A 113,479-nucleotide genomic window follows, 5' to 3' on the forward strand; every position below is an offset into this window, starting at 1 on the left:
GAACACCATGAAGTTCTACGAGACCTACAACATGCTGCCGGTCACCCAGGACGCCCGCGTCGACATGACCGCCGACGCCGCGCACGCCGACCTCAAGCCCTTCCTGGACGCCCTGCCGGACGCCCACTTCTACCCGTACGCCGAGCCGTCCTGGGGGAAGGTCAGCGAGCAGCTGAAGAAGGAGATCGGCGGCGCGGTGAAGGACGGCGGCGGCGAGACGCTCTCCAAGCTCCAGGGCTTCGCCGCAGAGGCCGCCGCAGAGGCCCGCAAGTAGGTCTAGCCGTCGGCGCCGAGGTCGATCGCGTACGCCTTGCGGAGGGTCTCGTGCACCGTCCAGGTGGTCCGGTCGCCCTCGGCCAGCACGGCCAGGTCGCCCGGACCGACCTCCAGCACGGTGCCGTTCTCGAACGCGATGGTGGCCCGCCCGCTGATCACCACGAAGATCTCGTCGGCCTCGGTGTCGGTCACCACGCCCGGGGTGATCTGCCAGATGCCACGGATCCGGCGGCCGTCCGGCGACTCCCAGACCACCTTGCCGGAGACCTCGGGGGAGCCGGAGACGATCTGCGCCGGGTCCAGCGGGTCGGGCTCGAGCTCGGCGTCGGGGATGTTCAGAGCGAAACTGTTGGTCATGGCACCCGACGCTAACGCCCCCGCCCCGACGGCGGGGGCGGCACACTGTGTCGGCCTGACCGGGCAGAATGACACCCCGTAAGTGGAGGTGACCCGCCCATGTCCGAGCTGACCGACCGCGAGCTCGCCGTGCTCGCCCTGGAGGGCCGCACCTGGCGCACCACCGGCGCCAAGGAGCGCGCCGTCCGGGAGGAACTCGACCTCTCGGCCACCCGCTACTACCAGATCCTCAACCGCCTGCTGGACCGCCAGGAGGCCCTCGCCCACGCCCCGGTCCTGGTCAACCGCCTCCGCCGGGTCCGCGACGCAAAACGCGCGGAGCGCTGACGCCGACCCTTTTGCAGGGCGCTCGGGGCTACGGTCCAGGGGCTCGGGGCTCTGCTGTTGTGCGGCTCCGCCGCGTGGGCGACGCCGGCCCTTGCAAGGTGATCGTCGCGTAGGTGGTCAGGTACTTTCGCAGTGACCCGATCGCCAGATCTCCTCGCCCACGCGGCGGAGCCGCAGATCAGCAGAGCCCCGAGCCCCTGAGTAGTGCAACCGAGCGTCCTGCCTACGGTGCAGCCCCGAGCCCGTATGGTCGAGGCATGGGTATTCCTGAGCCGAGTACGTCCGCCGGCCGGGCCGGGTTGGCCGCGCTGTTGGCCGAGCCGAGGTCCGCCGTGGTGGCGCTGGACTTCGACGGCACGTTGGCCCCGATCGTGGCGGATCCGGACCAGGCCCGGGCCCACCCCGCCGCAGTGGCCGCCCTGGAGGCGCTGGCCCCCCTGCTGGGCGCCGTGGTGGTGGTGACGGGCCGTCCGGCCGCGGTGGCCGTGGAGTACGGCGGCTTCGCCGGGCTGGAGCGGTTCACCGTGCTGGGCCAGTACGGCGCCGAGCGCTGGGAGGCGGGGGTGCTGACCTCGCCGCCGCCACCGCCCGGGGTGGCCGCCGTACGGGAGCAACTCCCGGCGTTGCTGGCCGAGTCGGGGGTTCCGGACGGCACCTGGATCGAGGACAAGGGCCGCGCCCTGGCCGTGCACACCCGCCGGACCGCTGAGCCGCAGCGCGTCCTGGAGCAACTGCGGGCCCCGCTGGAGCAGTTGGCGGCGGCCCACGGGCTGCTGGTGGAGCCGGGCCGGTACGTGCTGGAGCTCCGGCCGCCGGGGGTGGACAAGGGCGGTGCGCTGACCGCGTTCCTGGCCGAACGCCCGCCCGGCCCGGTGCTGTACGCCGGGGACGACCTCGGGGACCTGCCCGCGTACGCCGCGCTGGAGCAGCGCCGGGCCGAGGGCCACCCGGCCGTGCTGGTGTGCAGTTCGGCCACCACGGGCGAGGCCCCGGTCGCCGAACTGGCCGACCGGGCCGACCTGTTGGTGGCGGGCCCGGTCGGTGTGGCGGAGCTGTTGGCGGCGCTGGCGGTCGAGCTCTAGCTCGGCGCCGCCGCCGTGGTGGACCGGATCACCAGCTCGGGGTCGAAGAGCAACTCGCCCACCGGGACGGGCCGGTTGGCCACCAGGGCGAGCACGCTGCGGCCGACCTCCAGGGCCAGCCGGTCGGCCGGCTGCCGGACGGTGGTCAGCGGCGGGTCGGTGAACTCGGTGATCATCGTGCCGTCGTAGCCGACCACCGAGACGTCCTCGGGGACCGCGCGGCCCTGCCGTCGTACCCCGCGGATGGCGCCGAGGGCCATGAAGTCGCTGGCCGCCACGATCGCGGTGGCGCCCTTCTGGACCAGGGCGGCGGCCGCCGCCTGCCCGCCCTCGACGGTGTAGGACTGCCGGATCACCCACTGCTCGGCGTCGGCCAGGCCGCGCCGGGTCATCGCGGTCATGAAGCCCGCCACCCGCCGGTCCGCCGGGTGGTTCCCGGCCGGGCCCGAGGCCATCCCGATCCGGCGGTGGCCGAGCCGGTAGAGGTGGTCCACGGCCAGCTCGGCGGCGAGCGAGTCGTCGGTGGAGAAGACCGGGGCCGGGTGGCCGTCCTCGAACTGGCCGTTCACGCCGACGTACGGGATGCGGCGGTCCCGCAGCAGCTCGTACGTCTCGGTGTCGGCGCCCTCCAGGGTGTTGCTGGCGGAGAGGAAGACCACCGCCGCGACGCCCCGGTCGACCAGCGCGGTGACGAAGTCACGCTCCTGCACCCCACCGGGGAAGGCGGGGCAGAGCACCATCTTGAGCCCGTGCGGGGCGAGCGCGGACTCGATCCGTTCGGCCACGTCGGCGAAGAACGGGTTGGAGATGTGCTCCGTCACCACGGCCACCAACTGGCCGGGGGTGGCGCGTTCGTAGCCGAGTTCGGCCATCGCCTGCTCGACCGCGTCCCGGGTCTTCTTGGCGACCCCCTGCCGTCGGTTGATCACCCGGCTGACGGTCGCCTCGCTGACACCCGCGCGAGCCGCTAGTTCGGTGATACCGACCTTCATGCCGTCCCTTCCAAGCTGCTGAGAGTGGCCAGGCCCGAGCGTGGCACCGGCAGGCTGTGCAGGCCGGGCGGCAGCGTGAGCCGACTCCGTTCGATGATACGGCCGGTGGGGCCGTGAACTGCGAGTTCGGCCGAACCGCCCGGCTCGGCCACCTCCAGGATCAGCCGGTCCGCCGCCGAACCGTTCACCAGGACCAGTTCCTGAGCGGGGGTCAGCACGACCGGCACCACCTGCTCGGAGTGCACGCTGACCAGCTGGAACCCGTCGCCGGTGGCCCGCACCACGGGGTACAGCTCGTCCGGGCGGCCGGGTTCGACCTCGCCGTCCAGCAGGGTGTCGCGCAGCCGGCGCCACTGCCCGAGCCAGAAGGCCACGGTGGCCCGGTGCTCCTCCGACAGCCGGGTCAGCCGGACGGAGACCTGCGGTACCGAGTGCAGGGCGCCGATCAACTGCCGGGCCGCGCTGTGCGCCGGAGCCTCCGGCGGCCAGAGCAGCATGTCGGAGTGGACCGCGCCGCCGACCGCCAGGAAGGCGGTGTCGATGGTGCGGACCCGGTTGGCGGTGGAGTCGGCCGGGCAGTCGAAGGAGCGCAGCAGGTTCCCGTACGGGGCCATGCCGGGCCCGACGTAGGGCTGCCGCAGTTCCAGCAGCAGTCCGGGACGGATCGGTTCCAGCTCCGCCCGCAGCTCGGCGAGCAGCACGGTCATCGCCCGGCCGACGTCCGGGCCGCCGTCCCCGGCGTGCACCATGGCCTCGTCGAGGAAGTCCAGCTTCAGCCCGTCCACCCCGAACTCCCGCACCAGGGAGGCGCAGAGCTCGACCACGTGCCGGCGGACCTCGGGCAGGCGCGGGTCCAGCACGTACGCCCCCGGCACGGTGGCCGGGACGGTCGGGGCCCACCTGCGGTAGGCCGCGGAGTGCGGGCCGACCAGCAGCGGGGCGGTCCAGAGCAGGTAGTGCAGACCGGCGTCGCGGACCCGGCCGACGTGCGCGGCCAGATCGGGGAACTTGGCCGGATCGGGGCGCCAGTCGCCGCAGCCGGCGTAGCCCCGGCCCTGGCCGCCGAGCTGCCAGCCGTCGTCCAGGATCAGTGCGCCGAAGCCGAGCCGGGCGGCCAGGGCGGCCTCCTGCTCGACCGCTTCGGCGTCCACCTGCTGGTTGAAGGCGTACCAGGTCGAGTAGACCGGGGTACGGGCGCCCTCGGGCACCGGCATCGGGTCGATCCCGGCGGCGTACCAGCCGCGCAACGCCCGCATGGCCTCGGCCACGCTGGTCGAGCGGGGCACGAAGAGCAGCCGGTGCGGGTCGGTGGCGGGCGGCAGCCGGAGCTGCACCACGTAGCTGTCGGTCTCCTCCGAGACGCCGAACCGGAGTTCGGCCTCGGGCACCGGGTCGGCCGCCGCGAAGGTCAGCAGGGTGGCGCCCGCGTGGTCGAACAGGCAGCCGGTGGCCAGCGCGTCCACCAGCGAGACCTTGGCCCGGCCCTCCCAGTCGGCGGGCAGCGTGCGCCGCCAGCCGCCCTGCGGGTGCCAGTACCCGGCGGCGTCGCCGAGCGGGACGGTGAGCCGGACCTCGACCGGGCCTTCGGCCGCCTCGACGGCCACCAGCCGGATGCCGGACGGGAGTTCGGTGCTGGACCAGTGGCCGTTCGGGACCGCGATGGAGACCTGGTCGAGCAGCGGTTCGAAGGTGGCCGGAGCCAGCTCGGCGGTGGTGACCGCCTCCTGGTCGGTGCTCATTCCTTCACCGCCCCGGCGAGCAGCCCGGACACGAAGTGCCGCTGGAGGGCGAGGAACAGCGCGGCCATCGGCAGTGCGGCGATCGCCGTACCGGCCAGGATCGCGCCGTAGTCGGTGTCGTCGACGCCCTGGAGGGAGGCGAGCGCGACCGGGATGGTCAGCGAGGATTCGGAACGGAGCACGATCAACGGCCAGATGAATTCGTTCCACTGGAACAGGAAGAGGAAGATGGCGAGCGCGGCCAGCGCGGGCCGCATCGGCGGCAGTGCGACCCGGAGGAACAGCCGCAGTTCCCCGCAGCCGTCCACCCGGCCGGAGTCCAGCAGTTCGTCCGGCAGCGCGGCCATCGACTGCCGCATCAGGAAGATCCCGAACGGCAGGGCCAGGTTGGGCAGCAGGACGGCCTGGTAGGTGTCCAGCCACTGGAGTTCGGCCATCAGCTTGAACAGCGGGACCAGGGTGACCTGGGCCGGGATCACCAGCCCGAGCATCAGCAGTCCGAACAGCGGCTCCCGGCCCCGGAACCGGAACTTGGCGAAGCCGTAGCCGGCCAGGGTGCAGACCGTCCCGGCGAGCAGGGTGTAGACGGTCGCGATGCCGAGCGAGTTGAGCACCACCCGGCCGAAGTCGGCCTTCTCCTGAAGGTTGTTCAGGTTGTCCAGCAGGTGCCCGCCGGGGAGCAGCGGCGGCGGGGTCCGGAAGATCTCCTGGGTGCTGTGGGTGGCGGCGATCACCAGCCAGTAGAACGGGACCAGGACGGCGGCCAGGGTGATGGCCAGCGACCAGGTCAGGGTGAGGCTGCGGAGCTTCACGACTTCCCTCCGAGCACCTTGAACTGGAGCAGGCCGAGCGCCCCGATCAGCAGGGCCAGCGCGTAGGCGATGGCCGAGGCGTAGCCGAAGTCGAAGTACTTGAACGCGTTCTGGTAGAGGTACATGCCGATCGTCAGGGTCGCGTTGTCGGGCCCGCCGCCGGTCAGCACGTAGGGCTCGTCGAAGAGTTGCAGGGTGCCGATGGTGGAGAGCACGGTGGTCAGCAGCAGCGCGGGCCGCAGCCCGGGCAGCGTGACGTGCCGGAACGCGCCCCAGGCCCCGGCGCCGTCCACCGCCGCCGCGTCGTACAGCTCGGTCGGGACGGTCTGCAGCCGGGCCAGCAGGATCACCGCGTTGTAGCCGGTGTAGTGCCAGGTGAGCGCCAGACCGAGGGAGACCTTGGCCAGCAGCGGGTCGGTCAGCCACGGGATGTCGGTCCCGACCAGCCAGTTGACCAGCCCGTACTGCTGGTTGAGCAGCACCGAGAAGACGATCCCGTACGCCACCAGGCCGGTCACCATCGGCAGGAAGAAGCCCAGCCGGAACACCGAACGGGCCTTCAGCAGACTGGAGTTGAAGGCGACCGCGAGGCCGGTGGCCAGGGCCAGCATCAGCGGGACCTGGACCGCCAGGATCACCCCGCTGTTGCCGAGCGCGGTCCAGAACAGCGAGTCGTCCAGCAGCCGGGCGTAGTTGTCGAGACCGGCGAAGGTCTCCACCCCGCCCGACTGCTTGAAGAGACTGAGCCGGAACGAGGCGAGGATCGGGTAGAGCTTGAAAGCGGCGAACAGCACCACCGCCGGGAGCACGAACAGGTAGGGCATGGTGCGACGGGTCATCGCACGACCTTGCGCCCGGTCTGCTGGGCCAGCTGGTCGGCGGCCTGCTTCAGCACCTCGGCCGGGTCGGCGCCCTTGAGCAGCACCTTGGTCTGGGCGTCGGTGACCACCTTGAGCGCGCGGGCGTAGTCGGCGGAGTAGTTGAAGGCCGGGGAGGGGGCCTTCAGGGCGTCGAGGAAGATCTCGCCCTTCTTCTGTCCGCTGAAGAACGCCGAGGGCTCGTGGAAGACCGAGTCGTCGTACGCGGCCATCAGGGCCGGCGCGATGCCCTTGCCCCGGTAGATCGAGACCTGCGAGGACGGCTTGGTGAGCACGTACTCGATGAAGGTCCAGGCGGCGGCCTGCTGCTTGCTGGAGCCGGCGATCGCCAGGTGGGTGGAGTTGACGGTGGCGGCGGTGGAGCCGCCGCGGCGGACGGCCGGGGGGAGCCGGACCTTCCACTTGCCGGCCTCCTGCGGGACCAGGCCCTCGATGATGCCGCCGAACCAGGTCGGCCAGGGCAGCACCGCGGCGGTGCCCTGCTTGATCGAGTTCTCCAGTGCGCTCCAGCCGCCGGACAGGTCGCTGACCAGGCCCGCGTCGTTCATCTTCTTGATCAGGGTGAGCGCGGTGACGGCCTCGGGGGAGTCCAGCGTGATCGCGCCGTCCATGTTGAAGTAGAACTTGCCCTGGAGCTGGAGCAGCAGCTGGAAGAAGTTGGCCGCGTCGGGCTGCGAGGCGGGCTTGTCGATGCCGAGCAGGAACGCGCCGGTGGCGGCCTTGAGCTTCTTGCCCGCCTCGATCACCTCGTCCCAGGTGCCCAGCGACTCGACGTCCACGCCGGCCTTCTCGAAGAGGTCGGCCCGGTAGTAGAAGCCACCCGAGTTGGCCTCCCACGGCAGGGCGTTGACCCGGCTCTGCGGGGCGACGGTCTGCCACAGGCCCTGGGCGAAGGCGTCCTTGTACTTGCTGGCGCCGAGCGGGCCGAGGTCGGCCAGGCCGGCCGGGAACTTCTCCACGTAGCCGGGCAGGTAGTCCACCCCGATGTGCAGCACGTCGGCCAGGCCACTGCCGCCGGCCGCCAGCCCGGTGGTGATCTTGTCCCAGATCGCCGGGTTGCCGATGTCCTGGACGGTGACCTTGATGTCCGGGTACGCCTTGTTGAACTCCGGGAGCAGCGCCTTGAGCTGGGCCGCCGGACCCTGCCAGCTCCAGACGGTGATCTCGCCCTTGTGGGCGTCCCCGGCGCCGCCGCCGTCGTTGCCGCTGCCGGTGCCGGAGCACGCGGCGAGCCCGGCGCCAACAGTGAGGGCGCCGCCGAGTCTGAGCAGTCCGCGTCGGTCCAGGGTGGCCATGGTGGTGCCTTTCGAGGGTGGGGGTCTGACGGGCTGGACGTTAGCAACGAGTGGAACCGACTTGCAATGGATGGATGAAAACTTTCTTCGAGATCGTGCAGGGCGGCGAGAATTCTTGCCTCGGTGCATTGAAAGCCCGCCCGGCTCGCTGTTAGCGTCGGCGCTCCCTCAACGGAGAGACCTGGAGACCCTGATGCGACGCACCAGACTGCCGCTGCTCACCGCTCTCGCACTGCTGATACCGCTCGTCCCGCAGACCCTGGCGGTGGCCAGTGCCGCCCCCGCCGCCAAGGTGCCGACGGTCCTCAACCCCGGGTTCGAGCTGGGCACCAGGGGCTGGGAGTTCACCCCCTCGGGTGCGGGTGTCGCCACCAACTACCCCCACGGCGGCGCCAAGTTGGCGTACCTGGACGGCGGCCCCGGCTTCCGGGTCGGGCAGACCCTGACCGCTCCGACGGCCGGCCGGTACGACATCTCGGCCTGGATCGCGACCGGCGGCCCGAACGGCCGCTTCGTGGTGCGGGTGAACGGCGTCGAGGCGGGCGCGGTCACCGTGCCGGAGCGGTACGAGTACTCCCGGCACACCGTCAGCCGGGTCTCGGTGGCCAAGGGCGACAAGCTGGAGATCGCCTTCGAGTCCGGCGACGGCTGGCTCAACGTGGACGACGTGATGATCTCCCCGGCGGCCCCGGCCGACCCCCGGATCAGCTCCTCCGACCCGAAGGTCGTCGAGATGTTCGACTGGGCCAAGCGGAAGGCCAACAGCTGGGTGACGCTGCCCGGTTCGACCGGCCCGGTGAACGTCGACGAGAACAACCGCTTCGGCACCGGCACCGCCACCTACGGCGCGTCCTACTGGGCCGGGTACGCCAACCGCAGCGGCTACTACTCCCGGGACATGGCGCACCAGGTGGTCGGCGCCCAGGTGCTCGGCCTGACCGCCGAGAACCGGAACATGCTGCACTCCTTCGCGGCCTCCGCGACCGAGGTGCACAAGTACTACCCGGTCTGGGCCCAGAACTTCGACACCGGCACCTACCTGAGCATCGACTACCGCAACCCCAACTCCTTCGTCCGGGAGGTGCCCGCCCCGTTCGAGCTGGTGGAGAAGGCGGCCCAGGCGTACCGCTGGAGCGGCGACCCGGCGTACGTCGACGACCAGGTGTTCTGGGACTTCTACCAGCACACCACCAAGGAGTTCGTCGCCCTGCACAACGCGGCCAAGGGCAACGGCCCGGTGCAGGTCGCCGAGGGCACCGGCAAGGGCATCTTCTCCGGCACCGCCAGCTACAACGAGCAGGGCAACGAGAAGCTCGCGGAGGCCGGCGACGGCATCGCGGCCCAGTACCAGGCGTACCTGGCGGTGGCCGCCCTGGCCAAGGCCAAGGGCGACACCGCACTGGCCGCGCAGGCGGAGCAGCAGGCGACGGCGCTCAAGCAGTACTTCAACGCGGAGTGGAGCGGCACCGGTTCGGGCGCCGACATGGTCCGGGCCTACTCGCTCGACGGCACCGCGTTCAAGGGCTGGGGCCTGGAGAACAGCTGGTTCATGCCGATGAAGAAGATCATCGACGCCGGTCCGCGGAACGACGCCTACCTGGACTACATCGACGCCCAGGCCGCCGGGCCGGACGGCCCGTCCAACATCGAGGCGTTCACCTACCTGCCGGACACCTTCTTCAACAACAACCGCAACGACGCGGCCTGGAAGTGGATGCGGTACGTCTACGACCAGCGCGACGTCCAGCACGTGAACGCCTCGCAGGGCCCGAACGGCGACTACCCCGAGGTCTCCTTCACGCTGGTCGGCCAGACCGTCTCCGGTCTGCTCGGGCTCGACCCGGACGCCGCCAACCGCAAGCTGACCACCCAGTCCCGGCTGCCCGCCGGGATGGACTGGGTCCAGGTCGACGACATCCCGGTCGGCAAGGACACCGTCAGCCTGCGGCACGACGGCGCCACCAGCTCCACCCTGACCAACCACTCGGCGTCCCGGACCTACACCTGGGAGGCCAGGTTCGTCGGCAGCCACCCGACGCTGACCGTGAACGGCGCCGCCAAGGCCGCGCTGACCAAGGTCGAGCACGGCGTCACCTACAGCTACCTCAACGTCAAGGTGACCCCGGGTCAGGCGGTCGTGGTCGGAGTGGCCGGCTGACCGTCGTTCCGGGGTGCGGAGGTCGTGGTGACGCCGCACCCCGGAACGCGAGGTCCGAATGCCGCCGGAAGGTCCCCGCTCCGACGGCAATGCTGTTACCCATGAAGCGACTTGAGGGACGAGTGGCCCTGGTGACCGGCGGCAGCAGGGGGATCGGCGCGGCCGTGGTGCACCGGCTGGCCGAGGAGGGCGCCGACGTGGCGCTGACGTACGAACGGAACGCGGAGCGGGCCGGGCAGGTGGTCGAGCAGGTCGAGAAGCTCGGCCGGCGGGTTCTGGCGATCCAGGCCGACAGCGCGGACCCGGCGGCGGTCCGGGCGGCCGTGGACCGGACCGCCGCGGCCTTCGGCCGGTTGGACATCCTGGTGAACAACGCGGCGGTGTTCCCGATGGGCCCGCTGGAGGAGCTCGAACTGGAGCTGCTGGACCGCACCTTGGCGGTGAACGTGCGGGCGCCGCTGGTGGCCGCACAGGCGGCGCTGCCGTACCTGGCCGAGGGCGGCCGGATCATCGGCATCGGCAGCAACGTGGCCGAGCGGGTGGTCTTCCCCGGCCTCGCCCTGTACGCGGCGAGCAAGACCGCCCAGATCGGCATGGTCAAGGGGCTGGCCCGGGAGCTCGGCCCCCGGGGCATCACCGTCAACCTGGTGCACCCCGGCCCGACCGACACCGAGGCCAACCCGGCCGAGGGACCGTTCGCCGAGACGGTGAACGGCTTCACGGCACTGGGGCGTTACGCGCAGTCGGCGGAGATCGCGGCCGCCGTGGCGTACCTGGCCGGGCCGGACGGCCGGTACGTCACCGGGACCGCGATCAGCGTGGACGGGGGGTTCGCCGCCTGACCCGACGGCAGTGGTTCCCGGGCTACTCGCGGAGCGCCGCGAGCTGGTCCAGGAACCACTGCTGCGGCGGCAGGGCGGTGGCGGCGGCGGCCAGCCGCTTGGTGCGCTCGGTCCGTTCGGCCGTCGGCATGGTGAGCGCCCGGTGCAGCGCGTCGGCGGTCTCGATCACGTCGTACGGGTTCACCGTGAGGGCGTCGTCGGCCAGCTCGGCGTAGGCGCCGGCCTCCCGGGACAGCACCAGGGCGCAGCCCTGGTCGGAGACCACCGGCACCTCCTTGGCGACCAGGTTCATCCCGTCCCGGATCGGGTTGACCAGCGCCACGTCGGCCAGCCGGTAGGCGGCCAGCGAGCGCGGGAAGTCGTCGTTCACGTGCAGGATCAGCGGCTGCCAGGACGCGGTGCCGAACTCGTCGTTGATCTCCTGGGCGATCCGCTGCACCGCGGCGGTGTACTCCCGGTACTCCGGCAGGTCGTGCCGGGACGGGTAGGCGAACGCGATGTGCACCACCCGGTCCAGCCACTCCGGGCGGGAGCGCAGCAGGTGCCGGTAGGCCAGCAGGCCGCGGACGATGTTCTTGCTCAGCTCGGTCCGGTCCACCCGGACGATCGTGCTGCGCGGCCCGACGGCCTCCTTCAGGGTGGCCAACCGGGCGTCCACGTCCGGCTGGTGGGACCGCTCGCGGAGGAAGTCGGCGTCCGCGCCGAGCGCGTGCACGCCCAGCCGGGTGGTCCGGCCGGCGTATGTCACGGTCAGCGCGGCCCGGTCCACGGTGGCGCCGAGCACCGCCTCGCAGCAGTCCGCGAAGGCCAGCGCCCAGCGGCGGGTCAGGAACGCGGCCCGGTCCGCGCCGAGGATGCCGGTCAGCACGTCGGCGGCCACGTCGTCCGGCAGCATCCGGTAGTACTCGGGCGGGGCCCACGGGGTGTGCGAGAAGTGACCGATCCTCAAGTCCGGCCGCAGCTGTCGGAGTTGGTCCGGCGCGAGGGACAGGTGGTAGTCCTGGATCAGCACCGCGGCACCCGGTGCCGCCTCGGCGGCCAGCGCCTCGGCGAAGGCGGTGTTGTACGCCCGGTAGGAGTCCCACTCGCGGCGGAACCGGTCGTCGAAGACCGGCGCCACCGGGGTCTCGTACAGCAGGTGGTGGACGAACCAGAGGGTGGAGTTGGCCACGCCGTTGTAGGCCCGGGCGAAGGTGCCGGGATCGATGTCCAGCATCCGGACAGCCTGGCCGCCGACCTCGAACCCGCCGAGGTCCAGTCGGCCGTCGGGGGAGCGGCGGGCCGCCGTCCGGTCCGCCTCGGAGAGCGCGGCGCAGACCCAGACGGCGGACGGGTCGTCGATCGCGGACAGGCCCGAGACCAGGCCGCCACCGCCTCTGCGCAGGGTCAGCGAGCCGTCGTCCTCGGCGGTGAAGGACACCGGCCCTCGGTTGGAGGCCACCAGGATGGGGGCGGCCCCGGTCGGATTCGAACGTTCGGTCGCGTGATCGGCCATGCCTCAACTCTGCCTCGCCCCGGGTCACCCAAACCACCCGAGACTCCCCCTGGCTCGGCAAGCGCCCGGGCATCTACGGTCCAGGGGCTCGGGGAACTGCGAGGAGGTCTGGCGCTCGGGTCACTGCGAAAGTCCCTGACCCTTCACGGACGGATCACCCTGAAAGGGCTGGCGTCGCCGTTCCCCGAGCCCCTGGACCGTAGCGGGCTGAGGTACTCCGGGACGGTGAGCATCGGGGGGCGTTCGAGGGCGCCGACCGGGTGGGTGTGGGCGGTGAACTCGCGGGTGGCGGGGTCGCGGGTGAACTGGGTGAGCAGGGGGTGCACCAGGTCGGGGGTGGTCTTGAGGCGGTGGGTGCGGTCCAGGCGGTCCAGGGCGGTGCGGTAGATGGTGGCCGCCATCCGGCCGAGCGCCTGGCCGTCCTGGTGCCGGTGGTGCCGGACCCCGACGTCCACCTGGGCCAGCGCGTCCAGGCCGACCCGGTCGAGCGCGTCCACCAGCAGGCCGAGCTCGACCCCGTACCCGGTCGGGAACGGCAGCTGCTCCAGCAGCGACCGCCTGGCGGCGTACTCGCCGCCCAACGGCTGGACGAACCCGGCCAGTTGGGGCCAGTGAAGGTTCAGCAGCGGCCGGGCCACCAGCTCGGTGACCCGCCCGCCCCCGGCCGGGACCACCGCGCCCGCGGTCTCCAGCGGCCGGTCGTACATCGCCTTCACCAGCTGGATCGCCGGATCGGTCAGCAGCGGCCCGACGATGCCGGAGACGAAGGCCGGGTCGAACTCCCGCAGGTCCGCGTCGATGAAGCAGACGATCTCGCCGGAGGTGACCAGCAGCGAGCGCCAGAGCACCTCGCCCTTGCCCGGGGCGGCCGGCAGCCGGGGCAGTACGTCGTCCCGGTGCACCACCCGGGCGCCCGCCGCGGCGGCGGTCTGCGCCGTCCGGTCGGCCGAGCCCGAGTCGACCACCACGATCTCGTCCACCAGCGGCAGCCGCTCCATCAGCTCGCGCCGGATCACCCGGACGATCTCGCCGACCGTGGACTCCTCGTCGAGGGCGGGCAGCACCACGCTGACCGTCCCGGCCGGGCCGGCCGCCCGTTTGGCGGTGAGCAGGTCGGCCGGCGGCCGGTCGGCCGTCGTCCAGGAGCGCCGGTGCAGCCAGTCGGCCACTTCCGGCAGCAGCTCCTCGGGCGGGTCGGCCGGGGTCGGCTGGTCGGACACGTCTGTTCTCCTCGGGCTGAGTGGTCGGACTGGCGTTCTCGGGACGGGGCATCTCGCGACTCGGACGCGCGGTTCCCTGCCCGGCGCCTTCGGATACAGTCTTCGTACTGCGGTCAGACCTTCGCACGTCGGGGTCGGCCGGAGAGCAGGACCACAACTTCACAGAGCTCATCCAGAGGGACTGAGGGAACGGCCCGTCGAAGTCCCGGCAACCTTCTCGCACGGCCGGCCCAGCAGTGGCCATCCGGCGGGACAGGTGCCAATTCCGTCCTGTGGCGCGACCGCGTCACGGGGAAGATGAGGAGAGAGGCCTCCGCCATCATGGCTACCGCTGTTTCTGCCGCCCCGACCGTCGACCTCGGCCCCGCTGCCGCCCTGTCCTGTCGCGAGTGTGGCACCCGATTCCCGCTCGGCCCGAGCTTCGCCTGCGTCGAGTGCTTCGGCCCGCTGGAGATCGCGTACGACTTCGGCTCCGACTCCGCCGAGGAGCTGCGCAAGCGGATCGAGGCCGGTCCGGCCTCGATCTGGCGGTACGCCCCGCTGCTGCCCGTCCCGGCCGACGTGGCGGGCAAGCCGAACCTGAACCCGGGCTGGACCCCGCTGGTGAAGGCCGACAACCTGGGCCGCGAGCTCGGCTTCACCGCCCAGCTGCACGTCAAGGACGACTCGGGCAACCCGACCCACTCCTTCAAGGACCGGGTGGTCGCCTGCGCCATCGAGGCGGCGCGCGCGTTCAACTTCACCACCCTGTCGTGCTCCTCCACCGGCAACCTGGCCGGCGCCGTCGGCGCGGCCGCGGCCCGGGCCGGTTTCAAGTCCTGCGTCTTCATCCCGCACGACCTGGAGCAGGGCAAGGTCGTGATGGCCGGGGTCTACGGCGGCGAGCTGGTCGGGATCGAGGGCAACTACGACGACGTGAACCGGTTCTGCTCGGAGCTGATCGGTGACCCGGCCGGCGAGGGCTGGGGCTTCGTCAACGTCAACCTCCGGCCGTACTACGGCGAGGGCTCGAAGACCCTGGCGTACGAGATCTGCGAGCAGCTCGGCTGGCGGCTGCCGGAGCAGCTGGTGATCCCGATCGCCTCGGGCTCCCAGCTCACCAAGATCGACAAGGGCCTGCAGGAGCTGATCAAGCTCGGCCTGGTCGAGGACCGCCCGTACCGGATCTTCGGCGCCCAGGCCGAGGGCTGCTCCCCGGTCTCCGCCGCCTTCAAGGCGGGTCACGACGTGATCCGCCCGGTCAAGCCGAACACCATCGCCAAGTCGCTGGCGATCGGCAACCCGGCCGACGGCCCGTACGTGCTGGACATCGCCCGCCGCACCGGGGGCGCGGTGGAGGACGTGACGGACGCCGAGGTGGTCGAGGCGATCAAGCTGCTGGCCAGGACCGAGGGCATCTTCGCCGAGACGGCCGGCGGGGTGACCATCGGGGTGCTGAAGAAGCTGGTCGAGACGGGTCAGCTGGACCCGTCCAAGGAGACCGTCGCGATCAACACCGGGGACGGTCTGAAGACCCTGGACGCCGTCGCCGACGCGGGCCTGACCGCCACCATCCGCCCGACCCTGGACTCGTTCCGGGCCGCCGGTCTCGCCTCCGCCTGATCCCCCCTCACCTCCCCGCTAGGAGTCCGTGCATGAGCGCCACCGTCCGCATCCCGACCATCCTGCGCACCTACACCGGCGGCGTCGCCGAGGTCACCGCCGAGGGCGACACCCTGGGTGCCGTCATCGCCGACCTGGACGCCAACCACCCCGGCATCGCCGCCCGGGTGCTGGACGACGCGGGCAAGCTGCGCCGCTTCGTGAACGTGTACGTGAACGACGACGACGTGCGTTTCGCCGAGGGCCTGGCGACCGAGATCAAGGACGGCGCGGGCATCTCGATCATTCCCGCGGTGGCCGGCGGCTGCTGAGTTCCCGCACTTCACCGAATACGGCCGCGCCGCCGTCCGAACCGGAATCCCTATTTCCGCTTCCGACGGCGGCGCGGCCCTATGTCGGGTGGAAAAGCGGGCACCCGGGAGGGAGTAGAGTGCGACGGAAGTCGGCGTATCCCCGCTCTTACCGCCGCCCTCCCCACGCACCGTCAGCCGATCGCGTACGCAAGGCCCGTCCGGCCGTTGAGACATCCGCCGGACCGCGTGAGACAGAAGATGTCAGGCAAGCGTCAGAAATCTGGCCGCATTTTGCGGTGATGAGTCCGCTATGCCCGGAGTGAATTGCCACGCTCTGCCGCCTTCCTCCCGCGATATCCCATTCGACTGCCGATGAATTCGGCAAGGTTGGCCCTGTTGCAGAGGGCGTCTGTCCGGATACATTCAGCCGCGATCGACGCATTCACCCGTCGGCCGGGTCGCCTCGCGGTGCACCGGTGGGGCGCTTGCGGCGAGCGCGGCTGCGCCCAGGGGGGGTTCCCTCGGGCGTGCCTGTTCAGACCTGGGCCCGCATCCTGCGGGTCCGCGAAGGGCCAGCACAGCACAAGGGGAGTTCGGAATGGCTCAGGGCACCGTCAAGTGGTTCAACGCGGAGAAGGGGTACGGCTTCATCGCGGTCGACGGTGGTGCGGACGTGTTCGTCCACTACAGCGCGATCCAGATGGACGGCTACCGCACCCTCGAGGAGGGCCAGCGGGTCGAGTTCGAGATCTCCCAGGGACAGAAGGGCCCGCAGGCGGACATGGTCCGCGCGGCGGTCTGACCTTTCCGAACCCCTGGGGACCTCGGCTCGGCCGCGAGTTGGCGTCACCTGCTTGGTCGACGGGCCCGTACGACATCGTCGTACGGGCCCGTCGGCGTCCCCGCCGGGATGACCGATCTGCGTGTCACTACCACGATTGGGCTTGCACTCGATACCCGAGAGTGCTAATCATTGGCGTTAGCACTCGCAGCATGAGAGTGACAACGGACCGGGTCGGTGAGGCCCCCGGGAGCGGTAGGGGACAAGACCCCCGCACACCAGGGCCGTCCGTCGCGGGCGCCCCTCGGTCCGGTGCAGTCGACCGTGTCCTGGAGGACCACTTCCGATGGCCAAGATCATCGCGTTTGACGAGGAAGCTCGCCGCGGCCTTGAGCGTGGCATGAACCAGCTTGCCGACGCCGTCAAGGTGACGCTCGGCCCCAAGGGCCGCAACGTCGTCCTGGAGAAGAAGTGGGGCGCCCCCACGATCACGAACGACGGCGTCTCCATCGCCAAGGAGATCGAGCTCGAGGACCCGTACGAGAAGATCGGTGCCGAGCTCGTCAAGGAGGTCGCCAAGAAGACCGACGACGTCGCGGGCGACGGCACCACCACCGCCACCGTGCTGGCCCAGGCGCTCGTGCGCGAGGGTCTGCGCAACGTCGCGGCCGGCGCCAACCCGATGGCCCTGAAGCGCGGCATCGAGAAGGCCGTCAAGGCCGTCTCGGACCAGCTGCTGGCCCAGGCCAAGGATGTCGAGACCAAGGAGCAGATCGCTTCGACGGCCTCCATCTCGGCCGCCGACACCCAGATCGGCGAGCTCATCGCCGAGGCGATGGACAAGGTCGGCAAGGAAGGTGTCATCACCGTCGAGGAGAGCAACACCTTCGGTCTGGAGCTCGAGCTCACCGAGGGCATGCGCTTCGACAAGGGCTACATCTCCGCGTACTTCGCCACGGACCTGGAGCGGATGGAGGCGTCCTTCGAGGACCCGTACATCCTGATCGCCAACTCCAAGATCGGCTCGGTCAAGGACCTGCTCCCGCTGCTGGAGAAGGTCATGCAGAGCGGCAAGCCGCTCGTCATCATCGCCGAGGACGTCGAGGGCGAGGCCCTGTCGACCCTGGTCGTGAACAAGATCCGTGGCACCTTCAAGTCCGTCGCCGTCAAGGCCCCGGGCTTCGGTGACCGCCGCAAGGCCATGCTCGGCGACATCGCCATCCTCACCGGTGGCACCGTGATCTCCGAGGAGGTCGGCCTCAAGCTCGAGAACGCCGGCATCGACCTGCTGGGCACCGCCCGCAAGGTGGTCATCACCAAGGACGAGACCACCATCGTCGACGGTGGCGGCGACAGCGACCAGGTCGCCGGCCGGGTCAACCAGATCCGCGCCGAGATCGAGAACAGCGACTCGGACTACGACCGCGAGAAGCTCCAGGAGCGCCTGGCGAAGCTCGCGGGCGGCGTGGCCGTGATCAAGGCCGGCGCTGCGACCGAGGTCGAGCTCAAGGAGCGCAAGCACCGCATCGAGGACGCCGTTCGCAACGCGAAGGCCGCCGTCGAGGAGGGCATCGTCGCCGGTGGTGGCGTGGCGCTGCTGCAGGCTTCGGTCGCGTTCGACAAGCTGGAGCTCGAGGGCGACGAGGCCACCGGTGCCAACATCGTCCGCGTCGCGCTGGAGGCCCCGATCAAGCAGATCGCGGTCAACGCCGGCCTCGAGGGCGGCGTCGTCGTGGAGAAGGTCCGCAACCTGCAGCCCGGTTGGGGCCTGAACGCCGCGACCAACGAGTACGTCGACCTCATCGCCGCGGGCATCATCGACCCGGCCAAGGTCACGCGCTCCGCGCTGCAGAACGCCGCCTCCATCGCGGCGCTCTTCCTCACCACCGAGGCCGTCATCGCCGACAAGCCCGAGAAGGCCGGTGCCCCCGCGGGCGGCGGCATGCCGGGTGGCGACATGGACTTCTGATCCTCCCGAGGATCGGAACGTTCTGAACGTCCGTCAGGGCGGTCTCCCCTTCACCGGGGAGGCCGCCCTGCGGCGTTCCGCCGGCGTTTCCGGCTCCGTGGCGGGCTGCGGGACAATGGACGGATGAGTTCTGACATCGAAGCCGCGCTGCACAGTGCGCGGGCGCTGATCCTCGCCGACCTGACCGCCCGGGACGTGGCCGACCCGCAGGTGGTGTCGCTGGTGGAGGACGCGGTGACGCACCGGCGCTGGTGGCTGGAGCAGTGGCCGGACGGGACGGACTACGTGCTCGGCCTGGTCGCGCAGGACGTGCAGGACAAGCTGCTGGAGGCGTACGGGCGCTGGCCGCTGTGCGAGGTGTGCGCCGCCGAGGGGGACCCGCACGCGTTGAGCGTGGAGCCGGAGCTCGGGCCCGAGCCGCACTGGGTGTGCGGCAAGGAGGCGGCCGTGGTGGCGCCGGTGGGTGCGCTGTCGTGATCCTGATCGACCCGCCGTCCTGGCCGGGGCACGGGAAGCACTGGTCGCACCTGGTGAGCGACGTCTCCTACGAGGAACTGCACGCCTTCGCGGAGCGGCTGGGCGCGCCCGCACGCGGGTTCGAGCGCGACCACTACGACATCCCGGCCGCCTGGTACGACCAGGCGGTGGGGCTCGGCGCGCAGCCGGTCGGCAGCAAGGAGCTGGTGGCCCGGCTGACCGCCGCCGGGCTGCGGCGGCGGAAGGCCGGTCGCCCGGTCAGCGCTCCAGGAGCATGAGCTCGGCCGCCAGGTTGCGGCGGGCGGCGGCGTCGAACCGCTCCCGGGCGTGGTCCGTCCGGTAGAGCGCGGGCAGCGCGAGCAGCTGCCGCAGGATCTCGGCCCGCCCGGTCCGGAAGGCGTCCTCGGGGACGAAGCCGTACTCGGTGCGGACGGCGGCCGCGTAGTCGGCGTACTGCCCGGGGGTGCCGCCGAGCACGGCCAGGTCGGCGTCGCAGAGCACCTCGCCGTTCCGGTCGCCGGGGGCGGGGTGGTGGCCGACGGTGAGCCGGACCAGCCGGGCGACCTCCTCCACCAGCGCCTCGGCCAGCCCGGCCTCGCGCAGGGCGCGGATCGCGAGCTGGGCACTGCGCTCCTCGTTCTCGGAGCGGTCGGGCTTGTACACGGCGTCGTGGAACCAGGCGGCCAGCCGGACGGCGTCCGGGTCCTCGGCGTGTCCGGCCAGGGCGTCGATCTGGTCCAGGACGGCCGTCAGGTGCTCGGTGCGGTGGTAGTGCCGCTGCGGTTCGGCCCACCGGGCGAGCAGGTCGCGCCCGTACGGCGCGGGGTCGACGGTGGCTCCGGTACGGAGCAGCAGGGCGGTCCAGCGGTCCAGCAGCGCGGAGGTCATGGCGGTCATTCTTCCCGACGCCGGTCCGGCGGCCGGACCCGCGTGGGATGCGGCCCCGCCGGGCGGTGGCCATGCTGGGGAGCGCGGGCCCGCACCTCGGCGGGGCCGAACTGTTTCCCGTGCAGAGGGCTCGCCGACGGGCCTCCGGATATGGCAGGGTAAGCAATATGTCTAGACCAATGTTCGAAGTGATCGCGCTGACGGCGGAGGACGCCCGGGCTGCCCAGACGGGCGGTGCCGACCGCCTCGAACTGGTCGCCGACATCGCCGCCGACGGTCTCACCCCCGCCCTCGCGGACTTCGTGGCCATCCGGGACGCGGTCAGCATCCCGCTCCGGGTGATGCTCCGGCTCCGGGACGGCTTCACCCCCGGCAGCCTGGACGAGCTGCAGGCGCGGGCCGCCGCGCTGCGGGCCGAGGGCGCCGAGGAGTTCGTCTTCGGGTTCCTGGACGCCGAGGGGGCGGTGGACCTGGCCGCGACCCGGGCCGTCGCGGAGGCGGTGGCCGGCTGCCGCTGGACCTTCCACCGGGCGATCGACCACAGCGCGGACCGGGCCGCCGTCCGGGCCGCCGTCGGCGACCTGCCCGGGCTGGACACCTTCCTCACCTCCGGCTCCGCGGCCGGCGTGAGCGACGGCCGGGAGGTGCTGGCCGGCGAACTCGCCAAGGCGGGCGACCCCGGCTACCGCCAGCAGATCCTGATCGGCGGCGGCCTCCGCGCCGAACACATCCCCGACCTCCGCGCCGCCGGCTTCGACGGCTTCCACGTCGGCGGCCCGGTCCGCGCCAACGGCTGGGACACCCCGGTCGACGCCGCGAAGGTCGCCGAATGGCGGGCCGTGATCGACGCCTAGGCCGTGTTTTGGAAGGTGGTTTGGTGTGATGCCAGGCTGTGTGGATGGGGCGTGGGGATCTGTCGGATGATCAGTGGGCTGTGCTGGAGCCGTTGTTGCCGATGGCCGGGGTGGGTCGTCCGGCGAGGTCGCGTCGTAGGCTGGTCAACGGGATTCGGTGGCGGGTACGGACGGGAGCTCCGTGGCGGGACGTTCCGCCGGAGTACGGACCCTGGCAGACGATCTACGGCCTGTTCCGCCGCTGGCAGCGACAAGGTGTCTGGCAGCAGCTCCTTGCCGGCCTGCAGGCGCGGGGCGATGCGGCCGGGATGATCGTCTGGGAGGTGAACGTCGACTCCACGATCTGCCGGGCCCACCAACACGCCGCGGGCGCCCGACGTGACGGGGCCGCGCAGAAGGAGCCGCCGGGCGGCGTGGGCAAGGAGCCCGCGGACCACGGGCTGGGCCGGTCACGAGGCGGATTCACGACCAAGATTCACCTGGCGTGCGAGCAACGGCAGAAGCCGCTGTCCCTGCTCGTCACGGCCGGCCAGCGCGGGGACTCGCCGCAGTTCGAGGCGGTGCTCGACGCGATACGTGTGCCCAGAACCGGTCCGGGCCGACCCCGCACCCGCCCGCTTCGGGTGCGCGGCGACAAGGCGTACTCGTCCAAGGCGAACCGGGCCTACCTGCGTCGACGCGGCATCCGGTGCACCATCGCGGAGCCGGCCGACCAGATCCGCAACCGCAAGCGGAGGGGTGCGGGCGGTGGACGTCCACCCCGCTTCGACCGCGAGGACTACAAAGCCCGCCATGCTGTCGAGTGCGGCATCAACCGGCTGAAGCAGCACCGGGCGGTGGCCACCCGCTTCGACAAACTCGCCGTCCGCTTCGAGGCGGCCGTCCTCGTCGCCGCGATCAACCAGTGGCTGTGAGAGTCGACGTGCCGGGCTCGCGTGCCATGCTGGCCGCGAGCCCGGAGCGGGGTGTCGCACAAGGGGAGAAACCGGTGGCCGCTACCCACTACTGCGCCGACAGCGAGAACGGCGACCACATCGACGACCCGTCCGAAGACGCCATCTTCATGCTGCTCGACGACCTCAACGACACCGACAACACCTTCGTCGTCATCCAGCCCGACGAGGACGACCCGGCCTGGTACGTCTCGGTCGCCGTCCTCGACAAGGGCGAATACGAGATCGTCCGCCGCGACGCGAGCCGACACGAACACCACATCGTCACCGAGACCAGCATCCACACGACCGCGCGCGACCTCATCCTCTGGCTGGCCACCCGAAGCTCCCCCGGACAACCAACCAGACACACCTTCGACGCCTTCTAAAACACGGCCTAGACCTTTGCAGGTGCTCAACCGATTACGGTCAGGGGCTCGGGGAACTGCGGCGCCGGCCTCGTTCAAGGTGATCGCTGCGCAGGTGGTCGGGCACTTTCGCCGTGACCCGCACGCCAGATCTCCTCGCAGTTCCCCGAGCCCCTGACCGTAGATGCCGAAGCACCTGCCAAAAGTGCGGCCCCGGGCCTCTGCTCAGCGCAGCTGTTCGGGGAGGGGCTGGGCGTGCAGGACCGCCAGGCCCGAGACCGCTCGGGTCAGGGCGACGTAGAGGCGGCGCAGGCCGGTCCGTAGGTCGGGTTCGCCGGCGACCACTGCGGCGGGTTCGTCGAGGACCACGTAGTCGTACTCGAGGCCCTTGGCGAGGGAGGCGGGGACCAGGGTGAGGCGGGCGTCGGCGCTGGTCTCGGTGCCGGGTTCGAGGTGGGCCAGCCCGGCTGCCGTGAGGGCGGCGGAGAGGGCCGGGATCCGGGCGTCCGCCGCGATCAGCCCGGTCGAGCCCTCGCGTTGCAATGCGCTGCGGCAGGCCGCCACCAGCGCCGAGTCCAGTGCTTCCGGCTCTACCTGACGGAGGGTCAGCGAACCCGGTGCGTCGCGGACCGAAGTGGCCGGCGCCAGGCCGGGGGCGATCGCGGGCAGCAGCCGGGAGGCGTACGCGATCACCTCCTCGGGTACCCGGAAGCCCTTGGTGAGCTCCTCGACGTGGGCGGTCGGCTTGCCGAGGTGGTGCAGGGCCTCGGCCCAACTGCCGGTCGCCCAGGGGGTGGTGCCCTGGGCGAGGTCGCCGAGCACGGTGGCCGAGCCGGTGCTGCACCGGCGGCCGACGGCCCGGTACTGCATCGGCGAGAGGTCCTGCGCCTCGTCCAGTACGACGTGGCCGAGCGAGGCGGTGCGCTGCACCAGGTCGGCGGTCTCGTCGACCAGGACGGCGTCGGCGGCGGTCCACGGCGCGGTCTTCGCCGAACGTCCGGGCCTGGCCCAGCGGATGGTGGCCTGCTCGTCCTCGGTCAGGATGCCGTCCGCGCAACTCGCCAGGAACTCGGCGTCGGTGAGCAGCCGGTGCACCAGCTTGGCCGGGTCCACCGGCGGCCAGCACTGCTTGACCAGGGCCTTGACCTGCGGGTTGCGGGCCACCGCGTCCTGCACCCGGTCGTCGGGAGCCTCGCCGCCCTGCTCCATCTTCAGCAGGACCGCGTGCGCCAGCCGCTGCGGCAGCGCCTCGCCGGCCGCGCCGTAGCGGATCTCCCGGCTGCGCAACTCCTCGATGATCTCGGTGAGTTCGTACACCGGCAGGCGCCAGCGGCGGGAGCCGCGGACCACCACCAGCGGCTCGGTCGGCAGGCTGATGCCGGACCGGACGGCACGGCGCAGCACCTCGGCCATCCGGGCGTCGCCCTTCAGCCGGGCGGCCTCGGACGGGTCCTCGGCGCGGATCTCGACGTGCTTGACCAGCTCCTGCACGGTCGCCTGGGCGACGTCCAACTCGCCCAGGGCGGGCAGGACTTGCTCGATGTAGTGCAGGAAGGACCGGTTCGGCCCGACCACCAGGGTGCCGGACTTGGCGAGCCGGTCGCGGTGCGCGTACAGCAGGTACGCGACCCGGTGCAGGCCGACCGCGGTCTTGCCGGTGCCGGGGGCACCCTGGACGCAGACGGTGCCGCCGATCTCGGCCCGGACGATCTCGTCCTGCTCGGGCTGGATGGTGGCGACGATGTCCCGCATCGGGCCGACGCGGGGCTTCTCGATCTCGGCGGCGAGCAGGGCCGAGGCGCCCTCCGTCTCGGCCGGGTCGCTCAGGTGCTCGTCCTCGTACGCGGTCAACTCGCCGCCGGTGTAACCGAACCGGCGCCGGCGGTCGACGTCCAGCGGGTCGGTCCGGCTGGCCCGGTAGAACGGCTGGGAGACCGGCGCCCGCCAGTCGATCACCATCGGGTCGCCGGTGGCGTCGTGCACGTGCCGCCGCCCGATGTAGAACCGCTCGCCGCCCGCCCGTCGCCCACCACCACCCTCGCTCGACGCGCTTCGCGCGGCACCCGCTGTTCCTTCGGCCTGCTCCTCGCTGATCGCGTGCTGGTAGTCCAGCCGGCCGAAGAACAGCGGGGTGTGCGCCAGGTCGGCGAGCGCGGCGATCCGGTTGGTGATCTGGTTCTGCAGGACGGCGGCGGAGACCCAGGTGCCGGTCACGTCGCGCAGGTCGAGTGACTCGACGTCGGCGCGCATCGCGCGCAGCGCGTCCCGGGAGGCGGCGAGGTGGTCGCGCTCGCGCTGGAGCAGAGGGTCAACAGGGGCGGGGGAGTGCACAGCGAACCTTCCCGGCCGCCCGGCGTGGGGCGGCGGTCTCGTCGTTAGCTCACGGTGAAGAAACCGCCCGGTTGCCGACCGGACGGGCTCCCACGGCTGCCTGGACGGCACCACGCTTCGGGAGGGGGCAAGACCGGAAATCCTAGACCTGCCCCCACCCGTGGCGCGAATCATTTGTCCGCGCGCCCTCGGTGCACCCTGATACGCCGTCAGGGGCTACAGGACGTCGTCCGCGTCGATGATCCGGTACGCGTAGCCCTGCTCGGCCAGGAAGCGCTGCCGGTGGGCGGCGAAGTCCTGGTCCACGGTGTCCCGGGCCACCACCGAGTAGAAGTGCGCGGAGTGCCCGTCCGCCTTCGGGCGGAGCACCCGGCCCAGCCGCTGGGCCTCCTCCTGCCGGGAGCCGAAGGTGCCGGAGACCTGGATGGCCACCGTCGCCTCGGGCAGGTCGATGGAGAAGTTGGCCACCTTGGAGACCACCAGCACGCTGATCTCCTTGGTCCGGAACGCCTCGAACAGCTTCTCCCGCTGGGCGTTGCTGGTCTCGCCCTTGATCACCGGCGCGTTCAGCACCTCGCCCAGCTCGTCCAGCTGGTCGATGTACTGGCCGATGATCAGGGTCTGGTCCTTCTCGTGCTTCTTGACCAGGGCCTCCACCACCCGCCGCTTGGTCGCGGTGGTGGCGCAGTAGCGGTAGCGCTCCTCCGGCTCGGCGGTGGCGTAGGTCAGCCGCTCGGAGTCGGTCAGGGTGACCCGGACCTCGCAGCAGTCGGCGGGCGCGATGTAGCCCTGCGCCTCGATCTCCTTCCACGGCGCGTCGAACCGCTTGGGCCCGATCAGCGAGAAGACGTCGCCCTCCCGGCCGTCCTCGCGGACCAGCGTGGCGGTCAGCCCGAGCCGCCGCCTGGCCTGTAGGTCGGCGGTGAACTTGAACACCGGCGCGGGCAGCAGGTGCACCTCGTCGTAGACCACCAGGCCCCAGTTCCGCGCGTCGAACAGCTCCAGGTGCGCGTAGCTGCCCTTCCGCTTGGTCGTCATCACCTGGTAGGTGGCGATGGTGACCGGGCGGATCTCCTTCCGGGTGCCGCTGTACTCGCCGATCTCGTCCTCGGTCAGCGAGGTCCGCTTCACCAGCTCGTGCTTCCACTGCCGGGCCGAGACGGTGTTGGTGACCAGGATCAGCGTGGTCGACTTGGCCTCCGCCATCGCGGCGGCGCCGACCAGCGTCTTGCCGGCGCCACAGGGCAGCACCACGACACCGCTGCCGCCGTGCCAGAAGCCCTCGACGGCCTGCTGCTGGTACGGGCGCAGCGTCCAGCCGTTCTGCTCCAGCTCGATCGGGTGCGCCTCGCCGTCCACGTACCCGGCGTAGTCCTCGGCCGGCCAGCCCAGCTTGAGCAGCACCTGCTTGATCTGGCCGCGCTCCGAGGGGTGCACGATCACGGTGTCCGGGTCGAGCCGGGCGCCCACCAGCGGGGCGATCTTCTTCGACTTCAGCACCTCCTCCAGCACCGGCCGGTCGGTGGTGCTCAGCACCAGCCCGTGCACCGGGTGCTTGGACAGCTGCAGCCGCCCGTACCGGCCCATGGTGTCGGCCACGTCGACCAGCAGGGCGTGCGGCACCGGGTAGCGCGAGTACTTCACCAGGGCGTCCACCACCTGCTCGGCGTCGTGCCCGGCCGCCCGGGCGTTCCACAGCCCGAGCGGGGTGACCCGGTAGGTGTGGACGTGCTCGGGCGCCCGCTCCAGCTCCGCGAACGGCGCGATCGCACGGCGGCAGTCGGCTGCCTTGGGGTGGTCGATCTCCAGCAGCAGGGTCTTGTCGCTCTGGACGATCAGCGGTCCGTCGTTCACGCGGGGAGTCCTCCGGTTGTCAGGTCGCAGACTTTCCAGTGTCCCGCACTCGGGTGGTTATGGGTGACCTGGTCGGGAAGTGCTCGTTGAGCAGGGCATGAAGATGCCCAATCGCGTACTCGCCGCCGTCGTCCTCTCCGGTGCCGCGCTGGCCGCCGCCGCCGCGCCGGCCTACGCGGCCAAGCCGGCCGGCATGCCCGACATCAAGAACGCGGGTGGCCTGTTCGGCACGGTGGCCTTCACCGCCACCGAGCTGATCAGCGGGGTCGACCCGACGCCGCCGGACCCGGAGGTGCTGATGGAGCAGGCCAAGCAGCAGCAGGCCGAGCAGGCCGCCAAGCAGCAGCAGGCGAAGTAGCTCAGTCCAGCCAGACGTAGGCGGCGAACCGGCCGGTGACCTGCTCACGGCGGTGCGAGAAGAAGTCCTCGTCCTCCATGGTGCAGCGGTCGTCGTGCCGGATCCCGCCGACCCCGGCCCTGGTCAGCTGGGCGGTGATGCCAGCCCGGACGTCCAGGGCCGGGGTGCCCTGCCGGGTGGTGGCCCAGAGCTCGGGGAGCCGTTCGCAGGCTTCGGCCCGCATCTGCTCGGGCACCTCGTAGCAGCGGCCGCAGGCCAGCGGGCCGACCAGGGCGACCAGGTCGGCCGGATCGCTGCCGCGTGCGGTCAGCGCCGCCACCAGGGCGGTGGCCACCCCGGCGACCGTACCGGCCCGGCCGGAGTGCGCCGCGCCGACCAGCCGCCGGACCGGGTCGCCGATCAGCACGGGGGCGCAGTCGGCCGCCAGCGCGACCAGGCCGAGGCCCGGGCGGTCGGTGACGATGCCGTCCAGCGGCGGGGCGGTGCGCGGGTCGAACGGCTCGGTGACGTACGCGACCTCGGTGCCGTGTACCTGACGCATCATCACCACCCGGGCCGGGTCCAGGCCGAGCTCCAGCGCGGTGAGTTCGCGGTTGCGGCGGACGTCGGCCGGGTCGTCGTCGGTCCGCCCGCCGAGGTTGCGCGAGTCGAACGGGGCCTTGCTGACCCCGCCGTGGCGGTCCATGACGGCGTACCTGATACCGGGTGCGAGCTCCATGCGACCGACCCTACTGCGCGCTGTCGGCCAGTTCGGCGACTCCGGTGATCCGGTGCAGCGCGAAGGTCCTGACCTCGTCGCTGAGGTGGTCGTACGCCGTGACGTAGCCGCCCTCGACCTTCACCGGGTCGATCACCCGCTGCGAGGAGAGGCCCTCGGCGTTCACGTAGCCGATCCACATCCGCTCGCCGAGCTGCACCGCCGTCTGCAGCGCGGCCAGCGTGTCCGCGGCCGCGGTGCGCGGGAGCTGGCGCAGGTCGCTGCGGGCCGGGCCGCTCTGCGGGCGGTGGGCGGCCGGCCCCGCGACGGTCTCCCGGCGGACGGCGGTGGCGGCCCGGTCGCCGGCCCGGACGGCCTTCACGGCGGCGGTCAGCAGCACCTGGTCCGGCTCCGGCGGCCCGTCCGGGACGGGGGTGGGGGCGGTGCGCGGCGGGGTCCGGCGGCTGTCGGGGTGGGTCAGCAGCACGTCGCCGTCGGCGGATTCGGCGGCCGGGGCGTACCCCATCGACCTGAGCACCGAGAGCAGCGTCTCGGGCCCGGCCTGGGCGGCCAGCACGGTCGGGGCGAGCAGCCGCAGCCGCAGCTCGGCCGACCGCCGGTCGGCCAGCACCTCGGCCAGCAGCCCGGGGTCGTCGCAGCGCAGGTACGAGGAGGCCGCGCCGACCCGGAGCACGCCGTGCCGCCTGGCCACGTCGTCGATCAGGTAGCTGAGCGGCTGCGGGACGGGGGTGCGGGAGTGCTGGGCCAGGAAGGTGTGCAGGTCACTCGCGGACCGCCCGGCGTCCAGCGCCCGGCGGATCGAGCCGGTGGTGAACCGGTAGACCGTCGCGCCGCCCTTGGACTCGATGTCCGCGCAGAGCCCGAGCGCCTGGGCGAGCGGGGTGAGCAGCGGACCGGGCGCGATCGCGGTCAGGTCCGGTTGGAGGATCACGTGGTCCAGCGGCTGCGGGAGCAGCGGGTCCAGCGCGGCGGCCGGGTCGGTGCGGCCGAGCAGCGCCCGGGCCGGTGCGCCGAGCGCGCCCCGCCCGGTGATGCCGAGCAGCTCGGCCTCGTGCAGGGTCCAGTCGACCAGGTGGTCACGGAAGTCCCGGCCGTCCGGGCCCACCGGGCCGCCCCGGAGCGGACGCTGCCAGCGGAGCAGCGGCAGCAGCCCGGCGGCGTCCGCGACACCGCCGGCCGGCAGCCCGGCCAGCGCTTCGAGGGTCGCGCGGCGCACGGACGGTGCGAGGGTGCGGTCCAGCTCGGGGCCGAGCGGGGCGCGGGTCTTCCCCTTGCCGTCCGGGGTGCCGGTCAGCCCGGCCACCCGGGTGGCGGTCAGCCAGCTGCGGGCCAGCAGCGACCAGCGGTCGGCGGTCGGCTGCTGCAGCCAGAGGTCGTACGCGGGGGTCGGTGCCCAGCGCTCGTCGGTCTCCCCGTCCGGCGCCAACAGGCCGGAGGTGTACGCGAGTTCGAGCCAGAACGCGGCGGTCGTCTCGGTGCACTCCAGGATCAGCGCGGCCCGCTTGAGGTCCCGTACGCCCAGGCCGCCGGCCCGCAGGGTGGGCGGGGCCTGCAGGCCCCAGGCGTCCAGCAGTTCCTCGAGGGTGCGGACGGCGGTGTACGCCTGTCCGGCCGCCGCGTTGTCCACAGCCTGTGGATCGCGCTCGACGGTCGGCGTCACCACGGGCGGGGTGGGCTCGACCGTCCGGTGGCTCCGCTCACCGCGCAGGTGCAGCGCCAACTCCCTGGGGATCACCACCGATCCGGCGCTGGACGGGAGCAGCAGCCCACGCGCGAGCAGCCACTCGACCGGACTGCGGGCCTCGTCCGCGGTGACCGGCCGGCCCGCGTCCGGGACGGTGCCGGTCGGCGGTCCCCAGACCAGCTTCTCCAGCAGGGCGAGGGCCGGGGCCGGCGCCTCGGCCAGCAGCGCGGCGCAGCGCTTGCGGTCCTGCAGCAGGCCGCCGAGCGCGGCGACGGCGGTCACCGGGTCGGCGGTGGGCGGCAGTCCGGCCCCGGCGATCAGCTGCTGGAGCCGGGCCGGCGACATGCCGAGGGTCGCCTCCGCCAGGGTCGGGCCGAGGCCGGTCCGGCCGGGGTTGGCGGCGGTCGGGGCGAGCGCCTCGCGGACCGCGATCACCAGCCGGAGCGCCGAGTCGGGGCCCCAGAGCAGCACCTGGGAGCGGAGGGTGGCGATCGCGGCGGGCAGCGCGGCGGTGACGGCGGCGCGGTCGGCGGGGGTCGCGGCGGGATGCGGCTTCACCCGGGCGGGGCCGGCCAGCAGGTTCCGCACCACCGTGTCGGTGCAGCCCTCGGGGGCGGCGGCGAGCGCCTCGGCGGTCTGCAGGGTGAAGCGGTCCAGCCGCTCCAGCGCCCGGAGGGTGGACGCCCGGCTGGAGAGCCGGGCGGCCAACTGGGTGAGGTCGCTCGGCACCGGGTTGAGCAGATCGGGGCGGGCATGCAGCAGGGCGGCCAGCGAGTGGTCGTCGCGGGCGCGGAGCTCTTCGGCGAGCGTCCGGGGTGCAGCGGCCCTCGCCGGGCGGGGCTCGCTCTGCTGGCTGGTCATCCGACCCAGATTACGGCACCCGGGCAAACAAGCCAGAGCCTCTTTGGCAGGCGCTCGGGGCTGCACCTATGGCAGGGCGCTCGGTTGCACTGTCCAGGGGCTCGGGGCCCTGCTGATGTGCGGCTCCGCCGCGTGGGTGAGGAGATCTGGCGTGCGGGTCACTGCGAAAGTGCCTGACCACGCACGGACGGATCACCTTGCAAGGGCCGGCGTCGCCCACGCGGCGGAGCCGCACATCAGCGGAGCCCCGAGCCCCCGACCGTAGATGCCGAGCCACCTGCAGAGAAGTCGGCGTCGCCCACGCGGCGGAGCCGCACATCGGCAGAGCCCCGAGCCCCTGAGGGCGCCCCGGTAGGGCGTGCGGTGGGGGCGTGGGGGCGTGAAGGGGGTCGTGGTGGGGGGTGGAAGTGGGTAGCGTCGGTGGTGAGGTGAGGGGTGGTCATGGCGGACGGCGAGTGGTGGCGGGTGGACGGGCCGTGGCGGGTGCTGGGGCGGAGGTCCGGGGAGGCGTCGGCCGAGGTGGCGGAGTCGGTGTACGCGCCCGAGGTGCCGGCCGAGCGGGCTCCCGAGGTGCCGTCCGAGGGGGCGTGGCTGATCACCCGGGCGGTGCCGAGCCGGCCGTTGACCGCCGAGGACTTCCCGGGGTGGGACAGCATCACCTTCGACTTCCCGGTGCCCGAGCCGGAGCCCGCCGTCGGGCTGCTCCCGGAGCAGCGGGCGGAGGAGCAGGCGGCGGAGCCCCCGGCCGGGGAGGAGCCGGCCCGGTCGTTCCTGACGGGTCGTCGCCCCTCGCCGCTGGTGCTGCTCGCGGTGGTGGTGCTGCTGGCGGGTGCGGGCACCGGCCAGCTGCTCGCGCTGCTGGCGGGCTGGGCGCTGGCGTACGTGTCCCGGCTGGGTGACCTGACCAGGAAGTTCGCGGTGCTGGTGGTGCCGCTGGGCACGCTGACCGCGACGGCGGTCTGGCAGTGGGGCCGGGCCCAGGGCCGGTGGGGTGCCCCGGCCGGCCCTGCCGATCAGCTGGGGCGGCAGGTCTGGGACGGTGCACCGGGTGCGCTGCGGCTGGCGGCGGTGCTGTCGGCGCTGTTCCTGCTGGTGGTGACGCTGCGTCGGCGCAAGGCGGTGGCCGAGGAGTGAGGCGGCGTCAGGCGCCGAGGAACTGCTGCAGCTCGGCCAGGATCAGGTTGGCCCCGGTGTAGCCGATGCCCTGGAACCAGAGCTGGTCGTCCACCGGGAAGGCCCGGTGCGCCCTGACGGCGCCGAGCGCCTGCCAGCCGGCACCGGCCAGCACCGCGTCGGTCCCGGCCCTGGCCGGGTCGCCGTACGTCGAGTAGAAGAGCACGTCGCCGTCGGCCTGGGCGATCTGCGCGGGCGGCACCTCGACGGCGAACTGGTCGACGTTCTGCGGGTCGGGCCGCCCGAGCTGGAGGTCGGCGAGCAGGGTCCCGAGGAAGTTCTGCTTCCCGTACAGCCGGACGGTCGACGAGCCCTCGACGAACCGGACGATGCTGATCCGTCGGCCGCCCGAACCGGCGTCGCCGATCGCCTGGGCGGTCCGGCCCACGTGCCGGCCGTACTCGGCGGTGACGACGGCGGCCTGGGCCTGCCGGCTCAGGGCCCGGGCGTGCAGCTGGAAGTTGTCCTTCCAGGGGAAGCCGGTGGTCTGGCTCAGCACGGTGGGGGCGATCGCCCGGAGGGCGTCGTAGTGCGCGTCGTCCCGGGTCCGGTTGCCGAGGATCAGCTCGGGGGCGAGGGCGGTGACCAGGGCGGTGTCCGGGCTGCCGACGGTGCCGACCGGGGCGATCCGGGCCCGCCAGGCGGCCGGCCAGTAATCGGGCAGCTCCCGGTCGGCGGCGGCCCGGGCGGCCCCGACCGGGGGGATGCCGAGGGTGAAGGCGGAGTCCAGCTCGGCGGTGTCCAGCACCACCAGCCGGTTCGGTGCGCCGGGCACCTGGACCTCGCCGGTGGCGGCGGTCACCGTGACGCTCGGCACCGGCGCGGGGCTGGGCGTCCCGGTGCCGGACGGCAGGTCGGGGAAGTCCGACGGGGCCGGTCCGGTGCAGCCGGTCAGCAGGGCCGCCCCCAGTCCGGCCAGCGCGGTCCGTCGGGAGAGTTGACGTGGCATCGGCACCTCGGACGGTTCGACAGTACGAGTGATGTCGATTATGTCCGAGTTGTCGGATGACGTACGGTCAGCCCGTCCAGGGCGCGCCCGGGATCACCAGCGGCGTCCCGGTGACCGGATCCGGCACGATCACCGCGTCCAGCCCGAACACCTCCCGGACCAACTCGGCCGTCACCACCTCGGCCGGCGGCCCCTGCGCGACGATCCGGCCGTCCCGCATCGCCACCAGGTGGTCGGCGTACCTGGCGGCCTGGTTGAGGTCGTGCAGCACGGCCACCACCGTCCGGCCGCGCTCCTTGTTGAGGCGCCGGACCAGGTCCAGCACCTCGACCTGGTGGGCGATGTCCAGGAAGGTGGTCGGCTCGTCCAGCAGCAGGATGTCGGTGTCCTGGGCGAGCGCCATCGCGATCCAGGCCCGCTGCCGCTGACCTCCCGACAGCTCGTCCACGCTGCGCTCGGCCAGTTCGGTGGTGGAGGTGCGCGCCAGCGCCTCGGTGACCGCCTGTTCGTCCGCCGCCGACCACTGCCGCCACCAGCTCTGGTGCGGCTGGCGGCCCCGGGCCACCAGGTCGCCGACCGAGATCCCCTCCGGCGCGACCGGCGACTGCGGCAGCAGGCCGATCCGCCGGGCGATCGTCCGGGTCGGGATGCCGGCCAGTTCGGCGCCGTCCAGCAGCACCGCCCCGCGGGCCGGCTTCAGCAGCCGGCCGAGCGCCCGCAGCAGGGTGGACTTGCCGCAGGCGTTCGGGCCGACGATGACCGTCACGGCGCCGTCCGGCACGGTCAGGTCGAGCTCCTCGACCACCGTCCTGGACTCGTACGCGAGAGTCAGCCCGCGGGCTTCCAGGCGGTGCATCAGGAACCTCCACGACGGGAACGGATCAACAGCCACATCAGGTACGGCGCACCCACCAGCGCCGTCACCACCCCCACCGGCAGCTCGACCGGCGCCAGCAGCCGCCGGGCCAGCAGGTCGGCCAGCACCACCACCACGGCACCGGTCAGCGCCGAACAGAACAGCGGCAGCTGCGCGCCCCGGACCAGCCGGACCGCGATCTGCGGCGCCATCAGCGCCACGAAGTCCACCGGCCCGGCCGCACCGGTCGCGCAGGAGGCCAGCACGATGCCGAGCAGCGCCATGCCGAGCCTGATCCGGTTCAGCCGCAGGCCGAGGCCGACCGCGGTGGCGTCGTCGAAGGAGATGCCGCGCTGTGCCCTGGCCGCCCAGAGCACCGCCGGGACGGCCGCCAGCAGCACCCAGGCCAGCCGGCCGGCCTGGTCGAGGCCCGCGCCGTTCAGACTGCCCGTCATCCAGACCTTGGCCTGCTGCGCCTGCAGACCGTCGCCCTTGGTCAGGAACAGCGAGGTGAGCGAGGAGAGCGCGATCGAGATGCCGATCCCGATCAGCACGAACCGCTGCGCGTGCATGCCGCGCCGCCAGGCCAGCAGGTAGACCAGCAGCCCGGCCGCCAGGCCGCCGGCCACCGCCGCCCACGGCACCTGACGGGCCGTCTGCACGTACCCGAAGGCCATCAGGCCGACCACCACCGCGCTCGCGCCGTGGCTCACCCCGATCACGTCCGGGCTGGCCAGCGGGTTGCGCGCGACGGTCTGCACCAGCGCCCCGGCCAGGCCGAGCGCCAGGCCGACCAGCAGACCCACCGTCACCCGGGGCAGCCGCAGCTCGCCGACCACCAGCTGGTCCGGGCTCGGCCGTCCGAGCAGCACGTCCAGCACCGAGGCGGGCGAGACGGTGGACTGGCCCAGGCAGAGCGAGGCCACCACCGCCCCGGACAGCAGCACCAGCAGCGCCGCCGCGACCGCCACCGACCGCCGGTGCACCAGGAACGAGGCCGGGCCGAACCGGGCCACCGAGTAACCGCTCAGCGGGACGCTCATGCCGCCACCACCTTCTTCCGGCGCACCAGTGCGACCAGCACCGGGACGCCGACCAGCGCGGTCATCACCCCGGCCGGTACCTCGGACGGCGGGAACAGCACCCGGCCCAGGGTGTCGGCGAGCAGCAACAGGGCGGGCCCGAGCAGCGCCGACAGGGTGAGCACCCAGCGGTGGTCGGTGCCCACCAGCGCCCGGGCGGCGTGCGGCACCGCCAGGCCGACGAAGGCGATCGGCCCGGCCGCCGCCACCGCCGAACCGGTCAGCACGGTCGCTCCGAGCGCCCCGACGGCCCGGGTGGTGCCGGTCCGCGCACCGAGGCCCTTGGCGGTGTCGTCGCCCAGCGCCAGCGCGTCCAGCCCCCGGGCCACCGCGAACACCAGGGCGGTGCCGACCAGCAGGAAGGGCAGCAGCTGCCAGGCCACGTCGGCGGTCCGGCCGGCCAGCGAGCCGACGTGCCAGAACCGGAACTGGTCCATCGTCGCGGCGTCGGTGGTCAGCACCGCGGTGATCAGCGAGGCGATGAAGGCGGTCGTCGCGGAGCCCGCGAGGGCCAGTTTGACCGGCGTCGCCCCGCCCCGGCCGGTGCCCGCCAGCGCGTACACCAGCACGGCCGCGACCGCGGCCCCGGCGAAGCCGAACCAGACGTACCCGGCCAATGAGCCGACCCCGGCCACCGAGATCGCGAACACCACGCCGGCCGCGGCGCCCTGGCTGACGCCGAGGATGCCCGGTTCGGCGATCGGGTTGCGGGTGATCCCCTGCATCACGGCCCCGGCCGGCCCGAGCGCGGCGCCGACGGCCAGGCCGACCACGGTGCGCGGCAGGCGCAGCTCGCGGACCACCACGGCGTCGGCGGTGTCGCCACCGTGCAGCAGCGCCGAGACGGCCTCGCCGAACGGGACGGTACGGCTGCCGACCGTCAGGCTCAGCAGGACCGCGGCCAGCAGGACGGCCGCGGCGGCGGTGAGCCAGAGTATTCGCCGGCGCAGCAGCGCCCGGCGGCCCGGCTCGGTGATGTCAGCCATTTGTCCCATTTCGCAGTCAGCTCAGGCAAACCTAAGTTGGCCGCCACGAACGGGGCAAATTCCGCCTTCTAGGGTGGGGGCATGTCTCTCACCGTGGGCTTCGACCTCGACATGACCCTGCTCGACACCCGGCCCGGCATCCAGGCCACCTATGACGCACTGTCAGCCGCCACCGGCGTCCCGATCGACAGCGCGCTGGCCGTCACCCGGCTCGGGCCGCCGCTGGTGCAGGAGATCGGGCACTGGTTCCCGGCCGACGCGGTGGCGGAGATGGTGGACCTGTACCGGACGCTCTACCGCGAGCACGCGCTGGCCGGCACGCTGCTGCTCCCCGGCGTCGTCGAGTCACTGGCCGCCGTCCGGGCCCACGGCGGCCGGATCGCGGTGATCACCGGCAAGTACGAGCCCAACGCCCGCCTCCAGCTCGACCACGTCGGCCTGACCCCCGACATCCTGGTCGGCGACACCTGGGCCGAGTCCAAGGGCGACGCCCTACGGCTGCACGACGCCACCGTCTACGTCGGCGACCATCTCGGCGACATCATCGGCGCCCGCGCGGCCGACGCGGTGGCAGTGGGCGTGGCCACGGGGCCGTACAGCGCCGCCGAACTCCACGCGGCCGGCGCGGACGTGGTCCTCCCGGACCTCACCGAGTTCCCCGCCTGGCTCGCCGGACATCTGAGCTGAGGTCGCACTACCCAGGGGCTCGGGGCTCTGCTGATGTGCGGCTCCGCCGCGTGGGCGCACGTGGTGCACCGCCAGGGGCTCGGGGAACTGCGACGCCGACCCGTGCAAGGTGATCCGTTCAGGGGCGGTCAGGCACTTTCGCAGTGACCCCGGCGCCAGATCTCCTCGCCCACGCGACGGAGCCGCAGATCGGCAGAGCCCCGAGCCCCTGACCGTAGATGCCCGAGCGCCTGCCTATGGCGGAGCAGGTCAGACCTGGTTGGTGCGGCGGGCCGAGAGGAAGAGGCCGGTCAGGGCGATCAGGAAGCCGAGGGGCATGACCATCGAGACCCAGTAGGCGATCGACGGGAGCCGGGGCAGGTCGAAGAAGAGCGGGACGAAGGTCACCATCGTGGCCACCGCACCGATCAGGAAGACGATCGAACCGGCACGGACCAGGCCGTCGCCACGGTCGGTGGTGCTGCTGCTCACGGTGACTCCTCGACGACGTGGCCCGGGACGGGTCAAGTGTCGCAGCCCGCCGCCCCCGTCGATCGGCGGGGGCGGGATCGGCCCAGACGCTCAGGTCTCCCAGCCGGCACTCAGGCAGTCTGGAGGGAGTCGGGTGGAGCCAGCGGGCAGAGCAGGGGCGAACGAACACATGGGTCTGACGAGTCACAAGGTGCTCGCGTTGTCGACGCTGGTGTCGGTGCTGATGGTGGCCGCGACCGTCTGGCTCTGGCCCCGGCTGGCGAAGCGGAGCTGGGCGACGGTGTTCGGCCGGCTCGGGACCATCCTGGCCACCCAGCTCGCCGTGATGTGCACCGTCGGTCTGGTGGCCAACAACTACTTCGCCTTCTACAGCAGCTGGGCCGACCTGATCGGCACCAACGAGGACGGCCCGGTGGTGATCCAGAGCCAGCTCGCGGACGGCCGCAAGGGCGCCGTGGTCCAGACGATCTCGAACGAGAACGTCCGGGGCTCCAACACGGTCGGCCGGGAGCCCGCGGCGGTCGGCAAGCTGGAGAAGATCCGGATCCCCGGCGCCGCCACCGGACTGACCACCGAGGGGTACGTCTACCTGCCGCCGCAGTACTTCCAGCCGGAGTTCAAGGACAAGAGGTTCCCGGCCGCGATCGCCATCACCGGCTTCCCCGGGGACGCGAAGAACCTGATCACCAAGCTGAACTACCCCTCCACCGAGCTGTCGCTGATCAACGAGGGGAAGACCAAGCCGTACGTCCTGGTGCTGATGCGCCCGTCGCCGGCCATGCCCCGGGACACCGAGTGCGAGGACATCCCGGGTGGCCCGCAGTCCGAGACGTACTTCGCCCAGGACGTGCCGCAGACCATCCGGGACTCCTACCGGGTCGCCTCGGGCCCGGGCAACTGGGGCGTGATCGGGAACTCCACCGGCGGCTACTGCGCGCTCAAGCTCGCCATGAAGCACCCGGACGTGTTCGCCGCCGGGGTCTCGCTGTCCGGCTACTACAAGGCGGCCGAGGACCCGACCACCGGCGACCTGTTCGGCGGCAGCCAGGCCCGCCGCGACCAGGCCGACCTGGACTGGCGGCTGGCCAACCTGCCGAAGCCCGGGGTCTCGCTGCTGGTCGGCGGCAGCAAGGAGGGCGACGGTGACTACTACCCGGCCACCCAGAAGTTCGCGGCGGCCGCCAAGGGCAGCCCCACCAAGGTGTCCTCGATCACGCTGGACACCGGCGGGCACAACTTCAACACCTGGAGCCGGATGCTCCCGGCCTCGCTCGGCTGGCTCGGCGACAAGCTGAACGCCCCCGCCTGAGCCGCGCTCGCCCGACCTGCGCCGATCCCCGGGGCGGTCACAGCGCGCAGTTCCTCGGGGACGGAAAGTTTCGGGCCGCCGGTGGGCAGGGTATGCAGCCTTCGCACGGGGCCGTTCGGGTGCCCCGCAGTCTGATCGGGGGTGTCGCCGGTGCCGAGCGCTCAGCCGTTTGCCGGCCGTGCCAGGCCCCGGTCGGGCCGTGCCTGGCACGTCAGAGCGCCGTACGGGAAACCGGCTGCGTGCCGGTGAGGCACTGACGGATCATTAGGCTGCTGACCCCGAGCCCGACCTGACGCCCCAGCGCGGTCGGCTCGTCATCCACCCCCCGGTGATCCCCGGCCCACGGCCGGGGTCCCCCCGTACCTACACGAGGACTTTTCGAGATGCCCACCGGCCAGGTCAAGTGGTTCAACGAGACGAAGGGCTTCGGCTTCCTGTCGCGCGACGACGGCGGCGACGTCTTCGTGCACACCAAGGCGCTGCCCGCCGGGGTGACCGCGCTCCGGCCGGGTCAGCGGGTCGAGTTCGGCGTGGTGGCCGGGCACCGGGGCGACCAGGCGATGTCGGTCACGCTGCTGGAGGCGCTGCCCTCGGTGGCCGCCGCCCAGCGCAAGAGCGCGGACGACATGGCACCGATCGTGCAGGACCTGATCACCACCCTGGACGCGGTGCTGCCCGGCCTCCAGCACGGCCGCTACCCGGCCAAGGCGACCGGCGAGAAGCTGGCCGGCCTGCTCCGCGCGGTGGCCGACCAGTTCGACGTCTGAGCAGCGCTCAGAACTCCAGCGCACCCGGGCCGATGGCGGGCACCAGCCCCTCGGCGGCGGCCCGGGTGAGCAGGCCGCGCACGGCGGCGTAGCCGGCCTCGCCCAGGTCGGCGGTGAACTCGTTGACGTACAGCCCGATGTGCTGGTCCGCCACCGCCGGGTCCATCTCCTGCGCGTGCGCCAGCACGTACGGCCGGGACGCCTCCGGGTCCTCCCAGGCCAGCCGGACCGAGCTGCGGATGGTGGCGGCCAGCTCCGCCAGCCGCTCGCGGCCGAGCGACCTGCGGGCCACGATCGCGCCGAGCGGGATCGGCAGGCCGGTCTCCTGCTCCCACGCCTCGCCCATGTCGGCGAGCCGGTGCAGGCCGTACTGCCGGTACGTGAAGCGGGCCTCGTGGATCACCAGTCCGGCGTCCACCCGGCCGTCCCGGACGGCGGGCATGATCTCGTGGAACGGCAGCACCACGATCTCGCCGAAGCCGCCGGGCACCGCGGTCGCCGCCCAGAGCCGGAACAGCAGGTAGGCGGTGGAGCGCTCGCTCGGCACCGCGACCGTACGGCCCGTCAGGTCGGCCGCCGCGCCGGGCTGCCGGGTCAGCACCAGCGGGCCGCAGCCCCGGCCCAGCGCGCCGCCGCAGGGCAGCAGGGCGTACTCGTCCAGCACCCAGGGCAGCTGGCCGTAGCTGATCTTCAGCAGGTCCAGTTCGCCGCGCTCGGCGAGGCCGTTGGTGACGTCGATGTCCGCGAAGGTCACCTCGGGCGCCTCGGCGCCGGGCACCAGCCCGTGCGCCCAGGCGTGGAAGACGAAGGTGTCGTTCGGGCAGGGGGAGTAGGCGACCTGCAGGGTCATCGGGTGACCTCCTCGATCAGCTCCCGGCAGGGGAGCAGCACGAACGCCCGCTCCAGGGCGCCCAACGCCTCGCCGATCCGCCAGGCGGCCCGGTCCCGGGGGCCCACCGGGTTGGACACGGTGCGCAGCTCCAGCATCGGTACGCCGTACCGCTCGGCCGCCTGCGCCACCCCGTAGCCCTCCATCGCCTCCGCCACCGCGTGCGGGTGGCGGGCCGTCAGCTCGGCCGCCCGCTCGGCGCTGCCGGTCACGGTGGACACCGTCAGCACGGTGCCGGTCGCGGCGTCCAGCGCGTCGGCGGCCAGCCGGACGGCGCCGGGCGGCGGGGTGTACCTGATCCGGCCGAAGCCGAGCTCGGTCACGTCCTGGAAGCCGTCCGGGGTCTGCGCGCCCAGGTCGGCCACCACCAGCTCCTCGGCCAGCACGATCGCCCCGATCGGCGCCCGGGGGACGAACCCCCCGGCGATCCCGGCCGAGATCACCAGGTCGTACGGGTGCTGCGCCAGCACGGCGGCCACCGAGACGGCGGCGGCCGTCGGGCCGACCCCGGCCACCAGGACGTCCACCTCGGTGCCCGAGGCGTGCTCGCTGCGGCGCAGCTCGCCGACGTCCAGCGGCACCATCCGGGCGCCGTCCCGCAGCCCGCGCAGCACCGCCTCGGCCTCGGCGGAGACGGCAACGGCGACGAGCAGCCGGGGGGTACCCGGCTGCTCGTCGCCGTGCTGGGGGTGCGTCACCGTCACTGGGACTGCTGGGCGGCAGGCTGCTGCTCGCCGGCGGCGTCCTTGTTCTTCAGCTGGAAGTACCAGACACCCAGGATGTCGCCGGTCTTCTCGTTCGCCTCGACCACGGTCACGGTGGTCTTCTCGGTGGCGGCCAGCAGGCCGGAGGCCGGGAGCAGGCCGGAGAAGGTCGAACCGACCCGGGTGGAGGCCAGCGTGGCGCGCTGCTGCTGCCCGCCGTCGGTGAAGGCGAACCAGCCCTTGTCGGCCACCTTCGGGTCGACGCCGACGCCGATCCGGTCGCCGACCTTCACGTCCAGGCTGGGCAGGGTGCCGGCCTCGCGGGCCTTGGCGGCGCTCTCCTGGCACTTCGTCTGGGCCGCCTCGTCCAGCGGCTTGCCGTCGTTGTAGCAGGACGCGCCGAACGGGCCGGAGTCGATGGAGGAGCGGCCGACCACCAGGGTGGCCTTCGGCTCCGCCGGCTTGCCCTGGTCGCTGGCGTGCGCGATGGAGAGGCCGACCGTGCCGGCGCCGATCACGACAACGGCGCCGACGGCGGCGATGACACGGGTGCTGAGGCTCATGGGCTAGAGGCTACCGGCCCGGCCCGATCACCGAACTCCGGGGTGGCCCCGTCCGGTCGCGTGCCGGAGGGGCTTCACCCGAACGGTCACTCCTACGCGGTCCGGGGCGCCCGGCGCGGTCCCAGCCGGTGCAGTGCCCAGACCGTCCAGACCAGCGGGACCGAGAGCAGTCCGGTGGCCGTCCAGAGCCCGAGCGAGCCGTCCAGCGGCAGGGTGATCCCCAGCGCGCCGCCGGCCACCCAGCAGAGCTGGAGCAGCGTCTCGGACCGGGCGAAGGCGGAGGTCCTGACCGCCTCCGGCACGTCCCGCTGGATCAGCGCGTCCAGGGCCAGCTTCCCCAGCGAGGCGGCCGCCCCGGCCGCCGCCGCGACCAGACCCACCGTCAGGAGTCCGTACCAGAGCGCGGCCGCCGCAGCCGCCGTGGTGGCGACCAGCAACCCGGCGGTGACGATCAGCTCGGAGCTCCGGGTCCGCAGCCAGGAGCCGAGCACCGAACCGAGCGCGTTGCCGCCGCCCGCACAGGCCGCCACCACCCCGATGGTGACCGTCGGCTGCAGGCCGCCGACCGGGTCCTCCCGGAGCAGGAAGGCCAGGAACATCACCAGGAAGCCGACCAGCGCCCGCAGCGAGGCCACCGCCCGGAGCGCGAGGATCACCGAGGGGCCGACCGTCCGCAGCCGGGCCCGGTCCGGCCTGCGCCGGTGCTCCTCCCCGCTCAGGTGCTCCTCGGAGTGCAGGACGGCCCGCTGCTCGCCCTTGGCCGAGTCGACCTGGTGCGGCAGGTGAAACGCCATCAGGGTGCCCGCCACGAAGACCAGGAAGGCGCCGCGCAGCGGCCAGGCCGGTCCGATCAGATGGAGCAGGCCGCCCACCCCGGCCGCCACCATGCCGGCCAGCAGCCCGGCCAGCGTCACCCGCGAGTTGGCCTTCACCAGCGAGAGCCGGGGCGGCAGCAGCCGTGGCACCACCACGCTGCGCACCACTCCGTACGCCTTGGAGGCGACCAGCACGCCGAGCGCGGCGGGGTAGAGCGCGAGGCCGCCGTCCACCACCGGGCCGGCCATCGTCCAGGCCAGCATCGCCCGGGCCAGCATGGAGACCGCCACCGCGGACCGGCGGCCGTGCGGCATCCGGTCCAGCAGCGGGCCGATCACCGGGGCGAGCAGGGCGAACGGCGCCATCGTGACCAGCAGGTAGAGCGCCACCCGGCCCCGCGCCTCGCCGGTGGGCACCGAGAAGAAGACGGTGGAGGCCAGCGCGATCCCGATCAGCATGTCGCCGAAGGAGTTCAGCGCGTGCAGTTCGATCAACTTGGCCAGGCCGGATTCACCGGCACCCTCGGCGGCCGTGGCCCGGCGGATCCGGCGGCCGGTGCCGTGCACCACCCGCCCGGTCCGCAGGCCCGCCGAGGAGGCACCGCGTACCAACATGTTCCGGCGGGGCGGCGTCGGTCCACCCTCCGGCGGCGGCCCGCTGTCGCTCGCCGAGGGGACGGGGTCTGGCTGCCGCGGTACCGGCACCGGCGGGCCTGGTTGCTTTCGGCCGTCCGGGTCGGGCCGCGGCGGGATCTCGTCCGCCACGTAGCCAATCCTGCCCGAGATTTGCCCGGACAACGCGGCGGATCACCATGATCACCGGTACTCTGCCGGACCCGCCTCCAAGCCGGACTGTCCCGGGTGGCCGACCGACGGGTAGCCTGCACTACGCGCGTGCACTGCCCAGCGGGCGGCGCGGCCGGTCAGCGGACAGGCGCAGGTCGCGCAGAATGATACGAGAGACGGTGCCCACCGGACCGGAGCTCCGGACAGGACCGCGCGGGTCCAGCAGCTGACGGACCGTGGGCAAATGGGCCGCAGGCTACAGAACTTGGGAGAGAATCGACGCCGTGAGTGCTGCGATGCGAAGCCGTACCCCCGACCGGCTCTGTGCCGAGGCCGTCGAGATCGCCCGTCAGGCCGCCGTCGAGGCGGTCGGCCCGGAGGCCGTAGGGGCGCACCTCGGTGTCCGCGCCGACGGCGAACGGGTCGTCACCCACACGTTCGAGTGCCTGGACGCGGCGTACCGCGGCTGGCACTGGGCCGTGACGGTGGCCCGGGCGCCCCGGGCGAAGAACGTCACGCTGGACGAGACGGTGCTGCTGCCCGGCCCCGACGCGGTGCTCGCACCGCAGTGGGTGCCGTGGAGCGAGCGCCTGCGTCCCGGTGACATGGGTCCCGGCGACCTGCTCCCCACCGACGCGGACGACCTCCGGCTGGAGCCCGGCTGGTCCGGTGAGGACGAACCCGCCCCGAACTCGGTGGCGGCCCTCGACGAGACCGAGGACCTGGTCGTCACCGAGGGCGACGTCCAGCCCACCCCGGTCCGGGCCCAGATCAGCGCCATCGCGGGGGAGCTCGGCCTCGGCCGCCCCCGGGTGCTGTCCCGGCTCGGCCTGCACCTGGCCGCCGACCGCTGGGAGACCGCCCACGGTCCGCAGACGCCGATGGCCCAGGCGGCCCCGGCCAACTGCGACACCTGCGGCTTCCTGATCCCGATCGGCGGCTCGCTCGGGCAGGCGTTCGGCATCTGCGGCAACGAGTTCGGTCCGGCCGACGGCCAGGTCGTCTCCTTCGCCTACGGCTGCGGCGGCCACTCCGAGGCAGCCGTCATCCCCGCCCCGCCCGCCCCCTCCGAGCTGATCCTCGACGAGCTCGAACTCGAACCGATGCAGCTCCACCCCGACCGCACCAGCGGCTCGGTCGAACCCGACGCCCCCACCGAGGAGCTCGGCCACTCCTGACGCGCGGCTCCGCCGCGTGGGCGACGCCGACTTTTTGGCAGGTGTTCAGCTCGCTACGGAGTCAGGGGCTCGGGGCTCTGCTGGTGTGCGGCTCCGCCGCGTGGGCGACGCCGTCCTTTTGGCAGGTGTTCAGCCCGCTACGGAGTCAGGGGCTCGGGGCTCTGCTGGTGTGCGGCTCCGCCACGTGGGCGACGCCGTCCTTTTGGCAGGTGCTCAGCCCGCTACGGAGTCAGGGGCTCGGGGAACTGCGACGCCGACCTCGTAAAAGGTCACGCGTGCGTAGCTGGTCAGGCACTTTCGCAGTGACCCGAACGCCAGATCTCCTCGCAGTTCCCCGAGCCCCTGGACCGTAGACGCCGGAGCGCCTGCCTACAGCGCAGCCCTGGGCCCCTGGGTAGTAGACCGCTGAGCACTTGCCTGGAGCGCAGCGCCGGAGCGCCTGTCGGAAGGGCAGCCCCGAGCCCCTGCGCGGAGTCGTCGCTGCGGCAGGGGAGAATGCCCCCGTACGGCAGGGCCAGGGTGGCGGCGGAAGGCGGCAGTGCAGTGGAGCCTCGGATCATCGGTGGCAGCAGTGACGAGCAGGTGGCCGACCCCTTCGACACGGCGGGCCTGCGGCGCCGGGTGCTGGACGCCTGGACGGCCGCCCCGGCCCGGTTCCGGGAGGACGCCAACGCGGAGGAGGAGCTCGCCCTCGGCGGCTACCGCGACCGCCTGATCGTCGAGTTGGCGCAGAACGCCGCCGACGCGGCGGCCCGCACCGGCACCGGCCCCGGCCGCCTCCGGCTGACCCTGCGGGACGGCGTACTGGCCGCCGCCAACACCGGCGCCGCGCTGGACGAGGCGGCGGTCGAGTCGCTGGCCACCCTGCGGGCCTCCTCCAAGCGGGCCGACGAGGGCCGTACCGAGGAGACCCGCACGGTCGGCCGGTTCGGCGTCGGCTTCGCCGCCGTGCTCGCAGTCACCGACGAGCCGGCGGTGCTCTCGGCCCACGGCGGGGTGCGCTGGTCGCTGGCCGAGGCGCAGGCGCTCACCGAGGAGCGGCCCCAGCTGGTCGAGGAGCTGCGCCGCCGAGAGGGCCACGTGCCGCTGCTGCGGCTGCCGTTCCCGGCCGAGGGCGCGGCGCCGACCGGCTACGACACCGTGGTGGTGCTCCCGCTCCGGGACGCCGCCGCCGAGGATCTGACCCGCCGTCTGCTGGCCGGGATCGACGACGCGCTGCTGCTCACCCTGCCGGGCCTGGCCGAGGTCACCGTCGAGACGCCGGACGGCGTCCGGACGTTGACCCGTTCGGCTGATCCCGAGCCCGCCGAGGGGATCACCACCGTGGTCCTCACCGACGGGGACCGCAGCACCAGCTGGCAGACCGTCACACGGAGCGGCGGCACCGCGCCCGAGCTGCTGGCCGACCGGCCCACCGAGGAGCGCGCCCGCCCGTACTGGTCGGTGACCTGGGCGGTGCCGGTCTCCCCGGACGGGACCCCGCAGCCGCTGCGGACCGATCCGGTGGTGCACGCGCCGACCCCGAGCGACGAACCGCTGGGCGTACCGGCGCTGTTGATCGCCGGTTACCCGCTGGACCCGACCCGCAGGCACGTCGCGCCGGGCCCGCTCACCGACTTCCTGACCGAGCGCGCGGCGGACGCGTACGCCGACCTGCTGCGGGCCAGGGGCGGCGACCTCGGGTCGCTCGGCCTGGTGCCGGGGCCGCTCGGCGAGGGCGCGTTGGACAACGCGCTGCGGTCGGCGATCCTGCACCGGCTGCCCGGTACGCCGTTCCTGCCGCACCCGGCCCCGGTGGAGGAGGGCACCCCGGCGCTCCGGCCCCGGGACGCCACGCTGCTGGAGGGCGCCGACCGGGACGTGGTGGAGGCGCTGGCGCCGATCTTCCCCGGCCTGCTGCCGGCCGGGCTGGAGCGCCGCACCGAGCTGCGGGTGCTCGCGGTCCGCCGGGTGCCGCTGGCCGAGGTGGTCGACCAACTCGGCGGCCTGGAGCGGGAGCCGGCCTGGTGGCGGAACCTGTACGCGGCGCTGGCCGGGGCCGACCCGGAGTCGCTCGGCGCACTGCCGGTGCCGCTCGCGGACGGCCGGACGGTCCGCGGCCCGCGCCGGGTGCTGCTGCCCTCGGACGCGGCCGACTGGGCCGGCTTCGAGGGCTACCCCGAGTCGCTGGCCGAGGCGCTCGGCCTGCTCGACCTGCGACTGGCCCACCCGGAGGCGGCGCACCCGCTGCTGGCCAAGCTCGGCGCCGGTACCGCCACCCCCGCCGGGGTGCTGGACACCCCCGAGGTCCGGGCCGCGGTGGCCCGTTCGCTGGAGCTCGGCGAGGACGACTTCGACGCCGCCGTCGACCTGGCGGACGCGGTGCTGGCGCTGGTCAAGGCCGCCGGGGCGACCCCCGGCGAGCACCGCTGGCTGGCCCGGCTGGCACTGCCGGACGACGAGGGCGAGCTGTCCCGGGCCGGCGAGCTGATCCTGCCCGACTCCCCGCTCTCCGCCCTGGCCAGGGAGGACGACGCCGGATACGTGGACGACGACCTGCTGGACCGCTGGGGCCCCGAAGTGCTGGCGGCCGTCGGCGCGTTGAGCAACTTCGTGCTGGTCAGGGCCGAGGACGTGGTGCTCGACCCGGACGACCTGGAGCGGCTCGACCCGACCGCGCCCGCCGACCGGGCGGCCGGCGGCCGGCCGACCGGCCTGCTGGACGAGGCCCCGGACGGCCTGGCCGACTGGTGCGAGGACATCCTGGAGAGCCTGCACACGGACGACAGCGGCGAGTTGGGCGTCCCGCCGGTGGCCGCCGAGCTGCTCGCGGTGCGCGACCTGGACCTGGTGGACGAGGACGCCTGGCCCGAGGCACTGGCCCTGCTGTCCCGTCCGCCGTACCGGGAGGCGGTGGTCAACCCGGTGCGGACCCTGCTGCCGAACGGGAGTTACGTCGACCTCCCGCCGTACACCGCCTGGTGGCTGCGCGACCACCCCGTGCTGGCGGGCCGGGAGCCCGCGGGTCTGCGCGCCGCCGGGGCCGACCCGCTGCTGCGCGGGCTCTACGACGAGGCCAGGACCACCCTGGACGAGACCTTCCTGCACGCGCTGGGGGTGCGCACCACGCTGGCCGCGCTGCTCGCCGAGCCGCACGGCCCGGACGAGCTGCTGGACCGGCTCGCCGACCCGGCCTCCACCGTGTCGCACCGTCAACTGCACGGCATCCACAGCGCGTTGGCCGGCGTCCCGGTCGACCGGGTGGAGCCGCTGGACACCGTCAGGGCGGTCCCGCCGATGGACCCGGAGACCGGCCGCCGCCCGGACGGCACCGTCCTGGTGGACGCCACCGAGGCGGTGGTCGCGGACGCCCCCGACCTGGTCGAGCTGCTGCACCCGTACCCGCTGCTGCCGGTGGCCCCGGAGCTGGCACCCGAGCTGGCCGAGCGCCTGCACGTCTCGCTGGCCAGCGAGGTGGCCGGTGGCCGGGTGCTCTCCGAGGGGACCCTGCACCGGACCCCCGCCGTGGTGCGGGAGTTGCTGCCGGGCTGCCCCGCCGTCTACGAGGAGCACGACGAGCTGCTGGTGGTCGGCCCGGACGGCGGCGAGGCGGCGATCGGCTGGCGCTGGGACACCTCCGCCGCCGCCCCCGAGCAGCCGTACGACCCGGAGGACGCCGAAGCCGCCGACGAGGACGACGAGTTCGAGGTCCCTCCGGTCCCGGGACTGCTGCACGCGGCCACCCCCGAGGGCCTGGCCGCCGGGCTGGCCTGGTCGGTCGGCCAGTGGCACCGCCGGTTCGAGATCCTGGCCGCGCTGGCCGAGCCGGACCGGGCCTACGAGCTGTTGGCGGCCCGGGACTTCGAGTAGTCCGCCGCAGGACAGCGGCCCGCCCCCGTCGAGGCAGGGGGCGGGCCGCTGCGGCGGCTCAGGGTTCGCCGTTGCGGCGGACGATGACCCGCCAGACCACCTCCAGCAGCACCCCCGCGACCGCGGCGATGCCCACCCCGACCCACGGGTCCCGGGTGCCCGCCAGCGAGAGCTGGAAGAAGTCCGACAGCCAGGGCACCAGCAGCACCAGCGTGAAGGCCCCGCCCATGGTGGCGATCAGCGCGATCCGCAGCCAGTTGTACGGCCGGGCCACGATCGCCAGCACCCACATCGCCACCAGGAACAGCGTCAGCGTCGCGACACTGGTGTCCGCCTTCAGGTCGGTCGCGTGGTCGGTCCTGGCCAGCATGTACGCCGTGAAGGTGGCGGCGCCCGCGATCGCCCCGCCCGGCACCGCGAGCCGCAGCACCCGGCGGACGAAGCCCGTCCTGGCCCGCTCGTTGTTCGGCGCCAGGGCCAGGAAGAACGCCGGGATGCCGATGGTCAGCGAGCTCAGCAGAGTGGAGTGCCGGGGCAGGAACGGGTACGGCACCTGGGTGATCACCACCAGCAGGGCGAGCAGCACCGAGTAGACCGTCTTCACCAGGAAGAGGTTGGCCACCCGCTCGATGTTGCCGATCACCCGGCGGCCCTCGGCCACCACCGAGGGCAGGGTGGCGAAGCTGTCGTTCAGCAGCACGATCTGGGCCACCGCCCGGGTCGCCTCGCTGCCGGAGCCCATCGCCACCCCGATGTCGGCGTCCTTGAGCGCGAGCACGTCGTTGACGCCGTCGCCGGTCATCGCCACGGTGTGCCCGCGGGACTGCATCGCGCCGACCAGCTCGCGCTTCTGCTGCGGCGTCACCCGCCCGAAGACGGTGGTCCGTTCGGCGACCTCGGCCAGCTCCTCGGCGTCGGTGGGCAGCGTCCGGGCGTCCAACGGGCGCTCCGCGCCGGGCAGTCCGAGGTGCGCGGCGACCGCGCCGACCGAGACCGCGCTGTCGCCGGAGATCACCTTGGCCTCGACCTGCTGGCTCTCGAAGTACCGCAGGGTGTCGGCGGCGTCCTCGCGCAGCCGCTGCTGGAGCACCAGCAGGGCCAGCGGCTGGAGGTCGGCGGCCGGGTCGGGGGCGTCCAGCGCCTGGGTGGTCCGGCCGAGCAGCAGCACCCGCAGGCCGCGCGAGCCGAGCTCGTCCACCTCGGCCAGCGCCGGGTGGCCGGCCGGCAGCAGGACGTCCGGGGCGCCGAGCAGCCAGCTCGCCTCGGTGCCGGCCGGCTCCAGCAACCGGACCCCGCTCCACTTCCGGGCCGAGGAGAACGGCACCGCCTCCAGCACCCGCCAGCGCTCGCCGTCGCCGGCGCTGTCCCCGTAGGCGTCGATCACCGCCTGCATGCTGGGGTTGGGCCGGGAGTCCGCACCGCCCATCGCGCCGAGCGCCTGCTGCAGCACCTTCCGGTCGGCGAGCACGTGGTTGGCCAGTGGGGCGTCCGGCCGCAGGTGGCCGTCGACCCCGCCGTCCGGTGCGGCCAGCGGGCGCAGCTCGACCAGGTCCATGCCGCCCTCGGTGAGGGTGCCGGTCTTGTCCAGGCAGACGGTGTCCACCCGGGCCAGCCCCTCGATCGCCGGCAGCTCCTGCACCAGGCACTGCTTGCGGCCGAGCCGGACCACCCCGATCGCGAACGCCACCGAGGTGAGCAGCACCAGCCCCTCGGGCACCATCGGCACGATGCCCGCCACCATCCGGCGGACCGCCTCCCGCCAGTCGTTCCGCTCCACCGCGAGCTGACTGATGATCAGGCCGATCGCGGTCGGGATCAGCAGCCAGGTGATGAACTTCAGGATCGCGTCGATACCGCTCCGCAGCTCCGACCTGACCAGGGTGAACCGGCTGGCCTCCTCGGCCAGCTGCGCGGCGTACGCCTCCCGGCCGACCTTGGTGGCGGTGAACGCCCCGCTCCCGGCGACCACGAAGCTGCCGGACATCACCTGGTCGCCGGGCTGCTTGAGCACCGGGTCGGGCTCGCCGGTGAGCAGCGACTCGTCGATCTCCAGGCCGTCCGCCTCGGTGACCAGGCCGTCCACGATCACCTTGTCGCCGATGCCGAGCAGCACGGTGTCGTCGAGCACGATGCCGGCCACCGCGACCTGCTGGGTGGCGCCGTCCCGGCGGACCTGCGGCTTGGCCTCGCCGATCACGGCCAGTCCGTCCAGGGTCTTCTTGGCGCGCAGTTCCTGGATGATGCCGATCGCCGTGTTGGCGACGATGACCAGGCCGAACAGCCCGTCCTGGAGCGGTCCGACCACCAGGATGATGCCGAACATGACGCCGATGATGGCGTTGAACCGGGTGAACACGTTGGCCCGGACGATCTCCCGGGTCGACCGGCTGGAGCGGACGGGTACGTCGTTCACCTCGCCGCGGGCCACCCGTTCGGCGACCTCCGCGGCGGTCAGGCCGCCCGGGCGCCCGTGGTCCTCCTGCCGCGGACGGCGGGCGGGCGGGTCGTCGCCGGGCTCGGTCGCCGTGTGCTCCGCAGGATGAGTCATGGGACCGACTCTAGGTGGGCGATTTGCGCGGTGCGCCCTACCTTGGGCCGATTCAGTCCAACCGAGTGGCGGGGCCCTCGGTCGCGCTCTCGCCCACGCCCTCGACCGGGCTCGCCTTGCTGCGACGGATCGCGTCCCGGCGGGCCCGGCAGTACCAGAGGCCGATCAGGCCGAGACCGGCCCCGGTCAGGCAGATCCACGGCCAGCTGCCGTGCCCGTGCTGCTCCAGGCTGCCCTTGAAGGGGATCAGCACCAGGAAGCCGACGAACCAGAGCACCGTGCCGCCGCCGACGATCGCAACGTCGTTCGCTTCCAGCGGCGGGGGAGAGGGGCGCAGCGCGGTCTTGGCCATGGGGCCCAGCCTACGGGGCGGGTTGGGTGGGGCCGTAGTGGTGGGAGCGAGCTGTGATCGATTCTGACCGTAATGGGCTCTTTCTACGCGCGAAGATGGCGCGTGCACGATCGAGGAACTCATACTGAGAATCCGCTACGGTCCTGGTGCGATCCCCCGACTGCCCGGCCGTCGCCCGGCAGCCCCGGCCAGTGACGCTCCGGGTCTCCGCCCTCCTCACCTCCCCCACCTGACGAGGACGCGAATGTCTCCGCTGGCCCAGCCGACCGCAACGTCGCCCGAGCCCTCCCCGGCCGCCCCGCAGCCGTCCAGCCCGCTGGACCGGTTCTTCCGGATCTCCGAGCGCGGCTCCACGCTCGCCCGTGAGGTCCGTGGCGGGGTCGCCACCTTCTTCACCATGGCGTACATCCTGGTGCTCAACCCGATCATCCTGGCCAGCGCGGTCGACATGAACGGCACCCACCTGAGCAGTGCCCAGCTGGTCACCGCGACCGCCCTGACGGCGGGTCTGACCACGCTGCTGATGGGTGTGATCGGCAACGTGCCGATCGGTCTGGCGGCCGGGCTCGGCGTCAACACGATCGTGGCGCTCCAGCTCGCCCCCCGGATGACCTGGCCGGACGCGATGGGCATGGTGGTGCTGGCCGGCTTCGCGATCATGATCCTGGTGGCCACCGGGCTGCGCGAGCGGGTGATGAACGCGGTGCCGCTCGGCCTGCGGAAGGCCATCGCGATCGGCATCGGCCTCTTCATCTGCCTGGTCGGCCTGGTGGACGCGGGCTTCGTCAGCCGGATCCCGGACGCCGCGCACACCACCGTCCCGCTCCAGCTCGGCTCGGACGGCCACCTGAACGGCTGGCCGGTGCTGATCTTCATCCTGGGCCTGCTGCTCACCCTGGTCCTGATGATCCGTAAGGTCCCCGGCGCGATCCTGATCAGCATCGCCACCATGACCGCCGTCGCGGTCCTGATCGACCAGGCCGCCAGCATCCCGGCGTCCTCCTGGGGCCTGACCGTGCCGGAGTGGCCGGGCAACCCGGTGGCCGCCCCCGACTTCGGCCTGGTCGGTCAGGTCAGCCTGTTCGGCGGCTTCGGCAAGGTCGGCCTGCTGACCGGCTGCCTGTTCGTCTTCACCGTGCTGATGTCCTGCTTCTTCGACGCGATGGGCACCATCCTCGGCGTCGCGGACGAGGCGCACCTGCTGGACGAGAAGGGCGACCTGCCCGGCATCAACAAGATCCTGATGGTGGACGGCATCGCCACCGCGGCGGGCGGCGCGACCTCCTCCTCCGCCAACACCTGCTTCGTCGAGTCCACCGCCGGCGTCGGCGAGGGAGCCCGGACCGGCTTCGCCTCCATCGTCACCGGCGCGCTGTTCCTGGTCGCGCTCTTCCTCACCCCGCTCGCCACCATGGTCCCGGCCCAGGCCGCCACCCCGGCCCTGGTCACCGTCGGCTTCCTGATCCTGGCCAACTCGATCCGGGACATCGACTGGTCCGACTACACGATCGCCGTCCCGGCCTTCCTCACCATGGTCCTGATGCCGTTCAGCTACAGCATCACCAACGGCATCGGCTTCGGCTTCATCGCCTTCTGCGTCCTGCGCCTCGCGGACGGCCGCGGCCGCACCGTCCCGGTCGCGCTCTACGCGGTCGCCGCGGTCTTCGCCTTCTACTACCTGATGCCGGCCCTCGGCCTCGGCTGATCCGAGCGTCACCACCGAGCCCTCCCGAGCACTGCTTGGGAGGGCTCGGTGCGTTCCCGGCGGGCGTTTGGGAGGGGTGTTGTAGAGGTCCCCGGGGTGGCGGTTCGACTGGGCATGGACATGTTTGGATGAGCTCGCCCGGAGCTCGGGGGCGGGGCTGAGCAGGGCGTGAACGGGGGAGTTCGCGGTACTGCTGACCTGCCGTCGGAGGGCAAATGCGCATTCTGCTGATCGCCAGTGCTTTCAACAGCCTGACCCAGCGTGTCCATGTGGAGTTGCGGGAGCGTGGTCACACGCTGGGGGTCGAACTCGCGCTGGGGGACGAGGCGGTGCGGGCCGGGGTGGAGCGGTTCCGGCCGGATCTGATCCTGGCGCCGATGCTGACCCGGGCGGTGCCGGAGGATGTCTGGCAGCGGTATCCGGTGTTGATCGTGCATCCGGGGCCGAAGGGGGACCGGGGGCCGTCGTCGCTGGACTGGGCGATCCATCTGGGTGCGGCCGAGTGGGGTGTGACGGTGTTGCAGGCGGTGGCGGAGATGGATGCGGGGCCGGTCTGGGCGTCGGTGCCGTTCGCCGTCCGGGCCGGCGGGAAGAGCGAGGTGTACCGCAACGAGGTGGCGGATGCGGCGGTCGAGGCGGTGCTGCTGGCGGTCGAGCGGTTCGCGGGCGGCTGGTACGGGCCCGAGCCGCTGGACTACTCCCAGTGGGACGTCACCGGGCAGCTCCGCCCCTACCACGCGCAGGAGTTCCGGCGGATCGACTGGGCGGCGGACGACACCGCGACGGTGCTGCGCAAGCTGCGGGCGGCGGACAGTCAGCCCGGGGTGCTGGACACCCTGCTGGGCCGGGAGTACTTCCTGCACGGCGGCTGCGCGGAGGACGAACTGCGCGGTAGGCCCGGCGAGTTGATCGCCACCAGGGACGGCGCGGTCTGCCGGGCCACCGCCGACGGCGCGGTGTGGATACCGCAGCTGCGCCCGCGCCGGGAGGCCGGCGGACCACCCACCTTCAAACTGCCCGCCGCCCGGGTGCTCGGCCCCGCGCTGGTGCTGGCGGGCGTACCGGAGGTGCCGGTCACGCCCGAGCGGGCGGCCGGGCGGCAGACCTGGTCGGAGATCCGCTACCGGGAGGCGGGGGAGGTCGGGTATCTGGAGTTCGGGTTCCCTGGTGGGGCGATGAGTACGGCGCAGTGCCGTCGGCTGCTGGCGGCGTACCGGGCGGCGGTGGCGCGGCCGACGTCGGTGCTGGTGTTGGGGCCGTCGCGGGACTTCTTCTCCAACGGTATCCATCTGAACGTGATCGAGGCGGCCGGCGACCCGGCGGCGGAGTCCTGGGCGAACATCAACGCGATGGACGACCTGGTCGAGGCGATTCTCACCAGCACCGACAAGTACGTGGTCGCGGCGCTGGCGGGGAACGCGGCGGCGGGCGGACTGATGCTGTCGCTGGCCGCCGACGAGGTGTGGTGCCGGGCCTCCGCCGTCCTCAACCCGCACTACCGGCTGATGGGGCTGTACGGCTCCGAGTACTGGACCTACACGCTGCCGCGGCGGGTCGGCGCCGAGCAGGCGGAGCGGCTGACCGCTGCCGCGCTGCCGGTCGGGCCCCGGGAGGCGCTGGCGCTCGGTCTGGTGGACCGGGTGGGCGGTGGTGATTCGACGGCGTTCCGGGGCTGGGTGCAGGAGCAGGCCGACCTGCTGGCCGGGTCGGGTGAACTGGCCGCCAGGCTGGTGGCGAAGAAGCAGCGCCGGGCCGACGACGAGGCGGTCAAGCCGCTGGCGGCGTACCGCGCCGAGGAGTTGGCCCGGATGCGGCACAACTTCCTCGACCCGGGCGAGAGCTACCACCAGCTGCGCCGGGCGTTCGTGCACAAGAGCTGCCCGCCCGAGACCCCCGCCCACCTGCGCGGCTGAACCCGGGCCGGACACAGGACGGGCCCCCGCCGGGCAGCGGCGGGGGCCCGTCTCGTCCGGGGGGTTACCGAGCCCGGACGGTGAGGGGTGCGGCCGGGCCGAGGAAGACCGAGGAGCGCCCGGTCTGCTTGCTCGGGGCGACGGCGAACGCGAGGGCGCTGGAGAAGACGTAGGTGCCGAGCCCGACGGCGAGCGGGAAGACGAACTGCAGGCCGATCACCCCGGGCGGGGTGGTGCGGACCTCCGAGAGCCGGACGCTGATCGCGGCCATGCCGGTGTAGTGCATCGCGCAGACCGCGATCCCCATCACCGGCGCGGCGGACAGCACGGCCGCGGTGCCCTGGATGTTCAGCGCGGCCCAGAGGGCGGCGGTCGCCGCGAGGACCGCGATGCCGACCGAGGCCGCCACCGTGGTGGTGTCGTACGCGATGGTGCCGGAGACCCGCATCGCGGCCATCCCGAGGTAGTGCATCGCGGCGACGCCGAGCCCGGTGGCGATCCCGCCGGCCAGCAGCGAGCCGACCGGGCGGCTGCTGTAGCCGACCGTGAAGATGCCCGCGCCGACCACCAGGATGGCGACCAGCAGGCTGAGCACGGTGAGCGGGACGTTGTAGCGGATCTCGGCGCCGCGGACCGCGAAGCCGAGCATCGCGATGAAGTGCATGCTCCAGATGCCGACGCCGAGCGAGACCGAGGCGAAGGTGAGCCAGTTCCGCCTGGTCCGGCCCTCGGTGAGCAGCGCCCACCGGGTGCTGCGGAGGGCGAGCAGGGCCCCGAGGCAGGCGGCCAAGTACGAGATCGCCGGGGTGACCCAGCCGTGGACAGCGTGGTCGATGTGACCCAAGAAGACTCCCTGGACGGGGGTGGGGTGCACTGCGCCGGCGTGCTGTGTTCCTGACAACCTGGAGGCTATCGGCGGGCCGGAGGCTGGGCAACCCTGGGGGATTTGGTGAACTCCCAGGTCAGGATGGGTCCTTCACGAGTACGCCAAGAGCTGGGCACGAAGTCCTGACGGTACGTCCAGTCTTCCCGCGACCCGACCGATATGAATTTTTATTAGCGAGAGTAATGAGATAGGCTAAGGACTATGCCCGAGATGTCCGAGGAGGACCTCGCAGCGGTCAGTCAGCTGCGTTCCTCCGCCATGCGCCTTTCCCGCCGACTGCGACACCAGCGGGTCGAGGAGTCGTTGAGCCCCACCGAGATCGGGGTGCTCGGCACCCTCGGCCGGTGCGGCAAGGCCACCCCTGGTGAGCTCGCCAGGAAGGAACACGTCCAGCCGCCCTCGATGACCCGGATCATCGCGATGCTGGAGGAGAAGGGCCTGGTCCGGCGCGAGCCGCACCCGGACGACCGCCGTCAGGTGGTGGTCAGTGCGACCGAGCAGGCGGAGGCGATCCTCGCGGAGAGCCGCCGCCGGCGGAACGCCTGGCTGGCCGAGCTGGCCCAGGGGCTGACCGAGGAGGAGTGGGCGGTACTCAAGGAGGCCGCACCCGTCCTCTACAAGTTGGCCCACCTCTAGACCGGCTCTGGACCACCTCCAGGGCCTCCGCCAGGACGTCGTCGGGACCGGAAGAAGAAGGAGTACCGCATCACCGCACCACACCACCGATCAACCAGCAGTGCGACCACCGCCACCGCCGTGGTCGCGCTTCGAGGGGAGAGCACCGTGACACCGCCGGCCGCCGCCAGCGCCGCCATCCGCACCGACGACTCCACACCCGAATCGGCAGCCACCACCGCTGCCCCCGCCGACAGCCTGGCGCCGACCCCCGTGGGTCTGCCGGGCAACGGCGACGACGACCCCGACGAACGCACCGCGGCGGCACCGACCGCCGCGTCCACCCCGCTCCGGCAGGCACCGGGCGGGGACGGCCCGACGGGGGCCCGCTTCACCCGGCCCGGCGGGATGTTCTCCTCGCTGCGGATCCGCAACTACCGCTACTACTTCGCCGGTCAGGTGGTCTCCAACACCGGCACCTGGATGCAGCGGATCGCCCAGGACTGGCTGGTGCTCAGCCTGACCGGCAGCCCGCTCGCGGTCGGCATCACCACCGCGATGCAGTTCCTCCCGATGCTGCTGCTCGGCCTCTGGGGCGGCGTGCTCGCCGACCGGCTGCCCAAGCGGCGGCTGCTGATCGCCACCCAGGGCGCGATGGGCCTGCTGGCCGTCGGCCTCGCGGTGCTCACCATCTCCGGGGCGGTCACCGCCGGGTACGTCTACGTCTTCGCGCTGCTGCTCGGCCTGGTCACGGTGGTGGACAACCCCACCCGGCAGGCCTTCGTCAGCGAGATGGTGCCCGCCAAGGACCTGGCCAACGCGGTCAGCCTGAACGCGGCCAACTTCCAGACCGCCCGGCTGATCGGTCCGGCGGTGGCCGGTCTGCTGATCGCCGCGGTCGGCAGCGGCTGGGCCTTCGCGGTCAACGCGGTGTCCTTCGCCGCCGTGATCGGCGGCCTGCTGGCGATGCGGACCGGCGAGCTGCGCCCGACCGAACGGGTGGCCCGCCAGGGCGGTCAACTCCGGGAGGGGCTCCGGTACGTGAAGGAGCGTCCGGAACTGCTCTGGCCGATGGTGCTGGCCGGCTTCATCGGCACCTTCGGGTTCAACTTCCCGACCCTGCTGTCGGGTTTCGCCTACGACACCTTCCACGTGGGTGCCGGGCAGTACGGTCTGCTGAACACCGCGATGGCGGTCGGTTCGCTGGCCGGCGCGCTGCTCGCCGCCCGGCGCGGGGTGCCCAGGCTGCGCCGGCTGGTCGGTGCCGCGCTGGTGTTCGGCGCGCTGGAGGTGCTGGCCGCCTTCGCCCCCGGGTACTGGTCCTTCGCCCTGCTGCTGACCGTGATCGGGGTCTTCGGCCTGACCTTCAACACCTCGGTCAACTCGATGATCCAGCTGTCCACCGACCCGGAGATGCGCGGCCGGGTGAGCGGACTGCTGGTGCTGGTCTTCACCGGCGGCACGCCGATCGGCGCCCCGGTGGTCGGCTGGGTGACCGATGTGTACGGGCCCCGGCTCGGCCTGCTGGCCTGCGGCGCGGTCTCCGCGCTGGCCGCCCTGGTGGTCGGCCTGGTGCTGGCCCGGGCGGCCGACCTCAAGGTGCGGGTCGACCTGCACCGGGGCTCCCGGGTGGTGGCCTTCGTGCCGCGCGGCCCGGTCCGCACCCGCGAGCTGGCCACCGCCTGCTGACGGCGGTCCGGCGGTCCGGCCCCGGAGCCTGGTCTCCAGGACCGGCCGGGCCACCGGCACGGATCCGCACCGAAATCGTTCCCCCGGGACGGCCCCGGTGGACGATCATGGGGCCATGAGGCTCTTCGTGGCGGTGAACCCGCCGGTCGACGCGGTACAGGAACTGGCCGACGCGGTGGCGCCGTTGCGCGAGCTGCCGGGCGCGGAACGGCTGCGCTGGACCGAGGTGGCGGGGTGGCACCTGACGCTCGCCTTCCTGGGCGAGCTGCCGGTGGCCGAGCTGCCCGCGCTGACCGGGCTGCTGGCCCGGTCGGCGGGGGAGCACGGTGCGCACCGGCTCCGGCTGGCCGGCAGCGGCTGCTTCGGCGACCGGGCGCTCTGGGCCGGGGTGGACGGGGAGGTCCGGGCGCTCCGCCGACTGGCCGAGACGGTCCGGGCCGGGGTCACCGAACTGGGCGTCGAGAGCGACCGGCTCGGCTTCCAGCCGCATCTCACCCTGGCCCGGTCGGGCGCCGCGCGGGGCAGCCGCCGGGCCGACCGGCGGACCGACGCGGGCGGTCTGCCGTGGCTGGCCGGGGCGCTGGAGGGCTTCCGGGGCGTCGAGTGGCGGGCCGGTGAACTCTGCCTGATGCGCAGTGAGACGGGCCTCGGCGGGTCCCGCTACACGGTGCTGGAGCGGTTCCCGCTGGCCGACCGGAGCGCCTGACCCCGGTGGCCGGGCGGGCCCGGGTGGCCGGATGGTGCCAGTCGCCCTCCCGGGCGACGGCTCCCTTGTCCGGGCGAGCCGTCGCCCGTACGTTCGTCGGATGGAGCTGGAGCTGCGCCACCTGCGAACCATCCGGGCGATCGCCGAGGCGGGCAGCCTGACCAAGGCGTCGGTCTCGCTGGGCCTGGCCCAGCCCGCGCTGAGCACCCAACTCAAGCGGATCGAGCGCCTGTTGGGCGGGGACCTGTTCGAGCGCAGCCGGGAGGGCGTACAGCCGACCCCGCTCGGCGAGCTGGTGCTGGACCGGGCCAGGGTGCTGCTGCCGGCCGCCCGGGAGCTCCAGGAGGAGGCGGCCCGGTTCGCCAACGCACTCGACGGGCCGCCCCGGTTCCGGCTCGGCGCCACCCACGGACCGCTGCTCGGCGCCCTGGTGGACCGGCTGATGGCCGAGTACCCCGGCGCCGCCGTGACCACCGCCACCTCCTGGTCCACCCGCCAGCTGGTCGGCCAAGTGGCCTCCGGGCGGCTGGATTTCGCACTGGTCGGGGGCTGCGGGGAGAGCCGGCCGCAGGGTGACGAGCAGCTGGCCTGGCGGGAGATCGGCACCGACCCGATCTTCGTGATGCTGGCGGCCGACCACCCGCTGGCCGGTGAGCAGGAGCTGATCCTGCGTCAACTCGCGGCCGAGCAGTGGACCCTGGCGCCGGGGGAGGGCTGCTTCGCGGACTGCTTCGCGGCGGCCTGCAGCCGGGCCGGCTTCACCCCGCTGTCGATGTACGAGACCGACACCGCCTCCTGCGTGCACCTGGTGCAGGTCGGCCGGGCGGTCGGGCTGTGCCGGGCCACCTTCCCGCCGACCGCCGGGCTGGTCACCGTCCCGCTGGCCGGCTCCCCGCTGACCTGGCGGCACCTGCTCGGCTGGCACCCGGCCGCCGCGGCGGCCGGGACCGCCGGCGAGGTGACCGGCTACGCCCGCACCGCGCACGCCGAGGCGGCCGGGCGCAGCCCCTCGTACGCGGGCTGGCTGGCCGCCCGGTAGCCACCCGAGGGGGGCCGACCGGGCGGCGGGCCTGGATCAGACCGGCTGCGGCTCCAGGTCGCGGTTGATCCGGCGCCAGCCCCGGGTGGAGACGGTGTTCGGGTGCTCCTCGCCGAACAGCCGGAGCAGCTCGGACAGGGCGTGCTCGCGGAGTTCGGCGGCCTGGGCCGGGTTGGACTTGCGCAGGGTGACCGCGAGGTTGGACTCGCAGGCGATCGCGTCCGGGTGGGCGGGACCGTACCGGTTGCACAGCCCGGCGTAGGCGGCCCGCTCCAACTCCTCGGCCTTGGCGGGCTGTCCGCCGTCGCCGTAGGCGTTGGCCAGGTTGATCATCGCGTTCAGGGTGAACGGGTGGTCGGGGCCGAGCACCGAGCGGAGGGTCCCGACGGTGTGCGTGCCGCGCCGGATCGCCGCCTCGACGTCCCCGCTGCCGCGCAGGTAGATCCCGAGGTTGTTCTCGCAGGCCAGGGTGAACGGGTGCTCGTCGCCGAACAGCCGCTGGTGCCCCTCGTAGACGGTGGTGGCCAGGTCCCGGGCGGCCTCCTTGTCGCCGGAGGCGCTGTGGTCGGCGGCCAGGTTGAGCGCACAGGCCAGGGTGTCCGCCGCCTCCGCGCCGAACCGGTCCAGGTAGCGCTCGTAGGTCTGCATGGTGAGCTGCCTGGCCTCCCGCAGGTGACCGTCCCGACGGAGCGACACCGCAAGGGACTTGGCGTTGCGCAGGTTCTCCGGCAGGTCGGCCTGGAGCACGTCGGCGAGCTCCTCGGTGACCTCCCTGAGCAGCTCGATCGACCCCTTGTAGTCGCCGATCTCACGCAGGTCGCGGGCCAGGTTGGACTTGCTGGACAGGGTGTACGGGTGCCGCGGGCCGAGCACCGCGGCCCGTCGGTCGTAGGTGTCCTGGTCCAGGTCGCGGGCCGCCTCGCTGTCGCCGACCAGCCGGTAGTCGATGGCCAGGTTGTTGGCGATCGACAGGGTGCGGGCGTTCTCCTCGCCGAACAGCTCGCGGAACTGGCCGTACGTCTCCAGGTCGAGGTCCAGCGCCTCCTGGAACCGGCCGAGCGCGCGCAGGTCGGCGCCGAGCGATCCGGCGGTCATCAGGGTGTACGGGTTGTGCTCGCCGAGCAGGGTCTTCTGCCCGGCCAGGGTGCGCTCGTCGAGCGAGCGGGCGTCCGCGAAGTTGCCCTGGGAGCGGACCACGTTGGCCAGTTGGAAGTTGAGGCTGAGCACCTGGCGCCGCAGGTGCCGGGACTCCACCTCGTCCTGCTCGCCGCCGAGCCGGCTGGTCCAGGTGGCGTCGAGCTGCTCGGCCAGGGTGCGGGCCTTGTCCAGGTCGGTGCGCTTCCACAGGTAGCGGACCCGGTCGATCAGCAGCTCGCGGGTCTCCCGCTCGTCGCAGTCCTGCGCCCGGGAGGGGGCCAGGTGCGGCCAGATCTTCTCGAACCTCGGCCAGTTGGCCGGGTTGTCGGTGTCGCCGAGGGCCGGCCTGGCGCCGACCAGGATGCGGTGCACCTCGTGCATCGCGGCCTCGCGGGCGCTGTCGTCCATCTCGGACCGGACCACGGCCTGCACCAGCCGGTGCACCTGGAAGCTGTTGCTGCCCGCGTCCACCTTGGCCAGCGCGTACCGGCCGACCGCCTGGATCACCTTGCCCAGCATGAAGACGTCGCTGAGGTCCTCGTCGTACTTCACCAGCGACTTGATCATCTGGTCGCTGTAGAACAGGTCCATCGAGATCGGCTCCGGCGCGAAGAACGCGCAGAGCTGCAACAGCCGTACGGCGGCCGGGGACTGCTCGCGCAGCCGGGCGATCGAGACGTTCCAGGTGGCGCCGACCGGGGTCGGGTAGTCGGCCGGGCGGCCGACCGCGAGGGCCCGGGTGGCCTCCTGCTGGAGCTGGCGGACGTAGGTGTCGACGGGGGTGCGGGTGGTGTCCAGCCAGGCGGCCGCCACCTCGACCGCCAGGGGCAGGTCGCCGACCGCCTCGGCCACCCGGTCGGCGTCGGCCCGGGACAGGCCCCGGGTGCGCCGGGTCAGGTGCTCCACGCTCTCGCCACGGGTGAAGACGTCCACCCCGAGCACCCCGGCCTGGCCGGACCACGCCTGGTTCCGCGAGGTGACCAGGATGTGCCCGGAGCCGCCGGGGAAGAACCGGCGGATCTCGCTCGGCTCGTCGGCGTTGTCGAAGATCAGCAGCCAGCGCGAGGTCGGGTTGCCCCGGCGGAGCGCCTCCCGGGCCGCCTCGGCGGCCTCGTTGACGCTGTCGCCGACCCGCAGCCCGAGCCGCCCGGCCAGGTCGGACAGCGCGGTGGGGATCAGGTCGGTCTGCTCGGCGTCGATCCACCAGACCAGGTCGTAGTGCGACATGTAGCGGTGCGCGTACTCCAGTGCCAGCTGCGACTTGCCGACACCGCCGAGCCCGTACAGCGTCTGCGGGGTCGGCAGCACCACCATCGGCCCGCCGACCAGCTGCTCGCGCAGCTCCTCCAGCACCTTGGCCCGGCCGGTGAAGGACGGGTTGCGCTGCGGCACCGACCAGTACGAGGGCCGGGTGCCGGGGAACCGCGGGATCTGCACCTCGGCGTCGATGTCGGCGTCCGCCCGGCCGAGCGCGCGGAGCAGGATGGCGGCGGCCTGGCTCTCGTCCCGGCCGACCAGGTCGACCGGGTTGCGGCTGACGAACGGCGCGTTCAGCCGGACGTCGCTGACCCGGACCGGGACGATCTGGCGACGGCTGCCCGACGGGTCGAAACCGCCCATCGAGTCCCACAGTGCCCGGGCCTGAGGGGCCCTCAGATACGCGGCGGAGAGCACCGCGACCGTCCGGTTGGCGGCGTCGATGCCGCGCTCGGTCTCCTGCCGGGTGTCCGCCCCGGCGCCGATGTCCCGGGGCACCACCCGGAAGCCGGCGCTCTCCAGCACGGCGGCGATCCAGTCCGCCCAGATCCGGTCCTCGGGCACGAAGGACAGGTAGAGGTCGGCGGGCACGGTCGGCCGCCGCCGGGTGTACGCCTCGACCCAGTGCAGCCGGACGTCCTCGTCCAGCGGCGGCAGCGCGGTGACCCGGCCCTTGGTCAGCACCGAGGTGAGCCGCTCGCAGGCGGCCAGCATCGAGGTCGGGGTGCCGGTCTGGTCGCCGAAGGTGGCGAGGATCTCCTCGTAGGCGTAGAACGGCCGGTACGGGATCTCCACCGAGCCCCAGTAGTGGGCGAGTTCCTCCTCGACCAGGCCCTCGGGCAGCCCGGAGAACCGCAGCCGGGCCAGCGCCCGGCCGGCGTCCGCCTTCTCCTTCTCGCCCTCGTCGATCCGCATCGGCACCGGCAGGATGCGGATTGCCCGCTCCCGGTACCGGTCGTTGATGTGCTGGGCGATCTTCGAGGCGCCCTCGATGCTCTGGTCGCTCAGGGTGAAGCAGACCACCAGGTCGTCCGGCATCTGCACGGTGCAGATCTCGGCGATGTCGGACAGGCCCGTCCGGCTGTCGATCAGGATGTAGTCGTAGCGGCGGCTCATGTCCCGCTTCAGGGCGTCGAAGAACTGCCCGCCGTCGAAGCGGTCGTAGAAGAGGTCCCAGTCGAGCCGGCCGACCACCTCGGAGTAGTCCCGGTTGAGCTGACCGGCCGAGAGGAAGTCCAGGCTGCCACCGGGTGGGAAGCCGGGCCAGGAGAGCGACAGCGCGTGCGGGTGCACCCGGGCGAAGTCCTGGTGCCAGCCCGGCGGGTGCTCGACCTCGCGGAGCGCCTCCTCCCGGTAGTCGGTGATCAGGTCCATCATCCCGGTGGTGCCCGCGAGGGCGCCCTGGTCGAGGAACGGCCGGAAGAACTTGGCCAGGCCCGGCGCCTCCAGGTCCCAGTCCACGGTGAGCACCCGGAAGCCGTTGGCGGCCAGGATCCAGGCGGTGTTGGCCAGCGCCATGGTGCGGCCGGTGCCGCCCTTGTAGGAGTAGAAGGTCACCACCCGGCCTTGGCGGTCCTCGCTGGCCTGCGGCTCGGTGTCCTCCACCGGATCGGCCATCCGGAGCTTCCTGGTCGGCTTGTCGGTCATAACTCTCCTCCCCCGAAGGCGATCCCCGGGGGAGAATCGTCCTCCTCGTGATAGCGCGACTGGTCGCTGTCCCGGTCGTCCCGACTCCAGGGCCGTCGTGGTGGCGGCTCCTCCCTGGCACTCGACGGACTCTCGAAGGCCCGGCGCAGGCTCGGCCTGGCACTGCCCGGGCCGCCGGTCCCGTCGGGCTGGTTGCCCTGACCGCTCGGTGGCCTCGAACTCTCCTCGAAGGCGTACTTGGCCCGCATCACCGCGCGCGGCAGCGCCGCCTCGAACTCCTCCAGCGAGCCCAGCTCGGCCGGGCTGCCGTGGAAGCTCGGCCGGCTGTCACGGTGCTGGGAGCGCAGCGTACGGGCGCTCAGCTCGGAGAGCGCCTCGCCGTCGGCGACGCAGTCCGGGTCGGTGCTGTTCCACGGTTCCAGCACGCTCACCCAGGACGGGTTGCGGCGGTCGAAGTCCACCACCGCCGCCCGCCGGGTCTCGTCCCGCAGGGCCCAGCGGTCCAGCAGCAGCAGCCCGGGCGCGGTCGGCGGGCCCTCGGCGAGGATCGCCTCCGCCTCGTCCTCGTACGCGTGCACGCTCGGCTCGAAGCCCAACTGCCGGGCCACCCGGGCCGCGTGGTCGGCGAGCGGCCGGGACGAGGCGGGCTGGTACGGGCGCCAGTCGGTCGGCTGCGGCCCGTAGTAGTCCGGGTTCCGGCCCTCCGGCACCTCGGCCTGCGGGTAGGAGAGCACCGAGATCCGTAACTGCCGGGTGCGCGGGGTCGGGAAGGCACTCGGCTGGGCCTGGAAGTCCAGCGGCCGGCCGGGCGGGATCACGGTGCTGGCCGCCACGTCCACGATCCGCTCGGCCAGCCGGTGCACGGCCAGCTCGTAGGCCCGGCGGAAGTAGCCGAGCCGCATCAGTGCGTACAGCCCCTCGGCCTCGTAGTCGGGGCCGAACCCCCGGTGGTTGAACTGGAGTTGCCGGGCCACCTCGGGCAGCTGGTGATCGCTCATCGGGATCCACAGCACCGGCACGATGCCGGTCGGCCGCTCGGTGCTCTGCCGCTCCGGGAAGACCGGCCGCTGGACGAAGGAGTGCCACTCCTGGCCGCAGGCCACGCTGGTGAAGTAGCGCGGCGAGTAGAGCGGCACGAACACCCGGCAGCTGGCCAGCTCCTGGGAGAGCCGCTCGGCCCACAGCTGGCCCTGGTGCATGGACTGGTCCATGAAACCGACCGGCGCTCCGCCGCGCAGGTCGGTCAGGTGCAGCACCTCGTCGCAGAGGTCGTTGAAGAGGCGGTTCACCCACTGGTTGGGATCACCGGCCCCGCCGGTGCGGGACCTGGGGACGTGCGCGTAGCTGAGAAAGAAGTACGGACGCTCCGCGTTCTCGTCCCACCCGCCAGGGTCGTCGTCGCCGTACACACGCGCCTCCCCCGAGACCATCCGGTGTGTTGGTGGTGCACCGTCTCAGACGTAGCCGGGATGTCCACAGTTCCCAACCGCGTCGTTCCCTCACAGAGGGCCTTCAGTGTAGGAAGGTCAGGTTCGCGAATGGAATAGGGCGTTGTCCCGGAGGAACTTGTCGGCCACGTCCACCCCGTCCGCGATGTCCATCACGAAGCAGTCCGCCGCACCGAGCCGCCCCCGGCGCAGACTGGCCATCTCGCCGAGCACGCCGGTCATCGGTTCGAAGTGTTCGTCCCGCAGGTGCACGGCGTCGAACGACTGCCAGAGGCCGCTCGGCAGCACGCAGCTGTAGGTCTGGATCGGCGGATCGGGCTGCCGGTACTCGGCCAGGTGCAGCGCGGTGCAGCACCAGACCGGTACCCCGATCAGCAGCGCCCGGGCCCGTGCGGCGTACAGCCGGCCGACCGGGGAGTCCTCGCCGAGGTGGGAGTCGAGCGGGTGATCGTCCGTCAGTTCGGCCGCGCGGTGGCCGATCGCGGCGAACGAGGTCTGCGGGTGGTGGCTGCGACGGGCCCCCGGGGTCTGCCTGAGCACCTCGGAGAAGTGGCCGAGAATGCGCGAGGTCGGGGTGGTGTCAGGGTCGAAGGGGGGGCGCGAATCCCAGTACGCCTGCTTCTGTTGCTCCGTCATCCCGTCGGTGGGGGCGAGGGAGAGGCGGGAGGTGTTCGAGTTCTCGGGAGTCGCGGTGTAGGCCAGCACGGTGCCCCGCTCGCCGAGGACGCGGCGCAGCGCCGCCAGCAGGGCGGCCGGGCCGCCGGCGATCGGGCCGACGGCGCGGAGCGAGGACTGCACCAGCAGGGTCTCGCCCGGCTGGATGCCGAGGGACCGCAGGTCGCGCTCCAGTTCGTCGATGCCGATCACGGACGCTCTCTCCTTGAGTTGCACTACCTAGGGGCTCGGGGCCCTGCTGATGTGCGGCTCCGCCGCGTGGGCGGCGAGGTCTGGCGTTCGGGTCACTGCGAAAGTGCCTACCCAGCTATGCACGGATCACCTGTTCCGAGGCCGGCGTCGCAGTTCCCCGAGCCCCTGACCGTAGATGCGCGAGCGCCGTACTCGACTGCATGCCCTCCACGAAGCGGGCGCCCACGGGGGTGAGGGAGCCGGAGGTGAGGAGGGTTTCGACGGCGGTGGTGGTGTGGGCGTGCCAGGTGGTGTGCTGGGTGTGGGCGTGGGCGGCGGCGGGGCTGTCGAGGCCGGCGTAGGCGCGGACCCGGGTGGCCCAGAACTCGGTGACCGCGAGGTGGGCGTAGGTGCCCTGGAGCAGGCCCTCCAGCGGGCGGGGGTCGGGGCGCCAGGGGGCGTGGAAGAGGCGGTCGTCGGCCGGGTCGTGGAGGTCGTGGAAGTCCAGCACGGCGCCGAGCTTGACGTGGTTGAACTCGTGCGCGAGCAGCAGCGCCAGGATCGGTGCGGTGCCGGGCCGGGCGATGCCGACCGCGCCGAACGCCTGCCGGGCCGCCGCGCTGACGTCCCGTCCGGCGGGGCCGGGGCGGAGCGGGGTGAGGGTGCCGAGCCCGGCCCGGAGGCCGGCCGCGTGCTCGGGCAGGTCGCGGCCGAGCAGCTCCCAGGCCTCCCGGAGGCCGCCCGTCCAGGCGAGCAGCTCGTCCTCGGTCAGCCGGTCGGCGACCGGCCACTGGTGGCTGTCCCGCTGCGGGTCGGTGTCCTCCAGGGCGAGCGTCCAGCCGCCGGGCAGCGCGACCCGGCGGACGGGCTGCCAGGGGCCGCCGTCCGGGTCGTCCCAGCCCACCTCGACGTCCCGGACGGTGAAGCCGTCCTTGCCGCCGCGCAGCACCGCCTCGCCCGCTCCGCCGACCTCGACCCGGCCCAGCGTCGGCAGGTGCACCGCGCCGCCCCGGACCGGGACTGGCAGCTCGAACTCGCGGCCGGCCCGGAGCGCGGCGGCGGCGGCCAGCTCGGCGAAGCCGCCGAGGTCGGCCCCGGGGTCACGGTCCAGGCAGCGCACCGCCCAGGCCCGGACGTACGGGTGGCCGAGGGTGGCGTCCAGCGCGTCCGGCGCGGTGCCGTCCAGCTCGGTCAGCAGCGACCAGGGCTCCGGGGCGCCGGCCGAGAGGGCGGCCAGCAGCCGTCTGGTCAGCCCGAGCTGGGCGGTGGCCAGCGCCCGGACGGTGCCGGCGCTGCCGTGCCCGGCGGCCAGCTCGGCCAACTGGGCCTCGGTGAGCGTCCCTTCGGCCGGGCCCGGCTGGGGCGGGACGGTGCTGACCGGGGCGACCCGGTCCCGGACGGTGGTGATCAGTTTCATCAGATCCCCGCAGAAGACGGAGGGGTTGTCGAAGCCGCGGCCGCTCCGGTACCGGTGCGCGTACAGACCGCCGCCGCAGGAGCGGACCACCGGGCAGGACCGGCAGTCCGCGCTCAGCCCGGCCAGCCCGGACTGACGTTCCATCATGCCCGGGTGCCCGGCCACCTGGTCCAGGGTGTGCGCGAAGACGTCGAAGCCGGTCTCGGGTGCGCCGTCGTACGCCGTCTTGAGGCTGTCCGCCTGCTCCAGCGTGCCGTCGGTCTCGATCACCACCAGGTCGGCCGGGTCCAGCCCGAGCGACTCGGTCAGGCTGGAGCGGCCGCGCAGGGTGCGGTGCACCGAGTCGAAGATCCGGACCGGCACCGGGCGGCCCTGCGCCGTCCAGCGCCGGTGGATCGTCAGCAGCCAGTCGGCGTACGGCGCGGGCCCCGCGCCGGCGGGACGTTTCGGCGGATCGTCCCAGGTCGCGTGGGGGAGCAGGAAGTCGATCCGGGGCGGGGCGAGCTCGACCAGCGCGTCGTAGACGGCGACCGGGTCGTTCTCGACGTCGATGGTGCACAGCAGACCGGCGTACAGGTGGCGGTAGGCCGGACTGCGGAGCAGCTCGACGGCGGCCAGCACCTTGGCGTGGCTGCTGCGTCCGTCGGCGTACCTGCGGTGCCGGTCGTTGGCGGCCCGGTCGCCGTCCAGCGAGATGCCGACCTTGACGTCCAGCTCGGCGAACAGGTCGAGGAACCGCTCGGACAGCTGGACGCCGTTGGTGTGGATCCGCAGGTCGAGCGCGCAGCCCGGGGGGAGGGCGGCGCGCAGCAGCTCGGCGGCCCGGCGCAGCACGACGGGGCCCGCGAGCAGTGGCTCCCCGCCGTGCAGCACCACGTGGACGGCCGTCAGCCGGTGGGCCAGGGCATGCTCCGCGATGCGGTCGGCGGTCGCCGCGAGCACGCGCTCCGAGACGGTGCGCGGCTTGCCACGCCAACTGGTGTCGGCGTGCTCGTACACGTAGCAGTGATCACAGGAAAGGTCACAGCGGCTGTGCACCTTGAGGACGAACTGCGAGAACGGCGCGGGGGGACGGGACATGACGAGGCGTCGGCTGTGCGGCGACCGTCAGATGGAGGAGTTGAAGGCCGCCACGGCGACCTGGCCGCTCTCCTGGCCGGGCAGCGCCCGGTGCAGCTCGGCGGTGAGGTGGTCGGTGCCCAGAGCGGCGAGGGCGGCGAGCGAGGCCCGAGGGGCGGGCTGCTCGACGGAGTCGCGGTCAGCAGGCCGGGTGGCGAGTGCGGTGACCATTGCAGTCTCGTTTCTGCGGTTGAAGCGCGGGGAAACGGGGTAACCCAGAGTCGCTTGCTCCGGCTCCGGGCCCGCCCGACTACCGCCGAGTGTCCCGGACGCGCCTACGTACCGCCCGCCAAATGGCCATAAATCCATCAGTTCGTGCGAGGGGCCACTACTGCGATTGACGTAGGGTCAGTCGCGCGCGCCCGTGTGGCCGCCTACGCCCCGGCTACGGGCAGAGCCGCTCGACCCGCCAGCCGCCGGCCTCGGCCAGGTAGCGCAGCCGGTCGTGCAGCCGGTTCTCCCGGCCCTGCCAGAACTCCACGGTCTCCGGCACCACCCGGTAGCCGCCCCAGAACGGCGGCACCGGCACGCCCTCGCCCTCCGGGTAGCGCCGCTCCAGCTCCGCGTAGCGCTGCTCCAGCACCTCCCGGCTGCTCACCGGGCTGGACTGCTCGCTGGCCCAGGCGCCCAGCTGGGAGCCGTGCGGGCGGGTCCGGAAGTAGGCGGCGGTCTCGTCCCGGCCGACCTTCTCGACCCGGCCGGTGACCACCACCTGGCGGGAGAGCGAGATCCACGGGAAGAGCAGCGAGGCCCAGGGATTGACGGCCAGTTCGCTGCCCTTGCGGGAGCCGTAGTTGGTGAAGAACACGAAGCCGCGCCGGTCGTAGCCCTTCAGCAGCACCGTCCGCGAACTCGGCCGGCCCTGCGCGTCGGCGGTGCTCAGCACCATCGCGTTGGCCTCGGTCACCCCGGCCTCCACCGCCTGGTGGAACCACTCGGTGAACTGGGCGACCGGCTCGGCCGTGAGCTGCTTCTCGGCCAGGCCCTCGTGCTGGTAATGCTTGCGCATCACGCTCGGGTCCGGGCTGGGCCGGGCCTCGGTGGGCGTGGCCGGAGGGGTCGGGTGACGATCCGCGGTAGGCACGGCAACATCATCCCGTACGACAAGCGTCGGATACCGCTACGTCCAGGCAAACCCGGGTGGGAGATAAGGTGTCTCGCCACCGCTCCACACCTCGCCACGCAGGGGATTGCCCGGGTTCGTCCGGTACGTCCCGCCACGGTCCGCCACTGTCGCCGGACCTGTGACTGTCCGGGCCGGGGCGGTCTTTCGGGAAACATCACCGTAGTGGTGTCTGGCGCAATGCACTCCGTGCCTGTCAGGCTGACACCGAGTGCCAACACACCATCGGTCACCGGCGTCGCCCGCCCCACCAACGGCGGCCCGCCGGATCGGATCACTGAAGGAGCCGTCATGTCCGACTTCGTACCCGGACTCGAGGGAGTCGTCGCGTTCGAGAGCGAGATCGCCGAACCCGACCGGGAAGGCGGCGCGCTCCGTTACCGCGGCGTGGACATCGACGACCTGGTCGGGCACGTCTCGTTCGGGCACGTCTGGGGCCTGCTGGTGGACGGCAAGTTCAACCCCGGCCTGCCCGCCGCCGAGCCGTTCCCGATCCCGGTGCACTCCGGTGACATCCGGGTCGACGTGCAGTCCGCGCTCGCCATGCTGGCCCCGGTCTGGGGCCTCAAGCCGCTGCTCGACATCTCCGCCGAGGAGGCCCGGGACAACCTGGCCAGGGCGGCCGTGATGGCGCTCTCCTACGTGGCGCAGTCGGCCCGTGGCCAGGGCCGCCCGATGGTCCCGCAGAGCGAGATCGACAAGGCCGAGACCGTGGTCGAGCGGTTCATGATCCGCTGGCGCGGCGAGCCGGACCCGAAGCACGTCAAGGCGATCGACGCGTACTGGACCTCGGCCGCCGAGCACGGCATGAACGCCTCCACCTTCACCGCCCGGGTGATCGCCTCCACCGGTGCCGACGTGGCCGCCGCGCTCTCCGGTGCGGTCGGCGCGATGTCCGGCCCGCTGCACGGCGGCGCCCCGTCCCGGGTGCTCGGCATGATCGAGGAGATCGAGCGGACCGGCGACGCCGCCGCCTACGTCCGCAAGGCCCTCGACAACGGTGAGCGGCTGATGGGCTTCGGCCACCGCGTCTACCGCGCCGAGGACCCGCGCGCCCGCGTGCTGCGCCGCACCGCCAAGGAGCTCGGCGCCCCGCGCTTCGAGATCGCCGAGGCGCTGGAGAAGGCCGCGCTGGAGGAGCTGCACAACCGCCGCCCCGACCGCGTGCTGGCCACCAACGTGGAGTTCTGGGCCGCCATCATGCTGGACTTCGCCGAGGTCCCGGCGCACATGTTCACCTCGATGTTCACCTGCGCCCGGACGGCCGGCTGGTCGGCCCACATCCTGGAGCAGAAGCGCACCGGTCGGCTGGTCCGCCCGGCCGCCCGCTACATCGGCCCGGCCGCGCGCGGGCCGCAGGACATCGAGGGCTTCGAGTCGATCGCGCACTGACGTCGCGTCACTCTTTCGAGCGGGTCCGGGGCAGTCGCCCCGGACCCGCTCGACACCTGCTCTGAGCGGGGAAGATCACATCTCAGCGTGCGGACGGGCGCTGCGAGTTCGGCACCCCGGGCAGTAGGCTGCCGCCGTGGCTAAGATCCAGATCCCCGCTGACATCAAGCCCGCAGACGGCCGTTTCGGCTGCGGCCCGTCCAAGGTGCGCCCCGAGGCACTGAGTGCCCTCGCCGCCACCGGCACCTCGCTGCTGGGTACTTCGCACCGGCAGGCCCCGGTCAAGAACGTGGTCAAGCGCGTCCGCGAGGGCGTCGCCGACCTGTTCTCGCTGCCCGAGGGCTACGAAGTGGTGCTCGGCAACGGTGGCTCCACCGCGTTCTGGGACATCGCGGCCTTCGGGCTGGTGCGCGAGAAGTCCCAGCACCTCAACTTCGGTGAGTTCTCCTCCAAGTTCGCGTCCTCGGTCAAGGCCGCGCCGTGGCTGGGCGAGCCCTCGGTGATCAAGTCGGAGCCGGGCACCCACCCGCTCCCGGTCGCCGAGGCCGGCGTGGACGTCTACGCCCTCACCCACAACGAGACCTCCACCGGTGTCGCGATGCCGATCCGCCGTCCGGCGGGCGGCGACGCGGGCTCGCTGGTGCTGGTCGACGCCACCTCGGGCGCCGGCGGGCTGCCGGTCGACATCACCGAGACCGACGTCTACTACTTCGCGCCGCAGAAGTCCTTCGCCTCCGAGGGTGGCCTCTGGCTCGCGACCTTCTCGCCCGCCGCGCTGGAGCGTGCCGCCGAGATCGCCGCCTCCGGCCGGTACATCCCGCCGTTCTTCGACCTGCCGACCGCGATCGACAACTCCTCGAAGGACCAGACCTACAACACCCCGGCGATCTCCACCCTCTTCCTGCTCGCCGAGCAGCTGGAGTGGCTGAACGGCCAGGGCGGCCTGGACTGGGCCGTGGCGCGGACCGCCGACTCCTCGGCGCGGCTGTACGGCTGGGCCGAGAAGTCCTCCTACGCCCGCCCGTTCGTGGCCAAGGCCGAGGAGCGCTCGCAGGTCGTCGGCACGATCGACTTCGACGACTCGATCGACGCCGCGGAGATCGCCAAGGCGCTGCGCGCCAACGGCATCGTGGACACCGAGCCCTACCGCAAGCTCGGCCGCAACCAGCTCCGGGTCGCGATGTTCCCGGCCGTCGACCCGTCCGACGTCGAGGCCCTCACGGCCTGCATCGACTACGTCGTCGAGCAGCTCTGACGCTCAGCTGTCCGCAGGGCTCAGCCGGTTACGGTCCAGGGGCTCGGGGAACGGCGACGGTTCGTGGCTGGCGGTATCACTGCGAAAGTGCCTGACCACCTACGCACAGATCACCTCTTTCGAGGCCGGCGTCGCAGTTCCCCGAGCCCCTGACTCCGTAGCGGGCTGAGCATCTGCCAAGAAGTCGCGTCGCCCACGCGGCGGAGCCGCACATCAGCAGAGTCCCGAGCCCCTGACTCCGTAGCGGGCTGAGCATCTGCCAGGAAGTCGGCGTCGCCCGCGCGGCGGAGCCGCACATCAGCAGAGTCCCGAGCCCCTGACTCCGTAGCGGGCTGAGCATCTGCCAGGAAGTCGGCGTCGCCCGCGCGGCGGAGCCGCACATCAGCAGAGTCCCGAGCCCCTGACTCCGTAGCGGGCTGAGCATCTGCCAGGAAGTCGGCGTCGCCAACGCGGCGGAGCCGCACATCAGCAGTTCCCCGAGCCCCTGGACCGTAGCCCTGAGCGCCCTGCAAAAAGGCTGGCGGCGCCCGCGGCGCTCAGCGGTGTGTCAGGGCGCTGATGATCACGACGGCCAGCAGCAGCGCCAGTGCGCCGCTCACGATTCGCATTCGGGTCTTGGGGTCCACGGTGAACGAGGTTACCCGCTGGCGCGGTGGGCCTCGTCGGAGGCCCGTTCGGGGCCGTAGAGGCCGGTGAGTTCCTCGGCCAGTTCGTCGTGGGGGACCGCGCGGAGGCGGCCGTCGCCCCGGTACTGCTGGGTACGGAAGGCGGACGGGGCGAGGCCGACCCGGCGGGTGAAGATCCGGGTGAAGTAGGCCGGGTCCTGGTAGCCGACCCGGCGGGCCACCGCGGCGACCGGGAGCTCGCTGGCCGCCAGCAGGGTCTTGGCCTCGTTCAGCCGGACGGTCAGCAGGTACTCCTTGGGGCCTACCGCCCCCACCGAGCGGACGGCGCGGCGCAGTTCGGCCACCGTCAGCCCGGCCCGGCGGGCGTGCTGGGCCACCGAGAGCGGCAGGCAGGCGTCCCGGCGGAGCACTTCGAGCACCGGCTCGCCCGCCAGGTCGAGGTCGGCCCGGTGGCGGCGCAGCTCGACCAGCAGCTCGTGCACCCCGGCCGAGGACTCCAGGTCCACCAGCGGGCCGCCCCGGCGGCAGGCGCCGGCGATCCGGGCCACCACCCGCTCGGCCGGGTCGGCGGTGGTGAGCGGGGTCACGTCCACGGCGGGCAGCAGGCCGAGCTCGGCGTAGCCCGCCGTGCCCGGGCCGGTGAAGTCGACGAAGGACTCCGCCCAGCCGCCCTGGTCCGGTGCGTAGTGGTGCGGCTCCCCGGGGCGCAGCCAGAGCACGGCGGGGGCGGTCACCGGCTGCCGCACGCCGCCCGACCCGGTGAACCAGCCGCGTCCGGTGATCACCACCACGGCGACCCAGTGGTCCAGGGTGCGCGGTCCGACGGTGGGCAGCCGACCGCGCTGCATCCCGACCCCGAGGCAGGCCAGCCCGGTGGCCAGCTGGGCCGGACCAGGCGTCAGGTAGTGCCACCAGCGCTCCACGACGTACCTCCTCCGGACCGACAATCCAACACCCGCCGGGGCTTTGTCCATGGCCCTGACCTGCCGATTGCCGCAGGCTGGGGCCATGCTCACCTACGACTCCAGCGGTTTCCGGCTCGACGGCGGCCCCCTGCGCATCCTGTCCGGTGCCGTGCACTACTTCCGCACCCGCCCCGAGCAGTGGCCCGCCCGGCTGGCCGCGCTGCGGGCGATGGGACTGAACACCGTCGAGACGTACGTCCCGTGGAACCTGCACGAACCCCGCCCCGGTGACTTCCGGCGGCTGGCGGAACTGCCCGCGTTCCTGGACGAGGCCGCCCGGCAGGGCCTGTGGGCGATCGTCCGCCCCGGCCCGTACATCTGCGCCGAGTGGGACAACGGCGGGCTGCCCGGCTGGCTGACCGCGCGGGTGGGCCGCCGGGCCCGGACCTCGGACCCGGAGTACCTGGCCGCCGTGGACGCGTTCTTCGACCGGCTGCTGCCCTCGGTGGTGGAGCGTCAGACCACCCGGGGCGGCAACGTGCTGATGGTCCAGGTGGAGAACGAGTACGGCTCCTACGGCAGCGACCGGGCGTACCTGCGGCACCTGGCGGACGGGCTGCTCCGGCGCGGGGTGGAGGTCCCGCTGTTCACCTCGGACGGTCCGGAGGACCACATGCTCACCGGCGGCACCCTGCCCGGGGTGCTGGCCACGGTGAACTTCGGCTCCGAGCCGGAGGCCGCGTTCGAGACGCTGCGCCGCCACCGGCCGGAGGACGCGCCGTTCTGCATGGAGTACTGGAACGGCTGGTTCGACCACTGGGGCAAGCCGCACCACGCCCGGGACGCGGCCGACGCCGCCGACACGCTGCGCCGGATGCTGGCGGCCGGCGGCTCGGTCAACCTCTACATGGCGCACGGCGGCAGCAACTTCGGCACCGGCGCGGGCGCCAACCACGCCGACCCGCCGTTCAACTCGACGGACTGGGAGGAGTCCCCGTACCAGCCGGTCACCACCTCCTACGACTACGACGCCCCGCTGGACGAGCGGGGCGCGGTGACCGAGAAGTACGAGCTGTTCCGGGCGGTGCTGGCCGAGTTCGCCGCCGAGCACCCCGAGCAGGCCCGCTACCTGGACGACCGGATGCCCGCGCTGCCGGAGCTGCCGCCGGTGCTGGCCGCCCGGTCGGTGCCGCTGACCGGATCGGCGCCGATCCCGTTCGGGCCGGAGACCGAGCACCCGGTGCCGCCCACCTTCGAGGAGCTGGGGATCGAGCACGGGGTGGTCAGCTACCGGTTCCAAGTTCCGGCCGACCGGCCGGAACTGCCGCTGACCGTGGAGGGGTTGCACGACCGAGCGGTGCTGTCGGTGGACGGCAAGCGGGTGGCCGAGCTGGCCCGGGGGGTCGCCGGTGACGCGCTCACCGTCCCCGGCGGGGTGTCGCTGGAGCTGCTGGTGGACTCGCTCGGCCGGGTCAACTACGGCCCCGGCACCGGCGATCGGAAGGGCATCACGGGCGGGGTCCGGCACGAGCGGCAGTACCTGCACGGCTGCCGGACGGCCGTGCTCGACCTGGGGGCGGAGCTGCCGCCGCTCGACCTCGGGACCGAAGGCCCGGTGCGGCGGGGCGAGTTCACGCTGGAGGCGACCGGTGACACCTTCCTGGCGGTGACCGGCGGCCGGCGCGGCCGGATCTGGGTGAACGGCTTCCTGCTCGGCAGCTACGACGGGCGCGGCCCGCAGGTCACCGTGTTCTGCCCGCAGCCGCTGCTCCGGGTCGGCGCGAACGAGCTGGTGGTGCTGGAGCTGGGCGCCGCCACCCCGGTGGCGGTGGAGCTGCGGGAGGCGCCCGACCTGGGCTGACACCCTGTCCGGCGCCCGGCCCGACTAGGGTCGGGGGATGGATTCGGTACTGGTGACCCGGCGGCTGGCGCCCGGTGTGGTGGAACGGCTGGCCCCGTACGTCGAGGTGACCTCGCACGACGAGGAGCGGCCGATGGCGCGGGCCGAGCTGCTCGCGGCGGTGCGCGGCAAGGCCGGGGTGATCACCACGCTGGACGACGTGGTGGACGCCGAGTTCCTGGCGGCGGCCGGGCCCGGGCTGCGGATCGTGGCCAACCATGCGGTCGGCACCCACAACATCGACCACGCCGCCTGCGCCGCCCGGGGCGTGCTGGTCAGCAACACCCCGGGGGTGCTGACCGCCGCCACCGCCGACTTCACCTGGGCGCTGCTGCTCGCCGCCACCCGCCGGCTGGGGGAGGGCGAGCGGCTGCTCCGCTCCGGTGAGCCGTGGGCCTGGGCGCCGACCTTCCTGCTCGGGATGGAGCTGACCGGTGCGCAGCTGGGCATCCTCGGGATGGGCCGGATCGGCCGGGCGGTGGCCCGGCGGGCGGTCGGCTTCGAGATGCCGGTGGCGTACCACAACCGGAACCGGCTGCCGGCGGCGGACGAGGCGGGGGCCGAGTGGCTGCCGCTGGACGACCTGCTGGCCCGCTCGCAGGTGCTGGTGGTGACCTGCCCGCTCAGCGCCGCCACCCGGCACCTGGTGGACCGGGAGCGGCTGGCCCGGCTCCCGGCCGGGGCGGTGGTGGTGAGCGTGGTCGCCGGGGTGGTGAACGAGCAGGATCTGGCCGAATCCCTCGCCTCCGGGCACCTCGCCGCCGCCGCCGTGGACAACTTCGAGCGGGAACCGGCCGTCCCGGCGGCGCTGCTGGCGCAGCCGAACGCGGTGCTGGCCCCGCACCTGGGCAGCGCCACCGTGCAGACCCGGCAGGCGATGGGCGACCTGGCGGTGGCCAACCTGCTCGCGGTGCTGACGGGTGGTCAGCCGCCGACCCTGGTCCGGCCGTAGCGCCGGTCAGTCCGCGGCGCCCGCCCAGCGCATCGCCTCGGCCATCACCTGGAGGGCGCCGAAGTGGGCCGCGCCGGGCTCCAGGTAGAGCTCCGCTCCGGGGATGTGGTCGGCCAGCCAGCGGGAGTGGTCGACCGGGGAGAACTGGTCGTCCGCGCCGTGCCAGAACCGGGTCGGGACGGCGATGTCCTCGACCTTGAAGCCCCAGTCGGTGGTGAAGGCCAGCACGTCGTCGATCCAGCCGTCGGCGCTGTTCCGGAACGCCTGCCGGTAGGTGGAGATCAGCCGCTTCCTGATGCCCGAGTCGGTCACCAATGCCCGGTCGGTGGGCCCGAGTTCGGGCACCAGGCCCTCGATCACGCTGGCCGGGTCGGCCCTGATCCGGCGGGACCTGGCCTGGAACGAGGCGGCGAACCGGTGCTGCCCGCGCTCCACCTCCTGGTACGCGTGCACGTTGGACGCGGTCATCCCGGAGTACCAGTCCAGGCCCTCGGCGTTCCGCGGCGCCAGGCTGACCAGGGCGGCCACCCGGCTGACCCGGTCCGGCAGCAGGGCGGCGCAGGCCAGCGCGTGCGGCCCGCCGCCGGACCGGCCGAGCACCGCGATCTCGTCCAGCCCCAGCGCGTCCGCGATCGCCGCCACGTCGGCCGCCGCCGAGGCCACCCGGCGGCCGGGCAGCCGGGTGGAGTCCCCGTAGCCGGGCCGGTCGAAGGCGATCAGGTGCACCCCGAGCCGGTAGAGCACGGACGTCCGGGGGTAGGGGCCGACCCGGCTGCCGGGGGTGCCGTGCAGGACGAACACCGGCCGCCCGTGCGGATCGCCGAAGGTCTCGACCGCGAGCGAGCGGGAGTCCCCCACCTCGACCAGTTGCAACACCACGTGGCTACCTCCGAGAAGTGGTCCGACCGGGCCTAGAGCGGTGCGTCGGTGGTGCGCACCTCGCGTCGGGCCTGCCAGGTGGTGTGCTCCCGCGAGATGGCGTCCTCGGCGTCCCGGGCCAGCCGGGCCCAGTTCTCCTCGGCGTCCGGGGCGTCCACCGCAAGTTGGGTCAACTGGGTCTCGATCACCGCGAGTTCGGAGGAGGCGATGGAGTAGGCGGCGGCCTGCGGCCGGTACTGGCGGAGCTGGGCCCAGGCGGACACCGAGGCGGCCACCGCGGAGACCGCGCCGAGCGCGTCGAAGGTGAACTCGCCGAGCGCCCGCAGGATCGCCAGCACCAGGCCGGTGAACGGGAGCACCACGCCGAGCAGGTCGGCCCACCGGGTCGCGTTGGTGCAGTACCTGGCCTTGTTCCGGTACCACTCCCGCTGGGTCCTGACCCGCTCCCGCAGGTAGACCTCGCGGCGGACGGTCAGCGGCTGGTCGCGCAACTGCCGCATGGAGTCGGTGATCTGCGGGTGGGTCGGCGGCCGCCCGGCCAGCGGGCCGCGCCAGGACTGCAGCTCGGCCTGCACCCGGCCGAGCTGCGGGATCGCCCGGCTGGTGCCGAACTGGTTGATAACGCCGCCGAGTTGGACGTCGTAGAGCCGCTCGGCGTCCGGCAGGGTCTTCGGCGGCGGCTGGTAGGCGTCGGCCCGGACCGCGTACTTCCAGGACAGCGTCTTGACCGACTCGGCGGCGGCCCGGCCCTCGTACCAGAGGCCCTGCGGGTTCTGCCGTCCGGTGATGGTGGCCAGGCCGACCGTGAGCAGGTAGGCGAGCGCCGCCGACCAGGCCCACAGGCTGCCGTCGGCCGAGCCGGCGAAGGCCGCCAGCACCAGCAGCAGCAGCTCCCAGCGGGACAGCGCGACCGCGCGCCGCTGGCCCTGGAGGGAGGAGGAGTCCGCCGTCCAGAACAGCTCGGGCAGCAGTTCGTCCTCGCGTACCCACCCCATCGAACGCCCGCCACCGGCCGCCACCATCTGGACCCCCGCCCCTCGCCGTCCGCGTCAGCAGGTACCTACTGCCCCCGACGGAGCGGCGGTACGCTCGGTGTCCGGCCAGTATGCGTGGCAACTGGCCATGATCGCCGGGGAACTGACGATCGGTCCGGTCGGCCGGCGGGCGCCGGGGTCAGAACGCGTAGTAGATCCGTTCGGCGTTGTCCGCCATCACCTTGACGTTCCACTCGGTGCCACCGTCGACGTTCCCGGAGCGGAACAGCGGGGGAGTGATGCCCCGGTCGGCCAGCCGGCCGACCGCGGCGGCCACCACGGCCTGCATCAGCGCGCTGGTGACGATGGTGGAGACCGAGCCGAACGAGGTCCCGGCCGCGGGGTGGCTCAGCTCGCCGTCGCCGACCGCGATCTTGCTGTCCAGCACCACGTCGCAGTGGTCCTTGAGGTACGTCCCGGAGGAGTGCTGGGAGCTGACCTCGCCCGGGTACGCCAGCGAGGTGACGCCGATCACGGTCAGACCACGGGCCCGGGCGTGCTGGGCCAGCTCGACCGGCATGGTCTGGCGGCCGGAGAGCGAGATCACGAACAGCAGGTCGCCCGCGCTCGCGGGGGTGAGGTCCAGGGTGGTGGTGGCCAGCCCGGAGACCCGCTCCAGGGCGCTGCCGAGCGGCGCGGGCATCACGTTCACCCCTGTCATGCCGGGCACGTTCAGCAGGTTGATCACCACCAGGCCACCGGCCCGGTAGACCACGTCCTGGGCGGCCAGCGAGGAGTGCCCGGCGCCGAAGGTGAAGATCCGTCGGCCGTCCGCGACCGCCTCGGCCAGCAGCTCGGCCGCCCGTTCGATCGAGCCGGCCTCCTCGGTCCTGATCCGGTGCAGGTGCTCCACGGCGGCGTCGAAGTACTGCCCGACCAGGTCGCTCATCAGATCTCCGTACCGTGGGGGCGGTCCGGTGGTCCAGACCGCAGCTGTGGGAGAAAGCTACGGCCAGCACCGTGCGGCCTCGGGGGCACCGCTGTCAACAGTGACGAAAAAGCTCCCGAGCTGACGGAAAGCCCGGGGAAGAAGAGGTCGGGGGCCACCGGTTGCTTCCCCCGTACGTCAGAATTGGCGGTGAGGATACCGAGGAACGGAGCCAGCGGCGATGTCTGGGCTGATCGACACCACAGAGATGTACCTCCGCACCATTCTGGAGCTGGAGGAGGAGGGCATCGTCCCGATGCGTGCCCGGATCGCGGAACGGCTCGAACAGAGTGGCCCCACGGTCAGCCAGACGGTTGGCCGGATGGAGCGGGACGGCCTGCTCCAGGTGGCCGGTGACCGGCACCTGGAGCTGACCGAGGAGGGCAGGCGGCTCGCCGTCCGGGTGATGCGCAAGCACCGGATCGCGGAGTGCCTGCTGGTCGACGTGATCGGCCTGGAGTGGGAGCAGGTGCACGAGGAGGCCTGTCGCTGGGAGCACGTGATGAGCGAGACGGTCGAGCGCAAGGTGCTCGCGATGCTCGGTCACCCGACCCAGTCCCCGTACGGCAACCCGATCCCCGGCCTGGAGGAGCTCGGCGACACCCGGGCCGAGGGCGAGGGCTTCGACGCCGCGCTGACCACGCTGGACTCGGTGCGGGTCGGTACGGACGGGGTCAACGTGGTGGTCCGCCGGATCGGCGAGCCGATCCAGACCGACGAGGGCCTGATGCTCACGTTGCGTCGGGCCGGCATCCGCCCTGGCCACACCGTCCGGGTCGGCGCGGGGGTGGACGGCGGCGTGCTGGTCGGCTCCGGCGAGAGCGCGGCCGAGCTCCCGAAGGACATCGCCGCGCACCTGTTCGTGGCCGAGGTCCAGTAGCCCCGGCAGTGGTGTGGCGGAGCCCGGTGCCTCCCCTGGCACCGGGCTCCGTCGTCCCCCACCGATCCCCCTCCGGTCCCCCGCCTTCCCCCGAGAGCCCCCCCCCGATCCGCCTCACTCGGCTTCCCCGTCCGAGCGCCCCTCCTGCGGCCCCTCTCGGAGCAATTCCTCCCCTCGGCAGATCTTGGCAATCCTTGAGCGCTGTCACTCGTACGAGCGGCTTCCACCCCCGCCGACCGGGTACGTCGGTGTCTTATCCGGGCAAACGTGTGACGGGCCCCGACTCCGGTGGGAGCCAGGGCCCGTCAGTCGCGCGCGTGGTCCCGCGCGGTGCGCGCCCTCACCCGATAGGCGTAGGACGGCAGTTCGAAGGGGCGGCTGAGCCGCCGTCAACTCCCCGGTCCGGGCTCAGTGCACGCCGGCCGGCTGGTTCGCCGGCGGCCGCAGCGGCGGGGCCTCCCGGCCGCAGGCGTACGCCAGCGGGCTGATCAGGTCCTCGGCGTCCGGCAGCCAGCGGTTCAGCTCGGACGGCGGCCTGGCCCACCGGGTCGGGCCGAACTGGCCGACCCGGGAGGGCGGTGCGACGATCCAGTCGCCCTCGCCGCGCGCCACCAGGTCCAGCCGGCCAGGGCCCCAGCCGAGCCGGCGGAGCATCTCCGGCAGCTTGGCCACCACCCCGGGCAGCACCAGGAAGAGCAGCCGGCGCCCGGACTGGCCGGCCGAGGCGGGGGCCGCCACCACCGGGCCGAGCTGGAGGTTCAGCCGCTCCATCCGGGCCAGCGCCAGGCAGCCCGCCACCTCCGGGACGTCCAGCACGTCGAAGAACCGGCCGGTGGGCAGCAGGATCGACGCCGCCGGGTGCTCCGACCACCAGCGGCGGACCACGCCGGGACCGGCGCTGGCCTTGCCGCGCCACTCCGGGTGGGTGGGGTGCGCGCCGGGCAGCGGGCAGCGCTGCTCGCCGCAGGAGCAGCGGGCCGGGCCGTCGTCGTCGAGCAGCCAAGTCCCGGGAGCGACCTCCCAGTGACGGTCCTCGACGTAGCTGAGGGCCGCGCTGAGCGGCTTGGGCAGGCCCGACTCGGGGGCTTCCGGGGTGTCTTCCACGTGCTGCTCAACTACCGTCCGTGAGTGGGGTTACGGTCCGTGGCCCGGCGGGTTCCGGCCGGCGGGCTCTGTCACCCGTACCGGTGACGGCGGCCGGCGGCGGAGGGCAACTGCCGGACGGGTTCCGGGGCGTCGGGGGCGGGTAGAAGACGGAGGAGCCCAGACGGCGTAACAGGGGGCGCACAGGGGCATTTGGCAGGGCGCGTGGGGGGTGGGCCCGTCACCGTGGGTATCCCGCTGGTGTTGCTGATCGCTAACCTGAAGTCAGATGTCCCAACCGGTCGGCACGTCGGCAGTTCGAGCAGCAAATCGTCGCCCGCCGGTCAGGGCCGGGGGCGTGGGGAGGCGAAGCCCATGGCCGCAAGAGCACTCGTCGCACGGCAGCCCAACGAGCGTCTGCAGCAGCTGATCCAGGAGGCGAGCTGCTCCAACGCGGGCCTCGCCCGCCGGGTGAATCTCTGTGGCGCCGAGCACGGCCTCGACCTGCGCTATGACAAGACCTCGGTGGCCCGCTGGCTACGCGGCCAACAGCCGCGCGGCCAGGCCCCGGCGGTGATCGCCGAGGCGCTCGGCCGCAAACTCGGCCGTGGTGTCACGGTGGACGAGATCGGCATGGCGGACGGCAAGAACCTCAGCTCGGGGGTCGGCCTGCAGTTCGCCGCCACCCTCAGCGGCGCGCTGGACCAGGTCTGCGAGCTGTGGCGCAGTGACGTCGGCCGCCGGGAGTTCCTGTCCGGCGCCACGGTGGCGGCCTCCGCGCTGGTCGAGCCCAGCCGGGACTGGCTGATCACCCCGCCGGATCCGGTGGTGGCCCGCACCGGCGGCCCCCGGGTCGGCCTGGCGGACGTGGCGGCGATCCGCGCCACCACCCAGATGCTGGTCGACCTGGACCACCGGTTCGGCAGCGGGCACGTCCGCCCCGTGGTGGTGCACTACCTGAACAGCGTGGTCTCCGGTCTGCTCAGCGGTGCGTACCGGGAGGAGACCGGCCGTCAACTCTTCGGCGCGGTGGCCCGGCTGACCGAGCTGGCGGGCTACATGGCGGTGGACACCGGCCAGCCCGGCCTGGCCCAGCGCTACTACATCCAGGCGCTCCGGCTGGCCCAGGCCGCCGACGACCGGGGCTACGGCGGCTACGTGCTGGCCGCCTCGATGAGCCACCTGGCGGCCGCGCTGGGCAATCCGCGCGAGATCGCCCAACTCGCCCGCGCCGCCCAGGAGGGCGCCCGCTCGGTGGCCACCCCGACGGCGATGGCGATGTTCTACGCCGCCGAGGCCCGGGGCCACGCCCTGCTCGGCGACGTCCGGTCCTGCGAGGCGGTGGCCGCCAAGGCGCTGGCCGCGATGGAGCAGCGCAACCCGGAGGACGACCCGGACTGGATCGTGCACTTCGACGAGGCGTACCTGGCCGACGAGTTGGCGCACTGCCACCGGGATCTGGAGCAGGCCGTACAGGCCGAGAAGTACGCCCGCACCGCGCTCGAACTCCACCCGCCGACCAGGGTCCGCCGCCGCGCGGTGGACTTGGTGCTGCTGGCCACCGCCCAGCTCCAGCTGCGCGACCTGGAGCGGGCCTGCGAGACCGGCACCCAGGCGGTCCGGCTGCTGAGCGGGCTGCGGTCCAACCGGGGCGTGGAGTACCTGGACGAGTTCCGCCGCCGGCTGGAGCCGTACCGCAGCCACCGGGCGGTGCGGGAGTTCCAGGCCCGGATGGAGTTGGAGGCCGCGTGACGGACTTCCAGGGCGCGTAGTCACCTTCGGGAACGAAGGGGTAGGTTGGGCGTGATAGTCGGCGTCCCCTGCGTGGTAGAGGCAGCGAGCGCGCGGAAGAACCGAGGAAGGCCCCCGCGGTGCGGTCGTGGGCCGTGCACAGGTGAGGAATCGCGTTGAGCCAGCGCCGCTCGTACTCCCACTCCAACTCAGGTGACTTCAACCTGGACGACCTCTTCAGACCGGAGCCGGATGCCAACGCGCAGCCGCCGGTCCAGCAGGGGGTGCCGACCGAGCAGTTCCAGGGCGGTGGTCCGGAGTACCTGGGCGGTCAGGCGTACCCCGGGGGCCCAGGCGTGCCGCAGCAGCAGGCGGCCCCCGAGGCCGCGCCGGCCACCCAGTTCCTGCCGCCGTACCCGACCAGCGATCCGACGGGTGGTCAGCAGCCCGGCTACGGGCAGCCGCCGCAGTCCATGGGTGGTCAGCAGTCCTTCGGCGGCCAGTCGTTCGGGGACCAGCAGCAGTCGTACGGCGGTCAGGGCTTCGGCGGTCAGCAGCCCTCCTACGGGGGGCAGCAGTTCCCGCCCGCGCCCCCGGCGTACCCCGCCCCGATGTCCTCCGCCCCGGAGCCCCGGCGGGCCAACAACCGGCTGATCATCGGCGGTGTGGTGGCGGGGTGCGCGGCGGCGGGCATCCTGGTCGCGGTGCTGCTCAGCGGTGGCGGGGAGACGCCCGACAAGGGCGCCGCCCCGGTGGCCAAGTCCCCCTCGGCCGGGTCGGCCGCCGCCGGCGCCGGTACGGCGGGCACGATCAGCCCGGAGGCCAAGGCCCAGGCCCAGGCGCTCTCCACCGTGCTCGGCACCGCGAACGCGACCCGGCAGAGCGTGGGGAGCGCGGTCCAGGCCGTGGGCAAGTGCGAGAAGCTGCCCGAGTCCCAGCAGGCCCTCACCGACGCGGCGGCCCAGCGCGACCAGCTGCTCGGCAGCCTGGCGGCGCTGAAGACCGACCAGCTGACCGGCGGCCCCCAGCTGGCCGAGCAACTCAAGAAGGCGTGGGAGGCCTCGGCCAAGGCCGACCGTGAGTACGCGCTCTGGGCGGCCGACTCGGTCGCGGCCTGCGACCCGGCGAAGAAGGACAACCCGCACTACAAGCTCGGCAACACCGCCAGCGGCGATGCCACCGTGGCCAAGAAGCAGGCCAGCACCCTGTGGAACGCGATCGCCGCCCAGGCCGGCCTGCCGACCAAGGCCGACACCGACCTCTGAGTCCGTCGGAGCCCCTGAACGGCCGTCAGGCCCGGCCCCCCACGGGGGAGCCGGGCCTGCGCCGTCCCCGGCTCAGCCCGCCAAGACCTTCCGGACGTCGACGAAACCCGCCCGCTGCTCGACCAGCCGGCCGCCCTGCACCCGCTGGAAGGTCACCGCGGTGTTCACCAGCCGGGGCGAGTCCGCGCTGGGCAGCATGTTGGTGAGGCCCCAGCTCAGCGGGGGAGTGGCGCCGGCGGTCTCGATCGGCTCGCCGCCGTCCAGCACGCCGCGGAGCGCCTTGGTGGTGATCTGCTTGCCGTTCCCGGCCCGCTCCACCGCCTGCCGGAACACCTCGTACGCGACCCAGGTGGTCTGCACCCCGGGGTCCGAGACGTCGATCGGGACCCCGCCGCCGTGCAGCCGCACGGTGGACCGCAGCACGTCCCAGACCTGGGAACTCTCCGGCGGGTACCAGCCGGTGGCCAGCGCGCCGCTGAGCGGGCCCGCGTCGCCGCCGGTGGCGTCGACCACCGACTGCTGGAAGCTGCCGATCACCGAGGCGAGCTGGGTCCGCCGGGGCTGCAGCCGCCGGTACGGGTCCAGCAGGTTGGCGGTCGGCTCGAAGCCGAGCGCCACGATCACGCAGCTGCCGGCCCGGTCGTCGCCGATCGCCTTCTTGGCGATCTCGGTGTAGTCGTTCGACCGCTCGGGCGCCTTGACGTCCTTGAGCGTGATCCCGGCGGGCTTCAGCGCCCCGGCCAGGAAGCCGAGCAGGGTGTCACCGGCCCGGGTGTCCGGCCGGACCACCGCGACGCTCTTGCAGCCGGCCTCGACCAGCTGCTGCCCGCTGCCCGCGATCAGCGCGGGGGTGCCGCCGGAGACCGGGTAGGAGAACGGGCTGCTGAACTCGGGGGTGGAGAGGCCGTAGCCGCCGACGTAGGGGATGCCGGCCGCCTCCAGGGTGGGCATGAACGCATCGCCGTACTGGCTGTATGAGCCGACCACGGCGAGCGCGTGCGCGGCGACCGCCTGCCGGGCGCACTCGGTGGCCCCCTCGGCGGTGTTGTGCTCGTTGCAGGTGAGCACCTTGACCCGGTGGCCGGCCAGCCCGCCCCCGGCGTTCAGCTCGTGGCCGACCGCCCCGGCCAGCGCGGTCATCCCGGGCCGGTCGGCGGAGCCGGTGCCGGACGGCGCCCAGGTCATCACGGTGATCTCGTCCGGCGGGGCCGCGTCGGCGGGCCCCCCGCAGGCGGACAGCAGGGCGGGGAGCAGCAGCGCGGCGGCCACCGCTCCGGCGGTGCGGCGGCATCGGCCGGTCCGGCCGGGAGTGCCGGTCGGCTCTGGGTGCTCGGGCGATCCGCTCCGCCTCATGATGGGGTGCCCCTCCTGGGATCGAACTGCTCCGGCCTGGTCGGCCAGGGTCAGCCTTGACCTGGCGGAGTGCGCCGAGAGGGACGAAAAGCGAACGACGGGCCAACGGGGGTGGAACTCCGGGTGGGATGACCGAATGACGCGAGTAGAACGTGTGAAGTCCGGGCACGTAGCATCGCTCTCCATGTCCGCGAGTACAGATTCTTCGTATCGGTCTGCCCGAACCCCTTCTCGTAGCGGGCACCGCTCAAGCACGATGGGCGGCATGCCGCTCAACGACCTGCCCTGGTGGCGCTGGCGAGCCCGACTCCGCTCGGCGCTGCACATGCTGTCCGACCCCGCGTTCCAGCAGCGGACCTGGCTGACCGGCCAGGGCGGCTTCGGCGACGTCACCGACGCCGTCTACCGGCTGGTCGAGGACACCTGGCTGGACCGCTGGCCCGCCGAGAAGTACGTCGGCACCATCCTCCGGGACGCCGAGGAGGCGGCCCTGGTGGACGCCGCCGTGCTCCGGGTGCTCCGGGTGCTGCACGAGATCGGCGCGGACGCCCCGGCCGCCGCCTACCTGGGCCACCCCGGCTGGCCCGAGGCGGTCGACGCGGCGCTGGCCGCCCACACCCGGCTCTCGCTGGCCGACGGCGAGGACCCGGCGGGGCCGCCGCACTCGCTGGAGACGCTGCGGTCGCTGACCCGGGTCGGCTGAGCGCGTCCGCACCGCAGCGCAGCCGTCCGCACTGCGGTCGGTCCGGCGGTGCCCGTCCGGTATGTGACACCCTGGGCGGTCCGCCACCAGCGCCCGCAGAACGGAACGACACCCGTGGACCAGCCGACGGCCAGCGCCCAGTACGTCCTCACGCTGTCCTGCCCGGACAAGCAGGGGATCGTGCACGCGGTCTCCAGCTACCTCTTCATGACCGGCTGCAACATCATCGACAGTCAGCAGTTCGGCGACGGTGACAGCGGACTGTTCTTCATGCGGGTGCACTTCTCGGCCGAACAACCCGTCAGCACCGAGAAGCTCCGGGCCAGCTTCGCCGCGATCGGCGCCTCGTTCCGGATGGACTGGCGGATCACCCCGAGCGCGGAGCGGATGCGGGTGGTCCTGATGGTCAGCAAGTTCGGGCACTGCCTGAACGACCTGCTGTTCCGCACCCGGATCGGCGCCCTGCCGGTGGAGATCGCGGCGGTGGTCTCCAACCACACCGACTTCCGCGAGCTGACCGAGTCCTACGGCATCCCGTTCCACCACCTGCCGGTGACCCACGACAACAAGGCCGAGGCCGAGCAGCAGCTGCTCGACCTGGTGGCGGCCGAGCAGGTCGACCTGGTGGTGCTGGCCCGCTACATGCAGGTGCTCTCCGACGACCTGTGCAAGGCCCTGACCGGACGCATCATCAACATCCACCACTCCTTCCTGCCGAGCTTCAAGGGCGCCAAGCCCTACCACCAGGCGCACACCCGGGGCGTGAAGCTGATCGGCGCCACCGCCCACTACGTCACCGCCGACCTCGACGAGGGCCCGATCATCGAGCAGGAAGTCGCCCGCGTCACCCACGACGTGACGCCCGACCAGCTGGTCGCGGTCGGCCGCGACGTCGAGTGCCAGGCGCTGGCCCGCGCGGTCAAGTGGCACAGCGAACACCGTGTCCTGCTCAACGGCACCCGCACCGTGGTCTTCGCCTAGCCCCTTTGCACGGCGGACCGTAGATGCTGACGCGCCTGCCTACGGCCGGGAGAGCAACGGTGCCGCCCGGAGGAGGTCGCGGATGGCGGCGCGGTCGCCGTACTCGCCCGCCGGGATCCGGTCGGGGTCGCGGTGGGCGGCCACCAGGTTGCAGAACTCCAGCCCGTCCAGCACGAGTTCCGCCACCGGCGGCCCCTCGGCGGCGAAGCCGTCCAGCGGGATCAGCCACTCACCGGCCGCCGGGCCCTCGATGACCAGCCGGAGCGCCCGCCCGGGCCCGGGCGTCGGCGGCCGGGTGGCGGCCAGCGCGATCGGGAGCATCCGGACCGCCAGGTCGACCATCAGCCGCAGGTGCCGGGGCAGCGGCGGCGGGTAGGGGTAGTCGACCGCGCGGGCGATGTCGTCGCCGTGCACCCAGCACTCGAAGGCGCGGTCCACGAAGGCGTCCCGGAGCGGGAGCCGGGCGAAACCGAAGTCCACCGTGGCACCGCCCTGCGGCCGGAGCGCGGCGCTGCGCACCAGCGCGTGGCCCTGCCGCCGCCACTGCGCCCGGGCGGTGCCCGGGGCCAGGTCGGTCTGGACGGCGAGCAGTCGGGCGGTGCGGTCCAGCACCCCGGCGGCGGGGCTGCCCTGGGCCGGGACCCGGGTGGCCGGGCCGTGCTGGACGGGGACCCGGACCGGTGCGGTGGTGGCGGCGCCGGGGACCGGGTCGGGCAGGCCGAGGCCGGGGGCCAGGTAGCCGTCCACGGCGGTCAGATGCCCCAGCACCTCGGCCGGACGCCACCGCTGCACCCCGCCGTACCAGGGGAGTTCGGCCACCTCCTGCCACTCCTCGGGGCCGAGGTCACGGAGCAGCGCGTCCAGCTTGGCGGTCTCGGTCGCGTACGGGGCGGCCCAGTCCGGGACGGGCAGCTGAGCCGGGCGGCGGGCCAGGCACCAGTCCAGCACCTGCTGGCGGAGCGAGCCCGACGGGTCGAGCGGCTCGTCGGGGGAGAGCCGGCCGGCCGCGTTCCGCAGCCGGGTGGCCTCCTCGGCGCAGTCCGGGCAGACCGCCAGGTGCTGGTTCAGCTCGGCCGCCTCGCGGCGCGGGCAGGCGTCCAGCGCCCAGGCGCCGAGCAGCGAACGGTACGCCTCGTGCCGCAGCTCGGCCGCGTGGTCCTCCTGAAGCGTCACGACTCGCCCTCCTCGTCGGCCAGTTCGGTGGCGAGCAGCTGGAGGGCGAGCCGGAGCCGCTGCTTGGCGGCCTGCTCGGTGATCCCCAACTGCCGGGCGGTCTCCTGGTAACTGCGGCCGTCGAACCAGGCCAGCGCGATCGTCTCGCGCAACGGGTCGGGCAGCGAGTCGACCACGTACTGGGCCCGGGCGGCCCCGGCGCGCTCGCGCAGCTCCCGGTCGTCGGCGTGGTCCAGCCGGAGCCGGTCCAGGGCGCGCCGCCGGGTCAGCGAGCCGAGCCAGGCCCGCAGCGAACCCTGCCGGGGGTCGAAGGACTCGGGGTGCTCCCAGAGTTGGCCGAAAACCTCTCGGGTGAGCTGTTCGGCGGCGGCCTGATCGGTCAGGATCCGGCCGGCCAGGCCGTGCACCAGGGGCGCCAACCGGTCGTAGAGCTCGGCGAGCGCGGTCTCCTCGCCCCGGGCCAGCCGCCAGTGGATCTGCTCGTCCCAGCTCGGGACCGGTTCGGCGGTCTCCATCGCCCCTCCCCCTGCTCGGCTCCACGGTAACCGGCCGGGAATCGTCGGCGAAGGGAATCGTATGAAGAAGTTTCGAATCGTCAGCTGGTGGTGGCGGTACGGACTTTCGTCGTTCGATCCGTGGTGGACAGATGTAGCAAGGGTGGTTCGCTCGTGGCGGTGGGCGGATCGGCGTCGTCGCGCGGTACGTTTCGTTACGCTCGCGCCGTCCCGTCCCAAGGCCAGGTCGGAGCGGGTGGCCGGACGATCGCCGGTGCGACGCTCGCCAGAGTGAGCGGGACAGTATGCACTGCGCTGTCCCCCGATCGCTGGAATATGCCCGAAGCGCTTGCTGCGACCGTCCTGCCGGATCATTCTGAGGCGTATTCGTGACGGAGCCATGGCCGGTCCGACCGGGCCTCGAACTGCGAGTGCGGGTGGTGGAGCGGTGCAGGTACTTCAGGTCCAGTTGGCGGTCCAGGCGGACCCGGCCGAGGTCGGTCGGGCGCGCCGGTGGGTTCGCTCGCGGCTCCAGGGCCACGGCTTCGACCCGGACGCGGCGATCGCCGAGACCCTGGTGCTGGTGGTCTCCGAACTGGTCACCAACGCCGTGGTGCACACCGGATCGCCGGCCGTGCTCCGGCTCTCGGTCCCGCTGCCGGAGGGCGGCGGCCGGTCGGCCCCGACCCTGGTCCGGGTCGAGGTGTCGGACGGCAGCTGTATCGCCCCCGCCCCCCGGTGCGCGGCGGGTGACGCGACCAACGGGCGGGGCCTGGAGCTGGTGGAACTGCTGTGCGAGCGCTGGGGCTGGTACCCGGACGGCTCCGGCAAGCGGGTCTGGTGCGAGATCGGCGACGGTGCGATGGTGGCTCCGGCCATGGAGCGGACCAGCGGCGCAGGGGGCGCACTGATCGCCTAGGTCTCTGCCGCGTGCTCCCGTGAGTGCCAAATGCGCCGCAACCATTCCGAATTTCCGACAACCCATTGACGTGACGTATCCAACTGATCACTCTTGGGTGCAGTTCTCCGTTGTGAGGGGACGTCGAGGGAGTGCCGGTGCGGTCAGCATGGGGGTCGTATGCTGCCGGGCGCGCCGGTGGAGCCTTCCTTGACGAGTACGGAGCGCTCGGTGCGCGGGTCTGGGGCCCCGGGTACCCGGATCGGACGGTGGCCGTCGTGCCGTGCTCGGGGCGCGCATGCCGCGCCGCCGTCCGATCGTGACCATAAACCACTGGAATTCCGAGTGGTCTACACCAAAACTGCTGGGGTGACGCTCCCCGAACTCCAGGACCAGTCCGTCGAGATCCGATCGGTCGTGGACCGGTCGGCCGAGGCGCCGGCGATCTGGTCCCGCAACTTCCGGTACTACTTCACCGCCCGCAGCGCGGGTCTGCTGGGTGACGCGATGCTCCCGGTCGCGGTCTCCGCCGGCCTGATCGGTGCCGGCCACGGACTGGGCACCGTCGGCTTCGCCCTCGCCTTCCTGATGGGCCCGTTCGCGGGCCTCGTGCTGTTCGGCGGCGTGCTCGCCGACCGGTTCACCGCCCGCCGGATGATGATCGGCGCGGACCTGGCCAACCTGACCACCCGGATCCTGCTGGCGGTCCTCTTCTTCCGCGGCATCGACCAACTCTGGCAGCTCTACGCCCTGCTGGCGGTGGCCGGCACCGCCGCCGCGATGTTCCAGCCCGGCGCCGCCTCCACCGTCCCGCTGGTGGCCCGCGACGTCCAGGGCGCCAACGGCGTGCTGCGCACCGCCGAGGCGTTCACCGGCCTGCTCGGCCCGGCCCTGGCCGGCCTGCTGGTCGGCTCGGCCGCCACCGGCTGGGTGATGCTGATCGCCGCCGTCACCTTCGGCATCAGCGCCGCCTGCCTGCTCGCCCTCCGGCTCGGCACCGTGCCCGCCCCGCCGCCGGGCGACAGCCTCTGGCGCAACCTGGTGGTCGGCTGGCACGAGTTCCGCGCCCGCAGCTGGCTCTGGGGCGTCATCGTGATCTGGCTGTTCTTCACCGTGCTCAGCTGGGGCCCGCAGATGCCGATCGCGGCGGGCCTGATCGTGCCCGAGTACGGTCCCACCGTGTACGGCCTGCTCAACTGCGCGTTCGGCGCCGGCACCGTGCTCGGTGGCCTGCTGGCGATCCGCTACAAGCCCGAACGCCCGCTCGCCGCCGGTGCGGTGGCGATGCTGGTCTTCCCGCTCTACCCGATCGGCATCGTGGCCGGCTGGCCGGTCTGGCTGCTCGCCGCCGCCCAGCTCGTGGTCGGCGTCGGCCTCACCTTCTGGGGCGTCATGTGGGCCACCAACGTGCAGACCCAGGTCCCCGGCGAGGTCCTCAACCGGATCCACGCCTACGAGGTGGCCGGCTCGGTCTGCATGTTCCCCATCGGCAGCGCCCTGGCCGGCCCCGCAGTGGAAGCCTTCGGCGCCACCCGGGTCCTCCAAGTAGGCATCGTGGTCTCCTTCCTGGTGGTCGCCGCGCTCCTGCTCACCCGCCCCATCCGCACCCTCCACCGCGTCCCCGACCGTCCCTGAGGCGCACCCCCAGGAGGCTCGGCTTTTCGGCAGCTGCTCAGCCGTCTACGGTCCAGGGGCTCGGGGCTCTGCTGATGTGCGGCTCCGCCGCGTGGGCGACGCCGACCTCGGAAAAGGTCACGCGTGCGTAGGTGGTCAGGCACTTTCGCAGTGACCCCGGCGCCAGATCTCCTCGCAGTTCCCCGAGCCCCTGGCGTGTCGTACAAGAGGATCAGCACGTGAACGAAACCCGCACCACCGTGAAGTCCCGCCGCCCGCACTACGCCTGGGTGGTGGCCGGGGTGGCCGTGTTGGTGCTGCTCGGGTCGGCCGGCTTCCGGTCCACGCCCGGGCTGATGATGGATGCCCTGCACGCCGAGTTCGGCTGGTCGCACGGCACCGTCTCCGCCGCCGTCTCGGTCAACCTGACCCTCTACGGCCTGACCGCGCCGTTCGCCGCCGCCCTGATGGACCGTTTCGGCGTCCGGCTGATCGTGGTCAGCGCCCTGCTGACGATATCCACCGGCGCCGGGCTCACCATGCTGATGACGCAGAGCTGGCAACTGGTGCTCTGCTGGGGCGTCCTGGTCGGCCTCGGTTCGGGCTCGATGGCGGGGGCGTTCGCCACCACCGTCTCCGGCCGCTGGTTCGCCGCCCGCCAGGGCCTGGTCACCGGCGTGCTCACCGCCGCCGGTGCGGCGGGCAACCTGGTCTTCATGCCGCTGCTCGCCTGGCTGGTCGAGCAGCACGGCTGGCGCACCGCCGTGGTGGTGGTCTCGGTCTCCGCCACCGTGGTCGCCCTCCCGGTGCTGCTGCTGATGCGCGAACGCCCGGCCGACCTCGGCCTGCTCCCGTACGGGGCGACCGAGCAGCCGCCCGCGCCGAGCACCGACGGCAGCGCGATCCTGCGCAGTCTGCGGATCCTCCGCGAGGTGAGCCGCAGCCGCGCCTTCTGGCTGCTGGCCGGCTCGTTCGCGATCTGCGGTGCCACCACGGCGGGTCTGGTCGGCACCCACTTCATCCCGGCCGCGCACGACCACGGCATGCCGGTCACCACGGCCGCGGGCCTGCTCGCCCTGGTCGGCGTCTTCGACGTGGCCGGCACCATCGCCAGCGGCTGGTTCACCGACCGGTTCGACTCCCGCTCGCTGCTGGTCACCTACTACGCGCTGCGCGGCCTCTCGCTGCTCTTCCTGCCGCAGCTGTTCGCCGGTTCGCCGGAGCCGCCCATCCTGGCGTTCGTGATCTTCTACGGCCTGGACTGGGTGGCCACCGTGCCGCCGACCATCGCCCTCTGCCGCCGCCACTTCGGCGCCGACGCCCCGGTGGTGTTCGGCTGGGTGCTGGCCTGCCACCAGCTCGGCGCCGCCCTGGTGGCCGGCCTGGCCGGCCTGGCCGGCCTGAGCCGGGACCGGTTCGGCGACTACGACCTGGCCTGGTACGGCGCCGGCGCGCTCTGCGCGGTGGCCGTGCTGCTCTGCCTCTGCCTCGGCCGCAGCGGCCCCGCCCGGCCTGTCACGGCCGCCGCCTAGGCTTGGTGCTCATGACGCTCACCTTCACCCTGGCCCCCGAGCCGACCCCGGAACTGCGGGCCTCGATCATCACCCTCTGGACGGACGCGACCAACGCGGGCGGCGCCGTCGGGTTCGTCCCGCCGGTGACGGAGGATCAGGTCTGGGTGGCGGCCGAGAAGCAGTTCGCGGGCCTCGGCCCGGGGCAGCCGGACCTGCTGCTGGTCGGCCACGAGCCGGGCGGCCGGCTGGTGGCGGCGCTGTTCTTCGAGGACATGCGGTTCGACCTGATGGACCACTGGCGGCTGCTCAAGCGGGTCATGGTGCACCCCGACTTCCAGGGCAGCGGCTACGGCGTCGAGCTGATGGCCGAGGCCGCCCGGGTCGCCCGCGACGCCGGCTGGGCCGGCCTCCGGCTCACCCTCCGGGGCGGGCTCGGCCTGGAGCACTTCTACACCCGCTGCGGCTACACCGAGGTCGGCCGCGTCCCCGGGGCCATCCGCGTGGCCCCGGGCGACGACCGCGACGACGTCACCATGTGGCTCGACCTCCACTGAGGTGCGGCTCCGCCGGCCTTTTGCAAGCGGCCCGGCATCTACGGTCGGGAGCTCGGGGAACTGCTCAGCCGCCTACGGCCCAGGGGCTCGGGGAACTGCGACGCCGGCCTCGTTCAAGGTGATCGTCGCGTAGGTGGTCAGGCACTTTCGCAGTGACCCGAACGCCAGATCTCCTCGCAGTTCCCCGAGCCCCTGGGCCGTAGCACCGGAGCACCTGCAAAAAGTCGAGCGCCTGCAAAAAGCTGAGTGCCTGCAAAAAGTCGAGCGCCTGCAAAAAGCTGAGTGCCTGAAAAAAGGCTGAGCGCCCTGCCAAAAGGTGCAGTCCCGAGCCCCTGCCAAGGGCCGGCCGGGTGGTCGTGCTTCACTGGATAGCCGCGTCAGCCGTACCCCCGCAGTGAAGGACGTCCCCGTGAGCAGCAAGAAGCACGCCACGCTCCGCTACACCTCGATGCGCCTGAGCATCTTCCTGTCGTGCCTGCTCCTCGCCATGCTGCTCGGCCGCTTCGGGGTCATCCCGGTGACCGGCAGCACCGGGGTGGTCTTCCTGGTGCTGATCGCCGGCCTGGTCTCCGCCCCGCTCAGCTACATCCTGCTGAGCAAGCAGCGCGACGAGATGTCCGCGCAGCTGGCCGAGAAGGTCGCCAACCGCAGGTCCCGTTCGGCCGAGGTCGCCGCCGAGGAGGACGCCGCCGACGACGCCGCCCGTGCGGCGGCCGCCCGGGCGCAGGGCTGAGCCGTCCCCGCGCGATGACCGAGCCCTCCGCACCGAACCCGGCGTCCCGGCGCCCGACCGGCCGCGACGTGGCCCGGTTGGCCGGGGTCTCGCAGGCGACGGTCTCGTTGGTGTTCTCCGGGGCGGAGGCCGGGCAGCGGGTCTCCGAGGCGACCCGGGAGCGGGTCCGGGAGGCGGCCAGGACGCTCGGCTACCGCCCGCAGGCGGCGGGCCGCCAACTGCGGCTGGGCCGGAGCGGGATGATCCTGCTCGCGGTGCCGAACATCCTCGGGCCGTTCTTCGGCCGGGTGCTGGTGGGGGTGCACGAGGAGGCCGGCCGGCACGGCCTGGCCGTGGTGGTGAGCTCGGGCTGGGGCAGCGCGACGCTGGCCGAGGCGGCCACCACCAGCCGGTTCGACGGACTGCTGGTCTGCTCGCCGGACGACAGTCAGCTCGGCGCACTGCCCGCCGGCACCCCGGCGGTGTTCCTGGACGCCGACCCCGCGCTCGCCGACCCGGGCACCGGCCGGCCCCGGCCGACCGTCGAGCTGGACGTCGCGGGCGGCATGCGGGCCGCCGTCGAGCACCTGACCGGGCTCGGCCACCGGCGGATCGGGCACCTGCGGTCCACCCACTCCGCGTACACCTTCCGGGTCCGGCAGGCCGCCTTCGAGGCGGCCACCGAGGGGCTCGAAGTGCTGGAGCTGGGCGTCACCCTGAACGAGGGTCAGCGCGCCGCCAGGTCCGCCGCGCACCGGCTGCTCAGCCGGCCGGACCGCCCGCACGCGGTGGTCTGCGACGACGACGTGGTCGCCTCGGGGTTGTACCAGGCCGCCGCCGAACTCGGGCTGCGGATTCCGGCCGACGTCTCGGTGGTCGGCATCGACAACATCCCGGTGGCCGATCTGCTGGCGCCGCCGCTGACCACCGTCGACCTGCCGGGGGAGCGGCTCGGCCGGGCCGGGGTCGCCGCCCTGGCGGCCCTGCTGCGCGGCGAACCGGTCCCGCCGGTCGCCCCGTTGGCCACCGCGCTGGTGCTCCGGAGCTCCACCAGCCGCTCCGCGTAGCCCATCTGACGACCTTTTGGTCCTATCGATTGGCGAGTCCGCCGCGTCATACCGGACAAATCATCACCAATGGCATCAGATGGGGGAATGTGGAAGAGATCCCGGGTCCCCCGGTTGCTGACGGCCTTCGGGCTGCTCTCCGCCAGCCTGCTCGCCGGCACGATGTCCGGCACTCCGAACGCGCTGGCGGCGATCACGTTCACCAAGACGGTGGACAAGGCGAACCCGGCGCCCGGGGAGAACGTCACCTACACCCTGAGCTACACCTGTTCGCTGAACGACTGTGAGAACGGGAAGATCACCGACGCCCTGCCGGCCGGCATGGAGTTCGTCGGCTGGACCCCGGACGCCAGCACCGTGGACGTCGACGAATCCACCGTGCCGGCCGCCGGGACGATGGGGGGCACGCTGGACATCGCGCTCAACCCGCTCACCCCCGGCACCACCGCCACCGTCAAGGTCACCCTCAAGTACCCCAACTTCACCACCGCCAACGGCACCCAGGCGGTCAACACCGCCACCTTCACCGCCGACGGCGAGACCCCGCAGACCGGCACCGCCACCACTACGGCGGTGGTGCAGCCGCAGTACAAGGTGACCAAGGGCGTCCAGACCAGCAGCCAGGACGGCCGCACGGTGACGTACCAGTTCGGCACCTGCTCCACCGACGGGGTGCCGAACGTCGACCTGGACCTCGCCAAGCTGGTGGACACGCTGCCGCCCGGCGCCGTGGTGGACACCTCGCGCTCGCCGGGCTGGAGCCAGGTGGGAACGGGGAACACCTGGGAGTACGACATCGGTGCCTTCACCGCGGGCAACGGGCAGGCGGGCTGCCGCTACCCCGGGGTGCTGGTGGTCAACTTCCCCGCCCCGACCTTCCCGACCGGCAGCACCGCCACCAACTCGGTCACCCTGAACGGCGACCCGCTCGGCCCGGACGCCGCCCGGGACCTGGACACCGCCACCGCGGTCAGCCCGACCTTCCAGGACCCCAGCACCGGGGTGCACGTCTCCTCCGCCAAGGTCTGGCAGTCGAGCTTCGTCTCCGGTGACATCGGCTCGTTCAGCCTGTTCCCGAACAACGTCTCGGTCCCGATCACCAGCCTGGTGATGACCGACCCGGGCACCGGGACCACCACCGACCTCTACAACTGGCTCGCCCCGCAGAGCATCCAGCTGGAGGCCTGGAACCCGACCAGCATCGCGCTGACCCTGGACTACCGCCTGAACGGCGACCCGGCCTGGCACACCTTCACCCCCGGCACCGCCTTCAACGGCGCCGGTGCCCGCCGGGTCAAGATCGAGACGGGGGCGGGCGACCCGGCCAACGACGTGCTCGGCATCCCGGCCGGCCGCTGGCTGCACGGACTGCGGTTCAGCTGGGCCGGTCCGATCCCGACCGGGTGGAGCCCGGGCAACTCGGTCCAGGTGCTGGCCCAGGTGCTGTACACCGGCCACGACGGCGCCACCGCACCGACCCCGCTGCACAACTGCGTGGACGTGGTCGGCACCGACGGCACCACCACCGACACCGCCACCGCCTGCGCCGACACCACGGTCACCGCCGCCACCAACCTCGGCGCGGCGAAGACCACCACGGACGGCTCGGTGCTCGCGCCGGGCGGCACCGCCACCTTCCAGGTGATCCCGTACAACCGGACCGGCCACGCCCTGGACAAGCCGCTGGTGCTCTACGACCTGCTGCCGCCCGGCTTCGTCTTCGTCGACGGCTCGGTCCGTGCCGACCCGGGCTGGTCGGACGCCAAGGCCCCCGCGGAGGTCGCCGTGCTGCCGGGCAAGGACGGCCGGCAGCTGATCCGGATGACCTGGCCGGCGGGCAGCCCCGACATGACCTACCTGCACGACAACCTGGCCTACCGGGTGCTGTTCGACGTCCAGGCCGCGGGCAGCGCCCAGCCGGGCACCTTCACCAACGACATCTACGTCACGGCTGACGGCGCGTCACCCCCGGTCACCTGCAAGTTCTACGGTGCCGACAGCTCGGTGCCGGACACCGAGGACCTCAACCGCAACGGCGACACCACCGAGAAGCTCTGCCACGCCTCCTCGAAGGTGGAGGTCCAGGTGCCCGCCGTGCTGCGGGCCTACAAGGAGGTCAAGGGCGACGAGGACAGCGACTACGGCAGCTCCGGCACCTCCTCGCCCGGCGGGCAGATCTCCTACCGGATGACCGTCCGGAACGACTCGCCCGACCCCGTGACCGACTTCGTCGCGTACGACCGCCTGCCGACCCCGGGCGACGGGTACGTGCTGCGGCCGGACACCTCGCGCGGCAGTGCCTGGACGCCCTCGCTGACCGAGCCGCTGGTGAGCAGCGACCCGACCGTGGTGATCGAGTACTCCACCGCGCCCGACCCGTGCCGTCCGGTCTCGCTCGGCGGTCCGGCGGGCTGCCCGCTCGGTGCCGAGTGGAGCACCACCTTCCCCGGCCCCGGGGTGACCACCTGGTTCCGGATCTCCCGGCCCGGCACGATGCCCTCGGGCGGGCTGTTCACCCTGACCTGGCCGATGGTGGCCTCGTACGATGCCCCTGACGCGGCGTTCGCCTGGAACAGCTTCGCCTACACCGCCACCGACAGCAGCGGCCAGCAGCTGCTGCCGGCCGAGCCCGCCAAGGTCGGCGTCGGGGTGCACCAGCCCACCCCGCCGGCCAACTCGATCGGCGACTTCGTCTGGAACGACCTCAACAAGAACGGCCTGCAGGACGCCGGTGAGCCCGGCGTCGGCGGGGTCACCGCGTACCTGCTGGACGGGAAGGGGCGCAAGGTCCGCAACCTGAACGGCAAGCCGGCCACCTCCACCAGCAACGGCCGGGGCTTCTACCTGTTCGGGAAGCTGCCGAACGGCACCTACGCGGTCCAGTTCGACCTGGCCACCATCCCGGCCGGTGCCGCCGTCACCCTCAAGGACGCGGTCCGCCGGACGGCGGCCAGCGCCGAGGACTCCGACGCCGATCCGGTCACCGGCATCACCGAGAACGTCACGGTGTCCGGTGGCGAGGCCCAGCTCAACCTGGACCTCGGCCTGGTCCTCCCGCCGGAGCCCACCCCGCCGCCGACCCCGAGCCCGGAGCCCACCCCGCCGACGCCGACCGTCACGCCGGTGCCGCCGACCCCGCTGCCGACCGCCTCACCGACCGGCGGCCTGCCGGACACCGGGGCGGACTTCCCGGCGGCGTTCTTCGCGGTGCTGGCGCTGGCGCTGGCCGCGGCGGGTGCGGTGCTCGGGCTGACGAGTCGTCAGCGAGGCCGCCGGCACTGAGGTACCCCGCCCGGGGGCCCGGGGCTGACGTGCGGCTCCGCCGCGTCGGCGACGCCGACCTCGAAAGCGAAAGCGCCTGGCGGGTTACGCGGGTGCGACGCTTCCGAGGTCGGCGTCGCAGTTCCCCGAGCCCCTGCCGGCGGTCCCCGTCGTCCTGAACCAACGGCGGGTGCCGAAGAGCAGCAGTCCGCCGAGGCCGATGCCGCCGACCGCGCAGAGGGCGACCGCCGTCAGGGAGCGCGAGACCAGCGCTCCCGAGACGGCGTAGCCCGCCGCGTTGCCGGTCGCGAACAGCGTGATCAGCCAGGCGAACGCCTCGGTGACCGTGCCGGTCGGGGCCAGCTCGGCGATCAGCACGAAGGCGGCGGCCAGCAGGGGGGCCAGGCCGATGCCGGAGAGCAGGGCCAGCGCGGCCATCGGCAGCGGGGCGGGGAGCAGCAGCAGGGGGAGATAGGAGGCGGCCATCGCCAGCGCGATCACCCAGGTCCGGGTGGCGGTGGCGCTGCGCCACTTCACCGCGCCGTAGCCGAGCGCGCCGACCAGACCGCCGAGGGCGGCCAGCGCGAGCAGCAGCCCGGCCCCGCCGGGCAGGTCGCCCCGGTGGTTCTCGGCGTAGGCGATGAAGAGCACGTTCTGGGCGCCGACGGTCCAGCCCGCACCGGCCAGGCCGACCAGCAGCAGGACCAGGCCGGGCGAGCGCAGCGGGCCGAGCAGTCCGGAGGAGGCGTGCCGGGCGGGGGCCCGCCAGGCCCGGGCGGGGGCGGCGGTGGCGACCACCAGGGCGCCGGCCAGGCCGAGCCCGGCGGCCGTCCACAGCGCGGTCACCGGCGAGAACGCGGCGGCGATCCCGGCCACCGCCAACGGGCCCGCCACGTACAGGAGTTGCTGAGCGGCCGAGTCGAAGGCGTACGCGGTGTCGAGCTGCTCCTCGTCGACCACGGCGGGCCAGAGCGCCCGCAGGCAGGGCTCCAGCGGCGGCATCGCGAGCCCGGCGATCGCCGCGCCGAGCGGGGCGGCCCAAGCCGAGCCGGGGGCCAGCGCGAGCAGCGCGTACCCGACGCCGGCGACCACGGCGGAGGCCAGCAGGACGCGCGGCTGCCCGGTCCGGTCGACGATCCGGCCGAGCACCGGGCCGCCGATCGCGGCGGCGATCGCGTACGCGGCGGTGGCCAGACCGATCCTGCTGTACGGGGTGCCCGCGTCGCGCAGGGCGAGGGCGATCACCAGGGCGGTCATCCCGGCGGGGAGGCGGCCGAGCAGGGTGCCGAGCAGGAGACGGGTCACGTGCGGTGCGCGGAGCAGGGCGAGGTAGCCCATGGGGTTCGGTCTCCTGGGGCAGGGGAAGGCGGCGGTAAGTCATCAAGTTATACGTATAACCGGATCGGGTCAATCGGCCGGCCAGGAACCGCACGGGATCGTTCGTCGTCTGACAGTCCGACAGCTGAGCACTCGCCAGGCCGGACCGGGACACCGGCCGTGACCGGCCGCCGCGCGGACGGGAAGCCGCTCCGGGGGCCGTACAGGGAACGGATGAAGACCCCCAGGACCCGTGACGTGATGGCCGGGCCGCTGCGCCGCGCCTCGATGTTCTGCCTGCTGCTGGTGCTCGCCCTGATGGCCCGGGCCACCTGGCTGGCGGTGGCCGAGGCGGACGACTACCGGGGCAACCCGGCCAACGCCCGGATCGCCATCGACCGCTACGCCCGGCCGCTCGGCAACATCCTGGTCGGCGGGCAGCCGGTGACCGGCTCGGTGCCGACCGGCGGCTCGCTCGCCTACCAGCGCAGCTACACCGACGGCCCGCTCTACGCCCCGCTGACCGGCTACACCTCGCAGGCGTACGGCAGCAGCCAGCTGGAGAGCCTGTTCGCCGACCTGCTGGACGGCACCGATCCGCGGCTGGCCGACCCGGTCGGGGCGCTCACCGGCCCGCTCACCCGGTCCCGCCCGGCCGGTGGCGACGTGGTCAGCACCATCGACCCGGCGGTGCAGCGGGCGGCCTGGGACGCGCTCGGCGGCCGGCAGGGTGCGGCGGTGGCGATCGACCCGGCCACCGGCGCCGTCCTCGGGCTGGTCTCCACCCCGTCCTACGACCCGTCGGGGATCACCGGCCGGTCGGCGGCGGACGGGCGGACCTGGCAGCGGCTCAGCGCCGACAACGGCAAGGCGATGGTGAACGGCGCGCTGCGCGCCACCTACGCCCCGGGCTCCACCTTCAAGCTGGTGGTCGCCGCCGCCGCACTGGAGACCGGCCGCTACCCGGACGTGGACACCCCGACCGCCAGCCCCAACCCGTACACGCTGCCGGGCACCAGGACGGTGCTGACCAACGAGAACCCCAACGCGCCCTGTGCGAACGCCACCCTGCGGACGGCGCTGGAGTACTCCTGCAACAACGTCTTCGCCAAGGCCGCGGCCGACCTCGGGGAGGCGGCGCTCTCGGCCCAGGCGGCGAAGTTCGGGTTCAACCTGGAGAAGCTGGACACCCCGGTACGGGCCGCCGCCAGCGTCTACCCGGCGGGCATGGAGCCCTCGCAGGTGGCGCTGACCGGGATCGGGCAGTTCTCGGTGACCGCGACGCCGCTCCAGATGGCGATGGTCTCGGCGGCGATCGCGAACGACGGGCTGCTGATGACGCCGTCCACGGTGTCGAAGCTCACGGACCACGCGGGGCGGACGGTGCAGGCGTTCCCGCCCGCCGAGCTGGGGCGGGTGATGAGCGAGCGGACGGCGCAGCAGTTGCAGTCCGCGATGGTCTCGGTGGTCACCGACGGCACCGGCAAGGCGGCCGCGATCGCCGGCCTGACGGTCGGCGGCAAGACCGGCACGGCCCAGCACGGCGTGGACAACTCGGGCCTGCCGTACGCCTGGTTCACCTCCTACGCCGACGACGGCAGGGGCCACCGGATCGCCACTGCCGCCGTGGTGCTGAACGGCTCCACCGACCGCGACGGGATCACCGGTGGCGGCCTGGCCGGCCCGGTGGTCAAGGCGATGACGGCGGCCTACCTGAAGCGGTGAACCCGGGGGTGCCGGGGTGGTTCGTGGCCGTAGCTCAAATAAGTACTTTGAACATCTCAAAGGTTTGTTGCTAGTCTGTCGCCCATGACCACCTCAGGCACGCCTCGGCAGTACGACACGGACCCCGCGTCCGTGCGCTGCGCGTGCCTGCCCGGCGCCGTGGACAGCGGCTGTCGCACCGTCAGCTGTACCCAGGCGGCACGTCGCCCCTGAGGCCCCCGGCTCCTCCCCGCCGTGGTCGGCCCGGCCGTGTCGCCGCCTCTGCTCCACCCCTCCCCCTCCTCCTGCCTCGGAGCCGCACCACCATGTCCACTGCGCCCGCGCCCACCTTCCTCGCGAAGGTCCGCAAGACCCCCTTCTGGGTCCAGATCGTCGGCGGCCTGGTCCTCGGCCTGGCCCTCGGCTACCTGGCCCGGGTCCAGGACGTCGCCTGGCTCACCACCACCCTGGACACCATCGGCAAGACCTTCGTCCAGCTGCTCAAGCTGGCCGTCCCGCCGCTGGTCTTCACCGCGATCGTGCTCTCGGTCGCCAACCTGCGGAACGTCACCAACGCCGCCCGGCTGGCCGGCCGCACGCTGCTCTGGTTCCTGATCACCTCGCTGATCGCGGTCGGCGTCGGCCTCGGTCTCGGCCTGCTGACCGACCCGGGCGAGGGTGCCAACCTCTCCACCCAGGGCCTCAAGGCCCCGGAGAAGCCCGGCACCTGGATCGACTTCCTGACCGGGATCATCCCGACCAACATCGCGGACGCCTTCCTGAAGGTGAACGTGCTGCAGATCGTCTTCCTCGGCATCGTGGTCGGCGCCGCCGTCCTCAAGCTGGGCGAGAAGGCCGAGCCGGTCCGCAAGCTCAACGAGGCGATCCTCGAGCTCACCCAGACCGCCCTCTGGTGGGTCATCCGGCTCGCCCCGCTCGGCACCCTCGGCCTGATCGGCAAGTCCGTCGCGGTCTACGGCTGGGACCTGCTCAAGCCCTTCGCGACGCTCACCATCGACGTCTACGTCGGCTGCGCGATCGTGCTGTTCGGCGTCTACTCGCTGCTGCTGCGCTTCGTCGGCGGGCTCAACCCGCTGAACTTCTTCAAGGGCGCCTGGCCCGCGATCCAGCTCGCCTTCGTCTCGCGCTCCTCGGTCGGCACCCTGCCGGTCACCCGCCGGGTCACCGAGCGGCTCGGCGTCCCGAGCGAGTACGCCTCGTTCGCCGTCCCGTTCGGCGCCACCACCAAGATGGACGGCTGCGCCGCGATCTACCCCTCGCTGGCCGCGATCTTCGTCGCCCAGGTCTACGGCATCGACCTCGGCGTCGGTGACTACCTGCTGATCGCCTTCGTCTCGGTGATCGGCTCCGCCGCCACCGCCGGTCTGACCGGCGCGATCGTGATGCTGACCCTGACCCTCTCCACCCTCGGCCTCCCGCTGGAGGGCGTCGGCCTGCTGCTCGCCATCGACCCGATCCTCGACATGATCCGCACCGCCACCAACGTGGCCGGTCAGTCGGTCGTCCCGATCCTGGTCGCGGCCCGCGAGAAGACCCTCGACCTGACCGCCTACAACAACCCCACCGGCGACCTCCTCACCGAGGACGCCCCCGCCCGCGACAAGATCGCCGTCGCCGCCTGACCCCGCTCCACCTGATGGCCCGTTCCCCAAGGGGGAGCGGGCCATCACCCGTTGGAGTGCACCTCGCCCACCGGCCCGGGCCACGGCGGTAGCGTGGATGAGGATGAAGGAAGAGCCCATGAGTGCCGCCCCGCAGGAGTACTCGTACCAGCAGGTGGATCCGGAGCTGGCGCTGAAGTACGCGATCCAGCACATCAACGGCGACCGCTCCGAAATCATCGAAGGGGTCATCGAGCCGATGTCGCCGACCTGGGGTCACGAAACCGCCGCCGAGAACATCCGTGAGCAACTTCGGGAGCGGATCCGTGCGCTGGACTGCCTCGCGGGTTCGGGCAACCTCGATCTTCCCGGGTCGAGGAACTGGTACGTGCCCGACATCGCCGTGGTGCCGCGAGCACTGGCCCAGGACGCGAAGGCGCTACTCCCTGACCAGACCCTGCTGGTGGTCGAGGTGACCTCCGACTCCAACGGGGACACCGACCCGGTCGTGAAGCGCCGTCGCTACGCCGAGTACGGTGCGCCGCTGGACCTCCTGGTGGACCGTCAGGAGCGCACCTGCACGCTCTTCTCCACCCCCGGCCCGCTGGGTTACACCCTGGTCGACGGACCGCACTCGTTCGGGACGTCCCTCCGGCTTCCGGAGCCGTTCGGCGTGGAGCTGGCCACCGACCGCTTCTAGTCCGGCTGCCTGGCCCAGCGCTGGGCCAGCACGGTGCAGACCATCAGCTGGAGTTGGTGGAAGAGCATCAGGGGGAGCACGGTCATGCCGACCGTGGCGGCGGGGAACAGGATGGTGGCCAGCGGGAGGCCGTTGGCCAGGCTCTTCTTGGAGCCGCAGAACTGGGCGGTGATCCGGTCGGCCCGGGAGAAGCCGAGGCGGCGGGCGGCGGTGCCGGTGAAGAGCAGCACCAGGGTGAGCATGGCCAGGCAGAGCGCGGCCAGCCAGAGCAGCTGAGGGACCGTCACCCGGCTCCAGATGCCCTCGGTGACGCCCTCGCTGAAGGCGGTGTAGACGATCAGCAGGATGGAGCCGCGGTCGACCAGCATGGTCAGCCAGCGGTGCCGCCGCAGCCAGGGCGCCACCCAGCGCCGGAGCAACTGCCCGAGAGCGAACGGGACCAGCAGCTGCAGCACGATGTCCAGCACCTGCTGCCCGCTGACCTGGACCCCGGCGCTGCCGGCCAGCAGCCAGGCGGCGAGCAGCGGGGTGAGCACGATGCCGACCAGGCTGGAGAAGGTGGCCGCGCAGATCGCTGCGGCGACGTTGCCCCGGGCCATCGAGGTGAAGGCGATCGAGGACTGCACGGTGGAGGAGAGCAGGGTGAGGAAGAGCACCCCGGTCGCCAGCTGCGGGGCCAGCACGGCGGCCGGGAGCAGCCGGGTGGCCTCGCCGAGCAGCGGGAAGAGCACGAAGGTGCAGCCCAGGATGAGCAGGTGCAGCCGCCAGTGCCGGGCCCCGGCCAGCGCCTCCTGGGGCGAGAGCCGGGCGCCGTACAGGAAGAACAGCAGGCCGACCGCGACGCTCACCGACTCGCCCGCCACCTCGGCGGCGGTGCCCCGGACCGGGAGCAGGGTGGCCAGGCCGACGGTGCCGAGCAGCAGGAGCAGGTAGCCGTCGATCCCGATCCGGTGCAGTTGGCGGTCGAAGGCCCGAAGCAGGTGCATGGCCCCGATCATGCCTGGCGGGGGCCGGGACAGAGGCAGGGGGCCCGCCGCGTCCGAAGACGTGGCGGGCCCCCTTGGTGTTACTCGTCATGCTCCTACCGACGGCCGCAGTGGCCGCCGCCGGACCCGAAAGGGGTCCAGAGCGATCAGATCATCAGAGGAGATAATCAGATAGCGGTGACGTTCTCCGCCTGCGGGCCCTTCGGGCCCTGGGTGACGTCGAACGAGACCGGCTGGTTCTCCTCCAGCGAGCGGAAACCGTTCGCGTTGATGGCGGAGTAGTGGACGAAGACGTCGGGGCCGCCGCCCTCCTGGGCGATGAAGCCGAAGCCCTTCTCAGCGTTGAACCACTTGACGGTTCCCTGAGCCATGCCGTTCTCCTTGCGAGGGACGTTTCGGTAACCACACCGTGTGGAACCGGTCCGCTGCGCTGATCGCCCCGCCTCCGGAAGGGTCCGGAGTTTTTCGATAACGCTGAAAAACTACAAAAAGCCCACGGGTTACATGCTCCGCAGGCTTCAAGTACTGCAAGGGGAATCAAACTGCAACTGGATGGAACGGTAGCACGCAGCGGCAGCCCCGACCAGGGGTGACCAAGGCCACGCTGCTCGTGTCCCGCGCGCGCGTGACACGGATCGTCAGGGGCCCCTGACCACCCGGCCGGCGTCAACGGGCATACGCTGCGGAGAGCGCACGAAACGGGCAGGTAGGAAGGACACACGGTGACCGGTCAGGACACGAGCGGCTCGGCGGCGGTACGGCCCCGGGTCGGGCACATCCAGTTCCTCAACTGTCTTCCGCTGTACTGGGGACTGGCCAGGACCGGCAACCTGCTCGACCTCGATCTCACCAAGGACACCCCGGAGAAGCTCAGCGACCAACTGGTCAGCGGGGCGCTCGACATCGGCCCGATCACCTGCGTGGAGTACCTGCGGAACGCGGACCGGCTGGTGGTGCTCCCGGACATCGCGGTCGGCAGCGACGGCCCGGTGATGTCCTGTGTGATCGTCAGCAAGCTGCCGCTGGCCGAGCTGGACGGCCGCCGGGTCGCGCTCGGCTCCACCTCCCGGACCTCGGTCCGGCTGGCCCGGCTGCTGCTGGAGCAGCGCGAGGGTGTCCGGCCCGAGTACTTCACCGCCGCGCCGGACCTGGACGCGATGCTGGCCGAGGCCGACGCCGCGGTGCTGATCGGCGACCCGGCGCTGCGCGCCTCGCTGGAGCAGGCCCCGGAGCAGGGCCTGGCGGTGCACGACCTGGGCGCGATGTGGAAGGACTGGACCGGCCTGCCGTTCGTCTTCGCGGTCTGGGCCGCCCGCCGGGACTACGTCGAGCGCAGCCCGGAGACGGTCGCCGCCGTGCACCGGGCCTTCCTGGAGTCCCGCGACCTCTCGCTGGCCGAGGCCGGCCAGGTGGCCGCGCAGGCCGCCCGCTGGGAGTCCTTCGACGCTCCGGTGCTGGAGCGGTACTTCAGCGAGGCGCTGGACTTCTCGCTCGGCGAGCGGCAGCTCGCCGGGATCGCCGAGTTCGCCCGCCGGATCGGTCACGACAGCGGCTTCGCCCCGGACGTGACGGTCACTCTGCTCCAGCCCGCCTGACCCCCTTCGCGCAGGCCCCGACACGCCCGTGGGCGCGTGCCGGGGCTGGCGTACGCTGGTTCGGTCCGACGTCGGAAGAGAAAGAAGGCCAGCAAGGTGTCCGAGCAGAACCTTTCCGCCAGTGACCTGCAGGCCGTCCTCGACCGTGCGGCCGTCGGCGGCCGGATCACCCCGGAGGAGGCGCTGGAGCTCTACCGCTCCGCGCCGCTGCACGCGCTCGGCTCCGCCGCCGACGCCGTCCGCCGCCGTCGCTACGCGGGCACCGAGCACATCGCGACGTACATCATCGAACGGAACATCAACTACACCAACGTCTGTGTGACGGCCTGCAAGTTCTGCGCCTTCTACGTGGCGCCGAAGAGCGACAAGGGCTGGTCCCGCGACCTGGAGGAGATCCTCCGCCGCTGCGCCGAGACGGTCGAACTGGGCGGCACCCAGGTGATGTTCCAGGGCGGCCACCACCCGGACTACGGCGTCGAGTACTACGAGACCGCGTTCGCCGCGATCAAGGGCTCGTTCCCGCAGCTGGTGATCCACTCGCTCGGTGCCTCCGAGGTCGAGCACATGGCCCGGATCTCCAAGGTCTCGATCGAGGAGGCCATCACCCGGATCCACAAGGCGGGCCTGGACTCCTTCGCGGGCGCCGGTGCCGAACTGCTGCCGGAGCGGCCGCGCAAGGCGATCGCGCCGCTCAAGGAGTCGGGCGAGCGCTGGCTGGAGATCATGGAGACCGCGCACGGCCTGGGCGTCGAGTCCACCTCCACCATGCTGATGGGCACCGGCGAGACCAACGCCGAGCGGATCGAGCACCTGCGGATGATCCGCGAGGTGCAGGACCGCACCGGCGGGTTCCGGGCCTTCATCCCGTACACCTACCAGCCGCAGAACAACCACCTCAAGGGCAGCACCCAGGCGACCGTGTTCGAGTACCTGCGGATGATCTCGATCGCCCGGCTGTTCCTCGACAACATCGCGCACATCCAGGGCTCCTGGCTCACCACCGGCAAGGAGGCGGGCCAGCTCTCGCTGCACTACGGGGCGGACGACCTCGGCTCGGTGATGCTGGAGGAGAACGTGGTCTCGATGGCCGGTGCCAAGCACCGCTCCAACCTGACCGAGCTGATCCACCTGATCCGGGCGGCCGACCGCACCCCGGCCCAGCGCTCCACCACCTACCAGCACCTGCGGGTGCTGGACGACCCGGCCAACGACCCGGTCGACCCCCGGGTGGCCTCGCACATCGCCTCCACCGCGCTCGAAGGCGGCACCGCGCACCCCGAGCTGAAGATCCTCTCCACCACCTGATGCTCACCCTGCACCGGGCCACCGTCCTGGTCGTGGACCCCGCCGCCCCGTCGATCCCCGACGGGGCGGTGCTGGTCGACGGCGGGACGGTGGCGGCCCTCGGCCCGTACGCCGAGCTGGCCGGCGGCGGGGCCCGGGTCCGGGAGTGGGACGGGCTGCTGACGCCGGGTCTGCTCAACCCGTACGGCCGGTGGCTGCTGGAGACGGCGTACCACCCGGACCCCCGGGAGGAGCTCGGCACCGAGCCGCTGCTCACCGCCGTCCCCGAGGAGCGCCGGGGCGGCAGCGCCAGGCTCGGCCTGCAGCGCCTGCTCGCGCACGGCGTGACCGCGTTGGCCGGCCCCTTCACGCTGCCCGCCGTCCGCACCGCGGTGGCCCGTTCGGGCCTGACCGCGCTGCCCGGGACGGGCACACCGGGCGGACTCGACCCGCTCGCGGACGCCCCGTTGGCTTCGGTCGTGCACCGACCGCTGACCGTCGGCGGCCGGGCCGACCTGGCGGTCTTCGCAGCCGCCTCGGTGGCCGAGCTGGAACGCCTCGGCGCGGGGTGCTGCCTGGCCACCGTGCTGGGCGGGCGGCTGCTGTACCGCCGCCGCTGACCTGCCGCCTGACCTGCCGCCTGGCAGGGCGTCAGGCGGGTCGTCCGGGAAAGGTCAACCCCTTAACGCCCCCTTTATTCATACAAACTGATGGATGCTCGCCGTGACCTGAGGGGTCGCCAGCGGTTACGATCCCGGACAGCCCTCCGTACTGCGGACGGGTTACCGGGTCCTCCCCAGCCCGGTCCGGCAAGCCGACAGGAACCATGCGATCCGCGACCGCTCCCCGCCCGCGCAACGCGCGCCTCGGTCGAGGCTGGTACCTCGCGGCCGTGCTCAGCGCGGTGCTCGCGCTCGGCATGTGCCTGCTCGGCTGGCGCCAGGCCGACCAGGCCGACCGGATCGGCGCCGACCCGGTCCGGGTCCAGGGCACCATCACCCAACTCCCGGCGGGCAGCGCCACCTACAGCTCGATCAGCTACCGGGCCGACGGCCGCCCGCTGACCGCGACCGACCTCTGGGTCCCCGAGCACGCCAAGGCCGGTGACGCGATCTGCCTGGAGTACGCGGCGGCGGACCCCGGCGCGGTCCGGGTCTGCGGCAACCGCTACCCGCAGCCGGCCGGCGTCGGCCTGGCCCGCACCAGCGTCCCGATCGCCCTGGTCCTGTTCGCCCTCTGCGCCGCCCGGATCTGGCGGCACCACCGCACCCGCACCCCCGTCACCCAGGCCCGCACCACGGTCGCCTTCGCCACCGAGGCCTTCGGCAACGACATGCCCGCCCTCACCCACGGCAAGCGCTCCCGCCGCCGCAAGCCCGGCCGCAGGGCGCGCCGCTAGGCGCTCCGCTTCTGGCAGGTGCTTCGGGTCTACGGTCCAGGGGCTCGGGGAACTGCGACGCCGGCCTCGGAACTGGTGATCCGTTCAGGGGTGGTCAGGGACTTTCGCAGTGACCCGCACGCCAGATCTCCTCGCAGTTCCCCGAGCCCCTGGGTAGTGCAACCGGACGCCCTGCCAAAAGCGCAGGCCCGAGCCCCTGGGTAGTGCAACCGGACGCCCTGCCAAAAGCGCAGGCCCGAGCCCCTGGGTAGTGCAACTGAACGCCCTGCCAAAAGCGCAGCGCCGAACCCCTGGGTAGTAGACGGTCGAGCGCCTGCCGTGGGTGCAGCCCCGAGCCCCTGGCGGTGGGGCGGGGGTGGGGTGGTGAACAATGGGGGACGTGACCCGAGCCTCTCTGGACAAGCAGCCGCACGAAGTCGCCGCGATGTTCGACGACGTCGCCGCCAAGTACGACCGTACGAACGACGTGCTCTCCCTCGGTCAGGCGCGCGCCTGGCGCCGTGCGGTGGCCGAGGCGGTGGCCGCCCAGCCGGGCCAGACCGTGCTCGACCTGGGGGCCGGCACCGGCACGTCCTCGCTGCCGTTCGTGGAGGCGGGCGCCGACGTCGTCCCGTGCGACTTCTCGCTGGGCATGCTGACCGAGGGCAAGGCCCGGCACCCCGAACTCGCGCTGACCGCGGGCGACGCGACCAAGCTGCCGTTCGCGGACAACAGCTTCGACGCCGTCACGATCTCCTTCGCGCTGCGCAACGTGCAGGACACCGACGCCGCGCTGAGCGAGCTGTACCGGGTCACCAAGCCCGGTGGCCGGGTGGTCATCTGCGAGTTCTCCACCCCGACCTGGACGCCGTTCCGGACGGTCTACACCGAGTACCTGATGCGGGCGCTGCCGCCGGTCGCCACCGCCGTCAGCAGCAACCCGGACGCCTACGTCTACCTCGCCGAGTCGATCCGCTCCTGGCCCGACCAGCCCGCGCTGGCCGCCCGCCTGCAGCAGGCCGCCTGGACCAAGGTCGCCTGGCGCAACCTCACCGGCGGCATCGTGGCTCTGCACCGGGGCTTCAAGCCCACCGCCTAGACTCGTCCAAGCCAGCCGACCGCATCGCAGGAGTGTGCCCAGCCGTGTCCGAGACCGCAGTTGACCTGAGCAGCGAGACCGTGGAGAGCACCGCCGACGTCATCGTGGTCGGCGCGGGACCGGCGGGTGCCACCACCGCGTACTACCTCGCCCAGGCGGGTCTGGACGTCCTGCTGCTGGAGAAGACCGAGTTCCCGCGCGAGAAGGTCTGCGGCGACGGTCTGACCCCGCGTGCCACCAAGCAGTTGGTGGACATGGGCATCGACGTCTCGACCTCGAACGGCTGGCTGCACAACAAGGGCCTGCGGATCATCGGCGGCGGCGTCCGGCTGGAGCTGGACTGGCCCGAGCTGTCCGCCTTCCCGGACTACGGACTGGTCCGCAAGCGCGCCGACTTCGACGAACTGCTGGCCCGTCAGGCCCAGAAGGCCGGCGCCCGGCTGTACGAGAAGTGCAACGTCACCGGCCCGGTGCTGGACGACCGGACCGGCCGGATCGTCGGCGTGACGGCGAAGTTGGGCGACGAGAAGCGTCCGGTCACCTTCCGCGCCCCGCTGGTGGTCGCGGCCGACGGCAACTCGACCCGGCTCTCGCTGGCGATGGGCCTGCACCGCCGCGAGGACCGCCCGATGGGCGTCGCGTACCGGACGTACTTCACCTCGCCGCGGCACGACGACGACTACCTGGAGTCCTGGCTGGAGCTCTGGGACACCCGGGGCGGCGACCGCAAGCTGCTGCCCGGCTACGGCTGGATCTTCGGGATGGGCGACGGCACCTCGAACGTCGGCCTCGGCATCCTCAACTCCTCGCCCGCGTTCGGGGAGTTGGACTGGCGCGAGGTGCTCAAGGCGTGGTGCGCCTCGATGCCCGCCGAGTGGGGCTACACCCCCGAGAACATGACCGACCCGATCCGGGGCGCGGCGCTGCCGATGGCGTTCAACCGTCAGCCGCACTACACCCGGGGCCTGTTGCTGGTCGGCGACGCGGCCGGCATGGTCAACCCGTTCAACGGCGAGGGCATCGCCTACGCGATGGAGTCCGGCCAGCTCGCCGCCGGTGTCATCGTCCAGGCCAACGCCCGGATCACCGACGCGGGCCGCGAGCGCGCCCTGGAGGCGTACCCGCGCATCCTCAAGGACGTCTACGGCGGCTACTACACGCTCGGCCGCGGCTTCGTGAAGCTGATCGGCAACCCCAAGGTGATGCAGCTCGCCACCCAGCGCGGCCTGACCCACCCGGTCCTGATGAAGTTCGTCCTCAAGATGCTCGCCAACCTCACCGACCCGCAGGGCGGCGACGCGATGGACCGCATCATCAACGGCCTCGCCAAGGTGGCCCCCAACGCCTGACCCCCGTACGGCTCCGCACTGGCCCGGCCCGGTACCTTCCTGATGCGCCGGGTCGGCGCCGCGCTCACCCGGCTGTTCCTCTGCGAGCACTACGCCGACCTGGCCCGGATGGAGGACGTCCTGCGGGCCGCCCCGCTCGGCTGGACCTCGGTCCGCCCGCCCCGCCTCACCAACGGCCCGCTGACCGCCGCCTACCGCACCGCCCTGGACCGTAACCTCCCCGGCGGCAGCACCGTCTCCCGCGCGGACGTGGCCCACTGCATGCTCGCCACCCTCACCCGCCCGGACACCGTGGGCCACACCCTGGACGTGGCACGGTAGTTCAGGGCGTCTGCTGGGACCGCCGGTCGACGTAGGCGATCCGTTCGGCGAAGACGGTGCGGGCGTCCGGGGTGAGGGTGCGAAGGGCGACCAGGGCGGCCAAGGCCACGTCGCAGAGTTCGTGCTGGACGTCGGTCCAGGTGTGGGTGGTGCCCTTGCGGGGGTTCTGGCCGGTGGCGCCGAGGACGGCCTGGGCGACCTCGCCGGTCTCCTCGGAGACCTTGAGGATACGGAGCAGCCTCTCGTCGCCCGGCGGGAGTCGGCTCTCGCGGTCGAGCCAGGCGACCAGGCGGTCGAGGGTGTCCCAGGTGGTGGCGTCCATGGTGGTGCTCCCGTGCGGTGGTGGGTGGGCGGCGGGCACCACCGTACGGGAGCGGGGCGGTGCGGGGTCAGCGCTTGGTGATCTTGACGTTCTTGAAGGTGGGGACGAGGTTCGGGTAGCCGTCACCCGGGTTGTTCTGCGAGTCCGAGCCGCCGGCGGCGATCTTCTGGAGCACGTCCAGACCGGCGGTGACCTGGCCGAACGGGGTGTAGGCGGGGGAGAGCTTGGTGTCCTTCCAGACGAAGAAGAACTGGCTGCCGTTGGTGTTCGGCCCGGCGTTGGCCATCGCCACGGTGCCGGCCGGGTAGGTGGCACCGGTGAGGTTCTCGTCCGGGAAGGAGTAGCCGGGGCCGCCGCTGCCGGTGCCGGTCGGGTCGCCGCACTGGAGGACGAAGATCCGCTCGGTGGTGAGCCGGTGGCAGTGGCTCTTGTCGAAGTAGTCGTGCTCGGCCAGGAAGCGGAACGAGAAGGTGGTGCACGGCGCCTGGGCGGTCGACGCCTTGAAGGTGATGGTCCCCTGGGTGGTCTTCAGGGTCGCGCTGTACGGCTGGGCGGCCTTCTTGGCGTCGAAGACCGGGATGCCCTTGAAGTTGTCGGCGGGCACGGCCGGCGTGTAGGCGCAGGTCACGGTGGCGACGGGGGCGGCGTCGGCGACGCCGACCGAGGTGGTCAGCAGGAGCGGCACAGTGGTGGCGGCGGTCAGTAACGCCCAGTGTTTGCGCAGCACTTGGGGTGCCTCCGGAGGATGGATTGACATGGACCAATCATCCCTGCCCAGCCGTCCGGTCGGTATGCACGATGTCAGGTGCGACCGGTTCCGGCCAGTCGGCGGGATCCGGTCGGTCAGGTCGCCGAGGCCGGGCGGGGCGCCTGCGGTGCGCCGGCACCGTCCGTGGACCGGAATGGTGTTGATCACCGGGGCCCCGGTGGGCGACGATGGCCCGCCACCACCCACGGTGGTGGTTCTCCGTCCGACGGCGTACGGGTCCGGCTCGCCCTGCCCTCGGAGGAGACCCCGATGCGTACTTCCGCTGCTCAGACCGTCCGCGACCTGCCGGTGCTCGGGGTCGCGGTGGTGTGGGGGTCGAGCTTCCTGGCGGTCAAGAACGTGGCCACGCCGGACAGCGTGGTGGCCATGCTGGTGCTCCGGTTCGGGCTGGTGCTGCCGCTGTTGGCACTGTTCACCTGGCGGGCCCTGCTGCGGCTGACGATCCGGGAGTGGCTCGGGGGCGCGGTGCTCGGGCTGGTGCTCGGGGCGATCTTCCTGCTGGAGACCTACGGGGCCGTGCACACCTCGGCCACCAACGCCGGGCTGATCATCAGTCTGACCATGGTGTTCACCCCGCTCGCGGAGAGTGCGCTGAGCCGGACGGCGCTGCCCCGGGCGTTCGTCGCGGCGGCCGGTCTCTCGGTGCTCGGCGTCGCGCTGCTGACCGGCGGCGGTGGCTTCCGGGTGCCCGGTCTCGGTGACCTGCTGGTGCTGGGCGCGGCGGTGGTGCGGACCGTCAACGTGCTGACCGTGTCCCGGCTCCGGGTGATCAAGGGCACCGACTCCAGCGCCCTGACCTGGGTCCAACTGGCCACCGCCACCCTGGTGTTCGCCGTGGTGGCGCCGTTCGTCGGCCCGTCCCCGGTCAGCCTGGCCGCCTCCTACGGTGCCGCCGACTGGGCGCTGCTGCTGCACCTCTCGCTGCTCTGCACGCTGTTCGCCTTCCTGGTGCAGACCTGGGCGGTCCGGGCCACCTCGCCGTCCCGGGTCTCCCTGCTGCTCGGCACCGAGCCGCTCTGGGCCGCCGTCTTCGGCATCACCCTGGCCGGCGACCACCTCGGCCCGCTCGCCCTGTCCGGCGCCCTGCTGGTGCTGGTCGGCACCGAGTGGGGCCGCCGCAGCGCGGCCCCGACTCCCGAGCCGACCCCGGTGCCGGTGCCGGTGCCGGTGACGCCGGGTCAGCGCGAACCGGCCCTGGACCGGCGGTAGTAGTCCGCGGTGACCACCGCCAGCAACGGGCCCCAGAGCAGCAGCGGGGCGTAGCAGAGGGTCATCACCAGGCCGGCCAGGCCCTGCGGTGCCTCGGGGCTGCCCATCGCGTTCGGGCCGTACCAGCCGCCGAAGCCGGCGGCGCAGGTGACCAGGGTGACGGCGAGCGCGCCGACGGCGGCCGGGAGCACCGCGGTGAGCGGGCGGATGCGGCGGCCGCCGATCAGCGGGAGCCAGCGCGGGGCCCGCTGGCCCCAAGGGCGGACCAGGCCCAGCGAGAGGAAGGCGAGCGCCTCGGCGAGGGCGCTCAGCGCGATCACGTAGACGGTGCCCCACCCCGGCATGTGGGCGGTCATCTGCCGCTCCATCGCGCCGGAGAAGCCGACCGGCAGGCCGATCCCCAGGGCGACCCGCCAGAGCCCGGACGGGACGGTGGTGAGGGCCGCGAGCTTGGCGGTGCGGACCGCCCAGCGGGCGGGGGGAAGGACGGTGGGGGCGGCCGGTGCGTAAGCGGTGACGGTGGTCATCGGAGTTCCTCTCGTTCGGTGTGCCTCCAGCCTGTCGGCGCGGGAGCACCGGCGGCAGATGCCGATCGGGAGGTCCGCGGGCGCTCCGATGCCCCGTCATGTGCCGTTCGGCACAGGCTGTGCCGCTGCCCCTAGGCTGGTCGCATGATCGGGGAGTGGGGGAGCGCCGTACCGGTGCTGGCGGTCGCG

At 72.7% G+C, this 113,479-nt stretch carries 100 protein-coding genes and 1 riboswitch (2 of these 101 only partly in view); of the genes, 55 read left to right on the forward strand and 45 right to left on the reverse strand.

Going from position 1 to position 113,479, the window contains the following annotated elements; genetic code table 11:
- Positions 1-274 carry the final stretch of an extracellular solute-binding protein gene (locus OHV05_RS19525; protein ID WP_405018821.1) on the forward strand. It extends 1,010 nt beyond the left edge of the window, so only the last 274 of its 1,284 coding nucleotides appear in the window; its start codon lies off the left edge, out of view; its stop codon occupies positions 272-274.
- Between the two features lie 2 nt (positions 275-276).
- On the opposite strand, the gene OHV05_RS19530 is transcribed toward OHV05_RS19525, so the two are convergent.
- The gene (locus OHV05_RS19530; RefSeq protein ID WP_405018822.1) at positions 277-633 is read right to left on the reverse strand and encodes a cupin domain-containing protein; all 357 of its coding nucleotides are present in this window, start codon (positions 631-633) and stop codon (positions 277-279) included.
- Between the two features lie 99 nt (positions 634-732).
- Here OHV05_RS19530 and OHV05_RS19535 point away from each other — a divergent pair, with 99 nt between their 5' ends.
- Complete coding sequence (locus tag OHV05_RS19535; protein ID WP_405018823.1) at positions 733-960, forward strand: DUF3263 domain-containing protein; 228 nt, start codon at positions 733-735, stop codon at positions 958-960.
- 257 nt (positions 961-1,217) lie between these two features.
- A complete protein-coding gene (otsB, locus tag OHV05_RS19540) occupies positions 1,218-2,042 on the forward strand; it encodes a trehalose-phosphatase (RefSeq protein WP_405018824.1) in 825 nt (274 codons plus the stop codon).
- Here the strand turns inward: otsB and OHV05_RS19545 are convergent.
- From OHV05_RS19545 to OHV05_RS19565, 5 genes are read right to left on the reverse strand one after another with little or no spacing between them, the layout of a single operon-like run.
- Complete coding sequence (locus OHV05_RS19545) at positions 2,039-3,034, reverse strand: LacI family DNA-binding transcriptional regulator (protein WP_405018825.1); 996 nt, start codon at positions 3,032-3,034, stop codon at positions 2,039-2,041. The two genes, otsB and OHV05_RS19545, sit on opposite strands and share 4 nt — an antisense overlap.
- Positions 3,031-4,773 (reverse strand): glycoside hydrolase family 36 protein, encoded by a 1,743-nt coding sequence (locus OHV05_RS19550; RefSeq protein WP_405018826.1) that lies wholly within the window; start codon positions 4,771-4,773, stop codon positions 3,031-3,033. The genes OHV05_RS19545 and OHV05_RS19550 overlap by 4 nt, the downstream gene beginning before the upstream one ends.
- Positions 4,770-5,585: a carbohydrate ABC transporter permease gene (locus tag OHV05_RS19555; RefSeq protein WP_403037085.1), complete on the reverse strand. Its 816-nt coding sequence runs from the start codon at positions 5,583-5,585 to the stop codon at positions 4,770-4,772. Before OHV05_RS19555 ends, OHV05_RS19550 begins: the two co-directional genes overlap by 4 nt.
- Positions 5,582-6,424, reverse strand: coding sequence for a carbohydrate ABC transporter permease (locus tag OHV05_RS19560; protein ID WP_405018827.1), 843 nt, complete (start codon positions 6,422-6,424; stop codon positions 5,582-5,584). Before OHV05_RS19560 ends, OHV05_RS19555 begins: the two co-directional genes overlap by 4 nt.
- The gene (locus OHV05_RS19565) at positions 6,421-7,758 is read right to left on the reverse strand and encodes an ABC transporter substrate-binding protein (RefSeq protein ID WP_405018828.1); all 1,338 of its coding nucleotides are present in this window, start codon (positions 7,756-7,758) and stop codon (positions 6,421-6,423) included. The genes OHV05_RS19560 and OHV05_RS19565 overlap by 4 nt, the downstream gene beginning before the upstream one ends.
- 193 nt (positions 7,759-7,951) lie before the next feature.
- On the opposite strand from OHV05_RS19565, the gene OHV05_RS19570 reads away from it, so the two are divergent.
- Together OHV05_RS19570 and OHV05_RS19575 are read left to right on the forward strand one after the other, a co-directional pair.
- Complete coding sequence (locus OHV05_RS19570; RefSeq protein WP_405018829.1) at positions 7,952-9,916, forward strand: hypothetical protein; 1,965 nt, start codon at positions 7,952-7,954, stop codon at positions 9,914-9,916.
- Positions 9,917-10,017: 101 nt separating this feature from the next.
- Entirely contained in the window at positions 10,018-10,758 is a 741-nt protein-coding gene (locus OHV05_RS19575; protein WP_405018830.1) for an SDR family NAD(P)-dependent oxidoreductase, read from the forward strand.
- A gap of 22 nt (positions 10,759-10,780) precedes the next feature.
- Here the strand turns inward: OHV05_RS19575 and OHV05_RS19580 are convergent, their stop codons facing one another.
- Positions 10,781-12,253 carry a trehalose-6-phosphate synthase gene (locus tag OHV05_RS19580; RefSeq protein ID WP_405018831.1) on the reverse strand — a complete coding sequence of 491 codons (1,473 nt, stop codon included), beginning with the start codon at positions 12,251-12,253 and terminating at the stop codon, positions 10,781-10,783.
- 143 nt (positions 12,254-12,396) lie between these two features.
- Positions 12,397-13,434: a glucosyl-3-phosphoglycerate synthase gene (locus OHV05_RS19585; RefSeq protein WP_405021496.1), complete on the reverse strand. Its 1,038-nt coding sequence runs from the start codon at positions 13,432-13,434 to the stop codon at positions 12,397-12,399.
- A gap of 204 nt (positions 13,435-13,638) precedes the next feature.
- Positions 13,639-13,777, forward strand: a riboswitch (SAM riboswitch).
- A 17-nt stretch (positions 13,778-13,794) separates the two neighbouring features.
- Between OHV05_RS19585 and thrC the strand changes: the two genes are divergently transcribed.
- From thrC to OHV05_RS19615, 6 genes are all read left to right on the forward strand, one after another.
- On the forward strand, positions 13,795-15,075 hold the full coding sequence (gene thrC / locus OHV05_RS19590; protein WP_405018832.1) for a threonine synthase: 1,281 nt from the start codon (positions 13,795-13,797) through the stop codon (positions 15,073-15,075).
- A 32-nt stretch (positions 15,076-15,107) separates the two neighbouring features.
- Positions 15,108-15,386 carry a ubiquitin-like small modifier protein 1 gene (locus tag OHV05_RS19595; RefSeq protein WP_403037104.1) on the forward strand — a complete coding sequence of 93 codons (279 nt, stop codon included), beginning with the start codon at positions 15,108-15,110 and terminating at the stop codon, positions 15,384-15,386.
- Between the two features lie 580 nt (positions 15,387-15,966).
- Entirely contained in the window at positions 15,967-16,170 is a 204-nt protein-coding gene (locus tag OHV05_RS19600) for a cold-shock protein (protein WP_030289665.1), read from the forward strand.
- 325 nt (positions 16,171-16,495) lie between these two features.
- The gene (gene groL, locus OHV05_RS19605) at positions 16,496-18,118 is read left to right on the forward strand and encodes a chaperonin GroEL (protein WP_403037106.1); all 1,623 of its coding nucleotides are present in this window, start codon (positions 16,496-16,498) and stop codon (positions 18,116-18,118) included.
- Between the two features lie 123 nt (positions 18,119-18,241).
- Complete coding sequence (locus tag OHV05_RS19610) at positions 18,242-18,595, forward strand: hypothetical protein (protein WP_403037109.1); 354 nt, start codon at positions 18,242-18,244, stop codon at positions 18,593-18,595.
- Entirely contained in the window at positions 18,592-18,873 is a 282-nt protein-coding gene (locus OHV05_RS19615; RefSeq protein ID WP_403037112.1) for a DUF4031 domain-containing protein, read from the forward strand. Before OHV05_RS19610 ends, OHV05_RS19615 begins: the two co-directional genes overlap by 4 nt.
- Here the strand turns inward: OHV05_RS19615 and OHV05_RS19620 are convergent.
- On the reverse strand, positions 18,854-19,492 hold the full coding sequence (locus OHV05_RS19620) for a hypothetical protein (RefSeq protein ID WP_405018833.1): 639 nt from the start codon (positions 19,490-19,492) through the stop codon (positions 18,854-18,856). The two genes, OHV05_RS19615 and OHV05_RS19620, sit on opposite strands and share 20 nt — an antisense overlap.
- 170 nt (positions 19,493-19,662) lie before the next feature.
- Here OHV05_RS19620 and OHV05_RS19625 point away from each other — a divergent pair, with 170 nt between their 5' ends.
- Genes OHV05_RS19625 through OHV05_RS19635 form a run of 3 tightly spaced genes read left to right on the forward strand, consistent with a single transcriptional unit; the run spans position 19,663 to position 21,658 of the window.
- Positions 19,663-20,337 carry a copper homeostasis protein CutC gene (locus tag OHV05_RS19625; RefSeq protein ID WP_405018834.1) on the forward strand — a complete coding sequence of 225 codons (675 nt, stop codon included), beginning with the start codon at positions 19,663-19,665 and terminating at the stop codon, positions 20,335-20,337.
- A 44-nt stretch (positions 20,338-20,381) separates the two neighbouring features.
- Positions 20,382-21,251, forward strand: a complete 870-nt coding sequence (locus OHV05_RS19630; protein WP_405018835.1) for an IS5 family transposase — start codon at positions 20,382-20,384, stop codon at positions 21,249-21,251.
- Positions 21,252-21,277: 26 nt separating this feature from the next.
- Complete coding sequence (locus OHV05_RS19635) at positions 21,278-21,658, forward strand: hypothetical protein (RefSeq protein WP_405021497.1); 381 nt, start codon at positions 21,278-21,280, stop codon at positions 21,656-21,658.
- 204 nt (positions 21,659-21,862) lie between these two features.
- On the opposite strand, the gene OHV05_RS19640 is transcribed toward OHV05_RS19635, so the two are convergent.
- Positions 21,863-23,968 carry a HelD family protein gene (locus tag OHV05_RS19640; protein ID WP_405018836.1) on the reverse strand — a complete coding sequence of 702 codons (2,106 nt, stop codon included), beginning with the start codon at positions 23,966-23,968 and terminating at the stop codon, positions 21,863-21,865.
- 216 nt (positions 23,969-24,184) lie between these two features.
- The gene (locus tag OHV05_RS19645) at positions 24,185-25,822 is read right to left on the reverse strand and encodes a DNA repair helicase XPB (protein WP_403037123.1); all 1,638 of its coding nucleotides are present in this window, start codon (positions 25,820-25,822) and stop codon (positions 24,185-24,187) included.
- A 103-nt stretch (positions 25,823-25,925) separates the two neighbouring features.
- Between OHV05_RS19645 and OHV05_RS19650 the strand changes: the two genes are divergently transcribed.
- Positions 25,926-26,180, forward strand: a complete 255-nt coding sequence (locus OHV05_RS19650) for a hypothetical protein (RefSeq protein WP_405018837.1) — start codon at positions 25,926-25,928, stop codon at positions 26,178-26,180.
- A 1-nt stretch (position 26,181) separates the two neighbouring features.
- On the opposite strand, the gene pgeF is transcribed toward OHV05_RS19650, so the two are convergent.
- Positions 26,182-26,898, reverse strand: coding sequence for a peptidoglycan editing factor PgeF (gene pgeF, locus OHV05_RS19655; protein WP_405018838.1), 717 nt, complete (start codon positions 26,896-26,898; stop codon positions 26,182-26,184).
- Between the two features lie 10 nt (positions 26,899-26,908).
- Positions 26,909-29,443: a helicase C-terminal domain-containing protein gene (locus tag OHV05_RS19660; protein ID WP_405018839.1), complete on the reverse strand. Its 2,535-nt coding sequence runs from the start codon at positions 29,441-29,443 to the stop codon at positions 26,909-26,911.
- Positions 29,444-29,884: 441 nt separating this feature from the next.
- Between OHV05_RS19660 and OHV05_RS19665 the strand changes: the two genes are divergently transcribed.
- On the forward strand, positions 29,885-30,577 hold the full coding sequence (locus OHV05_RS19665; protein ID WP_405018840.1) for a hypothetical protein: 693 nt from the start codon (positions 29,885-29,887) through the stop codon (positions 30,575-30,577).
- A 7-nt stretch (positions 30,578-30,584) separates the two neighbouring features.
- On the opposite strand, the gene OHV05_RS19670 is transcribed toward OHV05_RS19665, so the two are convergent.
- The 4 genes from OHV05_RS19670 to OHV05_RS19685 all read right to left on the reverse strand — a co-directional run bounded on the left by OHV05_RS19670 (position 30,585) and on the right by OHV05_RS19685 (position 34,489).
- Complete coding sequence (locus OHV05_RS19670) at positions 30,585-31,565, reverse strand: ABC transporter substrate-binding protein (RefSeq protein ID WP_405018841.1); 981 nt, start codon at positions 31,563-31,565, stop codon at positions 30,585-30,587.
- 67 nt (positions 31,566-31,632) lie between these two features.
- Positions 31,633-32,421 (reverse strand): ABC transporter ATP-binding protein, encoded by a 789-nt coding sequence (locus tag OHV05_RS19675; protein WP_405018842.1) that lies wholly within the window; start codon positions 32,419-32,421, stop codon positions 31,633-31,635.
- A complete protein-coding gene (locus tag OHV05_RS19680) occupies positions 32,421-33,464 on the reverse strand; it encodes a FecCD family ABC transporter permease (protein ID WP_405018843.1) in 1,044 nt (347 codons plus the stop codon). The genes OHV05_RS19675 and OHV05_RS19680 overlap by 1 nt, the downstream gene beginning before the upstream one ends.
- Positions 33,461-34,489 carry a FecCD family ABC transporter permease gene (locus tag OHV05_RS19685; RefSeq protein WP_405018844.1) on the reverse strand — a complete coding sequence of 343 codons (1,029 nt, stop codon included), beginning with the start codon at positions 34,487-34,489 and terminating at the stop codon, positions 33,461-33,463. The genes OHV05_RS19680 and OHV05_RS19685 overlap by 4 nt, the downstream gene beginning before the upstream one ends.
- Before the next feature lie 81 nt (positions 34,490-34,570).
- Between OHV05_RS19685 and OHV05_RS19690 the strand changes: the two genes are divergently transcribed.
- Positions 34,571-35,176: an HAD family hydrolase gene (locus tag OHV05_RS19690; protein ID WP_405018845.1), complete on the forward strand. Its 606-nt coding sequence runs from the start codon at positions 34,571-34,573 to the stop codon at positions 35,174-35,176.
- 249 nt (positions 35,177-35,425) lie between these two features.
- Here the strand turns inward: OHV05_RS19690 and OHV05_RS19695 are convergent, their stop codons facing one another.
- A complete protein-coding gene (locus OHV05_RS19695) occupies positions 35,426-35,647 on the reverse strand; it encodes a hypothetical protein (RefSeq protein ID WP_403037152.1) in 222 nt (73 codons plus the stop codon).
- A 169-nt stretch (positions 35,648-35,816) separates the two neighbouring features.
- Here OHV05_RS19695 and OHV05_RS19700 point away from each other — a divergent pair, with 169 nt between their 5' ends.
- Together OHV05_RS19700 and OHV05_RS19705 are read left to right on the forward strand one after the other, a co-directional pair.
- Positions 35,817-36,956 (forward strand): alpha/beta hydrolase, encoded by a 1,140-nt coding sequence (locus tag OHV05_RS19700; RefSeq protein WP_405018846.1) that lies wholly within the window; start codon positions 35,817-35,819, stop codon positions 36,954-36,956.
- A gap of 383 nt (positions 36,957-37,339) precedes the next feature.
- Positions 37,340-37,723, forward strand: coding sequence for a cold-shock protein (locus OHV05_RS19705; RefSeq protein ID WP_403037158.1), 384 nt, complete (start codon positions 37,340-37,342; stop codon positions 37,721-37,723).
- A gap of 7 nt (positions 37,724-37,730) precedes the next feature.
- Here OHV05_RS19705 and OHV05_RS19710 read toward each other — a convergent pair whose 3' ends face one another.
- The 4 genes from OHV05_RS19710 to OHV05_RS19725 all read right to left on the reverse strand — a co-directional run bounded on the left by OHV05_RS19710 (position 37,731) and on the right by OHV05_RS19725 (position 41,309).
- Positions 37,731-38,573, reverse strand: a complete 843-nt coding sequence (locus OHV05_RS19710; RefSeq protein WP_405018847.1) for a 1,4-dihydroxy-6-naphthoate synthase — start codon at positions 38,571-38,573, stop codon at positions 37,731-37,733.
- A complete protein-coding gene (locus OHV05_RS19715) occupies positions 38,570-39,310 on the reverse strand; it encodes a futalosine hydrolase (RefSeq protein WP_405018848.1) in 741 nt (246 codons plus the stop codon). The genes OHV05_RS19710 and OHV05_RS19715 overlap by 4 nt, the downstream gene beginning before the upstream one ends.
- 2 nt (positions 39,311-39,312) lie before the next feature.
- Complete coding sequence (locus OHV05_RS19720; RefSeq protein ID WP_405018849.1) at positions 39,313-39,879, reverse strand: hypothetical protein; 567 nt, start codon at positions 39,877-39,879, stop codon at positions 39,313-39,315.
- A 92-nt stretch (positions 39,880-39,971) separates the two neighbouring features.
- Positions 39,972-41,309: an MFS transporter gene (locus OHV05_RS19725; RefSeq protein ID WP_405018850.1), complete on the reverse strand. Its 1,338-nt coding sequence runs from the start codon at positions 41,307-41,309 to the stop codon at positions 39,972-39,974.
- Between the two features lie 467 nt (positions 41,310-41,776).
- On the opposite strand from OHV05_RS19725, the gene OHV05_RS19730 reads away from it, so the two are divergent.
- Both OHV05_RS19730 and OHV05_RS19735 read left to right on the forward strand, forming a co-directional pair.
- Positions 41,777-42,658: a DUF3027 domain-containing protein gene (locus tag OHV05_RS19730; RefSeq protein WP_405018851.1), complete on the forward strand. Its 882-nt coding sequence runs from the start codon at positions 41,777-41,779 to the stop codon at positions 42,656-42,658.
- Positions 42,659-43,201: 543 nt separating this feature from the next.
- The gene (locus OHV05_RS19735) at positions 43,202-46,507 is read left to right on the forward strand and encodes a sacsin N-terminal ATP-binding-like domain-containing protein (RefSeq protein WP_405018852.1); all 3,306 of its coding nucleotides are present in this window, start codon (positions 43,202-43,204) and stop codon (positions 46,505-46,507) included.
- A gap of 58 nt (positions 46,508-46,565) precedes the next feature.
- On the opposite strand, the gene OHV05_RS19740 is transcribed toward OHV05_RS19735, so the two are convergent.
- Both OHV05_RS19740 and OHV05_RS19745 read right to left on the reverse strand, forming a co-directional pair.
- The gene (locus OHV05_RS19740) at positions 46,566-49,055 is read right to left on the reverse strand and encodes an HAD-IC family P-type ATPase (RefSeq protein ID WP_405018853.1); all 2,490 of its coding nucleotides are present in this window, start codon (positions 49,053-49,055) and stop codon (positions 46,566-46,568) included.
- 52 nt (positions 49,056-49,107) lie between these two features.
- On the reverse strand, positions 49,108-49,407 hold the full coding sequence (locus tag OHV05_RS19745) for a DUF2530 domain-containing protein (RefSeq protein ID WP_405018854.1): 300 nt from the start codon (positions 49,405-49,407) through the stop codon (positions 49,108-49,110).
- 244 nt (positions 49,408-49,651) lie between these two features.
- Here OHV05_RS19745 and OHV05_RS19750 point away from each other — a divergent pair, with 244 nt between their 5' ends.
- Both OHV05_RS19750 and OHV05_RS19755 read left to right on the forward strand, forming a co-directional pair.
- A complete protein-coding gene (locus OHV05_RS19750) occupies positions 49,652-51,112 on the forward strand; it encodes an NCS2 family permease (RefSeq protein ID WP_405018855.1) in 1,461 nt (486 codons plus the stop codon).
- A 215-nt stretch (positions 51,113-51,327) separates the two neighbouring features.
- Positions 51,328-53,025 carry a hydrogenase maturation protein gene (locus tag OHV05_RS19755; RefSeq protein ID WP_405018856.1) on the forward strand — a complete coding sequence of 566 codons (1,698 nt, stop codon included), beginning with the start codon at positions 51,328-51,330 and terminating at the stop codon, positions 53,023-53,025.
- Positions 53,026-53,089: 64 nt separating this feature from the next.
- On the opposite strand, the gene OHV05_RS19760 is transcribed toward OHV05_RS19755, so the two are convergent.
- Positions 53,090-53,869, reverse strand: coding sequence for an MHYT domain-containing protein (locus OHV05_RS19760; protein ID WP_405018857.1), 780 nt, complete (start codon positions 53,867-53,869; stop codon positions 53,090-53,092).
- A gap of 243 nt (positions 53,870-54,112) precedes the next feature.
- On the opposite strand from OHV05_RS19760, the gene OHV05_RS19765 reads away from it, so the two are divergent.
- The 4 genes from OHV05_RS19765 (at position 54,113) to OHV05_RS19780 (ending at position 57,960) form a co-directional block, all read left to right on the forward strand.
- Positions 54,113-54,547, forward strand: coding sequence for a MarR family winged helix-turn-helix transcriptional regulator (locus tag OHV05_RS19765; RefSeq protein ID WP_403037192.1), 435 nt, complete (start codon positions 54,113-54,115; stop codon positions 54,545-54,547).
- A gap of 147 nt (positions 54,548-54,694) precedes the next feature.
- Complete coding sequence (locus tag OHV05_RS19770; RefSeq protein WP_405018858.1) at positions 54,695-56,215, forward strand: MFS transporter; 1,521 nt, start codon at positions 54,695-54,697, stop codon at positions 56,213-56,215.
- A gap of 115 nt (positions 56,216-56,330) precedes the next feature.
- Complete coding sequence (gene thpR / locus OHV05_RS19775) at positions 56,331-56,921, forward strand: RNA 2',3'-cyclic phosphodiesterase (protein WP_405018859.1); 591 nt, start codon at positions 56,331-56,333, stop codon at positions 56,919-56,921.
- Between the two features lie 100 nt (positions 56,922-57,021).
- Entirely contained in the window at positions 57,022-57,960 is a 939-nt protein-coding gene (locus OHV05_RS19780; protein ID WP_405018860.1) for a LysR family transcriptional regulator, read from the forward strand.
- A gap of 36 nt (positions 57,961-57,996) precedes the next feature.
- Here the strand turns inward: OHV05_RS19780 and fxsT are convergent, their stop codons facing one another.
- The 6 genes from fxsT to pdxH form a co-directional block, all read right to left on the reverse strand.
- Positions 57,997-62,001 (reverse strand): FxSxx-COOH system tetratricopeptide repeat protein, encoded by a 4,005-nt coding sequence (gene fxsT / locus OHV05_RS19785; RefSeq protein WP_405018861.1) that lies wholly within the window; start codon positions 61,999-62,001, stop codon positions 57,997-57,999.
- Positions 61,998-63,410: a TIR-like protein FxsC gene (locus tag OHV05_RS19790; RefSeq protein WP_405018862.1), complete on the reverse strand. Its 1,413-nt coding sequence runs from the start codon at positions 63,408-63,410 to the stop codon at positions 61,998-62,000. Before OHV05_RS19790 ends, fxsT begins: the two co-directional genes overlap by 4 nt.
- Positions 63,411-63,527: 117 nt before the next feature.
- On the reverse strand, positions 63,528-64,316 hold the full coding sequence (locus tag OHV05_RS19795) for an aminoglycoside N(3)-acetyltransferase (protein WP_405018863.1): 789 nt from the start codon (positions 64,314-64,316) through the stop codon (positions 63,528-63,530).
- 115 nt (positions 64,317-64,431) lie between these two features.
- Positions 64,432-66,792 carry an FxsB family cyclophane-forming radical SAM/SPASM peptide maturase gene (locus OHV05_RS19800; protein ID WP_405018864.1) on the reverse strand — a complete coding sequence of 787 codons (2,361 nt, stop codon included), beginning with the start codon at positions 66,790-66,792 and terminating at the stop codon, positions 64,432-64,434.
- A 27-nt stretch (positions 66,793-66,819) separates the two neighbouring features.
- Positions 66,820-67,002 (reverse strand): FxSxx-COOH cyclophane-containing RiPP peptide, encoded by a 183-nt coding sequence (fxsA, locus tag OHV05_RS19805; RefSeq protein ID WP_184915438.1) that lies wholly within the window; start codon positions 67,000-67,002, stop codon positions 66,820-66,822.
- 214 nt (positions 67,003-67,216) lie between these two features.
- Positions 67,217-67,915 (reverse strand): pyridoxamine 5'-phosphate oxidase, encoded by a 699-nt coding sequence (gene pdxH / locus OHV05_RS19810; protein WP_405018865.1) that lies wholly within the window; start codon positions 67,913-67,915, stop codon positions 67,217-67,219.
- Between the two features lie 330 nt (positions 67,916-68,245).
- On the opposite strand from pdxH, the gene OHV05_RS19815 reads away from it, so the two are divergent.
- Both OHV05_RS19815 and serC read left to right on the forward strand, forming a co-directional pair.
- Entirely contained in the window at positions 68,246-69,346 is a 1,101-nt protein-coding gene (locus tag OHV05_RS19815; protein ID WP_405018866.1) for a citrate synthase 2, read from the forward strand.
- 136 nt (positions 69,347-69,482) lie between these two features.
- A complete protein-coding gene (gene serC / locus OHV05_RS19820) occupies positions 69,483-70,601 on the forward strand; it encodes a phosphoserine transaminase (RefSeq protein WP_405018867.1) in 1,119 nt (372 codons plus the stop codon).
- Positions 70,602-71,238: 637 nt separating this feature from the next.
- Here the strand turns inward: serC and OHV05_RS19825 are convergent.
- On the reverse strand, positions 71,239-72,150 hold the full coding sequence (locus OHV05_RS19825) for an AraC family transcriptional regulator (protein ID WP_403037224.1): 912 nt from the start codon (positions 72,148-72,150) through the stop codon (positions 71,239-71,241).
- An 85-nt stretch (positions 72,151-72,235) separates the two neighbouring features.
- On the opposite strand from OHV05_RS19825, the gene OHV05_RS19830 reads away from it, so the two are divergent.
- Positions 72,236-73,993, forward strand: coding sequence for a glycoside hydrolase family 35 protein (locus OHV05_RS19830; RefSeq protein ID WP_405018868.1), 1,758 nt, complete (start codon positions 72,236-72,238; stop codon positions 73,991-73,993).
- Positions 73,994-74,030: 37 nt separating this feature from the next.
- Entirely contained in the window at positions 74,031-74,984 is a 954-nt protein-coding gene (locus OHV05_RS19835) for a 2-hydroxyacid dehydrogenase (protein WP_403037229.1), read from the forward strand.
- Positions 74,985-74,990: 6 nt separating this feature from the next.
- Here OHV05_RS19835 and OHV05_RS19840 read toward each other — a convergent pair whose 3' ends face one another.
- From OHV05_RS19840 to OHV05_RS19850, 3 genes are all read right to left on the reverse strand, one after another.
- Complete coding sequence (locus OHV05_RS19840) at positions 74,991-75,863, reverse strand: alpha/beta fold hydrolase (RefSeq protein ID WP_405018869.1); 873 nt, start codon at positions 75,861-75,863, stop codon at positions 74,991-74,993.
- A gap of 32 nt (positions 75,864-75,895) precedes the next feature.
- On the reverse strand, positions 75,896-76,858 hold the full coding sequence (locus OHV05_RS19845) for a DUF4231 domain-containing protein (protein WP_405018870.1): 963 nt from the start codon (positions 76,856-76,858) through the stop codon (positions 75,896-75,898).
- Between the two features lie 178 nt (positions 76,859-77,036).
- Complete coding sequence (locus OHV05_RS19850; RefSeq protein ID WP_405018871.1) at positions 77,037-77,786, reverse strand: sugar isomerase domain-containing protein; 750 nt, start codon at positions 77,784-77,786, stop codon at positions 77,037-77,039.
- Between the two features lie 220 nt (positions 77,787-78,006).
- On the opposite strand from OHV05_RS19850, the gene OHV05_RS19855 reads away from it, so the two are divergent.
- Positions 78,007-78,705 (forward strand): metal-dependent transcriptional regulator, encoded by a 699-nt coding sequence (locus OHV05_RS19855; RefSeq protein ID WP_403037238.1) that lies wholly within the window; start codon positions 78,007-78,009, stop codon positions 78,703-78,705.
- A 408-nt stretch (positions 78,706-79,113) separates the two neighbouring features.
- Here the strand turns inward: OHV05_RS19855 and OHV05_RS19860 are convergent, their stop codons facing one another.
- The gene (locus OHV05_RS19860) at positions 79,114-79,809 is read right to left on the reverse strand and encodes a bifunctional DNA primase/polymerase (RefSeq protein WP_405018872.1); all 696 of its coding nucleotides are present in this window, start codon (positions 79,807-79,809) and stop codon (positions 79,114-79,116) included.
- A gap of 354 nt (positions 79,810-80,163) precedes the next feature.
- Here OHV05_RS19860 and OHV05_RS19865 point away from each other — a divergent pair, with 354 nt between their 5' ends.
- Positions 80,164-81,540, forward strand: coding sequence for a transcriptional regulator (locus OHV05_RS19865; RefSeq protein ID WP_403037243.1), 1,377 nt, complete (start codon positions 80,164-80,166; stop codon positions 81,538-81,540).
- Positions 81,541-81,695: 155 nt separating this feature from the next.
- Positions 81,696-82,784 carry a hypothetical protein gene (locus OHV05_RS19870; protein ID WP_405018873.1) on the forward strand — a complete coding sequence of 363 codons (1,089 nt, stop codon included), beginning with the start codon at positions 81,696-81,698 and terminating at the stop codon, positions 82,782-82,784.
- Positions 82,785-82,856: 72 nt separating this feature from the next.
- On the opposite strand, the gene OHV05_RS19875 is transcribed toward OHV05_RS19870, so the two are convergent.
- Complete coding sequence (locus OHV05_RS19875) at positions 82,857-84,137, reverse strand: ABC transporter substrate-binding protein (protein ID WP_405018874.1); 1,281 nt, start codon at positions 84,135-84,137, stop codon at positions 82,857-82,859.
- Between the two features lie 184 nt (positions 84,138-84,321).
- Between OHV05_RS19875 and OHV05_RS19880 the strand changes: the two genes are divergently transcribed.
- Both OHV05_RS19880 and purU read left to right on the forward strand, forming a co-directional pair.
- Entirely contained in the window at positions 84,322-84,840 is a 519-nt protein-coding gene (locus OHV05_RS19880) for a hypothetical protein (protein ID WP_405018875.1), read from the forward strand.
- Positions 84,841-84,954: 114 nt separating this feature from the next.
- A complete protein-coding gene (purU, locus tag OHV05_RS19885) occupies positions 84,955-85,821 on the forward strand; it encodes a formyltetrahydrofolate deformylase (protein ID WP_405018876.1) in 867 nt (288 codons plus the stop codon).
- Between the two features lie 39 nt (positions 85,822-85,860).
- On the opposite strand, the gene OHV05_RS19890 is transcribed toward purU, so the two are convergent.
- Both OHV05_RS19890 and OHV05_RS19895 read right to left on the reverse strand, forming a co-directional pair.
- A complete protein-coding gene (locus tag OHV05_RS19890) occupies positions 85,861-86,994 on the reverse strand; it encodes a zf-HC2 domain-containing protein (protein WP_405018877.1) in 1,134 nt (377 codons plus the stop codon).
- Complete coding sequence (locus OHV05_RS19895) at positions 86,991-87,509, reverse strand: sigma-70 family RNA polymerase sigma factor (protein ID WP_405018878.1); 519 nt, start codon at positions 87,507-87,509, stop codon at positions 86,991-86,993. Before OHV05_RS19895 ends, OHV05_RS19890 begins: the two co-directional genes overlap by 4 nt.
- 427 nt (positions 87,510-87,936) lie before the next feature.
- Between OHV05_RS19895 and OHV05_RS19900 the strand changes: the two genes are divergently transcribed.
- From OHV05_RS19900 to OHV05_RS19930, 7 genes are all read left to right on the forward strand, one after another.
- Entirely contained in the window at positions 87,937-88,407 is a 471-nt protein-coding gene (locus tag OHV05_RS19900; RefSeq protein ID WP_403037261.1) for an ATP-binding protein, read from the forward strand.
- Between the two features lie 384 nt (positions 88,408-88,791).
- The gene (locus OHV05_RS19905; RefSeq protein WP_405021498.1) at positions 88,792-90,021 is read left to right on the forward strand and encodes an MFS transporter; all 1,230 of its coding nucleotides are present in this window, start codon (positions 88,792-88,794) and stop codon (positions 90,019-90,021) included.
- A 218-nt stretch (positions 90,022-90,239) separates the two neighbouring features.
- Positions 90,240-91,532, forward strand: coding sequence for an MFS transporter (locus OHV05_RS19910; protein WP_405018879.1), 1,293 nt, complete (start codon positions 90,240-90,242; stop codon positions 91,530-91,532).
- Positions 91,533-91,543: 11 nt separating this feature from the next.
- Positions 91,544-92,068, forward strand: a complete 525-nt coding sequence (locus OHV05_RS19915) for a GNAT family N-acetyltransferase (RefSeq protein WP_405018880.1) — start codon at positions 91,544-91,546, stop codon at positions 92,066-92,068.
- 409 nt (positions 92,069-92,477) lie between these two features.
- Positions 92,478-92,801, forward strand: a complete 324-nt coding sequence (locus OHV05_RS19920) for a DUF4229 domain-containing protein (protein ID WP_405018881.1) — start codon at positions 92,478-92,480, stop codon at positions 92,799-92,801.
- A gap of 14 nt (positions 92,802-92,815) precedes the next feature.
- Entirely contained in the window at positions 92,816-93,847 is a 1,032-nt protein-coding gene (locus OHV05_RS19925; RefSeq protein WP_405018882.1) for a LacI family DNA-binding transcriptional regulator, read from the forward strand.
- Between the two features lie 87 nt (positions 93,848-93,934).
- Entirely contained in the window at positions 93,935-97,129 is a 3,195-nt protein-coding gene (locus OHV05_RS19930) for an SdrD B-like domain-containing protein (protein WP_405018883.1), read from the forward strand.
- A gap of 84 nt (positions 97,130-97,213) precedes the next feature.
- On the opposite strand, the gene OHV05_RS19935 is transcribed toward OHV05_RS19930, so the two are convergent.
- The gene (locus tag OHV05_RS19935) at positions 97,214-98,446 is read right to left on the reverse strand and encodes an MFS transporter (RefSeq protein ID WP_405018884.1); all 1,233 of its coding nucleotides are present in this window, start codon (positions 98,444-98,446) and stop codon (positions 97,214-97,216) included.
- A gap of 240 nt (positions 98,447-98,686) precedes the next feature.
- Here OHV05_RS19935 and OHV05_RS19940 point away from each other — a divergent pair, with 240 nt between their 5' ends.
- The 3 genes from OHV05_RS19940 (at position 98,687) to OHV05_RS19950 (ending at position 102,451) form a co-directional block, all read left to right on the forward strand.
- On the forward strand, positions 98,687-100,150 hold the full coding sequence (locus OHV05_RS19940) for a penicillin-binding transpeptidase domain-containing protein (protein ID WP_405021499.1): 1,464 nt from the start codon (positions 98,687-98,689) through the stop codon (positions 100,148-100,150).
- A gap of 305 nt (positions 100,151-100,455) precedes the next feature.
- Positions 100,456-101,772, forward strand: a complete 1,317-nt coding sequence (locus OHV05_RS19945; protein ID WP_403037285.1) for a dicarboxylate/amino acid:cation symporter — start codon at positions 100,456-100,458, stop codon at positions 101,770-101,772.
- Between the two features lie 118 nt (positions 101,773-101,890).
- Positions 101,891-102,451, forward strand: coding sequence for a Uma2 family endonuclease (locus OHV05_RS19950; RefSeq protein ID WP_405018885.1), 561 nt, complete (start codon positions 101,891-101,893; stop codon positions 102,449-102,451).
- On the opposite strand, the gene OHV05_RS19955 is transcribed toward OHV05_RS19950, so the two are convergent.
- Both OHV05_RS19955 and OHV05_RS19960 read right to left on the reverse strand, forming a co-directional pair.
- A complete protein-coding gene (locus tag OHV05_RS19955; protein WP_405018886.1) occupies positions 102,448-103,437 on the reverse strand; it encodes a bile acid:sodium symporter family protein in 990 nt (329 codons plus the stop codon). The genes OHV05_RS19950 and OHV05_RS19955 overlap by 4 nt on opposite strands.
- A 167-nt stretch (positions 103,438-103,604) precedes the next feature.
- Positions 103,605-103,808, reverse strand: coding sequence for a cold-shock protein (locus OHV05_RS19960; protein WP_380252509.1), 204 nt, complete (start codon positions 103,806-103,808; stop codon positions 103,605-103,607).
- Between the two features lie 351 nt (positions 103,809-104,159).
- Between OHV05_RS19960 and OHV05_RS19965 the strand changes: the two genes are divergently transcribed.
- The 7 genes from OHV05_RS19965 (at position 104,160) to OHV05_RS19995 (ending at position 110,463) form a co-directional block, all read left to right on the forward strand.
- On the forward strand, positions 104,160-105,032 hold the full coding sequence (locus OHV05_RS19965) for a menaquinone biosynthetic enzyme MqnA/MqnD family protein (protein WP_403037294.1): 873 nt from the start codon (positions 104,160-104,162) through the stop codon (positions 105,030-105,032).
- Positions 105,033-105,128: 96 nt separating this feature from the next.
- A complete protein-coding gene (mqnC, locus tag OHV05_RS19970) occupies positions 105,129-106,337 on the forward strand; it encodes a cyclic dehypoxanthinyl futalosine synthase (RefSeq protein ID WP_405018887.1) in 1,209 nt (402 codons plus the stop codon).
- Entirely contained in the window at positions 106,337-106,936 is a 600-nt protein-coding gene (locus OHV05_RS19975) for an imidazolonepropionase-like domain-containing protein (RefSeq protein ID WP_405018888.1), read from the forward strand. Before mqnC ends, OHV05_RS19975 begins: the two co-directional genes overlap by 1 nt.
- A gap of 206 nt (positions 106,937-107,142) precedes the next feature.
- Positions 107,143-107,715: a hypothetical protein gene (locus tag OHV05_RS19980; protein WP_405018889.1), complete on the forward strand. Its 573-nt coding sequence runs from the start codon at positions 107,143-107,145 to the stop codon at positions 107,713-107,715.
- A gap of 379 nt (positions 107,716-108,094) precedes the next feature.
- Positions 108,095-108,793: a demethylmenaquinone methyltransferase gene (locus tag OHV05_RS19985; protein WP_405018890.1), complete on the forward strand. Its 699-nt coding sequence runs from the start codon at positions 108,095-108,097 to the stop codon at positions 108,791-108,793.
- Positions 108,794-108,858: 65 nt separating this feature from the next.
- On the forward strand, positions 108,859-110,142 hold the full coding sequence (locus OHV05_RS19990; protein WP_405021500.1) for a geranylgeranyl reductase family protein: 1,284 nt from the start codon (positions 108,859-108,861) through the stop codon (positions 110,140-110,142).
- Between the two features lie 42 nt (positions 110,143-110,184).
- A complete protein-coding gene (locus tag OHV05_RS19995) occupies positions 110,185-110,463 on the forward strand; it encodes an NAD(P)H-binding protein (protein ID WP_405018891.1) in 279 nt (92 codons plus the stop codon).
- A 1-nt stretch (position 110,464) separates the two neighbouring features.
- On the opposite strand, the gene OHV05_RS20000 is transcribed toward OHV05_RS19995, so the two are convergent.
- Both OHV05_RS20000 and OHV05_RS20005 read right to left on the reverse strand, forming a co-directional pair.
- Positions 110,465-110,785: a MazG-like family protein gene (locus OHV05_RS20000; RefSeq protein ID WP_405018892.1), complete on the reverse strand. Its 321-nt coding sequence runs from the start codon at positions 110,783-110,785 to the stop codon at positions 110,465-110,467.
- A gap of 67 nt (positions 110,786-110,852) precedes the next feature.
- Positions 110,853-111,542, reverse strand: a complete 690-nt coding sequence (locus OHV05_RS20005) for a peptidylprolyl isomerase (protein ID WP_405018893.1) — start codon at positions 111,540-111,542, stop codon at positions 110,853-110,855.
- Positions 111,543-111,803: 261 nt separating this feature from the next.
- On the opposite strand from OHV05_RS20005, the gene OHV05_RS20010 reads away from it, so the two are divergent.
- On the forward strand, positions 111,804-112,763 hold the full coding sequence (locus tag OHV05_RS20010; protein WP_405018894.1) for a DMT family transporter: 960 nt from the start codon (positions 111,804-111,806) through the stop codon (positions 112,761-112,763).
- Here OHV05_RS20010 and OHV05_RS20015 read toward each other — a convergent pair.
- Complete coding sequence (locus OHV05_RS20015; RefSeq protein WP_405018895.1) at positions 112,733-113,290, reverse strand: hypothetical protein; 558 nt, start codon at positions 113,288-113,290, stop codon at positions 112,733-112,735. The two genes, OHV05_RS20010 and OHV05_RS20015, sit on opposite strands and share 31 nt — an antisense overlap.
- A 144-nt stretch (positions 113,291-113,434) precedes the next feature.
- Between OHV05_RS20015 and OHV05_RS20020 the strand changes: the two genes are divergently transcribed.
- On the forward strand, positions 113,435-113,479 hold the start of the coding sequence (locus tag OHV05_RS20020) for a sensor histidine kinase (protein WP_405018896.1). Its footprint extends 1,002 nt past the window's final position; only the first 45 of its 1,047 coding nucleotides appear in the window; the start codon lies at positions 113,435-113,437; its stop codon lies beyond the right edge, outside the window.

Source organism: Kitasatospora sp. NBC_00070 (genome assembly GCF_045041205.1).
Classification (GTDB): domain Bacteria; phylum Actinomycetota; class Actinomycetes; order Streptomycetales; family Streptomycetaceae; genus Kitasatospora.

Coding starts and splice junctions, on each gene's coding strand:
- OHV05_RS19610 (WP_403037109.1), top strand. CDS start 18,242: ATGAGTTCTGACATCGAAGCCGCGCTGCACAGTGCGCGGGCGCTGATC.
- thpR (WP_405018859.1), top strand. CDS start 56,331: ATGAGGCTCTTCGTGGCGGTGAACCCGCCGGTCGACGCGGTACAGGAA.
- OHV05_RS19725 (WP_405018850.1), bottom strand. CDS start 41,309: ATGTTGGTACGCGGTGCCTCCTCGGCGGGCCTGCGGACCGGGCGGGTG.
- OHV05_RS19680 (WP_405018843.1), bottom strand. CDS start 33,464: ATGAGCGTCCCGCTGAGCGGTTACTCGGTGGCCCGGTTCGGCCCGGCC.
- OHV05_RS19780 (WP_405018860.1), top strand. CDS start 57,022: ATGGAGCTGGAGCTGCGCCACCTGCGAACCATCCGGGCGATCGCCGAG.
- OHV05_RS19675 (WP_405018842.1), bottom strand. CDS start 32,421: ATGCACCGCCTGGAAGCCCGCGGGCTGACTCTCGCGTACGAGTCCAGG.
- OHV05_RS19950 (WP_405018885.1), top strand. CDS start 101,891: ATGAGTGCCGCCCCGCAGGAGTACTCGTACCAGCAGGTGGATCCGGAG.
- OHV05_RS19630 (WP_405018835.1), top strand. CDS start 20,382: ATGGGGCGTGGGGATCTGTCGGATGATCAGTGGGCTGTGCTGGAGCCG.
- OHV05_RS19980 (WP_405018889.1), top strand. CDS start 107,143: ATGCGATCCGCGACCGCTCCCCGCCCGCGCAACGCGCGCCTCGGTCGA.
- OHV05_RS19955 (WP_405018886.1), bottom strand. CDS start 103,437: ATGCACCTGCTTCGGGCCTTCGACCGCCAACTGCACCGGATCGGGATC.
- OHV05_RS19895 (WP_405018878.1), bottom strand. CDS start 87,509: ATGGAGACCGCCGAACCGGTCCCGAGCTGGGACGAGCAGATCCACTGG.
- OHV05_RS19750 (WP_405018855.1), top strand. CDS start 49,652: ATGTCTCCGCTGGCCCAGCCGACCGCAACGTCGCCCGAGCCCTCCCCG.
- OHV05_RS19575 (WP_405018830.1), top strand. CDS start 10,018: ATGAAGCGACTTGAGGGACGAGTGGCCCTGGTGACCGGCGGCAGCAGG.
- OHV05_RS20000 (WP_405018892.1), bottom strand. CDS start 110,785: ATGGACGCCACCACCTGGGACACCCTCGACCGCCTGGTCGCCTGGCTC.
- OHV05_RS19925 (WP_405018882.1), top strand. CDS start 92,816: ATGACCGAGCCCTCCGCACCGAACCCGGCGTCCCGGCGCCCGACCGGC.
- OHV05_RS19560 (WP_405018827.1), bottom strand. CDS start 6,424: ATGACCCGTCGCACCATGCCCTACCTGTTCGTGCTCCCGGCGGTGGTG.
- OHV05_RS19975 (WP_405018888.1), top strand. CDS start 106,337: ATGCTCACCCTGCACCGGGCCACCGTCCTGGTCGTGGACCCCGCCGCC.
- OHV05_RS19745 (WP_405018854.1), bottom strand. CDS start 49,407: ATGGCCAAGACCGCGCTGCGCCCCTCTCCCCCGCCGCTGGAAGCGAAC.
- OHV05_RS19660 (WP_405018839.1), bottom strand. CDS start 29,443: ATGACCAGCCAGCAGAGCGAGCCCCGCCCGGCGAGGGCCGCTGCACCC.
- OHV05_RS19685 (WP_405018844.1), bottom strand. CDS start 34,489: ATGGCTGACATCACCGAGCCGGGCCGCCGGGCGCTGCTGCGCCGGCGA.
- OHV05_RS19625 (WP_405018834.1), top strand. CDS start 19,663: ATGTTCGAAGTGATCGCGCTGACGGCGGAGGACGCCCGGGCTGCCCAG.
- OHV05_RS19855 (WP_403037238.1), top strand. CDS start 78,007: ATGTCTGGGCTGATCGACACCACAGAGATGTACCTCCGCACCATTCTG.
- OHV05_RS19635 (WP_405021497.1), top strand. CDS start 21,278: ATGCTGGCCGCGAGCCCGGAGCGGGGTGTCGCACAAGGGGAGAAACCG.
- OHV05_RS19995 (WP_405018891.1), top strand. CDS start 110,185: ATGCGCCGGGTCGGCGCCGCGCTCACCCGGCTGTTCCTCTGCGAGCAC.
- OHV05_RS19545 (WP_405018825.1), bottom strand. CDS start 3,034: ATGAAGGTCGGTATCACCGAACTAGCGGCTCGCGCGGGTGTCAGCGAG.
- OHV05_RS19710 (WP_405018847.1), bottom strand. CDS start 38,573: ATGACCCTGCAGGTCGCCTACTCCCCCTGCCCGAACGACACCTTCGTC.
- OHV05_RS19565 (WP_405018828.1), bottom strand. CDS start 7,758: ATGGCCACCCTGGACCGACGCGGACTGCTCAGACTCGGCGGCGCCCTC.
- OHV05_RS19580 (WP_405018831.1), bottom strand. CDS start 12,253: ATGGCCGATCACGCGACCGAACGTTCGAATCCGACCGGGGCCGCCCCC.
- OHV05_RS19570 (WP_405018829.1), top strand. CDS start 7,952: ATGCGACGCACCAGACTGCCGCTGCTCACCGCTCTCGCACTGCTGATA.
- OHV05_RS19765 (WP_403037192.1), top strand. CDS start 54,113: ATGCCCGAGATGTCCGAGGAGGACCTCGCAGCGGTCAGTCAGCTGCGT.
- OHV05_RS19930 (WP_405018883.1), top strand. CDS start 93,935: ATGTGGAAGAGATCCCGGGTCCCCCGGTTGCTGACGGCCTTCGGGCTG.
- OHV05_RS20010 (WP_405018894.1), top strand. CDS start 111,804: ATGCGTACTTCCGCTGCTCAGACCGTCCGCGACCTGCCGGTGCTCGGG.
- OHV05_RS19845 (WP_405018870.1), bottom strand. CDS start 76,858: ATGGGGTGGGTACGCGAGGACGAACTGCTGCCCGAGCTGTTCTGGACG.
- fxsA (WP_184915438.1), bottom strand. CDS start 67,002: ATGGTCACCGCACTCGCCACCCGGCCTGCTGACCGCGACTCCGTCGAG.
- OHV05_RS19940 (WP_405021499.1), top strand. CDS start 98,687: ATGGCCGGGCCGCTGCGCCGCGCCTCGATGTTCTGCCTGCTGCTGGTG.
- OHV05_RS19835 (WP_403037229.1), top strand. CDS start 74,031: ATGGATTCGGTACTGGTGACCCGGCGGCTGGCGCCCGGTGTGGTGGAA.
- OHV05_RS19935 (WP_405018884.1), bottom strand. CDS start 98,446: ATGGGCTACCTCGCCCTGCTCCGCGCACCGCACGTGACCCGTCTCCTG.
- OHV05_RS19830 (WP_405018868.1), top strand. CDS start 72,236: ATGCTCACCTACGACTCCAGCGGTTTCCGGCTCGACGGCGGCCCCCTG.
- OHV05_RS19670 (WP_405018841.1), bottom strand. CDS start 31,565: ATGCCACGTCAACTCTCCCGACGGACCGCGCTGGCCGGACTGGGGGCG.
- OHV05_RS19960 (WP_380252509.1), bottom strand. CDS start 103,808: ATGGCTCAGGGAACCGTCAAGTGGTTCAACGCTGAGAAGGGCTTCGGC.
- OHV05_RS19600 (WP_030289665.1), top strand. CDS start 15,967: ATGGCTCAGGGCACCGTCAAGTGGTTCAACGCGGAGAAGGGGTACGGC.
- OHV05_RS19850 (WP_405018871.1), bottom strand. CDS start 77,786: ATGAGCGACCTGGTCGGGCAGTACTTCGACGCCGCCGTGGAGCACCTG.
- OHV05_RS19705 (WP_403037158.1), top strand. CDS start 37,340: ATGCCCACCGGCCAGGTCAAGTGGTTCAACGAGACGAAGGGCTTCGGC.
- OHV05_RS19755 (WP_405018856.1), top strand. CDS start 51,328: ATGCGCATTCTGCTGATCGCCAGTGCTTTCAACAGCCTGACCCAGCGT.
- groL (WP_403037106.1), top strand. CDS start 16,496: ATGGCCAAGATCATCGCGTTTGACGAGGAAGCTCGCCGCGGCCTTGAG.
- thrC (WP_405018832.1), top strand. CDS start 13,795: ATGGCTACCGCTGTTTCTGCCGCCCCGACCGTCGACCTCGGCCCCGCT.
- OHV05_RS19815 (WP_405018866.1), top strand. CDS start 68,246: ATGTCCGACTTCGTACCCGGACTCGAGGGAGTCGTCGCGTTCGAGAGC.
- OHV05_RS19665 (WP_405018840.1), top strand. CDS start 29,885: ATGGCGGACGGCGAGTGGTGGCGGGTGGACGGGCCGTGGCGGGTGCTG.
- OHV05_RS19700 (WP_405018846.1), top strand. CDS start 35,817: ATGGGTCTGACGAGTCACAAGGTGCTCGCGTTGTCGACGCTGGTGTCG.
- pgeF (WP_405018838.1), bottom strand. CDS start 26,898: ATGGAGCTCGCACCCGGTATCAGGTACGCCGTCATGGACCGCCACGGC.
- OHV05_RS19550 (WP_405018826.1), bottom strand. CDS start 4,773: ATGAGCACCGACCAGGAGGCGGTCACCACCGCCGAGCTGGCTCCGGCC.
- OHV05_RS19690 (WP_405018845.1), top strand. CDS start 34,571: ATGTCTCTCACCGTGGGCTTCGACCTCGACATGACCCTGCTCGACACC.
- OHV05_RS19915 (WP_405018880.1), top strand. CDS start 91,544: ATGACGCTCACCTTCACCCTGGCCCCCGAGCCGACCCCGGAACTGCGG.
- OHV05_RS19800 (WP_405018864.1), bottom strand. CDS start 66,792: ATGTCCCGTCCCCCCGCGCCGTTCTCGCAGTTCGTCCTCAAGGTGCAC.
- OHV05_RS19865 (WP_403037243.1), top strand. CDS start 80,164: ATGGCCGCAAGAGCACTCGTCGCACGGCAGCCCAACGAGCGTCTGCAG.
- OHV05_RS19530 (WP_405018822.1), bottom strand. CDS start 633: ATGACCAACAGTTTCGCTCTGAACATCCCCGACGCCGAGCTCGAGCCC.
- OHV05_RS19535 (WP_405018823.1), top strand. CDS start 733: ATGTCCGAGCTGACCGACCGCGAGCTCGCCGTGCTCGCCCTGGAGGGC.
- OHV05_RS19880 (WP_405018875.1), top strand. CDS start 84,322: ATGTCCGCGAGTACAGATTCTTCGTATCGGTCTGCCCGAACCCCTTCT.
- OHV05_RS20005 (WP_405018893.1), bottom strand. CDS start 111,542: ATGTCAATCCATCCTCCGGAGGCACCCCAAGTGCTGCGCAAACACTGG.
- OHV05_RS19730 (WP_405018851.1), top strand. CDS start 41,777: ATGCGAAGCCGTACCCCCGACCGGCTCTGTGCCGAGGCCGTCGAGATC.
- fxsT (WP_405018861.1), bottom strand. CDS start 62,001: ATGACCGACAAGCCGACCAGGAAGCTCCGGATGGCCGATCCGGTGGAG.
- OHV05_RS19740 (WP_405018853.1), bottom strand. CDS start 49,055: ATGACTCATCCTGCGGAGCACACGGCGACCGAGCCCGGCGACGACCCG.
- OHV05_RS19945 (WP_403037285.1), top strand. CDS start 100,456: ATGTCCACTGCGCCCGCGCCCACCTTCCTCGCGAAGGTCCGCAAGACC.
- OHV05_RS19620 (WP_405018833.1), bottom strand. CDS start 19,492: ATGACCGCCATGACCTCCGCGCTGCTGGACCGCTGGACCGCCCTGCTG.
- OHV05_RS19650 (WP_405018837.1), top strand. CDS start 25,926: ATGCCCAATCGCGTACTCGCCGCCGTCGTCCTCTCCGGTGCCGCGCTG.
- OHV05_RS19595 (WP_403037104.1), top strand. CDS start 15,108: ATGAGCGCCACCGTCCGCATCCCGACCATCCTGCGCACCTACACCGGC.
- otsB (WP_405018824.1), top strand. CDS start 1,218: ATGGGTATTCCTGAGCCGAGTACGTCCGCCGGCCGGGCCGGGTTGGCC.
- OHV05_RS19720 (WP_405018849.1), bottom strand. CDS start 39,879: ATGAGCCTCAGCACCCGTGTCATCGCCGCCGTCGGCGCCGTTGTCGTG.
- OHV05_RS20015 (WP_405018895.1), bottom strand. CDS start 113,290: ATGACCACCGTCACCGCTTACGCACCGGCCGCCCCCACCGTCCTTCCC.
- OHV05_RS19875 (WP_405018874.1), bottom strand. CDS start 84,137: ATGAGGCGGAGCGGATCGCCCGAGCACCCAGAGCCGACCGGCACTCCC.